We start from the raw sequence: 83,806 nt of genomic DNA, 5'->3' as shown, positions 1-83,806 counted from the left end.
ATGACCATCAGGGCCAGCCGCAGACCCCAGGTCTGCAAGAGCACAGGCCGGATATAAGTCCGCAATGAACCCGCCAAGTCAAAACTTCCAATACCCGCTTGCCACACGGGAGGCGTCCATATAAGTTTGGCGGCGGGGCCGCGAGGGCGTGCGGCGCAGGGAATCCGGTAGGGCCGCGCAGCGGCCCGACGGACGCCGTGCCAGCGCGCCACAGCCCGGCCACGCGCGGCGTTGCCGCGAGGTGACGGCGAGGAAAAAGCTCAGGCCGGCACCAACGCCACCCCACCCGGCGCCATACCCGCCGGCTCTTCCCGCTTCACCCGGAACCAAGCCGCATACATCGCCGGCAGCGCCAGCAAGGTCAGCACCGTCGCCACGATCAACCCGCCCATGATCGCGACCGCCATGGGCCCCCAGAACACCGAGCGCGACAGCGGGATCATGGCCAGCACGGCCGCGGCCGCCGTCAGCACGATGGGGCGAAGCCGCCGCACGGCCGACTCGACGATGGCGTCCCAGGCGGGCACTCCGCGCGCGCGGTCCTGCTCGATCTGGTCGATCAGGATGACCGAGTTGCGCTGGATCATGCCCATGAGCGCGATCACGCCGAGCAGCGCCACGAAGCCGAACGGGCGGTTCAGCAGCAGCAGAGCGCCGGCGACGCCGGCGATGCCCAGCGGCCCGGTCAGGAACACGAGCATCGCGCGGCTGAAGCTCTGCAGCTGCAGCATCAGCAGCGTGAAGGTGATGAACAGCATGATGGGCACGCCGGCCGAGATCGACGACGAGCCCTTGCCGCTCTCCTCGATCGCACCGGCCACCTGGATGCGGTAGCCCTGCGTCCATTTCGCCTCCAGCGCGCGCAACTGGGGCAGCAACTGCTCCGTCACCGTGGCGCCCTGCATGCCTTCGACGATGTCGGACTGCACGGTGATGGCGTAGTCGCGGTTCTCGCGCCACATCACGCCCGGCTCCCAGGTGAAGACCGGCTTGGCGATCTGCGTCAGCGGGATCGACTTGCCGGATGCCGTCGGCAGGTAGGCGTTGGCGATGTCGGTGATGGCGTTGCGCTCGTCGGCCGGCTGGCGCAGCACGATGTCGATCAGCTTGTCGCCCTCGCGGTACTGGCCCACGGTGGTGCCCGCCAGGATGGTCTTGCTCGCCTGGGCGATCGACTGGCTGGTGACGCCGAGCGCCCGTGCCTTGGCCTGGTCGATCTCGAGGCGCAGGACCTTCACCGACTCGTTCCAGTTGTCGTTGACGCCGCGCGTGTTGGCGTTGGCGCGCATCACGGCTTTCACCTCGTCGGCGCGTTCGCGCAACTGCAGCGGCTCGGGACCGACCACGCGGAACATCACGGGGTAAGGAACCGGCGGGCCATTCGGCAGCAGCGTGATGCGGCCGCGCGCCTCGGGAAACTCCTGGGCCAGCAGCGTGGGCAGTTTCTGCCGCAGGACTTCGCGCGTGGGCAGGTCCTTGGGCTGCACGATCAGCTGCGAGATGTTGGTCTGCGGGAATTTCTGGTCCAGCGGCAGGTAGAAGCGCGGGACGCCGGAGCCAAGCCAGGTCGATGCGCTGACCACGCCGGGTTCGCGCATCAGGCGCTGCTCGACCCGCCGGGCGACTTCCTCATTGGCCGCGAACGACGTGCCCTCGGGGAACCACAGGTCGACCATGATCTCCGGCCGGCTGGAGTCGGGGAAGAACTGCTGCTGCACCTTGCCCATCCCGGCGATACCCAGCGCGAAGGTCAGGATCGTCGCACCGATGGTGATCCAGCGGTGCTCCACGCACCAGTTCACCGTCCGCCGGAAGCCCCGGTAGAACGGCGTGTCGAAGTGCTCGTGGTGCTCGGCCACCACCGGCTTCGCCTTGAGGATCAAGGTGCCGAGATAAGGCACGAAGTAGACCGACACCAGCCAGCTCAGCACCAGCGCCACGGCCGTCACCGCGAAGATGGCGAAGGTGTACTCGCCCACCGTCGACTTCGCCAGCCCGATCGGAAGGAAGCCCGCGGCGGTGATCAGCGTGCCCGTCAGCATCGGCATCGCGGTGACTTCGTAGGCGAAGGTGGCGGCGCGGACCTTGTCGTAGCCCTCCTCCATCTTGCGCACCATCATCTCGACGGCAATGATCGCGTCGTCGACCAGCAGGCCCAGCGCGATGATCAGGGAGCCGAGCGAGATCTTGTGCAGGCCGATGCCCCAGTAGTTCATCGCCAGGAAGGTGACGGCCAGCACCAGCGGGATGGTGATGCCCACCACCAGGCCGGGGCGCATGTCGACGTACCACCGCTTCCAGATCGGCAGCGACGCGGCGTCGGGCCGCTTGTGCAGGCCCAGCGCGATGAAGCTGACCGCCAGCACGATGAACACGGCTTCGATGAGGGTGCGCACGAATTCATTGACCGAGTTCGCCACGGCCTTGGGCTGGTCCTGGATCTGCACGAGGCGGATGCCGGCCGGCAGCTGATCGTCGATCCTGCCGGTGGCCGCCTTCAGCGACTGGCCCAGGCGGATGATGTCGCCGCCCTTGGCCATGGACACGCCCAGCGCGATCACGTCCTTGCCCTGGTGGTGCACCTTCACCAGCGGCGGGTCGACGTAGCCGCGCTTGACCTCGGCGATGTCGCCCAGGCGCAGTTGATTGCCGGACACACCGCGGATCGGCATGGCGCGCAGCTGTTCGACCGCCTCGAACTGGCCGGCCACGCGCACCTGCACCACGTCCTGCGGCGTCTGCACGGCGCCCGCGGATTCGACCGCGTTCTGCTGGCCCAGCTGCGCCAGGATATGGTTCACGTCGAGGCCCAGTTGCGCCAGCCGCTTCTGCGAGATCTCGACGAACAGCTTCTCGTCCTGCGCGCCGAAGAGCTCGACCTTGGCGACATCCGGCACGCGCAGCAACTGCTGGCGCACGTCGTCGGCGAAGGTCTTCACCTCGGCATAGTTGTAGCCCTTGTCGGCTTCCAGCGCGTAGATCACGCCATAGACGTCGCCGAATTCGTCGTTGAAGAAGGGCCCCTGGATGCCGCCCGGCAAGGTGAAGCGCATGTCGCCCACCTTCTTGCGCACCGTGTACCAGACGTTGGCGACTTCGCCGGGCTTCGACGAGTCCTTGATCTGGAAGATGATCTGCGACTCGCCCGGCTTGGAATAGCTGCGGATGATGTCGGCGTACGGCACCTCCTGCAGCGTGCGCTCGATCTTGTCGGTGACCTGCTCGGCCACCTGCTGCGCCGTCGCGCCCGGCCAGTTGGTGCGGATCACCATGGCGCGGAAGGTGAAGGGCGGATCTTCATCCTGCCCCAGCTGGAAGTAGGCCGCGACGCCCAGCAGCATCAGCACCACCATCAGGTAGCGCGTGAGCGCCGGGTGCTCCAGCGCCCAGCGCGAGAGGTTGAAGCGATCGCTGTTAGGTTCGGGATTCATTCCCGCCTCACTTCGCGACGGGTAGCGCGGCCGAGGGCGCGGCGGCCACAGCCTTGACGGCATCGCCCTGGGCCGCGACGGCCGGCATGGCGGACGTCTTGTCCTGCCACAGCGTCACCTTCTGGCCGGGGGCCAGCACGTGGACGCCCGCTGTGACCACCAGCATGCCGGGCAGCACCCCCGAGGCGATGACCGCCTCGTTGCCGTCGGCGCTGGCCACCTGCACCGGTTGCAGCTTGACCGTCATGGTGGCCTTGTCGAGCAACCACACCGCGGTGCCCTTGCCTTCCTGCCTCAGCGCGCTGGTGGGCAGCTTGATCACCTGCACACCGGCGTGGCTGAGCGACTGGGGCAACACCGTGACCGTCGCGCCCAGGGGCGGTTGGGTGGCAGCATCCAGCGAGACCTTCACCGGGTAGGTTCGGGTGACTGGATCGGCACTCGCCGCCACTTCGCGGATCTTGCCCTGCACCGTGGTGTTGCCGGCCCAGAGCCGCACCGCCACGTCGCTGCCCGGGCGCACCGCCACCACCTTGTCTTCCGGCACCGAGAACACCACGTCGCGCGCGCCGTCCTGGGCGATTCGGACCACCGGCGTGCCCGCGCTGACCACCTGACCGGGCTCGGCTTCGACGGCCGTGACGATCCCGGAGACATCGGCCACGAGCGTCGTGTAGCGTGCCTGGTTGCCCTGGGACGCAAGTTGCGCCTGGGCCTGTTCCAGTTGGGCCTGGGCGGCCTTGAGGGCGGTCTCGCGCCGCTCGAGTTCGGCGCCGCTGATGAAGTTCTGCTCGCGCAGCGTCACATAGCGCTTGTAGTCCGCCGCGGCCAGGTCGCGATTGGTGCTCGCCGCCGCCACCTGGGCGCGCGCGGCGTCGGCAGCCAGGCGATAGTCCTGCGGGTCCAGCTGGGCCAGGAGAGCCCCGGCTTTCACATGCTGGCCCACTTCGGCCTGCCGCTGGGTGATCTTGCCGGCCACGCGGAAGCCGAGGCGGGATTCCACGCGCGGCTTCACTTCGCCGGAGAATTCATAGCCCGCCTGGATGCCGGACACGCCCACAGTCACCACTTTCACGGCGCGCACGGGTTCGGGCGCTGCCTCCTGGCGGGCGCAGGCGCCCAGCACAGCCGTGGCAACGACAAGAAGCGACCAGCGCGCTGTACGGGAAAAGTGAGCAGAAATCACGGTGGAACCCCGGCGAAAGTGAACAAAGAGACGGCTAATGACTGACCGGTTAGTAATCTAGGGGAAACCCCAGCAGTTTGTCAAGCGACAATGCCGCGCCAGATGACCATGCAGCCGCCGGCCCGATCAACGGAAGACCTGAATGCCCTGTTGCGAGGGGTTTCGCGCTCTTTCTACCTGTCGATCCGGGTGTTGCCGGCCCCATTGCGGCGGCCGATCGGCCTTGGCTACCTGCTGGCCCGTGCGACCGACACCCTGGCGGACACGACCCAGATGCCGGCCGCGGAACGGCTTGCGAGCCTGGACAACCTCACGGCCGCGATCGACGGCACGGCCACCCTGGAGGACCTCCGGGGCTTTGCGGGCCGGCAAGCCGACGGCGACGAGCAGCGCCTGATCCTCGCCCTGCCGCAGTGCCTGGCGGCCCTCGCCGCCACCGAGCCGCAGGACCAGGAAGCCATCCGCGGGGTGCTCCGCCAGATCACCCGCGGCCAGAAACTCGATGTGCAACGCTTCGGCGAGCCCGGCCCCTGCCGCGCGCTGGAGAACGCGGACCAGCTCAACGAATACACCTACCTGGTGGCCGGCAGCGTCGGCGAATTCTGGACCGACCTCTGCCTGCGGCACCTGCGGGACTTCGCCGGGGCGCAACCTGAACGCATGCGGGAACTGGGGCGGGCCTATGGCTGCGGCCTGCAGCTCGTGAACATCCTGCGCGATGTCCGCGACGACCTCGCGGCGGGGCGCTGCTATTTTCCGGCGGACGAACTCGCGCAAGCCGGCCTCGCGGTGGACCAGGTGGCGCGCGAGCCCGCGCTGCTGTTGCCGCTCTGGCACCGATGGCAGGCGCTGGCGGAAGAACAGGTCGCCGACGGCATGCGCTATGCCGACGCCGTGAAGGACCGCCGGGTGCGCGCCGCCAGCGCCCTGCCCGCCTTGCTGGGCGCGCGCACGCTCGCGCTGCTGGAGGCCGCGGGCCCCGCGGCGCTCGAGCAGCGCATCAAGATGCCGCGCAGCGAAGTGCATGGCGTGCTGCTGCGGCTGCTCTTCACGCGGGCCGGCCGCGCCCCCCTGCAGGCTCACTACGCGCGGCTCGCGGGCAAGGTGGGCGGCGCCGGATGGGACAATGCCGGCCGATGACGCCGGAACAGTACGTCCAGGAGAAAGCCGCAGCCTCGGGCAGCAGCTTCTACTACGCCTTTCTTTTTCTGCCGCCGCCCCGCCGCGCGGCGATCACGGCCTTCTACGCGTTCTGCCGCGAAGTCGACGACGTCGTCGATGAAGTCACCGATCCGGGAGTCGCCCGCACCAAGCTCGCCTGGTGGCAGATGGAAGTCGGCAAAGCCTTCACCGGCGAGCCCACGCACCCCGTGATGAAGGCGTTGATGCCGCACGCGGCGGCGTTCAACATCCGGCAGGACCAGTTGCTGTCCGTCGTGCGCGGCTGCGAGATGGACCTGGAGCAGACCCGCTACCTGGACTATGCCGGCCTGCAGAAGTACTGCCACCTGGTGGCCGGCGTGGTGGGCGAGGTGTCGGCCGGCATCTTCGGCCAGACCGCCCCGGCCACGACCGACTATGCGCACAAGCTGGGGCAGGCGTTCCAGCTCACCAACATCATCCGCGACGTCGGCGAGGACGCGATGCGCGGGCGCATCTACCTGCCCGTGAACGAGCTGCAGCAGTTCGACGTCAAGGCGCACGAGGTGCTGCAACGCAAGCACTCGGACCGTTTTGTCGCCTTGATGCGGTTCCAGGCGCAGCGCGCCCACACCCTGTACGACGAGGCGCTGGCCCTCCTTCCGCCGCAGGACCGGCGGGCGCAGAAGCCGGGCCTGATGATGGCCAGCATCTACCGCACGCTGCTGCGGGAGATCGAGGACGAGGATTTCAAGGTGCTGGACCAGCGCATCAGCCTGACCCCGGTGCGCAAGCTGTGGCTGGCCTGGAAGGTGCAAGCGCTGGGGCGGATGTAGGCCTCAGCGCATCAGATCGACGAGCTCCGCCAGGTTCGTCAAGGTCACCTGCGGCTCCAGTTCATGCGGCCACAGCGCGTCCGAGCGATTCAGCCAGGCCGCCTGCATCCCTGCGTTCAAGGCCCCGAGCGCGTCGAGCGTTGCATCGTCGCCGATGTGCAGCACGGCTTCCGGCATCGTCTCCGCGGCGCCGGCGGCCGCGTGGAAGATGCGCGGATCCGGTTTGCCGACGCCGAACTCGCGCGCGCTGATGGCCGCGCGGAAATACGGGGCCAGGCCGATGCGTTCCAGGTCGGCGTTGCCGTTGGAGATGCTCACGATCGGATAGCGCAGCGCCAGGAACTCCAGCGCGGGACGTGCGTCGTCGAACAGGGTCACCCGCTGGCGCTCGTTGAAGAACACGGTGAACGCCTCGTCCGCGATCAGCGGATTCTCGCCGGCCCGGTACAGCGCGAGCCGGATCGACTCGCGGCGCACCGCGCTCAAGTCGTTCTTCAGTTCGGGCCGGGAGGCGGCCATGTAGTCGCGGATTTCGCGCAGCGCCGACGGGCTCGAGAACAGCGCTGCCGCCATCGGCGCATGTTGCACGAGCCAGTCGTGCAGCGCCTTCTCGGCGCGTTCGATGGTGGGCCAGATCGGCCACAGGGTGTCATCCAGGTCGATCGTGATGGCCCGGATTTTCGCGACGTCGAGCATGACGGCAGAATACCTCATGCCCCCCGCCCCCTCTACCCCGGCCTCGCAGATCGCGCATCGTCACGGTGAATCCACCATCGTGGGCGTTCTGCTGTGCAACCTCGGCACGCCGGATGCCCCCACGGCGCCGGCCGTTCGCCGCTATCTCGCGGAGTTCCTGAGCGATGCGCGCGTGGTGGAGATTCCGCGCGTGGCCTGGCTGCCGTTGCTGTATGGCGTCATCCTGCCGCTGCGGTCGTCGAAATCGGCCGCCAAATACGCGACCATCTGGACGCCGGAAGGTTCGCCACTGAAGGTCTGGACCGAGCGGCAGGCGAAGCGCCTGCAGGGCTGGCTGGGCGAGCAGGGCCATCGGGTCGCCGTGGAATACGCCATGCGTTACGGCAGCCCGTCGATCCCGGCGCAGCTGGCGGCGCTGCGTGCGCGCGGCGCGACACGCATCCTGGTGCTGCCCGCCTACCCGCAGTATTCCGGCACCACCACGGCCAGCGTGATCGACGCCGTGAGCGGCTGGACGGCCCGCGAGCGGAACGTCCCGGAGCTGCGCTTCGTGAACCGGTACCACGACGATCGCGGCTACGTGGGTGCACTGGCCGCGCGCATCGAACGGCACTGGCGGGAACACGGCCGGCCGGGCCACCTCGTGATGAGCTTTCATGGCGTGCCCGAGCGCACATTGCAGCTCGGCGACCCTTATCACTGCGAATGCCGCAAGACCGGCCGGCTGCTTGCGGAGTGGCTGAACCTGGCGGATGGCGAATGGACGCTCAGCTTCCAGTCGCGCTTCGGCCGCGCGAAGTGGCTGGAGCCGTCCACCGAAGCGACATTGCACAAGCTCGCCGGCCAGCGGCTGGAGCGCGTGGACGTGGTCTGCCCCGGCTTCACCAGCGATTGCCTGGAGACCCTGGAGGAGATCGCGCAGGAAGGGCGCGCCGCTTTCCTCGCGGCTGGCGGCAAGGACTTCCACTACATCCCCTGCCTGAACGACGAACCGGAATGGATCGCCGCCCTGGGCGGCATCGCCCTGCGGCACCTCGCCGGTTGGGACACCCAGTCGGTGCCTGACCCGAAAGCCTTGGCGGCCTCGCGCGAACGCGCCCTCGCCCTGGGGGCCCCGGCTTGAAAACGCCCTAAGCGGCGGCGACCGCGGCTGCGGCCTTGGCCGCGGCGGCCTGCTCATGCTGGCGGATGAACCCCGCCACCAGGTCGAGTTGCTCGGGAACGTTGAGCGCCGGCGCATGGCCGCAGCCCGCAATCTCGACCACCCGCGTGAGCCCCAGCGCCCCGGGCCCGCGCGTCAGCATTTCATCGGTCGCATCCTTCAGCACCAGGTCGGAATGCGCCCCCCGCAGCACCAGCACGGGGATGCGCACCTCGTCGTAGTGCGCCCAGATGTCGTAGTCGTCCGGATGATCGATGAACTGCCGCACCATGGCGGGGTCGTAATGCGGCGTGATGCGGCCGTCGGGCAGGCGCCGGGCGGAGGTTTCCGTCAGGCGCCGCCACTGCGCGTCGCTCAACCAGCCGAAAGGCTTGTAGACCTCGCGGAAGAAGCTCTCGAGCTGCGCCATGGTCTCGAACGCCGGCGGGTTGCCGGCATAGTTGCGGATGCGCTCCAGGGCCGGCCGCGCGAGGCGCGGCGCGTTGTCGTTGATCACCAGGCTGCGGATGCGGCCCTGCAGGCGGGGCTGGAACAGCCCACCGGCACAGACGGTACCGATCGCCCCGCCCATCGACGTGCCGACCCAATGCGCCTCCTCGATGCCCAGCTGGTCGAACAGGTCCGCCGCGAGGCGGGCATAGAACTCCAGCTTGTATTCGTTCGACGGGTCGGGACTCCACTGGCTGAGCCCCCGGCCCAGGGTGTCCGGGCAGATCACCCGGAACCCATCAGCCAGCCATTGGGCCAGCTCGTCCATGTCGCGCCCGGTGCGCGCCAGGCCATGCCAGGCGATGACCGTGGGCGCATGCTGCGCGCCCCACTCGGTGTAGTGGATTTCGCGGCCCGCGCAGGTCACGTACTTCGAGCTGGATGGCATCTGGGTCCTCCGTGGCCGGGCCTCTGCGGGCCCTTCCTTAGTTGGGTACGGTGATCGACGTGCCGGAGAAGCCGATCTGGTTGGCTGCCGCGGGCGCGGCGCTGATCGCGGGCACGTTCGCCGCCGTGATGGCCGGTGCAGCAAGTGGCGTGCCACCGCGCGGCGTCGTGTGCACCACCTGGCTGGCCGGCAGCGCGGCGCCGCTCTTCAGGTGCGCGTACATCAGGTCCATGGACTGGTTGAAGTACTGGTGCAACGGGACGAAGCGCGTGTCGAAGCCACCGAACGGCAGGAACGTGTCGAAGTGCTGCGCATTGGTGACTTCGATGTAGCGCAGCCTGGTCGATGCGCCTTCCACGACGCGATTGAACGCCGCGTAGGCGCGCGAATTGTTGTTCACCGGCACCAGGGCGTCGCTGCGGCCGCTGACGATGATCGTCGGCTTGCCGCGCAGGTTGCCGTTGAGCGTCACTTCCGCCACGCCCGCCTTCACGGCGGCAGCCTGGGCCGCCGTCGGCGTGCTGCTGGCGGTGAGCGCCGCACCCGTCACCGGATCGGCGCCGGTCGCCAGGGCTCGTTGGCACAGTGCGTTGTCCAGCCCGAAGTCGGCCGCACCGGTCGAGGGCGAGACGGCGAACTGCCAGGCCTTCGCGCCGCCCACGGAGTTGTTGTAGACGGGCGTCGCCGGCGTTCCGTTGGCGGTGCCGTTGGCCAGCGCGAAGCTCTGTGCCTTGACGAGCGGATTGACGGCGACGACGTCGCCTGTCGCGCTCACCTGCGCGAAGCTCGTGCTGCAGACGTTGTCCAGCACCGACAGGCGGCCGTAGGCCACCGGATACATCGCGGACAGGATGGGCCCGTTGCCCAGGCCCCAATGTGCGTTGTGCATCTGGTCATGCTCGGCCGACCAGCCGAACGCACGCAGCTTGGCGAGCGCGTCGGCCGATTGCGCGGCGACGTCGCTGCCGGTCACCAGGCCCTTGGCGGCCAGGCCCGCGCAACGCGCCTGGGCCCGGGTGGTCATGGCCGCGGCCACCATGAAGTTGAAGGTGGAGACTTCCGTCATCGCCGCGCCCGCGGCCAGCGCCGCGCAAGGCTGATAGAGGTTGGCATAGGTGACGTAGTCGACCAGTGTCTTGCCGTAGCCGTTGACGGCGGTACCGCCGACGGTGATGCCGTAGCCGGTGGCGGTCGGCATCTGAGCCACGGGTTCCGAGGCGACGACGCCGTCGATCAGGCCGCTGCCATCCTGCTCGGCCGCGCGCAGCGCGGCGGCGCCGCCGTTCGATGCGGAGCCGGCGATCACGATGGTGTTGCCGGCGTTGAAAGGCGCCGGGTTGCTCGCGTTGCCATAGCGGTCGTTCAGCGCATAGAGCGCGTAGCGCCCGGCCACCAGCGTGTCGCTGCCCCAATCCTTTTCGGGGTTGAGCTGCGAGTGCACCTGCTTCAGCGCCAGCCGGTTGGGGAACATCGCGTTGTAGGCGGTCCGCGCGGCGTCGGTGATGTTCGCGGCGAAATGCGACAAGGCACCGGCGGCGGTGCGCGTGGCGCGCGTGCCGTCGATCTTGTTGACGCTGTCGTCGGTCAGGTCGTACAGGCCCACACCTTTGCCGGCGTCGGTGAGCGCCACTGCGCATCCGCGCTTCAGGCCCCATTCGCCGGCCGTGCCGATGGCGCCGTAGACGCCGCGCGAACCCGAGGACGGGCCGAGGATGACGCAGGGATTGGCCTGGTCGAAGCTGTCGGGGATCTGCACGGCCATGGTCACGCGCTTGCGGCCGCTGCCGTCATCGAGCGTCGCGACGTATTCACGGCCGGGGATCAGCCCTTCGGAAGCGGTCACGGTACCGGCGGCGTTGATGTTGGGGCCGTAGAGCGAGCCATAGCCGCCGTTGACCGTGGGATCGAGGATGGCGCGGTAGTTGGAATGCAGCGCGTTGCGCCGCAGTTCCAGCGCCGTCGGGTTCGCCGGGTCGGCATAGGTCGGCGCCACTGCAGCACCCAGGCCGGTCTTGCCCAGGCCGCCCGTGAGCAGGTCCTGCGTGGCCGGCGTGGTGCCGGTGCCTACGGCCGTGGCGGAATAGGTGGTGACACTGTGCTGCGTCACGCCGACGGGAATGTCGTTGCTGACGTTGTCGCTGCCGCCGCAGCCGGCGAGCACGAGGGCGCCGGCGGTGGCCAGCATCGTTTTTCTAGTTTTCAACAAAATCTCCTTGAAGGGGGGGCGTTCTCTTGATGGGCGTCGCGGCCGGCGGGGCCGGCGGTTTCGGCGGCGGGCGCATCGCGCGCAGCCGGCCGACAACGCCGGTGGGGAAGTAGTAGACGGACAGCACGAACAACAGGCCGAGCCAGAGCAGCCAGCGGTCGGGCGACAGCAGCGCGGCCAGCCAAGGCAGGCCGGCGACGGCTTCGCTGGCGAGCTTCAGCAGGTCCTGCAGGTAGCTCTGGGCCACGACGAACAGGCCGGAGCCGATCGCCGCCCCATAAATCGTGCCCATGCCGCCGATGACGACGATCAGCAGCACGTCCATCATGATCTCGAAGGACAGCGACGTGTCCGGCCCGTTGTAGCGCAGCCAGACGGACAGCATCGCGCCGGCCATGGTCGCGAACAGTGCCGACAGGATGCTCGACACCGTGCGGTAGACAACGACGCGGTAGCCGATGGCCTCGGCCCGGAACTCGTTCTCGCGGATCGCCTGCAGCACCCGGCCGAACGGCGAGTTGACGATGCGCAGCATGGCCAGGAACAGCACCAGCGCCACGACGAACATCAGGTAATAGCAGATCAGCCGGCCATCGAGCGACACGCCGAGGAAAGGCGTCTCGCTCAACTTGAAGCCGGGCGACAGGACCTCGGGCATCTTGAAGGTGAGGCCGTCCTCGCCGCCGGTGAAATCCGACAGCTGCGACGCCAGCGTCTGGAAAGCCGCCGCGAACGCCAGGGTGATCATCGAGAAGAAGATCGCGCGCACCCGAAGCGAAAACAGGCCGATCGCGAGGGCCAGCACGAAGGACACCACCAGTGCGGCCGCCAGGCCCACCGCGAGAGCGCCCCACCCCGCCCCCATGCGCGTGGAGGCGATCGCGACGCCGTAAGCGCCGATGCCGAAGAACATGGTGTGGGCGAAGCTCACGATGCCCGTGTAGCCCAGCAGCAGGTCGAAACTGGCCGCGAGCACGACGAAGATGAGGATCTTCGCGGCGACGTCCAGCGCCTTGACGCCCGGAATGAGGAACGGCGTGAGCAGCAGCGTCGCGAACAGCAGCACCAGCACCACCGCCAGCACCTTGTTGCGCGGGGGGTCGTTGGACAGGAAGCGTGACAACATCGTGGCCTCCTTACTTGTTGAGCGCGTAGACGCCCTGCGGACGCCACAGCAGGATGGCCATCATCAGCGCGATGTTGGAGAACAGCGCCGCCTTGGGCGCGAGGAAGCCGGTGTAGTTGGCCATCAGGCCCACCAGCAGCGCGCCAACCAGCGCCCCGGTGGTGGAGCCGAGCCCGCCGATGATCAGCACGATGAAGATCAGCACGTTGACCTGCGCGCCCATCTGCGGGATCACGTTCTGCTGGTACAGGCCCCACATCACGCCGCCCAGGCCGGCCAGTGCGCTGCCGACCACGAACACGCCGATGAACAGGGTCTTGATGCGGTAGCCGAGCGACTCCACCATCTCGCGGTCCTGCACGCCGGCGCGGATCAGCAATCCGATCTTGGTGCGGGTCAACGTCCACAGCAGCCCGCCGAAGACCGCCAGGCCGACGATCACGGCCAGCAGCCGGTACTTCTCGATCGCGGCATCGCCGAGATAGATGCTCCCGCGCATGCCTTCGGGCAGCGGCAGCGGAATCTGCAGCGGGCCCCAGATCACCTTGATCAGTTCCTCGCCGATGATCATGCCGCCCATGGTGATGAGGATCTGCTTCAGGTGGTTGCCGTACACCGGCCGCACGATGAAGCGTTCGAACGCCAGGCCGATCGCACCGGCCACCAGCATGGCGACCACCATGGCCGGCAGCACCGCCATCAGGTTCACCCAGAGGCTGGACGAGCCCGTGTAGTCACCCATGCTGCCCAGCACGCTGGTCGCCACGAAGGCGCCCAGTGCGATGAACACGCCGTGGCCGAAATTCAGCACGTCCATCAGCCCGAAGACCAGCGTCAGCCCGGACGCGATGATGAAGATGATCATGCCCATGGCCAGGCCGGCCACGGTGAGCGTGACCCAGGTGGAGCCGGAGCCGATCATGGGGAGGACGAGGATGGCGAGCATGGGCACGAGGGCCAGCGGCATCCAGTCGAAGTCGAGGTTTTTCATAGGGCCAGGCCGAGCAGGGAATGTTGCAGTTCTTCGTCGTCGGCCAGCTGCTTCATGGAGCCGGCGTGCACCACGATGCCGTTGTCCATGACTGCGACGGTGTCGCCCAGGCGTTTGGCGAAGTTGATGTTCTGCTCGACGAGGAGGATGGTCACGCCGCTCGCCTTGAGCTGCGCGAACGCATCGATCATGTTGTTGATGATGGCCGGCGCCAGCCCCTTGCTGGGCTCGTCGACGATCAGCAGTTCGCGCGGCTCGACGATCGCGCGCGACACCGCCAGCATCTGCTTCTGCCCGCCCGACAGCTTGCCGGCCGGGTGGTTCCAGAACTTCTCCACGGCCGGGAACAGCGAGAAGATCCATTGCAGGCGCTTCTCGTCGATCTGCTGCGCCGTGCGGGCCGCGCGCGCGGCCAGCAGCATGTTCTCCTTGACGGTGAGGTCGGCGAAGATGCCCATGGTCTCGGGCACGTAGGCCACGCCGAGGCCGGCGATCTGCGGCGTGGCGGCCTGCGTGATGTCCTGGCCGTTCAAGGTCACGCTGCCCTGCGAGGCTTTCCACAGGCCCATGATCGTGCGCAGCGTGGTCGTCTTGCCGGCGCCGTTGCGGCCCAGCAGCATGGTGAGCTGGCCGCGCGGAACGGCGAGGTTGACGCCGTGCAGGATGTGGTACGCGCCGATGTGCGTCTGCACACCCTTCAACTCGAGGAGGTTGGCGTTCATGCCGCCTCCTTCTGCTTCTCGGGCGCGATACCCAGATAAGCCTCTTGCACGATGGGCGAAGCGATGACCGCCGCCGGCTCGCCGTCCGCCACCAAAGTGCCGTTGTGCAGCACGATGATGCGGTCGGCCAGCTCCCTCACGACGTCCATCTTGTGCTCCACCAGCAGGATGGTCTTGCTCTTGTCCGCCTTGAGCTTGCGGATCAGGTTGAGGATGACGGGCGCCTCGGCGGCGTTCATGCCGGCCGTGGGCTCGTCGAACATGAACACGCCCGGGTCCAGGGCCATCAGCAGGGCCACTTCCAGCTTGCGCTGGTCGCCGTGCGGCAGGCTGGCCACGAGCTCGTCTTCCTTGTCCTTCATCGCCACCGCCTCGAGGATCTCCTCGGCGCGTTCCGTCAGGTCGCGGTGGTCGCTCCACACGCTCCACAGGTTGAGGCCATGGCGATGGCTGCCGCTGCGGGCCGCCTGCACCGCCAGGCGGATGTTCTCCAGCACCGTGAGGCGCGGGAACAGGTTGGTGAGCTGGAACGCCCGCCCCAGGCCTGCCCGCGTGCGCTGCGAGGCCGAGGCGCCGGACAGGTCGCGCCCATCGAGCGTGACCGTTCCCGCGCTGGCTTTCAGCTGACCCGAGATCAGGTTGAAATACGTGGTCTTGCCCGCCCCGTTGGGGCCCACGATCGCGGTCAGCGTCCCCGGTTCGAACGAACAGGTGACGCCATTGACCGCGACGTGGCCGCCGAAGCGGATGGTCAGGTCCTGGGTGGCGAGTTTCATGGTCTCCTTGTCTGCAGGTCGCTCACGGGCAGGTGCCGATCACGTAGTAGCCCGGGCTGGTCTGCTTGAGGGTCTTGGTGACGAAGGTGTTGTAGAGCCCCATGTTCTGGTTGGAGCCCTTGGCGTAAACATAACCGCCCGTCGTGGTGGCGCGGCCGGCCGTGACGTGCGCATAGTTCGACGAGGTGAAGCAAGTCGCCGGAGGGGGTGCCGAGCCGGTCGTGGTGCCCGTGGCGCCCGCCGAGACGGCGCCCTGGGAGCCGCTGCTGTTCACGCCCGCCACCGTCCAGGTGTAGGTAGTGGCGGCGGCCAGGCCGGTGTCGGTGTAGCTGGTGCCGGTGACCCCGGTCGCATTCACCTTGTTGCCGTTGCGAAACACGTTGTAGCTGGTGGCCCCGGTGACGCCGCCCCAGGTGATCTGCATCGTCGTCGTGGTCGCGCCGGAGGTCGCCACGCCGGTGGGTGCCGGCAGCGAACCGCCGCCGCCGGAACCGCTGCCGGAGGACACGCGGTCGACCATCGCCTTGATGGCGGCCATCTGCGTGCCGGCCTTCTGCGCGAAGTTGGTGCCGTACCAGCCGATCCAGTCCCAGCAGGCGTTCGGGTTGGCCAGCGAACCGCTCGCGGAAGTCGGCCGGCTCGTGTTGTCGATGCGGGTCTGCGGGAACAGCACGATGATGCTGTTGGTGTCGGCCCAGCGCGAGTAGCCGGTGTTCTTCACGAACTTGTCGCCGATCTTGTCGGTGCTCTGCTGGCAGCCGTGCAGCGCCACGTGCAGCTTGCACTGCGAACCGCTCGCGCAATTGGCGGGCACGTACGCGTAGCCGGTCGCGGCCATTCCAGGGTTGCTGGTGAACTGCGACTGGTTGAACTGGACGTAGTTGCCGGCGGCCGGCGCGTTGTTGCGCGGGTTCAGGGTGCCGTAGAACTGTTCCAGCACGGCCTTGGCGCCGTCATAGCTGCAGTTGCTGATGTACGGCGAGGCCGCGCTGCCGCAGCCGTTGTTGCCGGTGCTGTCGAAATCGGTGGGGAAGGTGTGCGAGGCGCCGCTGCGCACCACGTGCTGCAGGTTGCCCGCCGGCACGCCGTTGTTCGTGTACTGCGTCTTCAGCGCCGTGGTCGGGTTCTGGCCGACCGTCGTGTCGCTGGTGCCGATGAACAGGTAGATCTTCTGGCCGGCGATATTGGACTTGTTGTCGATGGCGCCGCTGCTGCTGTAGCTGTTCAGGCTGTTCTGCATCGTCGTCAGCTGGCTCGCGCTGATGCTGGCGTTGTACATGCAGGCCGTGTAGTTGTTGTGGCCGGCGCACATGTAGGGACCCGCCGCGAACACGCCGACGCCCTTGAAGGTGGACGAATAGGCGATGCCCAGCTGGTTGGCCATGAAGCCGCCCGAGGACAGGCCCGAGACCGTGGTCTTGCTGGTGTCGATGTTGTACTGGCCGAGGTTGACCTGGGCCATGGCCCCCGCGGTGCCGAGGGCCGCGAGCGCGGCAGCGAGGCGAAGCATCGGGCGAAGCAATTTGAACGTCATCGAGAATGTCTCCTGGTTGGTGTTTGGGCGTACACCTGCCCACCCCCGTGTGTCCGGGGTTGTCTCTGACAGAACGGATCAAAAAGAAGGGGCGGCCGCCCCTGAAGGAAAGACGGGGCACGCCGGCACCCCGCCTCCCAACCGGCGCGCGCTCTACCGCTTGTTGCGGATCGGCACGTTCATTTCGGTGGGCTTGATCTCCTTGACCAGGTGGAGATCCGCCATCGCGCCCGGACGGGCGCCCGGTGCCACGCGGAAGTGGTACATCGACTGCATCGCCTGGTGGTCTTCCTTGCGGAAGGTCATCGGGCCCTTCGGCGTGTCGAAGGTCAGGCCTTCCATCGACGTGATCAGCTTGTCGGTGTTGGTGTCGCCCTTGGTCTTCTTCAGCGCCTCGACCACGGCCATCGCGGCGGAGAAACCGCCGGCCGTGAAGAAGTCCGGCGGGCTCTTGAAGCGCGTGTAGTGGTTCGTCACCAGCCACAGGTTCGCCTGGTTCTTGGAGAAGCCGTAGTAGTAGTACGCGGCGCCTTCCATGCCCGGGAAGTTGTTGAACGGCACCATGGCCGGCAGGATGTTGCCGCCGGTGGCCACTTCGATGCCGAAGCGCTTCTTCAGGTCGAGGTCCGCCAGCTTGGCGAACGGCGGGTTGGCGCCGGCCCAGATCACGAAGATCACCTTGCGGCCCGGCTGGTCCTTCATCTTGTCGACGATGCGCTGGAAGCCGGCGGTGAAGTCCGTCGTGTTCTGGGGCAGGTACTCCTCATGGACGACCTTCGACTTGCTGATGGCGTCCTTGAACGCCTTCACGCCGTCGCGGCCGAACGCGTAGTCCTGCGCCAGCGTGGCGACCACCGTGCCCGGCTGGTCGACCGTCACCGCGTTCGAGATCGCATCCTGCGAGCTGCTGCGGCCGGTGCGGAAGATGTACTTGTTCCAGCGCTCGCCGGTGATCGAGTCGGCCACGGCCGGCTCGACCAGCAGCACCTTCTTGTATTCCTCGGCGACCGGCAGCATGGCCAACGCGACGCCCGAGGACGTCGGGCCGATGGCGAGGTCGACCTTGTCGTCGGAATAGGCCGTGGCCAGCAGCGACTTGCCCAGGTCGGGCTTGCCCTGGTCGTCTTTCTCGATCAGCGTGATCTTGCGGCCGTTGACCATCATCGTGCCGCCGGTGGCGTATTCCAGGCCCATCATCAGGCCGGTCTGCGTCTGCTTGCCGTAGGCCTCGAGCGGGCCGGTGCGGCTGTAGATGTGGGCGATCTTGATTTCCTTGCCGGCTTGGGCGAAGGCGAAGGGCGACGCGAGCGCCGTGGTGGCCAGGGCGGCGGCCGCGACCCAGATGCGACGTTGCATGGAATGTCTCCTGTAATGACTGCTGTGCAGAAACCACGTTGCACGCAACGTGCCAGCCGCTAAGTCATTGATTCAGAAGGATTTGGCTCAGCAGCCGGTCGGTTGTGTCTGATTGTCGGACACCGAAAAGTGTCTGAATCCCGAACACTTGCCTGGAAATCAGACAGTCGCTTCCAGCCGCTCGTAGAGTTTCGCCCGGGAGATTCCCAACAGCTTGGCGGCCGCCAACTTGTTCCCGCCGGTCGCCGCCAGCGCGGCCTGGATGGCCTCGCGCTCCAGTTCGGCGACCTGCTCGGCCAGCGGCCGAAGCGCTGAAGCACTCTTGGCCGCGGGTGCCTGCGGCGCGACCGGTGGCGCGGGCGGCACGCGTTCCAGGCCCGCCTCGCGCAGGACCTCCTCCAGCTGGTGCTCCTCGATGTGCTGCGTGTCGCTGCGCATCGCCGCCTGCTCCAACAGGTTGCCGAGCTCGCGGATGTTGCCGCGCCAGGGCTGCGCGGCCAGCATGGCCATGGCGTCGGAACTCAGGTCGAACTGCGGTGTCCCGCCACGCAGCGCGATGCCCTCGGCCAGCACTTCCACCAGCGCGGGGATGTCAGCCCGGCGCTCGCGCAAGGGCGGCACCCGGATCGGCAGCACGTTCAGCCGGTAGTACAAATCTTCCCGGAACTTGCCTTCGCGCACCAGCGCGCCCAGGTCACGCGAGGTCGCGGCGATCACGCGCGCGTCGAACGGCACGACCTTGTTGGAGCCGAGCGGCTCGATCTCGCCTTCCTGCAGCGCGCGCAGCAGCTTGGGCTGCAGGCTGGCGGGCATGTCGCCGATCTCGTCCAGGAACAGCGTGCCGCCATCGGCGAGCTTGAACTTGCCGATGCGGCCCTTGCGATCGGCTCCGGTGTAGGCGCCCGGCGCCACGCCGAAGAACTCGGCCTCCAGCAGGGTGTCGGGCACGGCTGCGATGTTCACGCTGACGAAGGGGCCTTCCGCGCGCGCGGAAGCCGCATGGACGCCCTGCGCGAGCAGTTCCTTGCCCGTGCCCGTCTCACCCAGCAGCAGCACCGGGCTGGACGACAGCGCCGCGCGCCGCGCCTGCCGCTTCACTTCCACGGCCGCCGGGCTGCTGCCCACGAAGCTGGCCAGCGTGTACTTGGTGCGGCGCCGCGTCGCCAGCTCGCGCCGGGCCTCGTCCAGGTCCCGCTGGAGGTTGGCGAACTTGTGGATCAGCGGCTGCAGCGTGGTTTCCGGGTGGTCGAACAAGACGATGCCCAGTGCGCCGATGACCACACCCGCGTCGTCGCGCAGCGGGATCCGGCTGACGACGAACGTGCCGGCCTTGTTTGACAGCAGGTCGATCAGGATCGGCTTGCCTGTTTCCAGCACCCGGTGCATCTGCGTGTTGTGCACGACGTCGGAAACCGGATGCCCCACGAAGTCTTCCACGCGCTCGAAGCCCAGCGCGGGCAGGAAGCGCTTGTAGAGATCGTTGATCCACACCACGCGCGCCTGCCGGTCGACCAGCAGCATGCCTTCGCTGGCATTGGCGAACAGGTCGAACATCGAGCGCGCCGCCAGCTCGAGGATCCGCTGGCCATCCTGCGGCAGAGCTTGGGGGGAGACGACTGCGCTTGCGACCATGCCGGATGCTAACTCTGAAAAATCGCCAAGGCGATTTTTCAGAGTTGTCTGATCAGTGCGAAGAGGACCGGCAGAGCCGGATCCTCTCCGCAAAGGGGACCGCGCTGCATGATATTCCGCGCGGTCCTCGATGCCTTGTTCCCGCGCAGCGGCACAGACCGGCCGGAGCATCGCGCAGGACGGTCTCCCTTGTGGAGGGGATCCGGCTCTGCCGGGCCCCTTCACACCAATCAAGCCACTGAAAATTCGCTGTGGCGAATTTTCAGTGATCACCTGCGGGTTAATCCGGACATTGGGGGTTTCGCGTGACAGGCGATCGACAGTTCGCCCGCGCAGCATCGCCATGGCCCACACAAGGAGACAAGCCATGCGCCGAGACACGTTCCTGAAGTCGATCGCCGCGCTGGCGGCCGCCGGCAGCCTGCCGCTGCCCGCGCATTCCGCCGCCACGCTGAAGATGATGATCCCCGCCAACCCCGGCGGCGGCTGGGACACCACCGGCCGCTCCCTGGGCAAGGCTCTGACGGAGGCCAAGGCGGCCGACGCCGTCCAGTACGAGAACAAGGGCGGCGCCGCCGGCATCCTGGGGCTGGCGCAGTTCGCCAACGCCAGCAAGGGCGACCCGAACGCCCTGCTGATGATGGGCGCCGTCATGCTGGGCGGCATCATCACCGGCAAGCCGCCGGTGCAACTGAGCCAATGCACGCCGATCGCCCGCCTCACGAGCGAATACAACGTGTTCGTGGTGCCGGCCGATTCGCCGTTGAAGACCATGAAGGACGTGGTCGACCTGCTGAAGAAGGACCCGGCGGCCGTCAAGTGGGGCGGCGGCTCGCGCGGCTCGACCGAGCACATCTCGGCCTGCATGCTGGCGCGCCAGGTCGGCGTCGACCCGAAGAAGGTGAACTATGTCGCCTTCCGCGGCGGCGGCGAAGCGGTGGCAGCCATCCTCGGCGGCAACGTGACCGTGGGCGGCAGTGGGTACAGCGAGTTCGCCGAGCACATCGTCTCCGGCAAGATGCGGCCCATCGCCGTGACGTCGCAGAAGCGCCTGCCCGGCATCGCGGTGCCGACCATGAAGGAACAGGGCTACGACGTGGTGCTGGGCAACTGGCGTGGGGTGTACGGTGCGCCCGGCATCACGCCCGCACAGCGCGCGGAGCTCACCAGCCTCGTGCTGGCCGCCATCAAGACCAAGGCCTGGACCGATGCGGTCGCCAAGAATGCGTGGACGCCGGCAGTCCAGACCGGCAAGGACTTCGACGACTTCGTCGAGTACGAGTTCTCCAGCCTGCGGGCGATCATGTACCTGTCGGGGATGGTCTGACGACCGCGGCTATTTCTTCAGGGGCACCACCGTGCCCGCCGGCAGCGCCACCGCGGTCAAGCTGTTCTGCGGCGAGCCCTCGATGATGCGGTCCGAATAGGTGAGGTAGATCAAGGCGTTGCGCTTCGCATCCACCATGCGTACCACGCGCAGCTTCTTGAAGACGAGGGAGATGCGTTCGTTCAGCACCTCTTCCTGCTGTTCCAGCGGCTTGCCGGTGGGGAAGCTGATGGCGCCGGTCTGGCGGCAGGCGATGGACGCTTCGGCCTTGTCTTCCGCCAGCCCGAGGCCGCCCTTGATGCCGCCCGTCTTGGCGCGCGAGACGTAGCAGGTGACGCCCGCCACCTTGGGGTCGTCGTAGGCTTCCACCACGATCTTGTGGTCCGGCCCCAACCACTGGAAGACGGTATCCACGGAGCCCACCTGCTCGCCCTCCGCCTTGCCGCAGGCAGCGAGGACGAGCAAGGTGGCGGCGAAGAGGATGGGCATGCGCATGAGGGGCTCCGGGACAGTCGGCTGAACTGTAGCGGATGGGCGCCCGCGCGCCCGGCATCCACGCCCCGGCGCTCAGTGAAGCGGAGGGCCCGCCGGCAAGCCCAGTCGCCGGCGCAGCGTCGCCTCGTACTCCCAATCCGTCGCGCAGTCCGCGTCGCAGAACAGCCGGTCGCCCAGGCCTTCATTCGCGCCGCAGTGATGGCACTCGCCGATCGGCCGCAGCACATGCGCCCGCGAACGCTGCGCGGCGAGCGCCAGGGTCAAATGGCGTTGCTCGGAATCGAATGCGAGATCTGCTTCGTCGGCCATGGACTGCTCCAGCGGGTTGGCTTGTGAGGACTCGATTGTTCTGGTCGGGCCCGCGGTTGTCGGCGGCCAGAGTTCGATGCCTGGCGTAGGACCGTGGCGCCGTCCGGCATCGGGATTCGCCCTGAGCGGCGACGCCGGCGTCGCCGTGAGTGAAGACCGTCACCGCCGCCGCGCACGGGTCAAAGCAACGCGGGGTTCATCCGCCACACCGTCACGCTGAGCGCGGTGGCAAACAGGATCCAGGCCAGGTAGGGCAGCAGCAGCGCGCCGGCCGTCGGGCGGATTCGCCAGAACGCTGCCAGCGCCGCGACCACCAGCAGGTCCAGCACCAGGATGTCGGCGATGGCGCCCTCGCCGGAGCGCCAGGCGAAGAAGAACCACGACCACAGAACGTTCGCGACCAGCTGGAACCCGAACAGTGCCAGGGCCCCGCCATGGCGGCCCGGCGAACGCCAGACCAGCCAGGCGGCCACAGCCATCATCGCGTAGAGGACGGTCCAGACCGGACCGAACCAGCCGGCCGGCGGCGCCCAACCTGGCAATTGAAGCTGCGAATAGAACACCGGCGCCGAACTCGAACCGACGGCACCGATCGCTGCCGCGGCGCCCACCAGCAACAGCCAGGCGGCCAGCGACCGTGCGGGATGTGGTGCTGCATGGGGAGAAGCTGGACGCATGCCTGATCATGGCGGGCGAAGCGTGGGCTGGTGCGTCGGCCAATGCCGCGACATCCTGCAAGTCCCGCCTCGGGACCGGCTAGAGTGCACCCCATGCCATCCATCGTCATCCGGGCCGCGCAAGCGGACGACGCTCGCCTCATCCTCCGATTCATCCGGGAGCTGGCCATCTACGAGAAGGCCGAGCACGAAGTGGAAGCGTCGGAAGCCGACATCCGTGCTTCGTTGTTCGACCCGGGTGGCCCCGCGCGCGCGCTCATGTGCACTGTCGACGGCGAGTACGCCGGCTTCGCCGTCTACTTCTTCAACTACTCCACCTGGCAGGGCCGCAAGGGTCTGTACCTGGAGGACCTGTACCTGACACCCGCGCACCGCAACGTCGGCGCCGGCAAGGCCTTGCTGCAGCACCTGGCGCGCATCGCCGTGGCCGAAGGCTGCGGCCGGTTCGAGTGGAGCGTGCTGGACTGGAACGAGCCTGCGCTGCAGTTCTACCGGTCCATCGGCGCGTGGCCCATGGCGGAATGGGTGAAGCACCGGCTGGCGGGGCCGGCTTTGATTGAGTTTGCCGGCTCTGGAAGCACCGGGTCCCAGCCTTCGCCGGGATGACGGTTCGTCAAGCCAGCTTTCTGGCCGCCCGCATCCGCATCACCCGCGGCACGATCAGCACCGCCAGGATGACCACCAGCAGCGCCAGCGACATCGGCCGGGTCAGGAAGACACTGAAGCTGCCCTCCCCGATCGACACGGCGTTGCGCAGCTGCGCTTCGGCCAGCGGGCCCAGGATCATGCCGACCACCACCGGCGCCGTCGGGAAGTCGAAGCGCCGCATCAGCACGCCCAGCAGCCCGATGGCATACAGCAGCACCAGGTCGAACGCGCTCTGGCGCATGCCATAGGCACCCACCGTCGCGAAGATCAGGATGCCCGCGTACAGCTGCGGCTTCGGGATCTCGAGCAGCTTCACCCACAGCTTCACCAGCGGCAGGTTCAGGATCAGCAGCATCACGTTGCCGATGTACAGCGAGGCGATCAGCGCCCAGACCAGCGCGGCCGAGGTGGTGAAGAGTTGCGGGCCGGGGTTCAGGCCATAGTTCTGGAAGGCCCCCAGCAGGATGGCGGTGGTGTTCGACGTCGGGATGCCGAGCGTGAGCAGCGGGATCAGCGCCGCGGTCACTGCGGCGTTGTTGGCGGCTTCGGGGCCGGCCACGCCTTCGATGGCGCCGGTGGTGCCGAACTCCTTGAGGTCCTCGCCCTTGGCGAGCTTCTTCTCGGTGGCGTAGGAGAGGAAGGTCGGGATTTCGGTGCCGCCGGCCGGGATGCAGCCGAAGGGCGCGCCGATGGCGGTGCCGCGCAACCAGGCGGGGATGGACCGCTTCCAGTCGCGACCGCTCATGTAGACGCGGCTCATCGGATTCCGGGCCTCGGTGCTGCGGCCCTCGTACATGGCGGCGTACATCACCTCCGCTACGGCGAACAGGCCCACCGCCACCAGCACGATCTCGATCCCGTCCAGCAATTCGGCCTTGCCCATGGTGTAGCGGGGCTGGCCGGAGATCTGGTCCAGGCCGATGCAGCCGATGGCCAGGCCCAGCAGCAGCGCCGTCATGCCGCGCAACGTGCTCTTGCCGAGCACCGCGCTCACGGTCGTGAAGGCCAGCACCATCAGCATGAAGTATTCCGGCGGGCCGAGCTTGACCGCCTGCTCCGCCACGACTGGCGCGAACAGTGTGACGATGACCGTCGCTATGGTGCCGGCGACGAAGGAGCCGATGGCGGCAGTGGCCAGCGCCTGGCCGGCGCGGCCGCTCTTGGCCATCTTGTTGCCCTCCATGGCCGTGACCATGGTGGCGGTCTCTCCCGGGGTGTTCAGCAGGATCGACGTGGTCGAGCCGCCGTACATCGCGCCGTAGTAGATGCCGGCGAAGAAGATCATCGAGGCCGTGGCTTCGACCTTGGCCGTGATCGGCAGCAGCATGGCCACGGCCACCGCGGGGCCGATGCCGGGCAGCACGCCCACCACTGTGCCGAGCACGCAGCCCACCAGGGCCCACATCAGGTTGGCCGGCGAGATCGCCGTCGCGAAGCCCTGCATCAGCGCATTGAGAATGTCCATCATCAGAGCCACCCGGTGCTGGTGAGTCCGGGCAAATTGATTGCCAGGAATTTGGTGAACATCCAGAACACCGGCGCGGAGATCAGCAAGCCGGTCACCAGGTCCATCGACAGGCTGCGCGGGTCACCGGCGGCCTGCCCGGCCGCTCGGCGCAGGCCTTGCACCGCCAGCATGTAGCAGAGCGTGCAGCTCAGGATGAAACCGATGGTCGTGATCAGTGCCGCGTTGGCGAGCAGGCCCGCCGACACCCAGGCCAGGCCCGGCCAATAGGCCTTCTCGGAGCCCGTGGGGTCGTCCATCGCGCGGAAGCCGCCGGTGAGGGCCTCGCGGACGATCAACACCCCGCATGCAGCCAGCGAGACCGCGACCACCCAGGGCAGAAAGTTGGGGCCGACGCCGCCGTAGCCGGCCGCCGCCGGAATCTGCACCGCGCCGGCCATCAGCGCCAGCCCGAGCAGCAGCACGCCGGCCCCCACGCCGGTCTGCAGTTTCTTTCCCAAGGGGTTGTCCATGTTGTTGTTCCCTTTGTCTCCACCGCACAAGAAAAAGCGCCCGGGTTCGCCGGGCGCCTTTCAGACGCTGGGCCGCGCGCAGCGGCCGGTCAGACCATCCCGGACTTCACCATGGTAGCGCGAAGACTGGCAAAGTCGTCGTCGACGAACTTCTCGAAGGCCGGACCCGACAGCACGGCCGGCGTCCAGTTGTTCTTCTCCATGGCTTCCTGCCACGACTTGGTCTTCAGGGCGGCGAGGACCATGTCGGTCAGCGCCTTGCGCTGCGGCTCGGTGATGCCGGGGGCGCCATAGACGCCGCGCCAGTTGCCGATCTCCACGTTGATGCCCTGCTCCTTGAGCGTGGGGACGTTGATGCCCTTGAGCTTCTGGCCGGAGGTGACGCCGATGGCCTTCATCTTGCCGCTGTTGATGTACTCGGCGAACTCGCTGTAGCCGCTGCCGCCCACCGTGACGTTGCCGCCCAGGATGGCGGCGGTGGCTTCTCCGCCCCCCCGGAAGGCGACGTAGTTGATCTTGGAAGGGTCGACGCCGACCTCGCGGGCGATCATCGCGGCCGCGATGTGCTCGGTGGAGCCGCGCGAACCGCCACCCCACTTGACGCTGCCCGGATCCTTCTTCAGCTGCGCCACGACGTCGGCCATGGTCTTCAGCGGCGAATTGGCCGGCAGCACGAACACGTTGTATTCGCTGGTCAGGCGGGCGATGGGCGTCAGGGTCTTCAGGTCGACCGGCGGCTTGCCGGTGATGATGCCGCCCAGCATGACGGCACCCATCACCATCATGGCGTTCGGGTCGCCCTTGCTGCTGTTGGCGAACTGCGCCAGGCCCAGTGCGCCGGCGGCACCGCCCTTGTTGTCGTAGTTGACGCTGTCGGCCACCTTGGCGTCCTGCAGGGCCTTGCCCAGGGCGCGGCCGGTGGTGTCCCAGCCGCCGCCCGGGTTGGCGGGGATCATCATCTTGACGTTGGCGGCGGCGCGGGCCGTGAGGGGCAGCGCACCGGCGGCGGCCAGGGCCGCCATGGTTCTGAGGAAGGTATCGCGGCGCATGGGAGGGTCTCCTTGTTCGTGAAAGCTGGGTCAACGCGCATCATGCGCCCGCCGCCTGTCATTCGGCTGTCCCGGGCATTGGGGAAACCACTGAACCGGCCTGGTGCGCCGGACCCGGCCGTACGCTAACCTAGCCGCCACATGAAGGTCCTTCTGGTCGAAGACGATCCCTCGATGCTGGCCACGCTGGAGCGCGCGCTCAGCCGGCGCGGCCTCGCCGTGACCGGGTGCAACGACGGCCAGCAGGCGCTGGACCGCTGGCACGCGGCGCCGCCCGACGTGGTGCTGCTCGACCTCACGCTGCCCGGCATGGACGGCCTCGACGTGCTGGCCCGGGCCCGGCGCAGTGGATTGACCACACCGGTCCTGATCCTGACGGCGCGCGGCACGGTAGGCGACCGCGTCATCGGCCTGAACACGGGCGCCGACGACTACCTGCCCAAGCCCTTCGACCTCGACGAACTGGAGGCGCGCGTGCGCGCCCTGCACCGGCGGCACCACACGGCCGGGACCGACTCGCCCGCCGACCAACGCGTGGGCCGCCTGCGCCTGGAACGTGACAGCGGCGCGGTCTACCGGGGTGACGAGGTGCTCGACCTGACACCGCGCGAGCTCGCCCTGGTGCAGGCACTCATGGCCCGCCCCGGCCATGCGGTGAGCAAGGAGCGGCTCTTCGAGCTGGTGTTCCCCGGCGAGAGCGACGTGCAGTTCGAAGCCGTGGAGGTGGTGGTCTACCGCTTGCGCAAGAAGCTGGCGGGCAGCGGCGTTTCCCTGGTCACGCTGCGCGGCCTGGGGTACCTGCTCAAGGCCGAGGGATGACCGGGCGCAAGCCGCTGTCGCTGCGGCGCTACCTGCTGCTGGGGATCCTGGTGCCGGTGGGCGCATTCGTCGTCATCAACGCGGTGAGCCTCTACCGGGAGACGCTGGCCGCGGTGAACACGGCGTACGACCGCACCCTGCTGGCCTCCACCAAGTCCATCGGCGAACTGCTGGATGTCAAGGGCTTCGACGACGAAGCGCAGTTGCGAGTGACCGTGCCCTACGCCGCGCTGGAAGCCTTCGAGGCCGACACCCAGAGCCGGATGTTCTACCGCGTCTCCACCCTCAAGGGCCAGCTGGTGTCGGGCTTCGGCAAGCTGCCTTTCTGGCGCGGCGTGCTGCCGGACCGCAACGCCTATGCCGCGCTGGTGGACTTCTACGACGACCGCTTCGAGGGCGAAGCGGTGCGCGTCGCCGTGTTGCTGCAGCCCGTGGCCAGCCAGAACGGCCGGGCCATGGCGGTGATCCAGGTCGCCGAGACGCTGGAGCTGCGGCAGACACTCACGCGCAAGATCCTGTTCGACCATCTCTGGCGGCAAGCCGTGCTGGTGGCGGTGATCGCCCTGGTGGCGGTGGTGGTCGTGCAGCGCGCCACCTCGCCCGTGCGCCAGCTCAGCAGCCAGTTGCGCGACCGGCCCGAAGGCGATCTCACGCCCATCGTCGCGGCCGACGCGCCGCGCGAACTGCTGCCGCTGGTGGACGCCACCAATGCCGTCATGACGCGGCTGGCGCACCTGCTGGACAACCAGAAGCGCTTCGTGCGCGACACGTCCCATCAATTGCGCACACCCCTCGCCGTCCTGAAGACCCAGGTGCAGTCGGCCCTGCGCGGCGACGTCGAGCCGCGGCAAGCCCTGCTGGAGATCAATGACACCGTCGAGCGCGCCACGCTGCTGGCCAACCAGATGCTGGCGCTGGCCCGGGTGGAGCAATTGCGCCAGCAGCAGGACGAAAGCGTGACCGACCTGGCCGAGGCCGTGCGGACCATCGCGCTGGAGCTGGCCCCGCTGGTGGCCGACAAGGACATCGATTTCGACATCGAGACGCAGCCGGCACCCATCCGCGCGCACGAATGGATGCTGCGCGAACTCACCCGGAACCTGCTGCACAACGCCGTCAAGCACACACCGCCGGGCGCGGCCCTGTCGGTGCGCGTGATGGCCGACCGCAACTCGGCCGCGCTGACGGTGGCCGACAGCGGCCCGGGGGTTCCCGCCGAGCTGCGGCCCCGGCTCTTCCAGCCCTTCTCGGCCGGAGACGTTCGCAGCGGCTCGGGCCTGGGCCTGGCGATCTGCCACGAGATCGTGCGCGCGCTCGGCGGCACGATCACCCTGGAAAACAGGGAAAACCATGGCCGCATCGCGGGGCTGGACGCCACGGTGCGCCTCCCGCTGGCGGAGAATGGGAGCTGATGGAAAGACTGCGTATCGACAAGTGGCTGTGGGCCGCGCGCTTCTACAAGACGCGCAGCCTGGCCAGCGAAGAGATCGACAAGGGCCGCGTGCACGTCAACGGCGCCGAAGTGAAGCCGGCGCGCGAAGTCAAGCCCGGCGACACCGTCGCCATGCGCCGTGAAGGCATGACGCGCACCGTGGTCGTGAAAGGCGTGTCGAACATGCGCGGGCCGGCGCCGGTGGCGCAGCAACTCTATGAGGAAACGCCTGAAAGCGTGCTCGCGCGCGAGCAGAGCGTGGAGCAGCGGCGCCTGGCGCCCGAGCCGGCCCATTCCATCGAACATGGACGCCCCACCAAGCGTGGGAGGCGCGACCTCGACGAAGCCAGCAAGGGATGGGGCGATCGCTGGAGCGCCTCGGTCGACGACGAGTGAGGCGCAACGCCCCGCTCCGGGCTTGTCCTAGTCCGGCCGTTGGCGGCGCATGGTCTACTCCTTGCTTTCCGGTTTTCATCCGCCTCGTTTCCAGGAGTATCCAATGAGCATGCAGAAATGGGCCGCCGTGCTGGCAGCCTCCATGGTTCTTGCCGGCGGCGCGCACGCGCAGCAGTTCTTCCGCATCGGCACCGGCGGCACCGCCGGCACCTACTACCCCGTGGGCGGCATGATCGCCAACGCCGTGTCGCAGCCCGGCAAGATCGTCGCGACGGCGCAGGCGAGCAACGGCTCCCTCGCCAATGTCAACGCCATCGCGGGCGGCTCCATGGAAGCGGGCCTGTCGCAGGCCGACGTCGCCTCCTGGGCCTTCACCGGCACGGGCGCGTTCGATGGCAAGCCCAAGGTGGCCGACCTGCGGATGATCGCCAACCTCTACCCCGAAAGCATCCACCTGGTGGTCAAGAAGGGCTCGGGCATCAAGAGCGTGGCCGACCTCAAGGGCAAGCGCGTGGCGCTCGACGAACCCGGCTCGGGCACGCTGATCAACGCCCGCATGGTGCTGGCCGCCTACGGGGTGAAAGAGGCCGACATCAAGCCCGAATACATCAAGCCGAACCAGGCCGGCGACAAGCTGAAGGATGGCGCGCTCGATGCCTTCTTCTTCGTGGGCGGCGCCCCGGCCGGCGCCATCGCCGAGCTGGCCTCCAGCGGCGCGGGCATCGAACTGCTGCCGATCTCCGGTCCGCAAGCGGAAAGCCTGCGCAAGGGCAGCCCGTATTTCGCGGTCGACACCATCGCCGCCGGCACCTACAAGGACGTGCCCGCCGTGCAGACGCTCGCCGTCGGTGCACAGCTCGTGACGAGTGCCAAGGTGCCCACCGAGACGGTGTACGAGATCACCAAGGCGATGTACTCCGATGCCACGCAGAAGACGCTGGCCGCGGGCCACGCCAAGGGCAAGTTCATCACCAAGGAGAACGCGGTGCAGGGTGTGGGCATCCCCTACCACCCCGGTGCCGAGAAGTTCTACAAGGAAGCCGGCCTGCTGAAGTAAGCGATCGGTCCGCCGTCGCAAGGGAGGCTGGACCTCCCTTTTTTGTTTTCGACACGAAGAGGCGCCATGACAGCCATCCCGACGGAACTGGACGACAAGAAGCTGCAGGAACTGGAAGAGAAGTTCGATCCCGAGATGCGCTTCCGGCCGGTGGTGCCGCCGGCGCTGCAGATCGTCAAGTGGCTGCTCATCGCGCTCTCGTGCTTCCACTTCTACACGGCCGGGTTCGGCCTGTTGCGCGAGACGACGCACCGCGGCGTGCACCTGGCCTTCGTGCTCGGGCTGATCTTCCTGGTCTTCGCGGCCGGCAAGAAGGCCTATGAGCATCCCCGCGCGAATTCGTGGCTGAACCCGGGCGGCGTGCCGCTGGTGGACTGGCTGCTGGGCCTGGCCTGCGCCGCCAGCGTGCTGTACATCCCCTACGTCTTCGACGACCTCGCCTTCCGGGTCGGCAACCCCGACCGGTCCGACGTCGTCTTCGGCTCCATCCTCTTCCTCACCCTGCTGGAGGCCACCCGGCGCTCCATGGGCTGGCCGTTGCCGCTGATCGCCATCGGCTTCACGCTGTACGCGCTGTTCGGCTCGCATTTCCCCGGCCTGCTCAAGCACGCCGGCGCGAGCTGGAGCCAGATGATCAACCACCAGTACCTCACCAGCCAGGGCATCTATGGTGTGGCGGTGGGCGTGGTGGCCACCTACGTCTTCCACTTCGTGCTGTTCGGCGTGATGGCGACGCGCATCGGGCTGGGACAGCTGTTCCTCGACATCGCCTCCAGCGTCGCGGGCCGCCAGGCCGGCGGTCCGGCGAAGGTCAGCGTGTTCGGCTCGGCGATGTTCGGCACGCTGTCCGGATCCTCGGTGGCGAACGCCGTCACGGTCGGTTCGCTGACCATCCCCGCGATGATCCGGGTGGGCTACCGGCGCGAATTCGCCGCCGCCGTGGAGGCCGCGTCCTCCACCGGCGGGCAGATCACGCCACCGGTGCTGGGGGCCGCCGCGTTCCTGATGATCGAGTTCCTGAACGTCTCGTACCAGACGATCATCGCGGCCGCGGTCGTTCCGGCCTTCATGCACTTCTTCGGCGTCTACATGCAGGTGCACTTCGAGGCCAAGCGCTACGGCCTGCGCGGCCTCACCGACGAAGAGATGCCGAAGCTGAAGGAGTCGCTGCGCCAGCGCTGGCCGACGCTGATTCCGCTGGTGCTCCTGATCGCGATCCTGGTGTCGGGCCGCACGCCCTACCTGGCCGCGTTCGCCGGCATCACTTCGTGCGCCATCGTCGGATTGACCACGCAGGTGCGAGGCAACAACGCGAAGAACTGGGGCCTCATGATCGGCCTGCATGCCCTGCTGGCGGTGATCTGCTTCGCCAACCTGGGGCAGCAGAGCGAATGGATCAAGCTGGGACTGTTCGGTGTGGGCACGGCCGTGGCGCTGGCCGGCTGGAAGCTTGCCGGCATCACCGGGCGCATCGGCCATGGCGTCCTCGTCGAGGCCTTCGAGACGGGCGCCAAGTACGCGCTGGCCGTGGGTGCCGCGGCCGCCACCGTGGGCATCGTCATCGGTGTCGTCACGCTCACCGGCGTCGGCTTCAAGATCAGCTTCATCATCACGAACTGGGCCACGATGATCGCGTCGGGCCTCTCGTACGTGGTGCCGGAATACTTCGCCAGCACCAAGGGCCTGACGCTGTTCGCGGCGCTCGTGATGACGGGCGTGGTCTGCATCCTCATGGGCTGCGGGATCCCCACCACGGCCAACTACATCATCATGGTCACGGTGGCAGCGCCGACCCTGGTCCAGCTGGGCGTGGAGCCGCTGGTGGCGCACTTCTTCGTCTTCTACTACGGGGTGCTGGCGGACATCACGCCGCCCGTGGCCCTGGCTGCCTATGCGGCGGCCGGCATGGCGGGCAGTGACCCGTTCAAGACCGGGAACATGGCTTTCCGTCTCGGCCTGGCGAAGGTGCTGGTGCCGTTCGTGTTCGTGTTCTCGCCTTCGCTCCTGCTCGTGGCCAAGGGCTTCACCTGGTACGACTTCAGCATCACGTTCACCGGCTGCATCCTCGGCATCGTGGCGCTGGCCGCGGCGCTCTCGAAATTCTTCCTGGTCGAGATGAAGCGCTGGGAGCAGGCCTTGTGCTTCGTGGCGGCGCTGCTCCTGATCGCGCCGGGATTGATCGTCACGCTGATCGGCGCCGGCTTGCTGGTGCCCATCCTCGTGCGGCAGCTCGCGGCGCGCAAGCTCGGTCTGGCGCGGGCGGCCCCCGCCTGAGCATTTGTCGGATACGGCTGACCCATGCTCGCGCCGGGCACTGTCACGGTGCGGCCATGTTGCACGCCGATACTCCCGTCACTGCAGTCACACAGACCACAGCAAACAGGGAAGACAAGGGAAGAAAAAGAATGAGCGAGAACCGGACCGCATCGATGCTGCAACGCGTGCCCGTGATCCTGGCGGTGACCGCCGGGTCCTACGGTCTGTCGTTGCAGGACGATGGCACGCACGACAAGCGATCGACGCGTGGACAACAAGGGAGTGCCGGCCAGAAGGCGGCGGCCGGGGCGCAAGCCAAGGCCGCAACGTCCCGGTAGAACGATGTCAGGGAGAGAAGGAAGGCCGCCTGCGGGCGGCCTTCTCATTTCTGCCGGCGTTCGCGTGCCCGCCGCACCTGCCGGCTTTCGCCGGCGCGGCGCGCGGCTTCCTCGCGCGCGCGCCGCTTCGCGCGGAAATTGCGGGAGAGGAAACGCGCGACCGTGAACGTGAGCGCGAAGCTCAGGAGCACCAGCAGCATCACGCCGAAATCGTTGAACATGATGGGGGCAGAAGAAAGCCGCCCGGAGGCGGCTGTTCGTTACTGGCGGAGCGACAGGCTACCACAGGGTAACGTACAGCCCCAATGTGTGGATCGTACAACACTGAAACCGAGAACTGACAAGCGCGCAATCGGTTTTCGGTTCTAGCGTACAGGTCTCCCGTATTGCCAGTTCAGTTCGAAACGTGCGTCGGCCCATATGGAAGATGTGCACATGGCCAGAGAACTGAACCGCCTCAAGCAGGCTTTCGTAGACACGGTGCAACCCTTGCCAGGCGACGCCGGCACTCGTCTCTACGCCGATGGCGGCAACTTGCACCTTCAAGTCACACCCACCGGAGCGAAGTCATGGAACTTCAGGTTCCAACTCCTTGGGCTGCCCAAGAGCATCGGGCTGGGACCAACCCACACGGTGACGCTTGAAGAGGCTCGTGCCGAGTCCCTTAGGCTTCGCAAGATGCTCTTGGCGGGTCGGGACCCGAAGATTGAGCTGGACCGTGAGCGGCATGCTGCCCGTACCGCGCAAAAGCAGACCTTTCGCGTTTTTGCCCAAGAGTTTGTGAAGGGACTGCAAGGTCAACACCGGAACCCAAAGGCTCACCAGCAGTGGTACTCAAGCCTTGAAACCTACGTCTACCCCGTCATTGGCGACATCCCATTGGCGGATATCGACGTGCACATGGTGCTGGCCGTCCTTACCAAGGACGACGCGTGGAACAAGAAGCCCGAAACAATGCGCCGCGTCCGAGGCCGCATGGAACGCATCTTGGGGGCAGCCGCAGTGTTGGGCTGGCGCGGGCCCGACAACCCGGCGCGATTCACGAACTACTTGAGCGAAGTACTTCCCGCAAACAGCGTGGCGAAGCGCGTTGTTCATCATCCTGCCCTGCCCTACGAACAGGTCCCCGCGTTCGTCAAACTGCTGCGCAACTTGTCGCGGAGTACGTCCTACGTCGCCCTTGACTTCCTGATCTTGACCGCGACTCGTACTGGCGAGGTCATTGGCGCGCAACCGAAAGAATTTGATCTCCTCAAAAAAACCTGGACCATACCTGCGAGCAGGTGCAAGAACGGAAAAGCTCACCGAGTTCCACTCAGCGCAGCGGCGTTCGATCTCGTCGAGCCCCTGTTGACCAGCAATAGCGGAGTCTGGGTTTTTCAGGGGAGTCGCAAGGGTACGCATATCTCACAGATGAGCATGCTGCAAGTGATGCGCGGCTTAAAAGAACGCGGACTCCTTGCCACACCGGCGGTACCGCACGGCTTCAGGGCAAGCTTCCGGTCCTACGCAGCCGCCGAAACGGAGTTCCCGCGCGAGTTGGCAGAGGCTGCGCTTGCCCACACCGCCCCGCTTTTGGAACGCTCGTACCAGCGCGACGATCAGCTCGCCCGGCGCCGGGAACTTATGGATGAGTGGGGAAAATACTGCATGAGTGCCTTGGCGTCTCCCTCGGTTGACGACCGCATCGGACCTCATTAAAATCCGCCGCCTGGGCTCCGACTGCAACGGTCGGCAGATGTCAAGAATTCTCTTGGCTGGCATTGGTCCAACGCGCTTCCGGCGAGGCATACCAAATCCCCGCCCCATTACCCACAAATCGAGCAAACACAGTTTGCGAACAAGGTCTTTGACCTTGATGCCGCCCCGATCCGTCGAGGCGAGCGTGTGGGTGTGAGTAGCAAGGCGCTTTTCATTCCTACGTCGCAACCTGCCTTGGCCCCAATGGGCTTGGCGAACTCGTTCGCTGACTCGTTGGATTGTGGCGACGCTCGACGCCATTACGAGTTCGTAATGGAGTTCGAATGCTTCCTCACGGTGAGGAAGATCGACTGGTGGGGCTTGGGGGTGGTTGTGCGCTCCTGAGCATTCCTCGCGGTGTGTTCCGTGCACTGCAGAAGCGGCCTATCGATCCAATTCCACAGGCGTGTTGCACTTTCGGCCCTCGGGCCGAACGGTGGCGCAAGAGCGTCCTATGGGAATGGGCCCTTAGGCAGCGCGCGACTGCCGCGCAGGCCGAAGACCTGAAGCAATCGGGCCTGGCCGCGGTTCAGGGCCAGCCTGCTGAAGCCGGCAGCCTCCAAGTCGAACTCCTCGCCGATCTCTACCGAGCTGGTCGCACCCTCGACAGCCTGTGCTCGGAGTTCCACGTGGGCAAGTTGAAGCTTTCCCAGGCACTCCGGGACGCGGACGTCGAGATGCGCCCGGCCGGGCGTCGCTCCCGGGCTCGCAGCAATCCGACGCCACCGGCGGCCTCGTCGCGGCCGCCAACCCCATCTTCGAAAGGAGCACCCCACGCTATTCAACCTTAAGCACCCATGAGCCATTTGAGCGGCGTGAGCCGCTTGAACGGTGCGTGTGGTGGACCGCTAGCTCTGCATAAAAACTGGGACTTTCCCAGGATTAACCCCAAACCCATCATCTATGGCTAACTCTTTCAACAAGGGGGATCAAGCTTCCCCCACCGGACTTGAGCCCTGGACCGACTCTCGTCGATTCGTTTGGCCTGGCCTGCTGCGGAGGGCCGCCGTCAATGTGTTCGAGATGCCCGCCAACGCGGGCCTGATGGGTCGCGCATTCGCACTCGCTCTTGGAACAAAGCTGGCGACGGGAGGATCACTCGACCTCTTCGGGAAAAGCGCCAGCAGGAACTGCGTTCGGATTCATCTCGGTACCCTCGACCTTGCTGAAGATGACGAGCGTGCTGTTCAGCAGATCACGGCCGACGACGACGACGAAGCCACCTCTTCGTTGGCGCACCTGCGGCTGACATATCCGTCCACGGGATTCAGCCTGAACAACGTCTATGGCCGCCGCGTGCTGGTTCCTTCGGGGGACGATGCGCCGCGCGGTCAGGCAATCATCATCTACCGATTGTCTGACTGGCTGGAAGCGGCGCCGAGAACCACCAAACATCGTGAGACACCGAAAAACACCGATCTCCGTGAAACCGCGGAATACCTGATGGAATCTGCAAGGACGAATGGCCACACGCTGGTTGTGTTCGATGATCTGCCGGCAAGCGGCGAACGCCTCAGCGAATATTGCGTTGGAGGTCAGCGGCTCATTGTTCAGCCGGATCCCCTGTCAGGGATGGCTCCTGACCAGAGCTTCATCGTCGTCCGTGATCGCACCGGCGATTTCGACGAGTCCCCGCTGCGGTTCCGTTGCTGGCACTTGGTGGAGGATGGGCAACTGGTGCTTCGCCTGAATATTGACCAGAACGACGCTCGGGCTGCGGAAGAGACTCGGGATGCCCTACGCGACAGAAAGATCGCCAGCCTGGTCGAAAAGGGACTCTCCCAAGCCGGGCTGACCGAGGCGTTGGGGATTAGCCAATCGATGGTATCGAAGGAGTTGAAGCGTCTCGGCTTGAAGGCTCGACGCCCTGGAAAGCGGTGACGAGCAGATCTCGCGTTCGAGGCGTCGGGCGGCATGTCGATCTTCTGCGCATGCGTGTCCGGCTCAACACTGGGGAGGCGGTGGATGCAGAAGAAGTCAGGGCTGCCTTGACAGGGCCACAGTGGTCGCAGTTGCAGCACGAGCTTTACGGCGGGCCACTCCGCGTGAATCCGCCCCGAGAGGTTCGAGATCGACTTGTCGAGTATTTACGCCGTCTTCGCGAGGCCGATGACGTAAGCCGGCAAGCCCGAAGGGGTCGGGCTCGTGGTAGTCGTGGCCGACCAGGCCCGTTTCTCGGCCCCGATCTGCCGCGGCAGGCCGAGTATTTGTACGGGCGTGCGTTTGAGGAACTTGAAGAGGCCATTGGCGACCTTCCAGGCATCGCCTACTACATGCAGCCTTTCCCAGACGTCAACAACCCGCGCTGGGTGACCGGGCTCTGCCGCGCAGGCATGCCCCGACTTGTCGGCTTGCAACTGGAACGTGCGAGTTCGTTCGGTACGGATCGCAACGAACGAGTTGCACGGCACGTTGCCGACTTTCTGGACCGTGTCTGCAAGAAGGAATTTGAAAGGCGGGCGGGGCGCGTGCAGCCCTAGACGCGCGAAATATTCAGGTATTCATTCATTCGTGAATATTCCGGGAATATCCCACAACGTTCAGTGGCGGGGAACGGTACCGACAGCGCCGTCGCGGCCGGGGGACGAGAGGGTGTGTGTCGAATCCCTCAGCGGAGCCGGCAAACGTGATTTTCACCGAGCTCTAGCTTTATCAAACGCCGCAGAACCAATCCCCACGGCCAAGCTGCTGCCGCCGCTATACCACCCAACATTTGTTCATTTTTTAACTGTAAAGGACCAGCTCAACCACTTTCACGCAACCACACCATGTCCTCACCAGTTCAACCAGCTCAGACAGTCGGCCACGTTCACATTGACCGCCTTAGAGTCGTAGCCGCCCTCGCCCACCAGCCGTTGGGCGCGATCTTCAACAGAGAAGATCCGAACTACGGCAAGTACACCACCGCCTCCGAAGCGGTCGGTACCAAGGCCAAGCGGAAGTACGACGACCCCGCCTACTTCTATGCCCGGTCACTTGTGGTTCCGGACCGCGACCACGCCTACGAGCTGCTGGCGGACTGCTGCCCGCCGAAGCAATTGCAGGACCACAACTTCTTCGGCCACGGCGACATCAGGTCCTACGCGCACAACATTCTCGAACTGGCTGCTCAGCGGTACGACCGGCGGCCTACGCCCGAAGAAGTCGCGGATTGGGCCCGCGGCTATGTGAAGCTGCAAGAAATGCACCTCTGCGCCAACTTCTCGTGGGACCCAAGCCAGAAGCTGCCGGCCATCAACGCCATCGACGCCAACAACCCCACTGGCAAGCATCGGGACTGGGAGACCTGCCTGACGCTAGGGTTCGGCCCCAAGGGGCGCTCCCAGAACCACACCTGCACGATCTACTGCAAGTACGAACTCCTGCTGAAAGACATGCCCAAGCCCGGCCCGCTTCAGCAGCGGCTGCTGGATCTCGCACGCCGGTCGCTGCGCATCGAGATCAAGCTGTACTCCCAGTGGTTCCGCACGCACGGCGTTGACGAAGCAGGCCGCGTCTGGCTGGCGAAGACTTATAAGGGTGAAAAGCCGCTGAAGAGCCTGCTGTACGTCATGAACTGGGAGTCCGTGGACCTCGACGCCCTGTACTTTGAACTCCTGAAGACGTACAACATCGCCAACTCGATCCAACGGCAACTCACAGACGACGAGGTCGAAGGCCTTAGCAACGGTGCACGCCGCGCCTACCGCCTGTGGCTGGGCGGAAATGACCTGGCGGCGGAGTACTGCCGCGCATCTGTCCACAAGCACGCCAAGGAGGTCAAACTCAAGTTCGGCGTAGATATCTCTGCAGCTCGCCGGCCCGAAAAGCTGCCCGCCTTGGACCTCGGCGACCTACTGGTGCCCGCGAACATCGTGCCGATCCCCGAATGGGCCTACGGGACCGCCCGATACTGGCCGCCGGGCAAAAGCCTAGTTCGCGCCGAGGATGTAGCGATCAGCGGACTCTGACTGCTCCGCAGCTCGCGTGTCAGACGACCAGACGGGCGGGCTCACGCACTGCGCCTGGGCTGACGACGCGCCCCACGTCAAGATCATCGGCACCAACGCCCTGATCGATCAATGCGGCAGAGCCGCTTCGGGTCCGATCCACGCTTTCTGTAAAGCGTCTGCACCGGTGCGTCTTGCCCGGGGCAACAGAGGAAATCACATGGCCGAGAACTCAACTATCGAATGGACCCACCACACGTTCAACCCGTGGTGGGGCTGTACCAAGGTGTCGCCCGGGTGCGACCATTGCTACGCAGACAACATGGCGAGGCGCTATGGGCACAACGTGTGGGGTCACGACGCACCGCGGCGGTTCCTCAGCGATGCCAATTGGGACAAACCCCTGATCTGGAACAACGAAGCAGCGGCTGAAGGCGCCAGGAAGCGGGTGTTCTGCGCGTCGATGGCGGACGTGTTTGAAGTCCGGGACGATCTTGCCCGGCACCGGCAACGGTTGCTGCGTCTGATTGACGCCACCCCCGGCCTGGACTGGTTGTTGCTGACCAAACGGCCGCACTCGATCAAGAAGCTGCTGCCCATTGACTATCAGTTCCCGCCCCAGGTGTGGATCGGCACGACTGTAGAGAACCAGGAGCAGGCGGACAAGCGTATCAAGTACCTGCAGGACTTCACAACCGCGAGTGTGCGGTTCCTGTCCTGCGAGCCCTTGCTGGGTCCGGTGGACATTCGGCGCTACCTTCAGCCAGGTCGCAACGGCGTGAGGATCGACTGGGTCATTTGCGGCGGCGAATCTGAACACGGCGCCCGGCCGATGAACCCCGAGTGGGCCGAAAGCTTGCTGGCGCAGTGCCAAGAGGCTGGCGTACCATTCCTGTTCAAGCAATGGGGCAGTTGGGGGTTGCTGAACCCGGTCGGTGACGTTGGGCGGCACCAAACCATCCGGTTGGCGCGCCAGGACGGTACGGCGGTGCAGCTAGTCAACGTCGGGAAGAAGGCCGCGGGCCGCGATTTAAGGGGCCGGCAGTGGACAGAGTTCCCTGTGCCGGAGGCGAGCCGGACGTAGGTAGCAAGCACCGGAGGGCTCACTTGGCCCTCCGCGCCCGCCGAAAGCAGAAGCCCCCGAGGCCTTCGCTGACCTCGGGGGGGGTCGGCACGAGACACCTACTGCCGCGTAGCTCGGTCTTGATAGACCTTCATGATGCCCGCTCCGATTCGATCATTCTCCTCCCAGGGGAAGTCGAATCGCTCGAACAGACGGTTCATCGCCTCAGCACATTCGGCGAAATACCGCTGCGACTTCGCCGTATCGACCTTCTGCACGCCTGGCGAGACTTGCTCTGCTCCCAGGATGCACGCTTCCAGAACCGAAAGTGTTGGTACTTCATGCGAGGCAAAGAAGAACCAGTACTTCCACTTGCGATGAAGGTCCTGCATGAACTGACAGACCTCAGGGATTTGCCAAAGCTCGCGTTCGTCGGAGTCATAGCCGAAAACTTGCAGAGCCATGGTATTTCGATTGGCCCACGCGGATTCTCGATTTGAGCTGAGACCTTTCAGCCAGCGAAGGGCTCGCTTGGTCGAACGACGCTCGATTTCCGCGCGCTGGAGCTGGAAGCACAGAATTTTGAGATGTCTATTCGAGCCAATGAAGTAGTCGGAGATGCTCGTTGGAGGGGGATTCTTGGTCATGATGATTTCACTTGAAAGGTGGAAGGCATGCGCAGACCGGTCGCTGCTGGACCTCGCACATGGCCTGTTTGACAACCACCGCATCAACGGTGGCTCGTGAGTTGTTCGGTCCTCGCGGTCGTGGCAACCAGCACCGCTGCCTGGCTCCAAATGCGGAGCCGGAATGCAGCGGCCGGACGACTGATAGTCGCCGCACGCCTACGGTAGCTCGCCACTCTGCCCAGAGCATGGGCATTGGCGCCTGAGACTCGTGCCTGACGAGTCGTTGAGAGGCGGGGTTGGTCGCTGCTGCGAGCCCCTGGCATAGGCTTCTCGGCCTGCTACCCGCTGGTGAAGAACCAGCACCTTCGAGGATTCAAGGACGTATTTTCGGTCTTACCTACGCTTTTGTCAGATCTAAATGACTTTGCCATAGGTGGACTTTTGCGGATACGCAAATACGCATTGATCGCAATCTGAAGCAGCGTGGAGACTTGATATTCCTCCAATGCCGCGACTGTCATTCGGAGCACTGTGTAGCGCCTTTCGGTGCAAACTTTGTTCTCCGAGAAATGCATTGATCCGCCCATGAGGTCTTGGCGCAAACAAATGACTTTGCCGATTCCGATGTTGCATTTTTGAGCCCGCTTGCGGAACTCTCCAGTAGTGCCCGCGCTGCATCAACAGATGCCGAAATCCCCTTACGAGCACGGTGCATGCGTGGTAGCCGAAAGCGGCACTGGGCGGATGAACCCAATTTGCATGTGTTCGCAATGTGTACACGGAGACGACCCATGCAAAAGATTGTCCGGATTGGAAACTCGTGCGCGGTGCGACTGCCCGTCTCTCTCTTGGAAGCCGCCGGGCTTAAAGAGGGGGCGGCCGTCGCGCTGCGTCTGTTGGACTCAGGGGACATACGGCTGCGCCCTCAACGGGGACGACTGACAGCGGGCGAGTACGTCGAGCCTCCACCACCTTCACCTTTGCCGAGGGCAAAGTGGTGAGCGCCACAGCAAAGCCGAGGACGGTGACCACGAAGCTGCGCAAATGGCCGGACGGCGTAGGTGTTCTTCTGTCCGACCAAGCAGCACGCGCCTGCAGCTTCAGGGCCGGCTCCTTCGTGCGCGTCATCCTCCTGCCCAATGAGATCAGGATTCGAGGTGTGACCGCCCCGTGTGTGGACGACCATGAAACCTACGAGGCCTATAAGGAGCGCACCGACCAGGGACTCGCATATTTTGGCTGGCCGGAAACCGGCTCAGTGGGACCGGAAGAGAGCTGACTCTTTTGCGCACGCCTCTCTTCAGAGGTGCTCGTCGCTCAGATCGACGGGGCCGACATTCTTGGTGCTGAGCGCCAGGACCTATGCGCGAACCAGCACCTGCCTCGCAACCGACGGCTCATGACGTGCGGTCTCTGGCCGAAAAAGGAAGACGGGAACGCTCCAAGGGAGCGCACACACCTGTAGCTCACTCAGGAAGGCGCCTTGCCCTTCTCGATCAATCTCAGGCAGGCGTGGATGCTGGCGAGGTAGTGATAGAACATCCAACTGAGCCAGATGGACGTGTCGTAGTCCGTCTTCTGCTCCTTGTTGTGGTGACGGATCCCGAAGTTGTTGGCCAACTGGAAGAGCTCGGACTCGTCCTTCGAATGCAACGCCTTCTTCGCCTCCGGCCGAAGAAATTCAAGCACGTCGGCCAGGTCGCGCACCGCGTCCCTGCGCTCCGACAACGCCCGGCGCCTGTATTTCAGCTTAGCCGCGTTCACCCGCTCGGTCACGTTCGCGCCATCCGAGTGCGGAAGCTCCGCCGACAGCATGGGAGCGAACTCGTCCTCAGCGAGCGTCAAGATCTCACCGGAAGCGGAGATCTCGTAGCCGCGGCCGTAGTCCGCGAGCACGTCGTTCATCTCCCGGCGGAACATTTCGCGGCCCGCCCGAGCGTCGAACTTCGTGTAATGCCAACCGCACTGGTTGTAGGTGTGGTGGTGGCCGTCGACGCCCTTGGTGGCGTGGTCGTGCAAGAACTCGATGATGTCGAAGAGGTCGTCCTCATCGTAGGCGTCCAACCAATCGCGGATCGGCCAGAGGCTCATGCGCCGCAGCTTGCGGAAAACGAAGAGTCCAACGTCGCCACCCGCTTGGCCGTCCACGTCGCCGGCGTCGACGCACGTGTAGCCGAACCATTGCTGGAACAGGCCCTCCTCGGTCAGCCGCTCGAATGTCGCCAGGAAGAAGCGTTTGAAGTCGGGAAGCGCGAATCCCTCGTTCGCGGAGCGCCTGCCCGCGCGCATCGAGTAGTAGTGCCGCCTCGGCGGCGCGTCTGGCGTGCCCATGCTTGATCGAAGATGCCTATCGGAGGATTCTAGGGCATCACTGTATTTTTAAACACACTGTCCGTTTGAGCAGTATCATGGCCCCGTGGACGAACTCAGCCAAGCCAGTGGATCGCCCGCTGCGCGGGACGGCTGGGCGAGCGCTGGACACGGCCGCGACCTCAGACCTCGAAGCGGCGCCCGTGGAGGTGTGGAGGGACACGAAATTGCGCGACCTCGCACCGGAGGAGGCGGCGCGGGCGTGGCTGGCGCCCGTGAGCGCGGAACCGCCTAGCTCTCAAACGCGTTGATGTTGTCCGAATACACTGCGCCGGCAAGAACAGCTCTGGCGAGGGGAGACGGCCACATGGCGAGTCAGCAATATCCTGTCGAAGTCCAGCCGGACTTCTTGAAAAAAATTACGGGTGCCAAGCCCGTGCAGGCGCTCGCCGAGCTGATTTGGAACGGCCTCGACGCCGACGCGAAGGAGGTCGGCGTCTCCTTCGACTACAACGAACTCGACACGCTCTCCACCGTCGTGGTGCGCGACGACGGCGCCGGCATTCCCCGCGACAAGGCGCCCGAGTATTTCAGGCGGCTCGGAGGCTCGTGGAAGCGCCCTGGCGCGTCAACGCCCGCGGGACGCTTCCTCCACGGCCAAGAAGGCCGGGGTCGTTTCAAAGCCTTCGCAATCGGCGACTACGCGGAGTGGGCGGTCGTCTACGACAAAGACGGCGCGCCGTGGTCATACAAGATCACCATGTCGGCGGCGGACATCAGGCACGTTTCGATCTCCGACGAGGCCGAAGCGCCCGGCGCAAAGCGCGGCGTAACGCTGACGATCACGGAACCACACAAAGACTTTCGCACCTTCGTGAGCGAAGCCGGTTTGCACTCGCTCACCGAAGTGTTCGCGCTCTACTTAGCGGACTACACGGACGTTCAGGTGACCATCGGTGGACACCGGATCGACCCCAAGGCAGTCATTTCGAACCGGAAGAGCTTCAACGTGGCCGACATCCAGGCGGGTGACGTGACCCACTCGGCGAAGCTCGAAATCGTCGAGTGGAAGGGCGTCTCCAATCGCGCGCTTTTCCTGTGCAACGAAAAGCGCTTCCCTTTGGCGCAGGCCGACAGGCGCTTCCATGTCGGCGACTTCCAGTTCACGGCCTACCTCGAAACGTCTTACCTGAGCGCGGCGCAGAAGGAGGGCACCGTGGAGCTCGCCGAAATGCAGGCGCCCCTGGTGGCCGCGATCGACGAGTCGGTGAGATTGATCAAGGACTACTTTCGGCAGCGCGCGGCGCAGGCGGCGCGCGGCTACGTCGAAGAGTGGAAGGCGGAGCGCGTCTACCCGTTCGACGAGGAGCCAAAGACCCAGGTCGAGCAGGTTGAGCGGCAAGTGTTCGACATCGTCGCCGTAAACGTGGCGCGATTGCTCCCGGACTTCGAAGAGGGCCACAAGCAGAACAAGGCGCTGCATCTGCGCATGCTGCGCCAAGCGATCGAGAAGAGTCCCGAGGAGCTGCAGTTGATCCTGTCGGAGGTCCTAAAGCTGCCCAAACGCAAGCAAGAGGAGCTGGCCGACCTGCTTCGGGACGTGTCCCTATCAGCGATCATCAGCTCGGCCAAAGTCGTGGCCGACCGGCTCCGGTTCCTGTCGGGCCTCGAAGCGATTCTGTTCGACGCTGAGCCCAAGAAGCGGCTTAAAGAGCGAAGCCAACTGCATCGCATCCTCGCGCAGAACACCTGGCTGTTCGGCGAGGAGTTCAGCCTGTCGGTGGACGACCAGTCGCTCACGGAAGTGCTGCGCAAGCACAAGAAGCTTCTGGGCGACGACATCGTCATCGACGCCCCCGTCAAGCACGTCTCGCAAGAACGCGGGATTGTGGACCTGATGCTCTCCCAAGCCATGCGTCGGCATCGCGCCAACAGCCTCGCCCACTTGGTCGTCGAGCTCAAAGCTCCCAAGGTCAAGCTCGATCGAGACGAGATCTCGCAGATCGAAGGCTACGCGGCCTCGGTCACGGCCGACGAGCGCTTTCGCAACGTTGATGTGCAGTGGCAGTTTTGGGCGATCAGCGACGATCTCGGGCCGGTCGGCAAGTTTCGCGTGGGCAAAGGCGACGGCGAAATCATGCGCCATGACAACGTCGCCATATTCTTGAAGACATGGGCGCAGGTGATCGACGAAAATCGCGCCCGATTGCAGTTCTACCAAGAGAAGCTCGAATACCAAGCCGACAAGGGATCGTCTCTCAAGCATCTCCAAGAGCACTACGCCAAATATCTGGAAGGCGTGCTTGACCGCGCCCCTGAGGATGCGGAGCCCGGCGCCGCCGAAGGACCCGCTTCGGGCGACGAGCCAAGATCGGCCTAGCCGGGATCAACCGGCTCGCGTCGCCGCGCGTTGAGACCCCATGACCGCCAGGATCCTTCTCGCCGCCCTGCTGTCCATTGCGTCCGCCACCGCGGACGCCGACGCGTCGGGGCTCGTCGTTGGAGTGTCTGACGGCGACACTCTAACGGTTCTGGAAGCGGACCATTCCCAACGCAGGATTCGGCTCGCGGGCATCGACGCGCCGGAGAAGTCGCAGGCGTTTGGCGATCGATCCAAGCGGGCTCTATCCGACTGCGCGTTCGGCCGTCAAGCGGTTTTGGTCGGCTCCAAGGTGGATCGCTACGGCAGGCTGGTTGCCAAGGTGGTCGTGGGTGGCGTCGACTGCAACCTGCGGCAAGTGGCGCTCGGGCTCGCATGGCACTACAAGGACTATGAGCGCGAACAGTTGGCCGAAGATCGCGCGGCCTACGCGACAGCCGAAAGCGAAGCGCGCGATCGGCGCTCGGGGCTTTGGAGAGACGACGAGCCATTGGCTCCTTGGGCCTATCGCCGAGACCGCCGCTAGACGCCTTTGTTGCCGCAGCTCGCGACTTTGCCCGACAATAGTATCGCAAAATGTAACAAAAGGAGGCTTGGTCCATGTCCCACGAAGCTCAGATCACCCGAGGCAATCCCACCGCATTCCTCTTCGTCGTCGACCAGTCCGGATCGATGTCGGATCGGATGTCCATCGGCAAGAGCAAGTCCGAGTTCGTCGCCGACGCCCTGAACCGGACGCTGATGAACTTGGTTGGCCGCGCGACCAGGTCCGACGGCGTGCGGGACTACTTCGAGATCGGCGTGATCGGCTACGGCGGGCGCGGCGTCGACAACGGCTTTTCGGGCGCTCTTGGCTCCCGCGTGATGAACCCGATTTCGGCCATCGAGCAAAACCCGACGCGCGTCGAGGACCGCAAGAAGAAGATGGACGACGGAGCGGGCGGCGTCATCGAGACCTCGGTGAAGTTCCCGGTTTGGTTCGAGCCTCGCGCCGACGGTGGAACGCCCATGCGCGCCGCGCTCGCCAAGGCGGCCGAGGAGCTCGCGGCCTGGTGCGACGCGCATCCCGAAAGCTACCCGCCGACGGTCCTGCACGTCACCGACGGCGAGTCCGGCGATGGGGACCCGGAGGAGATCGCGTCGGGCTTGGCGCAGCTCAGCACCAAAGACGGATCGGTAGTCGTGATGAACATCCACGTGAGCGCCCTGGCCTCCGACACCATCAAGTTTCCCGGTTCGGAGTCGGGCCTGCCGGACAACCACGCGAAGCTGCTGTTTCGGATGTCGAGCGCCCTTCCTCCGCAAATGGCAACATTCGCGAAAGACAAGGGCTACAACGTGAGTCCGGAGTCGCGCGGCTACATGTTCAATGCCGAAGCCGGAGAGATCGTCGACTTCTTCGACATCGGCACGCGCGCGTCCCAGCTTCGCTGATTCGACGTGATGCGCGCCCTCTTCGCAGGGACCTGCGCGAAGGAACTTGACCGGCCGGAGACGAACGAGGACGCGTGCGTCTTCTCCGCCGATGGCCAACGCCTTGCGATGAGCGACGGAGCCAGCGAGTCCTACGACTCGCGTGTCTGGGCGAACCTGCTGGCGCGCAAGTTCTCGGACGACCCCGGGTTCGGCGAGGAGTGGCTTCAAAGCGCAGTGTCGGCCTACCTGAGCGAACACGACTTCGCCGCGATGGGCTGGGCGCAGCAGCTCGCTTATGGACGCGGGTGCTTCGCCACACTGCTGTCCGTCGAGCACGACGCAGCCACGGGCCGCTTGGCGCTCTTCGGCGTCGGCGACACGGTCGCGGCGCTCGTGGTGGGTTCCGAGATCGTTCGGGCGTGGCCGCTGGACGACCCGGAGAAGTTCAAGGAGCGGCCCACCCTACTCTCCACGATTCCGACTCACAACGAGTTTGCGCGCGCGCCCGGCTTCGACGTGCTAGCGCGCCTCGAAATCGACTTGGCCGCGTTTCCGGATCCGACGCTTTTGTGCATGACCGACGCCCTGGGGGAATGGACGCTCAAGATGGCGAGCGAGGACCCCGCGCGCCTTGGGGAGCTCCTGGCGATCAGAAGCGAGGAGCAGCTCGCGGCGCTCGTGGTCGCCGAGCGCGAGGCGAAGCGCATGCGCGTGGACGACTCGACGCTGGCGATCTTGAAATTCGACGCTGGGGAGGACGCGGATGCCCTACCCCACCCTTGAGCAATACAACCAGGCCTTCTCGGCCCACTCGAAGTTGCTGGCGGACCCGGAGCTGCGCGCCGGAAAGCTCGCAACGACTGGGATCGGCATGCCGTTGGCGATCAGCGGCGGCTTCGCGCTGACCTACACGGTCACCGCGCCGCGCGGGAAGTTCGCCGTCCGCTGCTTCCATCGGGAATCAAAGGGCTTGGAGCGGCGCTATGCCGCGATCTCGAAGAAACTCGCTAGCCTGCGCTCGCCCTACTTCCTGGACTTCCAATTCCAGCCGCAAGGCATCCGAGTCGATGGCGCACCATACCCCGTCGTCAAGATGGCGTGGGCCAGCGGGACCCCCTTGTTCGCGTTTCTCGACGACAACCTGAGAAACCCCTCGGCGCTGGGAAAGCTGGCCGACGCCCTGATTCAGCTCGCGGCGTTCATGCAAAGGGAGGGCGTAGCTCACGGCGATTTGTCGACCGAAAACTTGATGGTAAGTCGCGACGGCTCGTCGGTGCAATTGATCGACTACGACGGGATGTTCGTCGATGAAATCAAGAGCCTCGGCAGCGCGGAGTTGGGCAACCTCAACTTCCAGCATCCTCAGCGCAAGGCGTTGAATCCGTTCGACGCGACGCTCGATCGCTTCTCGCTGATCTCCCTCTCGCTCTCGATTCGCGCGCTTCAAGCCGACGCGTCGCTGTGGGACAAGACCAGCTCGGACGAGACCGGGATCGTGTTTCGGTTCAACGACTTCCACGACCCGGCAAGCTCCCCCGCCTTTTCGCTCGTGGCCAAGAACCCGAGCCTGGCGACGCACGCTAAGAACTTTGCCGCCGTCTGCAAGTCGCCGATGGCACTTGCTCCCGATCTGGCGGACTTTCTGGCGGGCAGAAACATCCCTCAGATTCAGGTTGTCATCTCGCCGCCGAGGCCCGGATCGATCACCGTCGCCGGACGGCCGGGCTACATCGGCGCATATCCGGTGCTTTTGGCCACCGACTACGCGGCCTGCCTGCGCGTCGTGGGCGACAAGGTCGAGGTGATCGGGCGCATCGTCGAAGTCAAGCAAGACAAGGCGCGAAACGGGAAGCCCTACATCTTCGTCAACTTCGGGCCTTGGCAAGGCAGCATCTTCAAGGTGTCGATTTGGTCGGACGGCCTGGCGCTCTTGAAGTCGAGGCCGGACGACTCCTGGATCGGAAAATGGGTCAGCGTCGTAGGCCTCATGGAGCCGCCCTTCGTCAACAAGAAGTTTCGCTACTCGCACCTTTCCATCACCGTCGGAGCATCCGGCGCGCTGTCCCAGATCACGGAGCAGGAGGCGCGGTATCGGCTCGCCGGAGCGGGAAAGGCGGCTGGAGCCTTCTCCGCCGGAAAGCCAAGCAGCCAATCGAGCAACCAGCAGACGTTGGACAAGATCAGAGGCGTCTCCGGGGCGGCGCCGAGCCCCTCCTCGCCCGCCGCCGCGCAGCCGGTATCGCCCAACGCCCAGGTGCTGCAAAAGATCAGAGCGGCATCGGGCGCGCCTCCGTCGGCTCCTCCTTCGAGCGCGTCAGGCCGCTACACCTACCAGCCGCCACCGCAACAGCCTGGCGTCGTCGAGAGGCTGTTCAAGTGGCTCTTTGGTTGAACCGCTCCCCTAACCACTCGGTGCTGGCGGGGGTTCGGAAGACTCGGTGCCTTCGATTGGAGCGCTGGTCGGAGATGGGCCTACCGAATCAACCGGAGAGATAGCAGGCTGCTTGTGTCGGAATCGCGGAACCGGAGCTCCCTCAAAGGTCGCTAGCTCGCTAGCTACCGAAAATGCACTATTGTCGTTAGTCAGCGAACTAGCTGATCTACTGTAAAAGCTTCCGTCGCTAGCCAGGCAGACGCCAATGTTGCTGGTAACTCGGTCCTTCCGATTTAGGCTCGACCCCGGGTGGCGAAATGCGAATTGTGAGCGGAATTGGGAAGTCAGCTCCAATGATTGCAGCCTCCCCGGGTTTGAGATTGGGCAAGAATGCTGAGGCCGACCTGTCTATCTCTCCGCAGGCTCGCTCGACGACTTCGCGATCACGGTCGTTTGTCAAACGATGAACGATGAGCGTACCCATCTGGCTAAGGACGCCCTCGGTAACATCGCGCGGGCGCTGGGTAGTTAGGCACACCGTAAGTCCGTACTTTCGACCTTCTTTTGCAACCAGTTCAAAAGCATCAAGTCGAGCAACGGTATCCTCGCCACCAATGTGGCGCCCGAGAAAGTTGTGCGCTTCGTCAACGATCACGACAAGGGGTACCGCCTTAAATGCCCCCTTCCTAGCGGCCAGAAGCAGATGCCGTCCAATGACATTCGCGAATATCTCTCGTGCGTTGTACTCATACGAAATGCCACTGAGGCAAACCCGGAACAATCGGGCATCACTCAACATGAACTCAGACGTGAGTTCAGTTAGCGATTTTCCCTTTGGTCGAAAGACCGGTGCGAACGCAGGAGAGCTGACAATCGCATTTATCCGCCCGACCAAAGTTAGACAGAACGAAAAGTCGCCCGACTCGGGCCCCCAGTGACTGGTATCTTGCACCTTCTCCTTGTTCACCCACCTTGTAGCGTGCGGGTAAACGCATTCCAACTCAATCTGGCGGGCCAGCTTTAGGACGTCGAAGGGTTGAGTGGGGTCGTCGATTGCAGCCTGGATCCGCGAATCTCTGAGAGCCTCCACAAAGGGGGCTCTTGGCTGATCGGCCTTCACAATCAATCCGCTGACAGCGATTTCGGGTTTAAGTGCGGCCAATCGGAGACTTCGGATTGCGCTTCGCAGCTTCGGGCCTTGAACCTTTCCAGCAGGCTCGAATAGGGCTATGAAATCCGACTCGGAGAACGACGTCGCTGGCAGTTCCGCTGAGATCGAACCCTGCGCGACTTCAACAGGAACCCCCAGGTGCACATTGGTCACAAACTGCCCATTGAATCCCCGGTACTCGCCTGTAGCGTCAAGCAGGACCAACTTGCTGCGATAGCGGATGCATTCCTCCACGATACGAGCGGTAGTCCAACTCTTTCCGCCTCCGGTCGCTCCAAGAATTGCGCAGTGCCGCCCAAAAAGCTTCTCCGGCTTTACAGAGATCTCCGCGTCCGCTGCGCCATCGACAGCACCGAGGTTTATGAGAACTTGACCAGGCCTTTCTTCTGGTTCCATCAGCCGCGGAAGGTCGGCGATGAACTGATGAGGAGCGGCATAGACCCGGTCCCCGAGCCTGGGGTAGCCGTCAACCCCTGCCGATACTCGGAGAGACGCCATTGACACTGAACCTAGAAGCTGGATAGTACCCACAGCATCGAGTGATGATGAGTTTCTCGAAGGGTCCAACTTCCTTCTATCCTGCTCAGGAACACGAACCTCAATCATCCGACCGAGCAGCAGTGCCGTTTGACCCTCGATGAGAACAAACTCCCCGACCTCGCCTATTCCGTAGCGCGCCCCGTCAAAGTGAACGCCGCTCGGAGCGCCTCCGCTCTCCAGATTTAACCGGACGCTTTGCGCCGTCACTGACGACAGGATCCCGATGAATAGTTCAGGCCGCAGTATTCCACCAGAGAAGTCTTGATTGGTTGAAGTAGTTCCTCTCGCCATTAGTGCGCCGCGATCTGCTTGATGTCACGAGAGATGCGTTCTGCAGGAGTAAGGGCCTTCAGGTCAGGAATCAGGTCAGCAAAAACGCCAAACGTCGCGCTGATAAGCCAAACGTCGCTCCCCTTACCGGCTAGATCAAACAAGCGTCGCCAGTATTTGTGACGCTCCTCAGTACTTTTCACCAGTTCATGCGCCCACGGATCGACGACTACGAGTCGAAGGTGCGGATTCGTCTTTACTGCACTGAGGATCGGCTCTGACAGATGATCATCTTGAAACCCGAAGCCGGTGACAATCACGCAGGTGTTTGGATTGCGCAAGGACGATAGGTATTGGGATATCAGTTCTAAATGAGGTTGAACATAGGATTGTTGGTACTTTCCGCGCGCAGGGTATATGAGACATGCAGATTCCGGTGATGGCTTGCCGATAACTACATCGGCGTTCTCGGACCGAACCCAATCCACAGAGCCATGCAACTTGAATAGAAGAAAGACGCCTTCAAGCGGAGCTCCTGAGTCTTCCCCATTTAGTGGCCTCCGAACGATGTCATAACTGAAGAATCTAGGGTCAAACGTTCGAGGTTGCGTGAATGAGAATCCATCCACCGGTATCAGTCCTTGCTTGGAGGCCGCCGACTCGAAACAGACATCGTAGTTCGTGGTGAACACCTTCAACCGAGAATCTCGCGTGCGGCGTCGCGAAAGCTTATGCAGAAACGTTCTGTGCGCCGCAAGTTGACTGTCCGAATCTGGACCTAAGAACCCACTGCACTCTTCCAGAATGGACTTCCGGGCTGACTCAACGAATTTCTTGACATTCGGACTCGCGTTCACTTGCAAGAAGGCTTCGCACCTCGATAGCAGCCCCTCGATATTCTCACCGTCGGCCGTCGCGTCGTATCCCACTCCCTGAATTACGGACGCCGCCTCCGCCGTCGGCACGCTACCTTTGCCGCATACACACGATTGCCAAAGGTTGCCCATTGAGGGGCCTCTAGTCACCGGACCCAGTGACGTTCCACTTCCGGCAAGCACCATGACATGCTGCATTTGAAGGGAAGAGAGCAAGGAGGCCTGCAGGCCTTCTCTCGCACGCCGCGTCTCCTCAGGCGCAGCACCCTCAACGGATAACTTGGGCGCGAGTTGCCTCCAGGCGGCAGCGCCAGCATCAAAAAAAGTTGCCGGAGGGAGCTCGTCACTAGCTACGGGAGCACTAGAAGCGTTCGTCTCAGCGGTCGGTGATTCAGGCGCCATGCATACTCCGCAACGTTGCCAAGGAAACTTCTCTTGCTGCTAGATTCGCCTGGCCACGATCCCAGCTCTGCTCATCAATGATATTGCGTGCGCCTCTTCAGCGCAACGAAGGTTTACCTCCCTGCGCAAGATCATCGGCTCATCGGAGCAGCTACGCGGCCTCATTTCGGTGCCGTCGAAGCACGCCACAGATCGCATTCAGTGTCGAAAACTGATTGTTGTCGCTAGTCAGCATTAGGTCGAGTGGTGCGCAAACGGGAAACGCCGCCGACCCGAGTCGGTGGAAAACCTCAGTCGCCAGAAAAGGCGAGAGCCCCATTGGATGTGCTGAACCAACCTTCGGAGCGGGACATCTCTCGGATCACTTCACATCCGTTCCGCAGCCTCGAAGTCAGCTCTCGCGCTGACCCAGTATTTGGTATAGACGCCGCGACTAGCAATCTGGCGGCCTTCATCCAGAGTGGCCTTCTAAGGTCATTGTCTTGGAGCGGCGTTCTTCGGCTTACTGTGTCAATCAGTTGCACTCCGATCGTTCGATTGGCTTCCGAAAGAGGACCAGCGAGCAAGACTGATCGGGTAGCCGCCCAAAAGTGGCCATCAATCCGACCTTCTGCTCTTTGCTCGAGGAGCCTCGCTGCGTCGAGAACAGCCTCGATTGCAGCGAGCAACTCTTGCGCTTGATTTCTCAAAGCGAGGACCACGGTTGCCACAACGAGGCGCGTTCTTTCGCCACCTTCAAGACGAGCAAACACTGAATTGGTTGAGGAAATGGCACCGCCCGGCACCTCGACCCCGGAGCTTCTGGCCAGTAGCCGGAACTGGTCCGCCGACATGATGAAGGAGCGCAGCTCTGCTAGTGCAGGTACGATATAAATTTGTGATCTCTTCCCCCTGGGGGAAGGGGGCGGGTCGATCAGCGATCCTGTTAGAAGCCTCAACGGTCGGACGCCAGACGAAGTTGACCCGAAATGGGCCTGCGCCACCAGGTAGTCGCCGAGGGCATGAACACGCGTTTCATCGACAACCATTGCAAGTTCGTTGGCTTGTTCGATTCCGCGGTTCAAATCACCCCAATCCTCATTCCCATGGGTGCCTTTCGCTTCAACCGCGTGCCAACGAAGGGCGCTGCTGTTCTTGGACTTGCGGACAAGAAGATAGTCCGCGTTCTTGGTAGCAAGGGTGCCTCCAGAAAAGTCTACTGTGCGGGCATTGGCAGTGGCTCGCGCCGCATACACACTTCGATGCCAGAAATGCTTGAGATCCCATCCTTTGTGAAACTTTGATATCCAAGCCTCAGCCGCCAATCGTGCACAGATTCCGCCTAGCAGAAAGCCTAGATCACCGAGTTCGGTTCCATCCAACACGTCGGAGAAGCCCGCGCGGGCATAGTCATCTGGCGGTATGCGACGCAGTGTGGTCAGAACCATTCGTGCGCGCGCGCGTAGATGCCTCTGCAAGTCTTGATAGTCTGGACTCGATGCACCGTACAACGAGAGTGCACTGCCGTAGCCTGAATCGCATGCCGCGGCCTGTACGCGGGCGGCGGTCAGTGGAGCGACGCTGAGTGGCGTTGTTTCGCGTAAATCAGCGCCGTCACGTACTTGAGCCTTCTTGATACCGTCGGGGACGTAGTAGTGGATTTTCATTGTCTCAGGAGGGTAGTCGGATGCCAGTGGATGAACCCCATTCGATCGGTCCTACGTGGCATAGCGCGCGACGCAGTGCCCGCACATCCATTCACCATCATCGAAGATGCCACCTGTCATGTCGCTCCGGCGGTTGCACCACCCGCACTCCGGCAATTCGCGTTCTGATTCTGGAGTCACCCGCGCAGTTGTACGACCCCACGCCAGACTGCCACTTCCTTGCTTCATCTTTGCCGACGGAAGGAGCGCAGGGTCCGGAGGTGCAGCGAAGCGCCCGCAATTGGTACACCAGCGGCCGCCATGATGCTCGATAGTGCTCGCCTTCTTGCACCTTGAGCAGACAGTCAGCTCCGCGATAGGTACCTCTATTGCCGCTCCGACTTGCGCGGATGACCCATCCACCTTTGGCGTCGAGTCCGAGCCGGTTCGCGCTGCCACAAGATCGTCCCAGCTTGCGACGCGGCGGCACTTCATCCCATTTTTGTTCAGGTGCGCAAGCAAAGGATCGTAGCCCTTGTCTTTTGCGATCACTATGCACTCAGTCTCGGGTGACGTCTCAAATAGACGCCCGAGATGAAAGGCGATGTGGAAGTCCAGGGCATTCTTGCCCATTCCATCAATCTTCTGAAAATCGACACGTGCAAAACGGTGGGCGTTCTGCTTGCTTTTAGATGCCCTCGGAGGCTCTTGATTCCTGCCTACGAAAATCACCGCCCTGAATCCCTCGTCCAGAACGGACAAGTCCACTTTGGGAACGTTTTCGTAGTCCAACAGCAATAGCGTGTGAGCCATGAATTGGATCATGCCGCACGCTGCTCACGCTGGCAATGCGGATGGCAACTCGATCACGCTGCGCTTTGCAGCCAGCGTTTGGACTGCACGAAGCTGCGTCGCAAGGAGATTCCAACTCGCCCATCACGGCTGTCGGCGATAGCTGCCAGAAAGAGTAGGCCACTCAGGCAGAATCGGCCTATGCCCAATATCGCATCTGTCCTAAAGGACGAAATCACGCGCCTCGCCCGCAAGGAACTCAAGTCAGAGACAGCGAGCCTTAAGAAGGCTGTCGCGACCTACCGACACGAGATCGCCACCTTAAAGCGGAAGGTTGCTGCGTTGGAGAAGCAGGTTAGGCGTGTGGAGCCAAAGGCTCCGCGGACATCCCTACAAGGGCCCCAGGACGACGAAGGCCTTCGCTTCCGCGCAGCAGGCTTCGCCCAGCATCGCAAGCGCCTAGGGCTTTCTGCCTCAGACGTTGGCAAGCTCATTGGCGCATCGCAGCTATCCGTCTACAAGTGGGAGTCTGGCAAAGCAAAGCCTCGCCGGTCGTACTTACCCGCTATCGCTGCGCTCCGGAGGATGGGCAAGCGGGAAGCGACGAAGCGGCTTGCGGAACTGGTCTAGACCATAGGGACGGCTGGCGGGAAGCGTGGCCTGACCGCTGCCGTCATGTCGTGACATCGAGCGCGTTCTTGCTAGCGGCATCTCCGTCTCGATCCAGGGCAAATAGCGCACAGAAAAGCCGCGCACTGCGTCATCGCCCGCCTACAGCAAGGCCGGCACGATGCAGCCATGAACACCGCACCCTCCACCCCTGCCACGTCCGAACATTGGGCGTGCGAGTTCGACCGCCTCCGTCACGAGATGCGTTCTTGCACGCGCCGTCTGCGCCGCCGCCCTTCCAGCATGGTCGGCATCGAGGTCGCCTACCTGGCTTTGTCTGACTGGCTGGCTGCCGGTGGGCATCACGCCGGAGCCGGCGCTTCGGGCAACAGCGCGGTCAGCGCGCCGACGGCGTCCTCCGAATTGGTGAAGCTTGGCACGCCGCCAAGCCAATAGAATCCTTCGCATTACATTTCCCGGACGGAGGCGAAGCATGTCCTTTCTGAAGAAGTTGTTCTCAAGAAAGCCGACGCCAGCCGCAGCGGCCGCGGAGCTGATTGGGAGGATGCATCAACTTCGACCAGGCATGCAGTTCCACTACGACGCCGAACAGAACGTTATCCGCATCGACAACGGGGTGATCTCCCTCGCCAACTTCTATACGGACTATGTCAGGGCAAACGGCGGTGAGCGCGAGAAGTTGCTGCATGTCTTCGCGCAGGGCGTTCTGCCTACCGAATTCCCCAACGACTTCGCTACGGCAAGGCCGAACTTGCTACCAGCCCTGCGCCATCTTGGCGGGCTGGAGATTGCGCGGATCTCTTCCGGCATCGAAGGCGGCGATCTTCCGCTTGAGGGATGCCAACCGTTCTCCGACGAGCTTGGGATTGCCGTGGTGTACGACACGGAACATGGGATCGCATCCGTCTCCGACGCCGAGTTCAAGAAGTGGGGCGTCACACTGGAGGAGGCTCGCGTGGTCGCCATCGACAACCTTCGGCAGAAGGCACCGCCTGCGTTTCAGGAGGTGGTTCCGGGGTTGTACCAGTCGAACTATGGGGACTACTACGACGCGGCCCGGGTGCTGCTGCATGAGCACATCCACCAGTTGGCGATCACCGGCAATCCGGTGGTGATGGCGCCCAATCGAAGTTGCCTGCTGGTTGCCAGTGACCGGAGTGACCAGGCGCTAGTGGGGATGATTCGCATAGCGCAGCACTTCCTGCACAACGAGAGCCGTCCGTTGAGCGCCGAGATGCTGAGGCTAATCGATGGACAGTGGTCCCCGTGGATCCCGACCATCGGGGACGCGGCGCAACAATTGCGAAGCCTTCAGAAGCAGCAAGTGGCAAGTGACTACAACGAACAGAAGGCGGCGCTGGACCACTTCACCCAAGCGAAAGGGATCGACGTCTTTGTCGCCTCCCATTCCTTGATGCAGAAGGAGGATGGTCAGCTCGTGAGCTTCTGCACCTTGAGCGTGGGGGTAGACACATGGCTTCCTCGCGCCGACGTTGTGATGCTCATTGACCCAAGCAAGAAGAAGGGCGATCCACGCGCCGTCAAGTGGCAGGCGTTTGAGCGAGAGGCAGGACATCTTTTGGAGCGCCTGCCATATCGACTGCCGCGGTTCAAAGTCACGAATCATCCTGACGAGGCGACGGTGGCCCGCATGGAGCCCGCGCCCCTGTAGCGATCCGTCGAAAGTTCATGAAACTTCTGGTGGGCAGGGGGCGCATCAACGGCACATCAACAGTCTGGCTACCACCTGCGCACCCCGCGGAAAGGTAAATTCCGTGCCGGGAGGGAGAGTGTACTGTACGCTTTTACAGTGCCGATATGGGCGCTGGAGAAATGCATGGAACACCCTTACACCGTTGCCCTCGTTATCGATACCGTCGAGCTTCCGGCAGTGCGGCGCATCGAAGCGGAGAAGCGTTGCGCCGAATCGCTGGAACGCGCGCTCGGTGGGCCTGAGGCGGTCGCCGAATCGCTGATGGCATGGAGGTCCGCTAATGACAGTGCGCCGGTAGACCTGGACGCCGACACCATGGCCCTGGCCGCTCGATGGCACTGCGTCGCCAGCCAGGCCAGTCAAGACGGCATACGCAACCTGGGCGAGATCGCGGGTGCGCACTTTGACTTCCGTCTGCAGCGAGGCTAGCCCATGGGCCAGGCCACCGAGCCCTCCCTCGCGCCATGCCGTCGTGTGACCGGATGGACGCAGCATCGTCATTGCCGGCCGGGGCGCCGCTGCCTTTCGTGGCCGGTGCCGTATGCGTCGTGGTCATCCTGGCCTAAGGAGGACCAGGATTCGCCTCGTCGGCGTACCCTGCGTCCACGAGGTTTTACGAGGACTACCTTGAAGCGTCAGGCAAGGGGCTGGACTATTTTGGGCTTCCTCCGTTCCAAGGTGAAATGCCTTAACAACTACGGGCCCGGTTCTGGCCTTCTCGACAGAACAAGCGGCGGGCACTACACACTCGGACCAACAACCTCTACGTAGCCAATCAATTCCGCCGAGTAGCTGCCATCTCCGGTCGCAGCACCCTTGTGTTTGAGTTCTCGCTGCAGCGTAGGCTCGACGGCGCGTGTGAAAAGTTCCAGTCGTTGCTCCGGTGAGAATGTCGGTGAAGTCGTCGGTGCTTGCAGATACTGTTCGCAATGCCGTTCGACTGCCGGGACCCTCGTTCCATCCTGCTTGATGGCAATGGGCTGGAGCACCACGCGGCGCTCGCCTTGGCCCGCGGATGCCTCAACCATCCACAGCGAAAGGAGCACCGGTTCGTCTACGTTGCCGGACACGGCGATGCCGACTTCCTCGGGCGGCACGCTGCGCCAGCGGCCCAGTTCGTCCTGAACCAGCGGATGATCCAAGCCCATCAGTTGCAGATCGTCCTGGTTGGTCGCAGCTTCACGGCTTAGAGTGAACCGGGCGTGGCGTGTGCCTTCGGCGGTGACGAGGTCGTAGGTTGCGTCGTCCACCTTGACTAGCTTCTGTTGGCGATCCGCTACCGCCGCGGAGAGGAAGCGCACAAGCCGATCCAAGCTGGACGACACGTCCGAGAAGGGCTTGTAGTCGTCAAGGCTGAAGCCGTCAAGGTCTTGAAACAGGTCGAACACCACCTGCCGCGCTTCGCGAGAGTTCGACAGCGCCGCCTCCAGCTCCACCTGCGTGCGTTTCAGCTCCGGGTCGGACAGCGCCTCCTGATACAGCCGGTCGTAGTTCAATCGTTCCGACAACTGCCCAAGAATTTGTGCGCGCAGGTCTTCCGCCACGTTGCCCTGGTCATCCACCTTGCCGACCGTGCGCGCGATCTCCGTCAGCTTCTCGTCGAGCAGCAGAAAAATGCGGCCTTCTATGGTGTCCGACAGCACAAGGTTGTAGACCTGCGCGGTGTGGCTCTGTCCATAGCGATGGATTCGCCCGATGCGCTGCTCCATGTCCATCGGATTCCACGGCAGGTCGAAGTTGAACAAGACGCGCGCGAACTGCAGGTTGATACCTTCTCGTCCGGCCGCTGTGCAGACCAGCACGCGCGGGCCGTCTTTCAGGCGAAAGCGCCGCTCTGCCGCCACCTTCGCACCGTGGTCGCCCCCGCGTAGCACGGCGACGCCCTGACCGGGGAACGTTTGCTCGATCTCGCGAGCGATCATGTCCACCGTGCCGAGGTAGGTGGCGAAGATCACGATCTTCTCATTGGGGTTCTGCCCCCACAGCGTGCCTAATCCGTCAAGCAGCTTTTGCATCTTGGTTTCGCGCTCTGCCGGGAACACCCGCAGCAGGTCGCCGATGCGCAGACGCTCCTCCGGCAGATGCAGATCCACGACCGCCGACGCGGCTTCTTCCGCGTGTGTGGCTGAATATTCACTGCCGTAAGGGTCAGAGGCCATCTCCAGTGCCTCTTCGTCCAGCTTCTTGACCAGCCGGTACTTCAGATCAGCCAGCACGCGGTCCACCGCGCTGCGCCCGACGCTGTCGCGCGACAGGCCGAACTCCTCGTGGATCAGCTCGCGCGCTTCTTCGGTCAGGCGCTCGCGGCCCTCGATGTCCAGCTCCTTGTCGCGCAGAAGCGCCTCGTGCAGCGTCAGCATCAGCAGGCGGCGCTTGAGCGTGCGGCGGACGGCCGCGAAGCTTGATGCCGCGATCTTCTGGAAGATCGCCATCAGGAAGCCTAGCGCGCGCCCCTGGTTGCCTTGACGGCGCGCGAGATCGAAGCCGTCCTCCAGATACTCGCGCAGCTTCTCGTAAAACAGCCGCTCCGCTTGGTTCATCACGAAGGATTCGGTGTGAACCCAGCGCCGCGCGAACAGTGGCGAGCCATCGGGCTGGCAAGCGTCCGCCTTGGTACGGCGGAACATCACCGTGTTGAGGCGGTGCCGCTCCACCAACATCTCCTCAGGGCTGCGGAACAGCGTCGGGTTCAGCAGTTGCGCCAGCATCCAGAACTGGAAGTGATTGCCCTGGTGCGGCGTGGCCGACAGCAGCACAAGGTCGCGCGAGTGATCCTTCAGCGCCTCGGCCAGCTTGTAGTTCTCGGTCTTGCGCACCTTGCCGCCGGTCTTGTAGGCTGTGAGGTGATGCGCTTCGTCGAACACCACCAGATCCCAGCGTGGCGCATCCAGCAGGCGCTTGATGCGCGCCGGGCGCTTCAGCGTGTCGATGCTGGCGATCAGCCGGTCATGCTTGGCGAAGGCATTGGTCTTGCGGTCGGTGATGTCGCCTTCGGAGCCGAACACCTCGAAGTCGAGGTTAAATACCTCGTTCAGCTCGCGGTGCCAGTTGTTCACGAGGCCCGCAGGCACCACCATCAGCGCGCGGGTCAATTCACCCCGGCTGGCCAGCTCGCGCAGGATCAGCGCGGTTTCGATGGTCTTGCCCAACCCCACCTCGTCGGCGATCAAGTAGCGCCGGGGTGAGGCGGTGGCGATGCGGTGCGTCAGCACTACCTGATGCGGCAGCAGGTCGATCTTGGCCGAGGTCAGCGCCGAGGCGCTTTCCATCACCGGCAGCGCGTGCGCCTCATAGGACAGCCATGCCTTGCGGGACCGCTCCGCGCCGCCATCTACGGCGCGCAGGATGCGCTCGGTGCGAGTGAGTTCGCGCCGCAGCGACGCCACCGGCACCCGGCGTTCGCCGACGCCGAAGAACGCGCGCAAATAGCCGTCACGCGCCGAGTCGAGGACGACACCCTGGCCGTGCTCGTGGTGGGTGATGCGCTCGCCAGGTTGGAACTGAATCTCAGCCGTCACTCAGCCGACCTCAAGTAATCCGTAGGTGGAACAAGCCAGCGGGCCTGCCGCCGTCGCTCAGCAGAATCTCTTGCGGGTAGTCGTTGGCTTGGCCCCACAAGATGCGGCCGAGATCGATCTGATGCCCGTGGGGCGAGTGGCACAGCCAACCCACCTCATCGGTCGCCGTATTCGCCCTGAGGCGGTTGTGGCCGCCGGGCAGCCAGAAGACCAGTGCGCCATCGCTTCCCCACTCATCTTGAAACGACAGGATGGCGGGCTTGATCGCATCGCCCAGCCACGCTTCGGCATCCGTAGGCGTCAGCAGATCGAGGCTGCCGTCCAGCCCGGCCACCACCAGCGTCTTCCCTCCATTGCTCGGCAGGTCGTCCGGCCAACTGCCCGGGGTTTTGCTGGCGCGCAGAAACTGGCGCAAGCTCCACACCTCGCTGGCCGAGCAAATCTGGTTGCGGGCTTCCTCATCCCACACCCAACTGGTGCCGCGCCGCTGCCACACCGTGTCGCGCAGTTGTCTCATTGCTCGTACTCCCCATCGTCATCGAACAAGGATACCTGCGCGGCCTGGGGTGCCTGGCTGGCGTGCCAAGCGTTGTGGATGGACACCGCGCGCGAGGCCGCGTTGCGGGTGGTCTGATCCGGGCCGTTACGGTGCAGCCATTCCAGCAGCGGCTTCAGCGCGACGTGCGGCTTGAAGTTCTCGTTCTTCAGCGTGTCCGAGGCGTTGATGCCGCTGCCGTCGAAGCACGCGCCAATCAGCACCAGCGCCTGATCCAGATCGGAGGTCAGCTTGCGGCGATGCTTGCCCGACCACTCGCGTGCGAACTCCAGCGCGCCGGTGCGGGTGAACACCTTGTTCTTCTCCGCGCACCAGCCGCGCTGCACGAATTCGACCGGCGTGGTGATCGAGCCTCTGAGAAACTTCTGCAACTGGTCACGCTTCAGCTCAGGCGCGTTACCGAAGGTACGCAGAAACTGGCGCGTGATCGGCTCGGCGTTGACCGGCGGCGCTTCCTTGCCGTTGTCGGCGTCTTCGTCAATAAGCTGGTTGATACCCACCAACGCGTCGCGCACAGAGATGGTGCGGCCTTCGTCCACATACACCTTGCCGTAGTGGCGCGAGAAGTATTCCAGCGCCTTGCCGCGCCGAATCACCTGGAGGTCGGCGGCGGGCAATCCTTCCTTGGCATGGTTCTCCAACATCGCCTGCAGCTGGCGTACATCGGCCATCACCTCGCGGCGCATCCGGCCCCAGCTCACCGGCTTGGGCTCTTCGGTGCGCTTCCGGCAGACGTGGATGATGTCGTACTCCACCTTCTGTGACCCAAAAGCAGCAGTTTCTCCCTTAGTTTCGTCCGAGCGAACCGGATATGCGGCTTCAAGATAGAAGCCGGCATCAAACAGCGACTCCAGAACCGAAATCCAGGGCTCGTCTTCACTGTGATGGAACGTAAAGGTGAGCAATCCCCCTGGCTTCAGAATGCGATGAGCCTCTCGCCAGCATTGAGTTAGCAACCTCTGATAAAACCCGTCGGAATCGTCGCCTTCCCGGAAGGGGTTCGACACTACTTCTACTGCTTTCGGCGTGTACTCGGCATCAAAGTGGGAGTACTTGTCTTTGAGAACGAGGCGCAGCCAAACGTAGAAGAAATCGGACAACTCGGCATATTGAAGAATTCCGCCAAAGGGCGGATCCGTAACGACCAAATCGAACTGGCCCGTCCATTCTTCTGGCAAATTAGTTGAGGACTCACAGGAGATAGACACGTCTCCTCTTCGGACTCGGTCGCCTGGATAGATCTTTGTCGTCTTCCCTCCCAGCTTGCCTTTCAAATCAGAGAACTCGTGCGCTACCCAACTGTTGCTCGCGTTATCCCACGGCGTGTCATGCCACCTCAAAGTGTCTTCAAGACCTTCGATACATCCGTGCCAGTTGCCTCGCCCAATTGGGCCGAACACATTGTTCTCGACGGTGTTATTTTTCGTATGAAAGTTGTTGTTCGACAGCGCAGGACTTAACTGGTCTGCACCAAAATCCCAGATTGAAAAAGAACACTGATTTCGCAGGTACTGCTGATAAGCGGCCAGGACAAACTCACGATACTTCCATTCATGATCGCCCACAGTGGCGATAGCTTTGAGCAACGATGCATGTACCAGAAGTTGCCGCGGATTGAACATCGTCCAGTAGTGCGTAAAACCATGATCGGGTATGCCCCAGCCATGGGTTTTCCAGCCCGGGGATAGCTTAGATCGAGGCCAGTAAGCTGCCAGATCTGAATCTTTCCGGCTATCCCATTCCTTGACCGCAGCGTTGTACTGGCGCGCGAGCTCCTCAGACATTGGAGCGAAAAAACGTCCGTTGTATGGATCGCCCGCCGAGTCCGCGCTGGCAGAGTAGCCATGGATTGCGTATGAAGCGATTGCCCCTGTCTTTCCCGTAGCTTTGGTGGCTTCGAGCACATCATTCTTTGCGCCGTCGGCGCCGCAGGCGAAGCTTGACTTTTCCACGACTTTCAAAGGGATGCCAGCGGGATCGCGCTCTAAGTCGCCGGTCGATTTATTCCTTTTGTCCTTCAGCGCCGCTGTACCGCCACGTACATCTGTGAAGAAGGTAATGCCAGTTTCTGGGCATGTGACCTGAGTTGGAAGCTGCCTAACATTCTTCAGCTCACCCGTGAGTTTGTCGGCTACAACGTGCGTGTCTGTCCCGCGGACTTCTAGAAGGCGAAGTTTTGAGGTGCGGGCCAAATTCCAGCGTGCGGTTGCTTCCGGTCCATCTTGGGCGGATCCACCAAAGGCATTCCCATCTGCATCATGATCGCGGCTTCCCGCCAGCCACTGCGGGTGCACGAGTAGAGCCAGCTCGATCTTCTTCTTCTCGCCCTTACCGAAGGGCACCAGTGCTGAGTGTCCGCAATGCGGACAGATCGCCCCGCGTCGCTTGTCAAGAACGGAGTGTGGATGCTCCTCGGACGCCACAAATAGGGGGACGCTCGGCGCTATACGAGCGGCTTTCTCTTCCACGTGAAACTCGGTGCTGCACGCGGCGCAAACGTGATCCCAATACCTCACCTGGAGTGTCTTGGTCGCAACAACTGGGTCTGGCATGATGGGCGTTCGGTGCCCACAACCGGTGACCTGACACGGACCGTGTTTAGACCAGAATGAGTAAATGATCTCCGGACCTGAATAGGCGTACTCCTGTCGCTCTTCAAGCGGTATTGCTAAGGGATCAAAGTCGTCTGGCATCACGCGATTGCTGGGCTTGTGAGTCCATGTACCTTTTTCGCCGCTTGGTCCGTCACAAAAGAAGTACGGCATTAGCTGCGGCTTGACCTCTGCCTCGATGTCCGCGAGCAAGCCCTTCACGTGGTTGAGGTCCACATCGGCGAGCTCCTGCTTCACCACGAACCAAGCAACCGGGTTCAGGTCGTTCCCGACTACGCTCATGCCGAGCCGAGAACCCTCGATCAACGTGGTACCGCCGCCCATGAAGATGTCAGCGACCTTCAGCTTCTGGAAAGCGCCGTTCTGTTGGTGATTGGCGTAGTAGTTGTCCCAGACGAGCCGCGCCGCCTGGGCTGCGTCGTCCGGCGCGCTGGCCGCGGCTGCGAGCAGGATGGTGCGGAAAACACTTGGCTGTCGCCTAGCCCACCACTTACTGAGTTGATAGATCGGCTTCTTCGTTGCTCCAGTTGTTGCCTCCAACGCTGCAATTGAATTCACCGGCAGGATTGGAAAGTCAACCTCGAGACAAGTCTTCTTTCGGGAAGGGTCGCCAAAATCAACAGATTTCATCTTAGCTGGCTTTCCAGCTCCAACTGCTCTCGCCACTTCTTGAGCTATTTGTTCTTTCTTGGTCGCCACTGCATGTCCTTATTTTGTGAGCTCAACGAACGGTGACAGCACTTCCAGCAGCGACAAGCCTCCATGAGTGAGCGTCGGGTAGCCGCCCTGGCTGCGCCACTTTCTGCGGCCAAGAGCCAACAGGTGCGCGCCGTGAGGACTGTTGATCTGCAATGCCACGGGCGGCACGAAGGGGCCGGTGCCTGCGGTTCCTGTCTTGCTGCGCGAGCTTCCGAACGTCTGTTTAAGGAACTGTCCGACCTCGCCATCGGCATCGGGGAAGTAGCCGGTGGCCGCGTAGCCGTGATCGGAGGTGATGACCAGCCGTCGTCCGGTGGCGAGGCGCTCCACGAAGGCCCAGAAGTCATCACTGGACAACTGCTCGGCCACGTCTTTGGTCAGCGGCTCCAGCCCCTGGCCTGCACCGGAGCCGTCGTGCAGCTTGGCGTCGGGCCAGTGGTGCCAGAAGATCTGGTTCGGTGCGCTGCCGATCAGAGCTTCGCAGTCCTTCCATGGCAAGTCCACGGTTTCGGTGTTCGCGGCTTGAAGCTTGTGCGCGAGGCCGCCACCGTTGTTCTGGAGCTTGCTGCGACTGGCGAAGCCGAGCGCGCGGGCGAATTCATCGGTTTCGCCGGGCAGCTCGGAGGCGCAGGCAACGACCTCGTGCGTGGCGAAGCCGCGCTCCTCAGCGCCCTGCAGCAACCACGGCAGTTCGCGCAGCGAAAGGCCGTCGAGGATCAGCACCGCCTTGGCGCTGAAGGGCTCGGCCCACCAGCGTGTCAGGCGATCCGAGGTGCGCTCCACGCTGTCGCCGAAGGCTGGCCACAAGTCCCAGCCGCTGGAGGAGAGGAACAGATCCAGTGTGCCGATCTCGCGGTCGCGCCGGACGACCTCGCTGGGCGCGTTGCCCGCGGCCAGCGGCTTCCTAACGATCTCGACAGCCTGATCGACGATGACGCGCCAAGCATCGGCATCTGAGCCTTGGGTCAGGGCCTGCAAGGCGCTGGCGGTCAGTGCCATCAATCGTCCTCCTTCTCAAGGTTCAGCTCGAAGCTCATGCCTTCGGGCAGCTTCTTGAGCAGTTCCTTGAGCTGCGCGCCGTTGGCAGCAGACACCCGTATGGACACTTCCGAGACCTTGGTGGCCGGGCCGATGCCCCAGCCCTCGATCTTGCCGATCAGATTGAGCGGCGACGTGGCTGGGTTCGACAGCGCCGTGCGCGGCTTGGTGGTGCCGCCGTCGCCGCCAAAGATGCCGCCAGCCGTAGGGCCCGGCGTCGGAGCGGGCGAGCCGCCCGGTGAGGGTTCGGACATGCCCGGCGTGGGCGCAGCGCCACCACTTGGCGGAACACCGCCCGGCGGCGGCGTGGGCGGCGTCGAGCCTCCGGTCGCGGGGACGGCCGAGGGCAGCATCACAAACACGTCGTCGAGGTGGCGGCCCGTGAGCGAGAGCTTGGGACGCAGACGCCGCCACGCGGTGTCCTCGTCTTCGCCCGGGTTCGTTTGCAGGTACTCCATGCCGCGCACGTTGATGGCGACCTTGCCCTTGGCGCACAGGCGCAGGAGGCGTTCCTTCATCGCCGTTTCGCCCAGCCATGGGATGCAGTCCTGCCCGGCCGGGCGTGGCTCTTGAAGTTCGCGCAGCAACTTGCCGACCGATTCGTTGTTTGTGGCGTATTCGAGCACCAGTTCCTCGAAATCCTCGGGCACGAAGAGATCGCCGATCAGCGCCTCTTCGATGGCCGCAGGAATCTGCGAGCCTTGCTTGTCAAGACGCTCGACGCTGAACTTGCACTGCGCGGGGTCGGTGAAATTCCAGCGTTGCAGCACGGCGAAGCGGTCGAAACGCTTTTTCAAGTTGTCGCGCAGGCTGTTCTCGAATTCCTTGTGCAGCTTCTTGTATTCGGTATTCTGGCTGCTCCACTCTTGCGCCTTCATCTCGGCGCGGGCGAGGATGAGCAGGTCACGATCCATGAAGGAGTTGGTACTGCCCGCGCGTGGCAGGAGGAAGCGCACGGTGTTGCGGCGTTTCTGCAAATGGTCTTTGAGCCAGCGGCCCAGCGTGGCGTCAAGCTTGTCGGCCTCTTCGGGCAACAAGAGGATTGGCAGACGGTCGTCCCACTTGTCGGGCTGTTCGGCTTCATCGACCCCTGTCCAGGGGTCGCTGACCCACGACTTCGGCAGGGCGATGATACGGAAACTCTTAGCAACCTCATCGTTGCCTCCGATGACGTAGCGCACTTGCTTCGCGAGCTGCGCTTGATCGGAACCATCGGCGAACAGCTTGTCGTTTCGCGCGTAGGCCATAAGCTTCGCGCGCGGGTTCTCCTCCTCGCGAAACAACAGCTTGGTGCCTTCCTGATGGATGTTGAAGCTGTTCTCGACGATGGTCGCCAACTCGACCTGGAAGGCGTTGTCGTCCACCGGCGTGCCACGGGTGATGTCCAGTTGCAGCGTGGCGGGTTCGGCTCCGGCGAGGTTGCCGACGGCAATCGAGCGCAGCCACAGCGCGCCAATGATTTCCTGCAGGTGTGGTGCGACGCTGGCGTGGTCGTGCCGCGCTTCCTGCACCGAAATGATGTTCTGCTGCGCCTTCTCGCGCAGCGTGCGGTGGTGCTGGTTGGCGACGGCTTCTAACAGCGCGCCGATGCCCGAGGTGTCGTCGTCAAGCCGGAAGTCGGCGGCAGTGAGCACGGGCACGGCCTCGCCACGGCTCTTGTAGAGGTTGGCGAGGATGCGGATCAGATCGCGCGTTTCCTGCGCGTCAGTGGCGATAAGTACTTGTTCTTCGAGCAGGCGCAGCAGGTGCGGCGCGTAGGGCCACGATTCGGTGAACTCCCGTCGCTTGCGTTCCTGTTCGGCAGATGGCACGTCGAGCAGGCGGAAGGACTCGACGACATGCTGCGCGACCAGCGATTCGATGGTGCCGCTGGCGATCTGCAGGCGGTTGTCGAACAGGCGGTGCAACAGCATCCGTCGCCGATCCAGCTGGATGCGCTCGGCGCTGCCGCCCGCCTTGAAGTCGATGGCGACCGGGTTAACGCGATGCACCTGCTGGTAGGCGTCGCTGCCGCCATTGCGCACCGAGATCACCAGCACCAGCAGGTCGGGGCGCTCTTTGGCGATCTCCGAAAGAATCTGGATAAAGTTGAACGCCCAGTTCTTCCACGGGTACTGCTTGGTGTTCGTGAGGCCGTCGTACCACGTCTGGAACTCGTCCAGCAGCAGCATCGTCGGTTTGTTCTCCAACAGTTCGATCATGAGCTTGTCAGACGGGATCTCCGTCTTGGACGCCCCTTGGCCGTCCCACTTGCCCTTGATGAAGGTGCCATGCGGATGGTTCTCGAACAGCACATCCCATAGGAATTTGTAGCGGTGGCGATGCAGGCTTTCGCCGATGACATGCATCCCGTCGCGCAGTGCAATCTTGCCGATGCTGGCGTCGGCGAGCGTGGTAGCCCATGCATTGAGCCACGAGCTGGTCGAGGACGGGTCGGTCACCGCGTGGTAGAGCGCGGCCATCAAGTGCGACTTGCCAAGGCCGCGTTCGCCGATCACGACCACGGGGCGACCCTGGCTGGGGCCGACGGCCTCGATGCCTTTCAGTAAGTCGTGCGTGGGATAAGTAATCTCCAGAAAATGCTTGGCTGCGATCTGGGTCGCGCCCGTTTGCTGATCGTTGGACAGCTCGATGGCCGTGCCCTTGAGGCGCTTGCCCCGGAATTCCTCACGTAGTGTCAGTCCAAGCATTACCACTGCCCCCTCTTCTTCGTTGCCCGCGTCGCCGCCCGTTCGGAATCGCCGCCGGTTTGCAGCCTTATCCAGCTCTCAAGGTCGCTGCGCGAGAAGCGCCATGTTCCGCCAACTTTGAAGCCGGGGATCTTCTTTGCCGCGGCCAGCCTGTAGATCGTCCGCTCGGTCACCTTCAGGTAGTCAGCTACCTGCTTGATCGTGAGGATCGGCTCCTCGTTGACGCTCGTGGACATAGGTTCGGACCGCACGCTCAGCAGGAAATGGCAGAATAGTACAAAATTTTCAAGGTCTCGCAGCGACTCGGGCGACTTGAACGGAGGGCCACGCTAGCTTTCTTGTGCTGCTTGAAGGTGTGATGGCGCTGTGCATGCGGTGCGAAACGGCGTGCTGCACGCTACATTGCGGCAAGCAAAATGCCTGTTTCTCCACCCAGATTTGCCGCTGCGATTGGTCAACAAGCGAAAACTGAACTGTTTCAGGATCGGCTTTCACTGTGCGGCGGCTGCCTTCGACCGACCAGCAGCATGTCGCCAGGCATCCGCCGGGGCCGCCCAAAAAAAAAGGCCGGGAGCCCCGGCCTCATTCCAATTGTTAACCCACTGAGTCTGTTGCGATTGCTGCCATGTCGCTACTAGTCGCCAGCAGCTTGCTCCGCTTCGCCTTCGTCGGTTCCCCCGCCTCCGCATTTGATTTGGCGAGCGATGGACAACCAGCTTCATTGAACGCCAATGCTCCGGCGTAGCAAGCCGTCTGCGCGGAAGGGTGCCGGCCTCGAAGCGCGCATGGATCCGACTTGCTTGCCCCAGTCCTACTCCTCTAGACGCGGCATAGGCGGCTTCGCGCTGATGTGGTGTCAATCAAGTCTCCCAGTCGCAACTGTATGTGGATTGTGCACAGGCAGCAAAGCCCCCCCCGCGATCATGCGCATCTCAAGCGGCTTGCTACCATCAGCGAATGGGCGCGAAAACCTCCTCTCCTTCCGATGAACGCCACTTTCGCCAATCCACTCGGCGCGAGAAGGTCGTTGAGCATCTGTTTGTCGGCGAGCTGCTGCGACTTTTCTGGACTCAAAACTCCAACGTGGAGGTGCTTAGACCCGAGGTGGATGCTGCTGGTTATGACATCGTGCTTACGAAGGGTCGTGTGACTCGTCATGTTCAGATCAAGGCATCAACTGGCAAGCGGAAGGACTTCCCCATCAACGTTAGTCTCGGTGCGCAACCCAGCGGCTGCATCGTGTGGTTGATTGTCGATGAACACTTGCAGTTCCAGAAGTACTTTTGGTACGGCGCGCGACCTGGGTGGCGACTTCCAGACCTCGAAGGCTTCCCAACAGCCCGTCGCACAACCCCACGGAGCGATGGAATACGCCCTGATAGACCTTCCATCAGGTCGGTCCCCTGCGCAGCATTCAAGGAGGTCGAATCCGTTGAAGCCGTTGCCCTCAAGCTGTTTGGTAAGGGGTCACAAACTGTGTAGCTCGCATCGAGTGGAAAGGTTCCCATCCGGGAGCCTTCCGCGCCGCAAAACTCGCATGTGCACGCGCAGATTTGCTGACAGGCCGCGATGGACTTTTCGACAGAATTGCTCGGCGGCCTGTACCGGACTCGCAAGGTTCCCAAGTTCTCCTTCACTTGTAGAAGTCGAAACTCCGTTCCCCGACACGCTTCTTCCTCCAGGCTGTGGAATAGCCGCAACACGGGTTTCCTCCACCCGGGTCCAAGGTCGATGTACGAAAACGGGTAGTCAGACAGTGCCCTTGGATACCTCTCTCGCGCGTAGCGGTAGAACTCTGTCGCTTCGGAAGCTTCGGGTACTGCACGTGTCATGACACCTCCTCGACGCAGGCGCCGGTAGCGCCAGTCCAGGACGCGATCAGGATGACTTCGATTTCATCTGCGCGCAGGTTGGGCTCGGGATACACGGCATAGATGCACACGTGAGTCGCTGGGCACTGTGAGAGTACGACTCGGCGAGCTGCTGTCAAGTCAGCGAGGCGCAACGAGTAGGGCCGTACACCGACAAGTAGAAGTGAGGCGGCGGCGCGCCGGAATTCCCGACCGTGGTGCAGAACGGCCTCGATAGCCGCATCGCGGCCACGTTGGTGCCCCTCTGCTCGACTGGACGTGACGCGCAGCACCTGGCTCGCCATGATCGCGTCCACATCAACTGCATCGACAGCTACGACGAACCGGTCTTGCCAGTCGAAAGCGAGTTCTATGCGCTGGCGTATCGGGGCGAGCGTGAGTCCCGCTGGACGCGATTTCGTCGAGACCTGCAGGGGTTCTGGGATGACCCAAGCCGTGCAGGCGATGAATCGCTGGATAAAGCGCCGCCGGCAGGTATTGTGCGAAGCTATCGGGAATCTGCCCTTCACAATAGGCTCGCAATCCGCCGCTTCTCGACCGGTCTCACATAGCGCATCACCATCTCCAGCGACTTGTGCCCGGTCTGACCCATGATCGTTGCGGTAGCCATGCCCGTGATGGCCGCTTCCGTCACAAATCCGGCGCGAAGGCTGTGCCCGGCTACGTCCCTCGCAGCGTCTGCACCTTTGGCCGCGGCAACGGCGGACTTCACGATCAGCGCGACCGACTGGCCCGTCATCCCCCTGGCGGACACCTGGTCGTGCCGATTGACCGCCCGAAACAACGGCCCTGAGCCAATCCCCGCCGCTTCCAGCCACGCCCTCAGGGCAATCACAGGACAGCGTTCCGCCGCCTTCGCCATGGGAATGAACACTGTGCGTCCCATGCCCTCTTGATCGGTCTTAGATCGCCGCAACAGCAACTCCAGCCCGTGTGAATGAGGGCTGACGTCCTCCACAGCCAACGCCACCAGTTCGGAGCGCCGAAACGCCCCGGCGAATCCGACCAGAAGCAGGGCTTTGTCCCGGGCGGCCTTCATGGGGCGCTGCTTTGCCACAGCCAGCAGCACTTCCAGCAAGTCGTCGCGCACCAGTGCCCGGACGCGGCGCTGGGCCACGCCGAAGGTTCTCCGAATGCCCTGCATGGTGCGCCGAACCAGGGTATCGCGCACTGGACTGTCGTGTCCAGCATCCACGTGTGCCCGATGGATTGCGACGAGGCGACGCTGCAAGGTTGCGACGGCCAAGTGTTCGTTCTGGGCCAGGTATTCCGCGACCTTTTCCGGTGTCGCCGGGATCTTCCCGCCGCAACGCTTGAAGTGCCGAACGTCGGCCGCGTATCCTGTCCTCGTGGACTCGGATTGGGCCGCTGCAACGAAGACCTTCACTCGTTTGGCGTGCTTTCCGTTCGTGTTATCGCCCGTGCCTTTCGCTGGACGGCCAACGGCTGCACTGCTGCCCGCCCGACCCTTCTGAACTGTCGGCTTAGTCATGCCCGTACTAGCCATGCTCCACCCCATCGTTCAGCCGCGGGCTCGGGCATTGACTGCACTCCAAAGCGATCTCTATCAGGATCGCCCCCAGTACGCCCAACTCCGACAAGAGCCAGCCCAGCGCCTCCACCGTGTCCCCGCCAATCGTGCGATCCTCAAACTCGGGCGCGGCATAGGGGATGAGAATTCCAACAGCGGAAATGCCGTTGCTCAGCGCGGCGGCAGCGACTTTCGCTTGCTCTCGGATCTCGCGGTGGACTTCCGGCGGCGATGCGGCCACGTCGATCCGTCCGCAAGGATCGAGCTTCACGCTGGGCAGCAGCGCCATTACCTGACGCAATGGGCTTCTGGCTTGGGGCAGCAAGTGGTCCCGGCATTGCAAAGGGCTGCGCGTACCGCACTTTGATCTGGCAGTCATGCGGCTACTCCAGACCGGCAGGACCGGCGGGGATCACAGTGGTGTTCAGCAACGTTGCAGAAGCGCGAGATAGGCATGGCGGCGCCCTCATGAAGTGGGAATGAAAAAGGGGAACAGGAATGCGAAGCGCCGCCGAGAAGAGCGGCGCGGCAAGTACCCGCGACGGTCCGGACGGCGCGCGGGGATGAACTACGGATGTGGAAAGGGAATCCGGCTGGCAGCGACTACATCGCCGGACCCTAGCCCGTGGGTCCTGTGGACTCGCTTGTGTTGCGGAACCGGTTGTGGACCGCGCCCGCAACGGTGGCGATGCTGCCCGCCTCCGGCAACCAGCGGCGCAGCGACTGTCGCAGCAGATCGAGACGCGCCGCGAACTCCTCGTTGTGGTCGCTCACCCAGAGATGGTTGACCTCGTGGATAGCCAGGTCGAGCATCCAGGCGTAGCGCAAGGACAGGCTGTCTTCCGCCGGGATCAACCACGGATTGCACAGGATCTGAATCGGCCCGGCGGTGGGCCTGCTGCAGAGGCCTTCCACCTTCTCGATGAAGCAGAACCCAGTATCGACACGCACGCCGTGGAAGTACGGTGTCAGGCCAATCAGATCCTCGCTGGTCAGCTCGCCCCAGTCGGTCTCGCCGATCCTCCGACCGGCAGGATCCCAAAACGCCACGCCGCTGTCGAGGCAGAGCTGGCACATGAGAACGGTGTGCACCGCCGCCCTCCATGCGTGCGCATACTTCGAAAGTCGAAGCTTTCCCAGTTGGCCCGACAGAGCCGACTTGGTCACGTATGCCTCGCTGCCGACCTTCCTGCGCTGGGCAAGCGAGTCCACCTTCACGTGAAAGTTCGCGGGGTAGCGACCGATGTCGATGCGGTCAAAGAGGCCGGCGAATGCCTCGTGCAGCCCTTGCCCCTGCCTAGCCACAGGTGTCCATCCGCCCGCGTCTTCGATGGGGATAGCCACCCGTCCGGCGTAGATGTCCCCTTCGCTGAAGTTCATTTGCAGGCTCAACGCATCGCCATACCTCAGGGACGACTGCCTACGCACAATCACAGTCAGGCATTCCTTGAAACGCTGATGGTGCTCCCAGGTGAGGCCATCCCGATTGGACGTGAGGGCCAACGAGCCAGCGGCCAGCTCGATGCCGCCAGACAGTTGGACTTTGCTACTGGAGCCGTGGACCTCCTCGATGAACATCGGGAGGCCTTTCACGTGCACCACAAAGGTCGAGACCTTCGGGTCGCCGTCGCCTACTTCGTTGTACCAGACGTAGCCTGCATCGGAATCGACCTCGTAGCCGTAAACCGTGGCGTTGTTCTGCGGCAGCTCCGTGCCGCTGAGAACGATCCGCACCGCACGCCCTGTGAAGTACTCCATGCAGCACAGGCTCGCGTACCGGCGCACCGTATCCGCCCAGTCCTGAGGCGGACGCGAATCGTCGATCTCCACCGTCACGCTGGTACCGCGGCTCTCGTCGATAGCGGGATGAGCCGTATAGGTATAGGTGCCGCCCGAACCCTTCACCACGCGGCACATGCCGTCTGCGGCCACCGTGCAAACGCTGTAGCTGTGGTGCGCCAGCAGCAAAATGGTCTTCGCATAGCCGAATCCTCCGACCGCGCCGTCAGGCTTCCTTGAGCCACCGAGACAGAGGAGCACGTTCACCAAGGTATCCTCGTCCATTCCGGTCCCATCGTCGGCGACCGTGAGCACCGTGTGGCCTTGCGCCGAACTGTCGATGGTGAATCGGATGGTGGCAGCGCCTGCGTCGTAGGAGTTCTGGACGAACTCACGGACCATGGCGAACCGCCAGTCCTTGTACTCGCGCTTCGAGCTCTTGAAGAAGCTGCTCGGCATCTGTACCGACCGAGTTTCGAGGTTTGCCATCGCTCAGTACTCCGATGCGAAGAGCAAGGTCGTAGCGGTGCGAAGACCGTCATCCGTGACCGCTTCGGTTATGCAATACACACGGCGGCCTTGGATGAGGTACGCGCTAAGAATTCGGCCCCCGCACATGATGGCCCGGTCGTTGGCAGCGATGTCCTCGGCGTCCAGCTCGCCATAGTCGCCACGACAGTGCCGTTCGGCCAGACTGGCGGGACTGATCCCGCGCGCCACGAGGAACTGCAGTACCGCCGGCGTGGCGTAGTGACTACCCATGGCGAAGAGTGGTTTGCCGGCTGCGCGCAGGCGGGAGATCTCTGCGGCGTCCAGGGGCGAGCCGCCGTCCAAGTCTGGCATGTGATTCCTCTCGTGAAGTTGAAGGCGTGGCGCACCGCGGTGCGCGCAGGAAGGCATCCGACGCCGGTTTCACCGGGCCGAGATGCAAGGTGAAGGTGGATCGCTACGGTTAGCCGCGAAGCCAGCGGCGCAGCGCAGTGACCTGTGGGTGATCGAGCCCCACGCGCCCGTCGCACAAAATCAGTTCAGATAAGCCAGTAGGGAACTCGCTTGCCGCATCGTCCAGCGCCCGCCAGTCGGTGCACCATGGGTTCGCGGCGAGCCAGCGCAAGATGTTCTGGTAGCGCACGTAGGGGCCTCGGCCATCTGGCCCAAGGACGCCGATCACCCTGGCACCGAGCGAATCGCCAAGACGTCGAGCCAGCACGTCTACCGGATAGTGGTCGCGCCAGGTCGAGGAGATCACAATCCGGCAATCCGATCCGGCAAGGGCCGACGCGAGCATGGCGGTACGCTGGAACTCGGGAACGTTGGCACCTTGAGCGGGATGCAGGACGCCGTCGAAGTCCAACATGAGCACTCTCGCGGGCTGTGGGCATCTCCTTTCCTCGCATTGGTTTGCCATTGCTTTACTCGCTTCCGAGTAACAGCGTGGTTGCAGGCCGCACGCCGTCCGCCCCCTCGCGTTCAGTGATCACATAGATCTTCACACCTGCGACCACTATCACCGAGCGGATGAGGTCGCCTTGCTTGACAGCACGGTCGTTCGCCTGTGCGTCTTGCTCGCTCACCTCGCCCCACATTCCCCCTTGGTGGAACGCGAGAAGCTCGGCAGTCATGCGGCCGTGCTTCGCAAGAAGTTTGAGGACCCCCGGAGAGGAGTACACCGCTCCCAAGCCGAACAGGACCTTTCCTGCTGTCCGCGGTGGCTGATCAATCGCGATACGCTTGCGCTTTTGCTTTGTCATTGGTGAATCTCCATGGCAAAGCGCGCCAAGCCTTTGGTGGCTTGGCGCGCGGAGTGGTTTATGGAAGCGCTCTAGCGCCTATGGGATGCGGCGGAAGTACAGGGTGTCCCGCCGCCTTCACGCATCTGGTCGCTTGCTATGGCAGCTTGGCCCAGTCCCCGTAGAGCTTCGCAACTTCCGGCATGTAGTTCTCGACGTTGCTGAAGACGATAAGCATGCGAGAGTTCGAGGGGTTGGTGGCGATGCGCTGCCCGCCGTATCCGACCAGCCAGGCTGAACGCGGAGTCGGCAGCGTGCCAATCCACGTCAAGTAGCCGTATCCCAGAAAGCCAATGCGCTCCGTCTTCGGGCGGTCCGTGATCTGCGTGGTGAACGCTTCGCGCACAAAGTCTCCGAAGCAGCCGGTCGCCTTCTGACTCTCCGAGATGTAGGAGGCCATCCTGAGCCAATCGTCGAACGTCATGCGGATCGTTCCGTCTGCCTGCCCCAGCTCGCTGCGATCCTGTCCCACGATGGAGGGAGACGAAGTACCGGCGGCGTGCAGGACTTCCTGCTCGACCCATCTGGCATAGGTCATGCCCGTTGTGCGTTGAAGGATGAGCCCAAGGGTCAACGGGGAGGTACTGTTGTACTGAAAGTCTAAGCCCGGCTTGCGCTTGCCGAACACGCCCTTCTCGGCCATGCCAGCAGGGGATGTCGCGAGAAACTGCAGCCAGTTCATGCGCCCAGAATCGACGGCCTCCCTCTCCTCCTTGCTCCAGACCGTACTGTCCTTGTTGCCCACCCACGTGCCGGAGGACATTCGCAGCAGGTCGCGAACGGTGGCCGCACCGATGTCGGCTGCTTTGAGTTCTGGCAGCACGTCGCCGGTCACGGTGTCGAGTGTGAGCTTCCCGCTACAAATCGCCTTGCCGACGGCCAGCGCCGTGAGGGTCTTTCCCATGGAGAACCCGTGGTAGAACCGCGACCGAGATGCTGGCGGCTTGAAGCCGTACCAGACCAGTTCGTTGCCGTTCATCAAGGCCATTGCCTTGCCCGAGCTGTTGGTTAGAAGCGCCTGCGCCTTTCTAACGACCTCTTCTTCATCGGCCGACGGCTTACGGAAGACGATCTCGCGCGGGACTGGCGAAGGGGAAGCACGGTAGTACCAGTTCGGCCCGGTCCCGAAAAGCCATTCGTCCGGCGCGGACGGCGTCGTTCCCTGACTCGGCAGGATCTGTGCGCACGCTCCAGCGGCAGCGAACATGACCGTGCCGATCAGGCTCATTCGCGCCGTTGCGCGACTCGCACTGGCAAAGGCTCGCGGCGCGTGCCGAAGTATTGGACGTATGGCATGCTTGGCCAAGTCGGCGACGGACATGCTGACTGAAGATTGGACCAATCCTTCTCTCATTTTGATCTCCTCTCCTGTTGATCTGTGTATGGCTCACCGGCATCGCCGGAAAGTGCATGCGCGGCGCGCAGTGCTACTTCTTGTACGTGGCGTCCATCGAACCAGTCGCCATCTGACCGCAGTAGTAGGAACACTCTTTCGTTTCGATTTCGACGGTGCCGGGAGGCCCGAACTTCAAGGTGACTTCACACGCGTTGTCCTTGCTGATCGGCCCCGACTGGGCCACCAATCCTGAAAGTCGGGCTTGCCCCTTCAGTTCGCACGTGTGGTGGTCGATGGCGGAATTGATGGCGAAGTTGATCGTGTCGCTGTGGCGCTCCAATCGCACGCTGCCCTCACCGCTCTTGAACTCACCGGCAGCATCGAGTGACGCAGGATCGGCAGGAGGAGCAGGTGCTTGCTTTCGGACGTTCTCCTCGCGAATCTGCCTGTCCACGAGTTGAACCTCGAAGTTCTGCGCCGCAGCCGCAACAAGCGTCGCGGCGTTGTCCATTTCCATGTAGAACTTCCCGCCCCCCTCAGCGATGGCCTGCAAGGTGTAGCCGGTGCGAACTGAATAGGCCGCGCCCTCCTTGCTGGCGACGGTCAACTTGCCCCCGCAGGAGTTCTTCTTGGATTCGCTGCTGTAGCCGTTGCTCACGATCTCATCCAGCTTCACGTCCAAAGTGTTCATGTAGCTGACGACATCAGTCTCCAACTTCCTCTTGACGTCGGCGGGGAAACGCGCGTAGCGCGCTTCCAGTGCCCTGCGTGTTTCAGCGATCACAATCTCCTTGGCTGTCGCAACAGCTTGCGGGTCGTTGCACTCAGGCGGCTTGGTGCCACAAGCGACCAGCGAGCAAGCCAGGAATGCGGCGCCCAGAGTTGCACCGCCACGAATGCGAGTTGTGCTCATTCAAACCCCTCTGTTTGTTGACTATCAGTACTCCTCGGCTTGAATCTTGCCATAGACAGTACTGATAGTGTCTGGTACTGATAGTGCATCGCGGGGAAACTTCTCGGATGCCTCGGTCTGCGTCGAATCCTTCCCACGCACTGTCGCGGGAAGCGCAGAAGGAGCGCGACCAGGTTCTTCGAACCTTTGGCGCTGGGGTTCGGGCGCTGAGAACCGAACGTGAGCTGTCGATTGAGGAACTCGCCTACCGCTCGTCCCTCAGCCCGAGCTATGTCGGAGGCATTGAGCGCGGCGTTCGCAATCTCTCGCTGTTCAATGTGTGGCGTCTTGCCGTGGGGCTCCACGTGCCCAGCGAAGAATTGATGCGCCCACTCGACCCCACGACACTGCCACGCCGCAAGGCCTGATTCCGATTCGCTTCGCTGGCTACTTCCCCTTTCCAGCGGGCTTGGCCGTCACCGCAATATAGGACGTTGGTGCAAACTGCTTGTAGTCCACCACGATCTGACGCTCGGGATCGCTCTGGAAGATGTCCAGGCAGTAGCTGAAAGAGGTGTACTTGCCAGGTACCTCGCGCACGTGATGGAAGATGATCGTCCTCCCCGTGATGCCTTCGCTGTCTTTCGGATCTGCATCAACCCAGATCAGCGCGACGTCGGGGAGCGCGTCGAACGAATCGAAGTCCTTCCACCGTGAAGCGACCAAGCCGCCAAGTTGCATGAGGAGCGCAGCGGCATGCTGTTCGTTGATGTAGTACTGGCCGATCTTAGGGACGCCTAGCTTGTAGGCTGCCGCCCAAACCTCATCAAGCGTCTTGCCCGTTAGGGTGCCGATTGCTGCCAAGATGCAGTCATGTCTAGACAATTGGTGGACGACTGCGAAGGGGACGGTGAAGCCCTCGGGCAGGGATTTCCTTGCGGCTGCTGATGCCATGAAAGTTCCTAGGTTGGTTGCGGTGGTCAAACGCGCATGCAGCGGCCTGGCTGGGTGCGCTGGGCACTTCGCCTGGATTGCTTCTAGAGAGTCAAACCGCGAAAGGGATGAGGACCGAACTTCGCGTCAGAGCTGCACTGCTGTGCGTCCGGTCGAAAGGTCAGTTCGGCGCGCGAATTGGCCCATTCGACACCTCATTGTGCCGGATCGAGACAAGTGGATCAAACAGAAATGACTTTGCCAGGCAGCAAAAAATCAGCGTAAACGGATTGGTTGAGCAGCAACGTTTTGCAGCTCGATGCCACCAGAGTTCGATGCTCTGGTCGGGATGTTCGGTCAAGACTTGCCCCACACGGGCAGCCAACCTCGGCGCCCTGCTTTCGTCCCCGTAGACAAGCAGTATCCCCAACTTGTATTCGCCATGCGCCAAGAAGGCGCCGAGTGTGCGCAAGTCCTTCTCAAACCCACGAGTGCTCGCCTCGGCCGGCTTGACCTCTATCACGGCGAAGTTCCCGCCCATGTCGCCTGGATCGTGAACGAGCAGGTCCGGCTTGAGGTCGTCCAATCTATTCCCTCGAATCAGAGGATGCCCCTTCTTGTCGATCTCACCTGCCAAAGAGTAGATCGTTCGCTCGGGCCACCGGCGTCTGAGTTGGTGATAGAGCTCGTAGCAATAGACACGCTCGCGATAGATTGGGCGCTGTCGGCCGGCAATTGGGACTTGGAAATACTCGGGGCCCAACGCTGCCGTGGCGTCAGAGAGGATCTGGGGAAACTCGCGCATGAGCTACATGATGCGCGGTGAACACACGTTGCGCGTATGTCGAATCAGTTTTATGATGACGCGTTTCGTTTTAAATCAACGACTTACGTCAGAACTGATGGCGGAGCGACAGGGATTCGAACCCTGGATGCAGGTTTTTGCCCGCATACTCCCTTAGCAGGGGAGCACCTTCGGCCACTCGGTCACCGCTCCGGAACCCTGGATTATGCCGGAAAGAACGCCAGTCGCGCCTTCGGCGCTTCAGCCGGCCGGCTGGTCGAGGTCAAAGGCGCGATGCAGCGCCCGCACCGCCAGTTCCATGTACTTCTCGTCGATCACGACCGACGTCTTGATCTCGCTGGTGGAGATCATCTGGATGTTGATGCCCTCTTCGGACAGCGCGCGGAACATCTTGGCGGCGATGCCCACGTGGCTGCGCATGCCGATGCCGACGATCGACACCTTGCAGATCTTCGTGTCGCCTTCGACGCGGTCGGTGCCGAGCGTCGGCACCACCCTGGTCTTCAGCACGTCCAGGCAGCGCGCGTAGTCGTTGCGATGCACCGTGAAGCTGAAGTCCGTCTTGCCGTCGTGGCTAACGTTCTGGATGATGACGTCGACCTCGATGTTGGCATCGGCCACGGCCCCCAGGATCTGGTACGCGATGCCTGGACGGTCGGGCACGCCCAGCACGGAGATTTTCGCTTCGTCGCGATTGAACGCGATGCCGGATACGACGGCCTGTTCCATTTTCTCGTCTTCCTCAAAAGTGATCAGCGTGCCGGAAGCGGACTCTTCCTCGATGGGTATGTCCCACGGGGTGAAGCTCGACAGCACGCGCAGCCGGACCTGGTACTTGCCGGCGAACTCGACCGAACGGATCTGCAGCACCTTGGAGCCCATGGATGCCATCTCCAGCATCTCCTCGAAGCTCACGGTGGTGAGGCGGCGCGCCTCGGGCACGACACGGGGGTCGGTCGTGTAGACCCCGTCGACGTCGGTGTAGATCAGGCACTCGGCGGCCTTCATCGCGGCCGCCACGGCCACGGCCGAGGTGTCGCTGCCGCCGCGGCCGAGCGTGGTGATGTTGCCGTGGTCGTCCACGCCCTGGAAGCCGGTGACGATCACGACCTTGCCGGCGGCGAGATCGGCGCGCACCCGCTTGTCGTCGATGGATTCGATGCGGGCCTTGGTGAACGCGCTGTTGGTGCGGATGGGCACCTGCCAGCCGGCGTAGCTCACGGCCTGCATGCCCTCGGCTTGCAGGGCCAGCGACAGCAAGGCCACGGACACCTGCTCGCCGGTGGAGGCGAGCATGTCCATTTCGCGGGTGACGGCGTCGTCCTGCTTCTGCGGCGCGAGTTCCTTCGCCAGGCCGAGCAGGCGGTTGGTCTCGCCGCTCATGGCGCTGGGAACGACCACCATCTGGTGGCCGGCGCGGGCCCACTTGGCCACGCGTTTGGCGACGTTGCGGATGCGCTCGGTGGAGCCCATCGACGTGCCGCCGTATTTGTGAACGATCAATGCCATCGGAGTGCGGTGGGGGAGGCCCGCTCGGCGATGCCTCCGGCGCGAAATGCGCGGAGTGCCGCGGGCAACCGCGTATTCTAGACGACGAGGGGTGGCGCCCCGGCGCCCCCGCCCGGGCCCGGATCAGTCGGCCTTGGCCCCGCTGTCCTTCACGACCTTGCCGAGCCGCGGCACGTCGGACTTCACCAGCGCCGCCAGCTCCTGCGGCGGCATGCCGCTCGCGTCCAGCCCGAGTTCGCTGAAGCGCTTCTGGATGTCGGGCATCTTCAGGATCTTTGCGATCTCCGTGTACAGGCGGTCCACGATGGGTTGTGGTGTGCCGGCCGGCGCGAACACCGCCTGCCAGGAGCTCAGTTCATAACCGGCCAGCCCCGACTCGGCCATGGTCGGCACCTCGGGCGCGGCCGACGAGCGAGCGGCCGTCGTCACCGCCAGCCCGCGCAGCTTGCCGGCCTTCATGTGCGGGATCGCGGTCGCGATGTTGTCCACCGCCACCAGCAGGTTGCCGCCCAGCAGGTCGGTCATCATGGGGCCGCTGCCCTTGTAGGGGACGTGCTGCATGGAGATGCCCGCCATGGTCTTGAACAGCTCGCCCGAGATGTGCTGCGAGGTCCCGTTGCCGGCGGAACCGAAGGAATACTTGTTCGGGCTGGCCTTGGCGAGCCGGACGAATTCCGCCATCGTGTTGGCCGGCACGCTGGGGTGCACCAGCAGGATGTTCGGCTGCGTCGCGTACAGCGTGATCGGTGCGAAGCTGGTGATGGGGTCGTAGCTCAGCTTGCTGTACAGCGAGGCATTGATCGCGTGCGAGCTGATCGTGCCGCCGCCGATCGTGTAGCCGTCCGGTGCGGCCCGGGCGAGTTCCGCGGCGCCGATCGAGCCGCCCTGCCCGGCCTTGTTCTCGATGACGATGGTCTGCCCCAGCGCCGTGCCGAGCTTCTCGCCGACCATGCGAGCCAGGATGTCCGTGGTGCCGCCGGGTGCAAAGGGAACGATGTAGCGGACCGGCTTGTTGGGCCACCCGGCCTGGCCCAGCGCCGGTGCAGCCAAAGCCGCCAGGGAAAGTCCACCCAGGCCCCGCAGGGCTGCACGCCGGCGCATCGTCATCGCTTGTCTCCTTGGGAATGGCGGCGATTGTTGCGTCAAGTGGGCGTGTAAATCAACCGGGTGTCTTCCCGGTCCACGTAGCCGCGGGCCACCTTCAGGTGCAGCTTGTGGCCGCGGGTGGCGCAAGCCGCCACCTGGTCCAGCAGTTCGTCCAGCTGCGCCGCGCTGGCCGACTCCCCGTGCCCCGTCCGCAGCCAGTGGCGCAACACGTTGCCCTGGCGTTCGCGTGGCCAGGCGCGCAACGGCTCGATGAGCGGAACACCGCCCATCGCCTGCAAGTCCTGTGCGGCGAGGATCGTCAACAGGGATTGCGCCTGGGCCGCATGGCGCGCCGAGCGCGAGAACGTGTCGCGGAACTGGGGCAGCGCCCGCTCCAGCGCCGGCAGCACGAGGTGGCGGATGCGATTGCGCGTGAGCCCTGTATCGGCATTGGTCGGGTCGTGCACCACGCGCACGCCCTGCGCGGCCACCCAGGCGCGGATCTTGTCGGCGCCGATCGCCAGCAGCGGCCGCACGAACGGCACGCCGTGCCGCTCGAACACCGGCGCCATGCCGGCCAGGCCGGGCAGGCCGGCGCCGCGCGACAGGGCAATCAGCAGCGTCTCGACCTGGTCGTCGGCATGCTGCCCCAGCAGCACCGCCTTCGCGCCCTGCTCCAGCGCCGCGCCGGCCAGCGCCGTGTAACGCGCACGGCGCGCGGCATCTTCCGGGCTCTCGCCACTGGCGTGTTTCGCATCGACGCGGATGACGCGCAGCGGCACGCCGAGGGCGGCGCAGGCCTGCACGCAGTGGAGTTCGAAATCGTCGGCCGCGGCCTGCAGCCCGTGATGCACATGAATGGCTTTGACCTGGCCCGGCCATCGTTGTGCGGCAGCGAGCAGGAGCACCGTGGAATCGGCGCCGCCACTGTAGGCAACGGCCAGCGGCAGGGGCAAATCCAGCCCGGCGAGCGCCACGATCGCCGGATTCACGGCCGGGTTGGCGGCAGGGTCAGCTGGATTCGGCTTTGGTGTCGCTGAAGCGGCCATAGCTTTGCAGCCGCTCATAGCGCCGGTCGAGCAGCTCGCGCACCTTCAGGTCGGCCAGCTGGCGCCAGGCATCGCCCAGGGCGCGCTTCAGGAACGCAGCCATCTGCTTGTGGTCGCGGTGCGCGCCACCGACTGGTTCGTTGACGATCTTGTCCACGAGACCCAGGGCCTTCAGGCGATGCGCCGTGATTCCCATGGCGTCGGCGGCGTCCTGCGCCTTCTCGGATGTTTTCCAGAGAATCGATGCACAGCCTTCGGGGCTGATCACCGAGTAGATCGAGTACTGCAGCATCAGCACCTGGTCAGCCACCGAGATGGCCAGCGCGCCGCCGGAGCCGCCCTCCCCGATGATGGTCGTGATGATGGGCACCTCGAGCTGCGCCATCTCGAAGATGTTGCGGCCGATGGCCTCGGACTGGCCGCGCTCCTCGGCGTCGATGCCGGGGTAGGCGCCGGGCGTGTCGACAAAGGTGAACACCGGCAGCTTGAACTTCTCGGCGGTCTTCATCAGCCGCAGGGCCTTGCGGTAGCCCTCGGGCCGGCTCATGCCGAAATTGCGCAGCGCCCGCTCCTTGGTGTCACGGCCCTTCTGGTGGCCCAGCACCATGCAGGCATTGCCCTGGAAGCGCGCCAGGCCGCCCACGATGGACAGGTCGTCCGCGAAGTGGCGGTCACCGTGGAGCTCGACGAAATCGGTGAAGATCTCGTTGATGTAGTCCATGGTGTAAGGCCGCTCCTGGTGCCGGGCGATCTTGGTGATCTGCCACGGCGAGAGCTGGCTGTAGATGTCCTTGGTGAGCTGCTGGCTCTTCTTGCTGAGCTGGTCGATCTCCTCGGAGATGTCGACGGCCGACTCGGTCTGCACGTAGCGCAGTTCCTCGATCTTGCCCTCCAGCTCCGCGATCGGCTGCTCGAAGTCCAGGAAGTTCTTCTTCGCCAACTCGTGCTCCTTTTGTTCTGGCCGGCTAGTACGCCACCGGCAATGGGTCGAGCGAACGCCAAATATACCAAGTCGCGACGCTGCAATACGGGTTCCAGGCAGCCGCCACTTCACGCGCTTCGCTGCGGCTCACCGGATCGCCGGAAAAGTAGTTGCGGCTGATGCCACTGATGAGCCCGACGTCGTCCAGTGGCAGCACATTCGGGCGCAGCAGGTGGAAGATCAGGAACATCTCGGCCGTCCAGCGGCCGATCCCGCGGATGCCGATGAGCTCGGCAATGATCTCCTCGTCCTGCATGCCGCGCCAGGAGTCCACGTGGATGGCGCCGGAGTCGAAATGCAGCGACAGGTCGACGAGGTACTCGATCTTGCGCGCGGACAGGCCCGCCGCCTGCATGTCGTCGACCTTCAGCTTCAGCACGTTGCCGGGCGTCATGCGGCGCGGCAACGCGGCGAAGCGGTCCCACACCGTCTGCGCCGCCTTCACGGAGATCTGCTGGCCGATGATGCTGCGGGCGAGCGTGGTGAAGGCGTCGCCGCGCGACTGCAGGCAGGCCGTGCCGAACTGCGGGATCAGCCGCTTCATCACGCGGTCGCGCCGGGTGAGGTACTTGCAAGCCTCGTCCCAGTAGTCCGGCGTCACCTGGTCCGTCATCAAGAAGCCGCCTCCCAGGTGGTGCCGGCCGCGGAGTCTTTCAGCGCGATGCCCTGCGCCAGCAGGTCCCGGCGGATGCGGTCGGCCTCACTGAAGTTCTTCGCGAGCTTGGCGGCGGCGCGCTCGCCGATCAGTCGCTCGATGGTGCCTTCGTCGAGTGTCGTCCCGGCGCGCAGGAACCCCTTCGGGTCGCCCTGCAGCAGGCC

At 64.0% G+C, this 83,806-nt stretch carries 75 protein-coding genes and 1 tRNA gene (1 of these 76 only partly in view); 28 read left to right on the top strand and 48 right to left on the bottom strand.

Annotated features, from left to right (window positions below):
- Nucleotides 1–260: 260 nt before the first annotated feature.
- Complete coding sequence (locus FN976_RS20760; protein WP_145894975.1) at nucleotides 261–3,431, bottom strand: efflux RND transporter permease subunit; 3,171 nt, start codon at nucleotides 3,429–3,431, stop codon at nucleotides 261–263.
- A gap of 7 nt (nucleotides 3,432–3,438) precedes the next feature.
- Nucleotides 3,439–4,617, bottom strand: coding sequence for an efflux RND transporter periplasmic adaptor subunit (locus tag FN976_RS20755; protein ID WP_186511055.1), 1,179 nt, complete (start codon nucleotides 4,615–4,617; stop codon nucleotides 3,439–3,441).
- Nucleotides 4,618–4,719: 102 nt separating this feature from the next.
- Here FN976_RS20755 and FN976_RS20750 point away from each other — a divergent pair, with 102 nt between their 5' ends.
- Together FN976_RS20750 and hpnD are read left to right on the top strand one after the other, a co-directional pair.
- Entirely contained in the window at nucleotides 4,720–5,757 is a 1,038-nt protein-coding gene (locus FN976_RS20750) for a squalene/phytoene synthase family protein (protein WP_186511053.1), read from the top strand.
- Entirely contained in the window at nucleotides 5,754–6,593 is an 840-nt protein-coding gene (gene hpnD / locus FN976_RS20745; protein ID WP_145894972.1) for a presqualene diphosphate synthase HpnD, read from the top strand. Before FN976_RS20750 ends, hpnD begins: the two co-directional genes overlap by 4 nt.
- A 3-nt stretch (nucleotides 6,594–6,596) precedes the next feature.
- On the opposite strand, the gene FN976_RS20740 is transcribed toward hpnD, so the two are convergent.
- Nucleotides 6,597–7,289 carry an HAD family hydrolase gene (locus FN976_RS20740; RefSeq protein ID WP_145894985.1) on the bottom strand — a complete coding sequence of 231 codons (693 nt, stop codon included), beginning with the start codon at nucleotides 7,287–7,289 and terminating at the stop codon, nucleotides 6,597–6,599.
- Nucleotides 7,290–7,305: 16 nt separating this feature from the next.
- On the opposite strand from FN976_RS20740, the gene hemH reads away from it, so the two are divergent.
- Entirely contained in the window at nucleotides 7,306–8,412 is a 1,107-nt protein-coding gene (gene hemH / locus FN976_RS20735) for a ferrochelatase (protein WP_145894971.1), read from the top strand.
- A gap of 7 nt (nucleotides 8,413–8,419) precedes the next feature.
- Here hemH and FN976_RS20730 read toward each other — a convergent pair whose 3' ends face one another.
- The 9 genes from FN976_RS20730 to FN976_RS20690 form a co-directional block, all read right to left on the bottom strand.
- Nucleotides 8,420–9,328 (bottom strand): alpha/beta fold hydrolase, encoded by a 909-nt coding sequence (locus FN976_RS20730; RefSeq protein ID WP_145894970.1) that lies wholly within the window; start codon nucleotides 9,326–9,328, stop codon nucleotides 8,420–8,422.
- Nucleotides 9,329–9,365: 37 nt separating this feature from the next.
- A complete protein-coding gene (locus tag FN976_RS20725; protein WP_145894984.1) occupies nucleotides 9,366–11,513 on the bottom strand; it encodes a 3-hydroxybutyrate oligomer hydrolase family protein in 2,148 nt (715 codons plus the stop codon).
- Nucleotides 11,514–11,520: 7 nt separating this feature from the next.
- On the bottom strand, nucleotides 11,521–12,660 hold the full coding sequence (locus FN976_RS20720) for a branched-chain amino acid ABC transporter permease (protein WP_145894969.1): 1,140 nt from the start codon (nucleotides 12,658–12,660) through the stop codon (nucleotides 11,521–11,523).
- Nucleotides 12,661–12,670: 10 nt separating this feature from the next.
- Nucleotides 12,671–13,651 carry a branched-chain amino acid ABC transporter permease gene (locus FN976_RS20715; RefSeq protein WP_145894968.1) on the bottom strand — a complete coding sequence of 327 codons (981 nt, stop codon included), beginning with the start codon at nucleotides 13,649–13,651 and terminating at the stop codon, nucleotides 12,671–12,673.
- The gene (locus FN976_RS20710; protein ID WP_145894967.1) at nucleotides 13,648–14,373 is read right to left on the bottom strand and encodes an ABC transporter ATP-binding protein; all 726 of its coding nucleotides are present in this window, start codon (nucleotides 14,371–14,373) and stop codon (nucleotides 13,648–13,650) included. Before FN976_RS20710 ends, FN976_RS20715 begins: the two co-directional genes overlap by 4 nt.
- A complete protein-coding gene (locus FN976_RS20705) occupies nucleotides 14,370–15,149 on the bottom strand; it encodes an ABC transporter ATP-binding protein (protein WP_145894966.1) in 780 nt (259 codons plus the stop codon). Before FN976_RS20705 ends, FN976_RS20710 begins: the two co-directional genes overlap by 4 nt.
- Before the next feature lie 22 nt (nucleotides 15,150–15,171).
- A complete protein-coding gene (locus FN976_RS20700) occupies nucleotides 15,172–16,683 on the bottom strand; it encodes an extracellular catalytic domain type 2 short-chain-length polyhydroxyalkanoate depolymerase (RefSeq protein ID WP_145894965.1) in 1,512 nt (503 codons plus the stop codon).
- Between the two features lie 153 nt (nucleotides 16,684–16,836).
- A complete protein-coding gene (locus tag FN976_RS20695; protein ID WP_145894964.1) occupies nucleotides 16,837–18,039 on the bottom strand; it encodes a substrate-binding domain-containing protein in 1,203 nt (400 codons plus the stop codon).
- Between the two features lie 159 nt (nucleotides 18,040–18,198).
- On the bottom strand, nucleotides 18,199–19,671 hold the full coding sequence (locus tag FN976_RS20690; protein ID WP_145894963.1) for a sigma-54 interaction domain-containing protein: 1,473 nt from the start codon (nucleotides 19,669–19,671) through the stop codon (nucleotides 18,199–18,201).
- 367 nt (nucleotides 19,672–20,038) lie between these two features.
- On the opposite strand from FN976_RS20690, the gene FN976_RS20685 reads away from it, so the two are divergent.
- Entirely contained in the window at nucleotides 20,039–20,998 is a 960-nt protein-coding gene (locus tag FN976_RS20685; RefSeq protein WP_145894962.1) for a Bug family tripartite tricarboxylate transporter substrate binding protein, read from the top strand.
- A 9-nt stretch (nucleotides 20,999–21,007) separates the two neighbouring features.
- On the opposite strand, the gene FN976_RS20680 is transcribed toward FN976_RS20685, so the two are convergent.
- The 3 genes from FN976_RS20680 to FN976_RS20670 form a co-directional block, all read right to left on the bottom strand.
- On the bottom strand, nucleotides 21,008–21,487 hold the full coding sequence (locus FN976_RS20680; RefSeq protein WP_255440642.1) for a CreA family protein: 480 nt from the start codon (nucleotides 21,485–21,487) through the stop codon (nucleotides 21,008–21,010).
- Between the two features lie 78 nt (nucleotides 21,488–21,565).
- Entirely contained in the window at nucleotides 21,566–21,802 is a 237-nt protein-coding gene (locus tag FN976_RS20675; protein ID WP_145894960.1) for a hypothetical protein, read from the bottom strand.
- 179 nt (nucleotides 21,803–21,981) lie between these two features.
- The gene (locus FN976_RS20670; protein WP_145894959.1) at nucleotides 21,982–22,479 is read right to left on the bottom strand and encodes a TspO/MBR family protein; all 498 of its coding nucleotides are present in this window, start codon (nucleotides 22,477–22,479) and stop codon (nucleotides 21,982–21,984) included.
- Between the two features lie 93 nt (nucleotides 22,480–22,572).
- Here FN976_RS20670 and FN976_RS20665 point away from each other — a divergent pair, with 93 nt between their 5' ends.
- Nucleotides 22,573–23,085, top strand: coding sequence for a GNAT family N-acetyltransferase (locus tag FN976_RS20665; protein WP_145894958.1), 513 nt, complete (start codon nucleotides 22,573–22,575; stop codon nucleotides 23,083–23,085).
- A gap of 7 nt (nucleotides 23,086–23,092) precedes the next feature.
- Here FN976_RS20665 and FN976_RS20660 read toward each other — a convergent pair whose 3' ends face one another.
- The 3 genes from FN976_RS20660 to FN976_RS20650 form a co-directional block, all read right to left on the bottom strand.
- Nucleotides 23,093–24,592, bottom strand: coding sequence for a tripartite tricarboxylate transporter permease (locus tag FN976_RS20660; protein WP_145894983.1), 1,500 nt, complete (start codon nucleotides 24,590–24,592; stop codon nucleotides 23,093–23,095).
- Nucleotides 24,593–24,594: 2 nt separating this feature from the next.
- Nucleotides 24,595–25,104, bottom strand: a complete 510-nt coding sequence (locus FN976_RS20655) for a tripartite tricarboxylate transporter TctB family protein (protein WP_145894957.1) — start codon at nucleotides 25,102–25,104, stop codon at nucleotides 24,595–24,597.
- An 89-nt stretch (nucleotides 25,105–25,193) separates the two neighbouring features.
- Nucleotides 25,194–26,153, bottom strand: a complete 960-nt coding sequence (locus FN976_RS20650) for a Bug family tripartite tricarboxylate transporter substrate binding protein (RefSeq protein WP_145894956.1) — start codon at nucleotides 26,151–26,153, stop codon at nucleotides 25,194–25,196.
- 141 nt (nucleotides 26,154–26,294) lie between these two features.
- Between FN976_RS20650 and FN976_RS20645 the strand changes: the two genes are divergently transcribed.
- The 6 genes from FN976_RS20645 to FN976_RS20620 all read left to right on the top strand — a co-directional run bounded on the left by FN976_RS20645 (nucleotide 26,295) and on the right by FN976_RS20620 (nucleotide 32,451).
- A complete protein-coding gene (locus tag FN976_RS20645; RefSeq protein ID WP_145894955.1) occupies nucleotides 26,295–26,972 on the top strand; it encodes a response regulator transcription factor in 678 nt (225 codons plus the stop codon).
- Nucleotides 26,969–28,384 (top strand): sensor histidine kinase, encoded by a 1,416-nt coding sequence (locus FN976_RS20640; protein ID WP_145894954.1) that lies wholly within the window; start codon nucleotides 26,969–26,971, stop codon nucleotides 28,382–28,384. Before FN976_RS20645 ends, FN976_RS20640 begins: the two co-directional genes overlap by 4 nt.
- Entirely contained in the window at nucleotides 28,384–28,800 is a 417-nt protein-coding gene (locus FN976_RS20635; RefSeq protein WP_145894953.1) for an RNA-binding S4 domain-containing protein, read from the top strand. The genes FN976_RS20640 and FN976_RS20635 overlap by 1 nt, the downstream gene beginning before the upstream one ends.
- A 103-nt stretch (nucleotides 28,801–28,903) precedes the next feature.
- Entirely contained in the window at nucleotides 28,904–29,857 is a 954-nt protein-coding gene (locus tag FN976_RS20630; RefSeq protein ID WP_145894952.1) for a TAXI family TRAP transporter solute-binding subunit, read from the top strand.
- A 66-nt stretch (nucleotides 29,858–29,923) separates the two neighbouring features.
- Nucleotides 29,924–32,131: a TRAP transporter permease gene (locus FN976_RS20625; protein WP_145894951.1), complete on the top strand. Its 2,208-nt coding sequence runs from the start codon at nucleotides 29,924–29,926 to the stop codon at nucleotides 32,129–32,131.
- Between the two features lie 131 nt (nucleotides 32,132–32,262).
- Entirely contained in the window at nucleotides 32,263–32,451 is a 189-nt protein-coding gene (locus FN976_RS20620) for a hypothetical protein (RefSeq protein WP_145894950.1), read from the top strand.
- Nucleotides 32,452–32,495: 44 nt separating this feature from the next.
- Here FN976_RS20620 and FN976_RS28965 read toward each other — a convergent pair whose 3' ends face one another.
- Complete coding sequence (locus tag FN976_RS28965) at nucleotides 32,496–32,672, bottom strand: hypothetical protein (RefSeq protein WP_186511051.1); 177 nt, start codon at nucleotides 32,670–32,672, stop codon at nucleotides 32,496–32,498.
- A 214-nt stretch (nucleotides 32,673–32,886) separates the two neighbouring features.
- On the opposite strand from FN976_RS28965, the gene FN976_RS20615 reads away from it, so the two are divergent.
- The 4 genes from FN976_RS20615 to FN976_RS20600 all read left to right on the top strand — a co-directional run bounded on the left by FN976_RS20615 (nucleotide 32,887) and on the right by FN976_RS20600 (nucleotide 39,204).
- Nucleotides 32,887–34,152, top strand: coding sequence for a tyrosine-type recombinase/integrase (locus FN976_RS20615; protein ID WP_186511050.1), 1,266 nt, complete (start codon nucleotides 32,887–32,889; stop codon nucleotides 34,150–34,152).
- Nucleotides 34,153–35,214: 1,062 nt separating this feature from the next.
- Nucleotides 35,215–36,072 (top strand): hypothetical protein, encoded by an 858-nt coding sequence (locus FN976_RS20610; RefSeq protein ID WP_145894948.1) that lies wholly within the window; start codon nucleotides 35,215–35,217, stop codon nucleotides 36,070–36,072.
- 974 nt (nucleotides 36,073–37,046) lie between these two features.
- Nucleotides 37,047–38,141 carry a phage/plasmid replication domain-containing protein gene (locus FN976_RS20605; RefSeq protein ID WP_145894947.1) on the top strand — a complete coding sequence of 365 codons (1,095 nt, stop codon included), beginning with the start codon at nucleotides 37,047–37,049 and terminating at the stop codon, nucleotides 38,139–38,141.
- Between the two features lie 199 nt (nucleotides 38,142–38,340).
- Nucleotides 38,341–39,204: a DUF5131 family protein gene (locus tag FN976_RS20600; protein WP_145894946.1), complete on the top strand. Its 864-nt coding sequence runs from the start codon at nucleotides 38,341–38,343 to the stop codon at nucleotides 39,202–39,204.
- Between the two features lie 98 nt (nucleotides 39,205–39,302).
- Here the strand turns inward: FN976_RS20600 and FN976_RS20595 are convergent, their stop codons facing one another.
- Nucleotides 39,303–39,830, bottom strand: a complete 528-nt coding sequence (locus FN976_RS20595) for a hypothetical protein (protein ID WP_145894945.1) — start codon at nucleotides 39,828–39,830, stop codon at nucleotides 39,303–39,305.
- 695 nt (nucleotides 39,831–40,525) lie between these two features.
- Here FN976_RS20595 and FN976_RS29795 point away from each other — a divergent pair.
- Entirely contained in the window at nucleotides 40,526–40,813 is a 288-nt protein-coding gene (locus FN976_RS29795) for an AbrB/MazE/SpoVT family DNA-binding domain-containing protein (RefSeq protein ID WP_432417880.1), read from the top strand.
- A gap of 23 nt (nucleotides 40,814–40,836) precedes the next feature.
- Complete coding sequence (locus FN976_RS20585) at nucleotides 40,837–41,091, top strand: AbrB/MazE/SpoVT family DNA-binding domain-containing protein (RefSeq protein ID WP_145894943.1); 255 nt, start codon at nucleotides 40,837–40,839, stop codon at nucleotides 41,089–41,091.
- A 191-nt stretch (nucleotides 41,092–41,282) separates the two neighbouring features.
- Here FN976_RS20585 and FN976_RS20580 read toward each other — a convergent pair whose 3' ends face one another.
- Nucleotides 41,283–42,143, bottom strand: a complete 861-nt coding sequence (locus FN976_RS20580; protein WP_255440638.1) for a hypothetical protein — start codon at nucleotides 42,141–42,143, stop codon at nucleotides 41,283–41,285.
- 346 nt (nucleotides 42,144–42,489) lie between these two features.
- On the opposite strand from FN976_RS20580, the gene FN976_RS20575 reads away from it, so the two are divergent.
- From FN976_RS20575 to FN976_RS20555, 5 genes are all read left to right on the top strand, one after another.
- Complete coding sequence (locus FN976_RS20575; protein WP_186511047.1) at nucleotides 42,490–44,502, top strand: ATP-binding protein; 2,013 nt, start codon at nucleotides 42,490–42,492, stop codon at nucleotides 44,500–44,502.
- Between the two features lie 40 nt (nucleotides 44,503–44,542).
- Nucleotides 44,543–45,028, top strand: coding sequence for a thermonuclease family protein (locus FN976_RS20570; protein WP_145894941.1), 486 nt, complete (start codon nucleotides 44,543–44,545; stop codon nucleotides 45,026–45,028).
- A gap of 74 nt (nucleotides 45,029–45,102) precedes the next feature.
- On the top strand, nucleotides 45,103–45,936 hold the full coding sequence (locus FN976_RS20565) for a vWA domain-containing protein (RefSeq protein ID WP_145894940.1): 834 nt from the start codon (nucleotides 45,103–45,105) through the stop codon (nucleotides 45,934–45,936).
- 9 nt (nucleotides 45,937–45,945) lie between these two features.
- The gene (locus FN976_RS20560; protein ID WP_145894939.1) at nucleotides 45,946–46,701 is read left to right on the top strand and encodes a hypothetical protein; all 756 of its coding nucleotides are present in this window, start codon (nucleotides 45,946–45,948) and stop codon (nucleotides 46,699–46,701) included.
- Nucleotides 46,682–48,310, top strand: coding sequence for a serine/threonine-protein kinase (locus FN976_RS20555; RefSeq protein WP_145894938.1), 1,629 nt, complete (start codon nucleotides 46,682–46,684; stop codon nucleotides 48,308–48,310). The genes FN976_RS20560 and FN976_RS20555 overlap by 20 nt, the downstream gene beginning before the upstream one ends.
- 229 nt (nucleotides 48,311–48,539) lie before the next feature.
- Here FN976_RS20555 and FN976_RS20550 read toward each other — a convergent pair whose 3' ends face one another.
- From FN976_RS20550 to FN976_RS20535, 4 genes are all read right to left on the bottom strand, one after another.
- Complete coding sequence (locus tag FN976_RS20550) at nucleotides 48,540–50,210, bottom strand: ATP-binding protein (RefSeq protein ID WP_222432860.1); 1,671 nt, start codon at nucleotides 50,208–50,210, stop codon at nucleotides 48,540–48,542.
- An 83-nt stretch (nucleotides 50,211–50,293) separates the two neighbouring features.
- Nucleotides 50,294–51,280 carry an SIR2 family protein gene (locus FN976_RS20545; RefSeq protein ID WP_222432859.1) on the bottom strand — a complete coding sequence of 329 codons (987 nt, stop codon included), beginning with the start codon at nucleotides 51,278–51,280 and terminating at the stop codon, nucleotides 50,294–50,296.
- A 560-nt stretch (nucleotides 51,281–51,840) separates the two neighbouring features.
- Nucleotides 51,841–53,196, bottom strand: coding sequence for a hypothetical protein (locus FN976_RS20540; RefSeq protein WP_145894935.1), 1,356 nt, complete (start codon nucleotides 53,194–53,196; stop codon nucleotides 51,841–51,843).
- Between the two features lie 51 nt (nucleotides 53,197–53,247).
- Nucleotides 53,248–54,000 carry a PIN domain-containing protein gene (locus FN976_RS20535; protein ID WP_145894934.1) on the bottom strand — a complete coding sequence of 251 codons (753 nt, stop codon included), beginning with the start codon at nucleotides 53,998–54,000 and terminating at the stop codon, nucleotides 53,248–53,250.
- 168 nt (nucleotides 54,001–54,168) lie between these two features.
- On the opposite strand from FN976_RS20535, the gene FN976_RS20530 reads away from it, so the two are divergent.
- The 4 genes from FN976_RS20530 to FN976_RS20515 all read left to right on the top strand — a co-directional run bounded on the left by FN976_RS20530 (nucleotide 54,169) and on the right by FN976_RS20515 (nucleotide 56,740).
- Nucleotides 54,169–54,597, top strand: coding sequence for a helix-turn-helix domain-containing protein (locus tag FN976_RS20530; protein WP_145894933.1), 429 nt, complete (start codon nucleotides 54,169–54,171; stop codon nucleotides 54,595–54,597).
- A gap of 168 nt (nucleotides 54,598–54,765) precedes the next feature.
- On the top strand, nucleotides 54,766–55,032 hold the full coding sequence (locus tag FN976_RS20525) for a hypothetical protein (protein ID WP_145894932.1): 267 nt from the start codon (nucleotides 54,766–54,768) through the stop codon (nucleotides 55,030–55,032).
- Nucleotides 55,033–55,069: 37 nt separating this feature from the next.
- Nucleotides 55,070–56,269 (top strand): DUF1444 domain-containing protein, encoded by a 1,200-nt coding sequence (locus FN976_RS20520; RefSeq protein ID WP_145894931.1) that lies wholly within the window; start codon nucleotides 55,070–55,072, stop codon nucleotides 56,267–56,269.
- 165 nt (nucleotides 56,270–56,434) lie between these two features.
- Complete coding sequence (locus FN976_RS20515) at nucleotides 56,435–56,740, top strand: hypothetical protein (protein WP_145894930.1); 306 nt, start codon at nucleotides 56,435–56,437, stop codon at nucleotides 56,738–56,740.
- 311 nt (nucleotides 56,741–57,051) lie between these two features.
- Here FN976_RS20515 and FN976_RS20510 read toward each other — a convergent pair whose 3' ends face one another.
- The 6 genes from FN976_RS20510 to mads1 are packed head-to-tail and all read right to left on the bottom strand — an operon-like array spanning nucleotide 57,052 to nucleotide 67,660.
- A complete protein-coding gene (locus FN976_RS20510) occupies nucleotides 57,052–59,829 on the bottom strand; it encodes a DEAD/DEAH box helicase (RefSeq protein ID WP_145894929.1) in 2,778 nt (925 codons plus the stop codon).
- Between the two features lie 10 nt (nucleotides 59,830–59,839).
- Entirely contained in the window at nucleotides 59,840–60,346 is a 507-nt protein-coding gene (locus FN976_RS20505) for a hypothetical protein (protein WP_145894928.1), read from the bottom strand.
- Nucleotides 60,343–63,696 (bottom strand): DUF1156 domain-containing protein, encoded by a 3,354-nt coding sequence (locus tag FN976_RS20500; RefSeq protein ID WP_145894927.1) that lies wholly within the window; start codon nucleotides 63,694–63,696, stop codon nucleotides 60,343–60,345. Before FN976_RS20500 ends, FN976_RS20505 begins: the two co-directional genes overlap by 4 nt.
- Before the next feature lie 9 nt (nucleotides 63,697–63,705).
- Entirely contained in the window at nucleotides 63,706–64,695 is a 990-nt protein-coding gene (locus tag FN976_RS20495) for a hypothetical protein (RefSeq protein WP_145894926.1), read from the bottom strand.
- Nucleotides 64,695–67,424 (bottom strand): DUF499 family protein, encoded by a 2,730-nt coding sequence (locus FN976_RS20490; RefSeq protein ID WP_145894925.1) that lies wholly within the window; start codon nucleotides 67,422–67,424, stop codon nucleotides 64,695–64,697. Before FN976_RS20490 ends, FN976_RS20495 begins: the two co-directional genes overlap by 1 nt.
- A complete protein-coding gene (gene mads1, locus FN976_RS20485) occupies nucleotides 67,424–67,660 on the bottom strand; it encodes a methylation-associated defense system helix-turn-helix domain-containing protein MAD1 (protein ID WP_145894924.1) in 237 nt (78 codons plus the stop codon). The genes FN976_RS20490 and mads1 overlap by 1 nt, the downstream gene beginning before the upstream one ends.
- Before the next feature lie 721 nt (nucleotides 67,661–68,381).
- On the opposite strand from mads1, the gene FN976_RS20480 reads away from it, so the two are divergent.
- Nucleotides 68,382–68,906, top strand: coding sequence for a hypothetical protein (locus FN976_RS20480; protein WP_145894923.1), 525 nt, complete (start codon nucleotides 68,382–68,384; stop codon nucleotides 68,904–68,906).
- Nucleotides 68,907–69,800: 894 nt separating this feature from the next.
- Here FN976_RS20480 and FN976_RS20475 read toward each other — a convergent pair.
- From FN976_RS20475 to FN976_RS20440, 8 genes are all read right to left on the bottom strand, one after another.
- Entirely contained in the window at nucleotides 69,801–70,682 is an 882-nt protein-coding gene (locus tag FN976_RS20475; protein ID WP_255440635.1) for a site-specific integrase, read from the bottom strand.
- 112 nt (nucleotides 70,683–70,794) lie between these two features.
- The gene (locus FN976_RS20470; protein WP_145894921.1) at nucleotides 70,795–71,115 is read right to left on the bottom strand and encodes a hypothetical protein; all 321 of its coding nucleotides are present in this window, start codon (nucleotides 71,113–71,115) and stop codon (nucleotides 70,795–70,797) included.
- Nucleotides 71,116–71,444: 329 nt separating this feature from the next.
- The gene (locus FN976_RS20465) at nucleotides 71,445–73,094 is read right to left on the bottom strand and encodes an ATP-binding protein (RefSeq protein ID WP_145894920.1); all 1,650 of its coding nucleotides are present in this window, start codon (nucleotides 73,092–73,094) and stop codon (nucleotides 71,445–71,447) included.
- Between the two features lie 3 nt (nucleotides 73,095–73,097).
- The gene (locus FN976_RS20460; protein WP_255440634.1) at nucleotides 73,098–73,448 is read right to left on the bottom strand and encodes a hypothetical protein; all 351 of its coding nucleotides are present in this window, start codon (nucleotides 73,446–73,448) and stop codon (nucleotides 73,098–73,100) included.
- 109 nt (nucleotides 73,449–73,557) lie between these two features.
- Nucleotides 73,558–73,962 carry an HAD domain-containing protein gene (locus tag FN976_RS20455; protein WP_145894919.1) on the bottom strand — a complete coding sequence of 135 codons (405 nt, stop codon included), beginning with the start codon at nucleotides 73,960–73,962 and terminating at the stop codon, nucleotides 73,558–73,560.
- A gap of 55 nt (nucleotides 73,963–74,017) precedes the next feature.
- Complete coding sequence (locus FN976_RS20450) at nucleotides 74,018–74,356, bottom strand: hypothetical protein (protein ID WP_145894918.1); 339 nt, start codon at nucleotides 74,354–74,356, stop codon at nucleotides 74,018–74,020.
- 136 nt (nucleotides 74,357–74,492) lie between these two features.
- On the bottom strand, nucleotides 74,493–75,623 hold the full coding sequence (locus FN976_RS20445; protein WP_186511046.1) for a serine hydrolase domain-containing protein: 1,131 nt from the start codon (nucleotides 75,621–75,623) through the stop codon (nucleotides 74,493–74,495).
- Nucleotides 75,624–75,822: 199 nt separating this feature from the next.
- On the bottom strand, nucleotides 75,823–76,644 hold the full coding sequence (locus tag FN976_RS20440) for a hypothetical protein (protein ID WP_145894916.1): 822 nt from the start codon (nucleotides 76,642–76,644) through the stop codon (nucleotides 75,823–75,825).
- A 107-nt stretch (nucleotides 76,645–76,751) separates the two neighbouring features.
- On the opposite strand from FN976_RS20440, the gene FN976_RS20435 reads away from it, so the two are divergent.
- Complete coding sequence (locus FN976_RS20435) at nucleotides 76,752–77,051, top strand: helix-turn-helix domain-containing protein (protein WP_145894915.1); 300 nt, start codon at nucleotides 76,752–76,754, stop codon at nucleotides 77,049–77,051.
- Between the two features lie 19 nt (nucleotides 77,052–77,070).
- On the opposite strand, the gene FN976_RS20430 is transcribed toward FN976_RS20435, so the two are convergent.
- The 9 genes from FN976_RS20430 to cysS all read right to left on the bottom strand — a co-directional run.
- Nucleotides 77,071–77,577 carry a hypothetical protein gene (locus FN976_RS20430; RefSeq protein ID WP_145894914.1) on the bottom strand — a complete coding sequence of 169 codons (507 nt, stop codon included), beginning with the start codon at nucleotides 77,575–77,577 and terminating at the stop codon, nucleotides 77,071–77,073.
- A 160-nt stretch (nucleotides 77,578–77,737) separates the two neighbouring features.
- Nucleotides 77,738–78,142, bottom strand: a complete 405-nt coding sequence (locus tag FN976_RS28955) for a hypothetical protein (protein ID WP_186511045.1) — start codon at nucleotides 78,140–78,142, stop codon at nucleotides 77,738–77,740.
- Nucleotides 78,143–78,459: 317 nt separating this feature from the next.
- A tRNA-Ser gene (locus tag FN976_RS20420) sits at nucleotides 78,460–78,553 on the bottom strand.
- Between the two features lie 48 nt (nucleotides 78,554–78,601).
- Nucleotides 78,602–79,870, bottom strand: coding sequence for an aspartate kinase (locus tag FN976_RS20415; RefSeq protein WP_145894912.1), 1,269 nt, complete (start codon nucleotides 79,868–79,870; stop codon nucleotides 78,602–78,604).
- Between the two features lie 123 nt (nucleotides 79,871–79,993).
- Nucleotides 79,994–80,977 carry a Bug family tripartite tricarboxylate transporter substrate binding protein gene (locus FN976_RS20410; protein WP_145894911.1) on the bottom strand — a complete coding sequence of 328 codons (984 nt, stop codon included), beginning with the start codon at nucleotides 80,975–80,977 and terminating at the stop codon, nucleotides 79,994–79,996.
- A 35-nt stretch (nucleotides 80,978–81,012) separates the two neighbouring features.
- Entirely contained in the window at nucleotides 81,013–82,005 is a 993-nt protein-coding gene (gene tilS, locus FN976_RS20405; RefSeq protein ID WP_145894910.1) for a tRNA lysidine(34) synthetase TilS, read from the bottom strand.
- Complete coding sequence (locus FN976_RS20400; RefSeq protein ID WP_145894909.1) at nucleotides 81,968–82,945, bottom strand: acetyl-CoA carboxylase carboxyltransferase subunit alpha; 978 nt, start codon at nucleotides 82,943–82,945, stop codon at nucleotides 81,968–81,970. The genes tilS and FN976_RS20400 overlap by 38 nt, the downstream gene beginning before the upstream one ends.
- Before the next feature lie 25 nt (nucleotides 82,946–82,970).
- Nucleotides 82,971–83,600, bottom strand: a complete 630-nt coding sequence (locus tag FN976_RS20395; RefSeq protein WP_145894908.1) for a DNA-3-methyladenine glycosylase family protein — start codon at nucleotides 83,598–83,600, stop codon at nucleotides 82,971–82,973.
- On the bottom strand, nucleotides 83,600–83,806 hold the end of the coding sequence (cysS, locus tag FN976_RS20390; protein ID WP_145894907.1) for a cysteine--tRNA ligase. Its footprint extends 1,167 nt past the window's final position; the window shows 207 of its 1,374 coding nt (coding positions 1,168–1,374); its start codon lies beyond the right edge, outside the window; the stop codon is at nucleotides 83,600–83,602. The genes FN976_RS20395 and cysS overlap by 1 nt, the downstream gene beginning before the upstream one ends.

Source organism: Caenimonas sedimenti, assembly GCF_007833165.1.
Taxonomy (GTDB): Bacteria; Pseudomonadota; Gammaproteobacteria; order Burkholderiales; family Burkholderiaceae_C; genus Ramlibacter; species Ramlibacter sedimenti.
The sequence above is the reverse complement of the archived record's forward strand: the minus strand, read 5'-3'. Positions and strand labels throughout refer to the sequence as shown.

Coding starts and splice junctions, on each gene's coding strand:
- FN976_RS20435 (WP_145894915.1), top strand. CDS start 76,752: ATGCCTCGGTCTGCGTCGAATCCTTCCCACGCACTGTCGCGGGAAGCG.
- hpnD (WP_145894972.1), top strand. CDS start 5,754: ATGACGCCGGAACAGTACGTCCAGGAGAAAGCCGCAGCCTCGGGCAGC.
- FN976_RS20615 (WP_186511050.1), top strand. CDS start 32,887: ATGGCCAGAGAACTGAACCGCCTCAAGCAGGCTTTCGTAGACACGGTG.
- FN976_RS20685 (WP_145894962.1), top strand. CDS start 20,039: ATGCGCCGAGACACGTTCCTGAAGTCGATCGCCGCGCTGGCGGCCGCC.
- FN976_RS20470 (WP_145894921.1), bottom strand. CDS start 71,115: ATGGCGCTGCTGCCCAGCGTGAAGCTCGATCCTTGCGGACGGATCGAC.
- FN976_RS20490 (WP_145894925.1), bottom strand. CDS start 67,424: ATGCTTGGACTGACACTACGTGAGGAATTCCGGGGCAAGCGCCTCAAG.
- FN976_RS20655 (WP_145894957.1), bottom strand. CDS start 25,104: ATGGACAACCCCTTGGGAAAGAAACTGCAGACCGGCGTGGGGGCCGGC.
- FN976_RS20430 (WP_145894914.1), bottom strand. CDS start 77,577: ATGGCATCAGCAGCCGCAAGGAAATCCCTGCCCGAGGGCTTCACCGTC.
- FN976_RS20740 (WP_145894985.1), bottom strand. CDS start 7,289: ATGCTCGACGTCGCGAAAATCCGGGCCATCACGATCGACCTGGATGAC.
- FN976_RS20660 (WP_145894983.1), bottom strand. CDS start 24,592: ATGGACATTCTCAATGCGCTGATGCAGGGCTTCGCGACGGCGATCTCG.
- FN976_RS20495 (WP_145894926.1), bottom strand. CDS start 64,695: ATGGCACTGACCGCCAGCGCCTTGCAGGCCCTGACCCAAGGCTCAGAT.
- FN976_RS29795 (WP_432417880.1), top strand. CDS start 40,526: ATGCGTGGTAGCCGAAAGCGGCACTGGGCGGATGAACCCAATTTGCAT.
- FN976_RS20540 (WP_145894935.1), bottom strand. CDS start 53,196: ATGAAAATCCACTACTACGTCCCCGACGGTATCAAGAAGGCTCAAGTA.
- FN976_RS20520 (WP_145894931.1), top strand. CDS start 55,070: ATGTCCTTTCTGAAGAAGTTGTTCTCAAGAAAGCCGACGCCAGCCGCA.
- FN976_RS20505 (WP_145894928.1), bottom strand. CDS start 60,346: ATGAGACAACTGCGCGACACGGTGTGGCAGCGGCGCGGCACCAGTTGG.
- FN976_RS20750 (WP_186511053.1), top strand. CDS start 4,720: ATGACCATGCAGCCGCCGGCCCGATCAACGGAAGACCTGAATGCCCTG.
- FN976_RS20725 (WP_145894984.1), bottom strand. CDS start 11,513: ATGCTGGCCACCGCCGGCGCCCTCGTGCTCGCCGGCTGCGGCGGCAGC.
- FN976_RS20575 (WP_186511047.1), top strand. CDS start 42,490: ATGGCGAGTCAGCAATATCCTGTCGAAGTCCAGCCGGACTTCTTGAAA.
- FN976_RS20675 (WP_145894960.1), bottom strand. CDS start 21,802: ATGGCCGACGAAGCAGATCTCGCATTCGATTCCGAGCAACGCCATTTG.
- FN976_RS28965 (WP_186511051.1), bottom strand. CDS start 32,672: ATGTTCAACGATTTCGGCGTGATGCTGCTGGTGCTCCTGAGCTTCGCG.
- FN976_RS20650 (WP_145894956.1), bottom strand. CDS start 26,153: ATGCGCCGCGATACCTTCCTCAGAACCATGGCGGCCCTGGCCGCCGCC.
- mads1 (WP_145894924.1), bottom strand. CDS start 67,660: ATGTCCACGAGCGTCAACGAGGAGCCGATCCTCACGATCAAGCAGGTA.
- FN976_RS20560 (WP_145894939.1), top strand. CDS start 45,946: ATGCGCGCCCTCTTCGCAGGGACCTGCGCGAAGGAACTTGACCGGCCG.
- FN976_RS20455 (WP_145894919.1), bottom strand. CDS start 73,962: ATGTTGGACTTCGACGGCGTCCTGCATCCCGCTCAAGGTGCCAACGTT.
- FN976_RS20440 (WP_145894916.1), bottom strand. CDS start 76,644: ATGAGCACAACTCGCATTCGTGGCGGTGCAACTCTGGGCGCCGCATTC.
- FN976_RS20635 (WP_145894953.1), top strand. CDS start 28,384: ATGGAAAGACTGCGTATCGACAAGTGGCTGTGGGCCGCGCGCTTCTAC.
- FN976_RS20645 (WP_145894955.1), top strand. CDS start 26,295: ATGAAGGTCCTTCTGGTCGAAGACGATCCCTCGATGCTGGCCACGCTG.
- FN976_RS20525 (WP_145894932.1), top strand. CDS start 54,766: ATGAACACCGCACCCTCCACCCCTGCCACGTCCGAACATTGGGCGTGC.
- FN976_RS20580 (WP_255440638.1), bottom strand. CDS start 42,143: ATGGGCACGCCAGACGCGCCGCCGAGGCGGCACTACTACTCGATGCGC.
- FN976_RS20530 (WP_145894933.1), top strand. CDS start 54,169: ATGCCCAATATCGCATCTGTCCTAAAGGACGAAATCACGCGCCTCGCC.
- FN976_RS20700 (WP_145894965.1), bottom strand. CDS start 16,683: ATGACGTTCAAATTGCTTCGCCCGATGCTTCGCCTCGCTGCCGCGCTC.
- FN976_RS20535 (WP_145894934.1), bottom strand. CDS start 54,000: ATGATCCAATTCATGGCTCACACGCTATTGCTGTTGGACTACGAAAAC.
- FN976_RS20555 (WP_145894938.1), top strand. CDS start 46,682: ATGCCCTACCCCACCCTTGAGCAATACAACCAGGCCTTCTCGGCCCAC.
- FN976_RS20665 (WP_145894958.1), top strand. CDS start 22,573: ATGCCATCCATCGTCATCCGGGCCGCGCAAGCGGACGACGCTCGCCTC.
- FN976_RS20625 (WP_145894951.1), top strand. CDS start 29,924: ATGACAGCCATCCCGACGGAACTGGACGACAAGAAGCTGCAGGAACTG.
- FN976_RS20565 (WP_145894940.1), top strand. CDS start 45,103: ATGTCCCACGAAGCTCAGATCACCCGAGGCAATCCCACCGCATTCCTC.
- FN976_RS20640 (WP_145894954.1), top strand. CDS start 26,969: ATGACCGGGCGCAAGCCGCTGTCGCTGCGGCGCTACCTGCTGCTGGGG.
- FN976_RS20600 (WP_145894946.1), top strand. CDS start 38,341: ATGGCCGAGAACTCAACTATCGAATGGACCCACCACACGTTCAACCCG.
- FN976_RS20710 (WP_145894967.1), bottom strand. CDS start 14,373: ATGAACGCCAACCTCCTCGAGTTGAAGGGTGTGCAGACGCACATCGGC.
- hemH (WP_145894971.1), top strand. CDS start 7,306: ATGCCCCCCGCCCCCTCTACCCCGGCCTCGCAGATCGCGCATCGTCAC.
- FN976_RS20595 (WP_145894945.1), bottom strand. CDS start 39,830: ATGACCAAGAATCCCCCTCCAACGAGCATCTCCGACTACTTCATTGGC.
- FN976_RS20415 (WP_145894912.1), bottom strand. CDS start 79,870: ATGGCATTGATCGTTCACAAATACGGCGGCACGTCGATGGGCTCCACC.
- FN976_RS20695 (WP_145894964.1), bottom strand. CDS start 18,039: ATGCAACGTCGCATCTGGGTCGCGGCCGCCGCCCTGGCCACCACGGCG.
- FN976_RS20570 (WP_145894941.1), top strand. CDS start 44,543: ATGACCGCCAGGATCCTTCTCGCCGCCCTGCTGTCCATTGCGTCCGCC.
- FN976_RS20480 (WP_145894923.1), top strand. CDS start 68,382: ATGGGCGCGAAAACCTCCTCTCCTTCCGATGAACGCCACTTTCGCCAA.
- FN976_RS20395 (WP_145894908.1), bottom strand. CDS start 83,600: ATGACGGACCAGGTGACGCCGGACTACTGGGACGAGGCTTGCAAGTAC.
- FN976_RS20690 (WP_145894963.1), bottom strand. CDS start 19,671: ATGGTCGCAAGCGCAGTCGTCTCCCCCCAAGCTCTGCCGCAGGATGGC.
- tilS (WP_145894910.1), bottom strand. CDS start 82,005: ATGGCCGCTTCAGCGACACCAAAGCCGAATCCAGCTGACCCTGCCGCC.
- FN976_RS20620 (WP_145894950.1), top strand. CDS start 32,263: ATGAGCGAGAACCGGACCGCATCGATGCTGCAACGCGTGCCCGTGATC.
- FN976_RS20715 (WP_145894968.1), bottom strand. CDS start 13,651: ATGAAAAACCTCGACTTCGACTGGATGCCGCTGGCCCTCGTGCCCATG.
- FN976_RS20465 (WP_145894920.1), bottom strand. CDS start 73,094: ATGGCAAACCTCGAAACTCGGTCGGTACAGATGCCGAGCAGCTTCTTC.
- FN976_RS20410 (WP_145894911.1), bottom strand. CDS start 80,977: ATGACGATGCGCCGGCGTGCAGCCCTGCGGGGCCTGGGTGGACTTTCC.
- FN976_RS20705 (WP_145894966.1), bottom strand. CDS start 15,149: ATGAAACTCGCCACCCAGGACCTGACCATCCGCTTCGGCGGCCACGTC.
- FN976_RS20460 (WP_255440634.1), bottom strand. CDS start 73,448: ATGCCAGACTTGGACGGCGGCTCGCCCCTGGACGCCGCAGAGATCTCC.
- FN976_RS20545 (WP_222432859.1), bottom strand. CDS start 51,280: ATGGGCAACCTTTGGCAATCGTGTGTATGCGGCAAAGGTAGCGTGCCG.
- FN976_RS20630 (WP_145894952.1), top strand. CDS start 28,904: ATGAGCATGCAGAAATGGGCCGCCGTGCTGGCAGCCTCCATGGTTCTT.
- FN976_RS20730 (WP_145894970.1), bottom strand. CDS start 9,328: ATGCCATCCAGCTCGAAGTACGTGACCTGCGCGGGCCGCGAAATCCAC.
- FN976_RS20720 (WP_145894969.1), bottom strand. CDS start 12,660: ATGTTGTCACGCTTCCTGTCCAACGACCCCCCGCGCAACAAGGTGCTG.
- FN976_RS20670 (WP_145894959.1), bottom strand. CDS start 22,479: ATGCGTCCAGCTTCTCCCCATGCAGCACCACATCCCGCACGGTCGCTG.
- FN976_RS20450 (WP_145894918.1), bottom strand. CDS start 74,356: ATGACAAAGCAAAAGCGCAAGCGTATCGCGATTGATCAGCCACCGCGG.
- FN976_RS20760 (WP_145894975.1), bottom strand. CDS start 3,431: ATGAATCCCGAACCTAACAGCGATCGCTTCAACCTCTCGCGCTGGGCG.
- FN976_RS20445 (WP_186511046.1), bottom strand. CDS start 75,623: ATGAGCCTGATCGGCACGGTCATGTTCGCTGCCGCTGGAGCGTGCGCA.
- FN976_RS20515 (WP_145894930.1), top strand. CDS start 56,435: ATGGAACACCCTTACACCGTTGCCCTCGTTATCGATACCGTCGAGCTT.
- FN976_RS20610 (WP_145894948.1), top strand. CDS start 35,215: ATGCCCGCCAACGCGGGCCTGATGGGTCGCGCATTCGCACTCGCTCTT.
- FN976_RS20680 (WP_255440642.1), bottom strand. CDS start 21,487: ATGCCCATCCTCTTCGCCGCCACCTTGCTCGTCCTCGCTGCCTGCGGC.